Raw genomic sequence first — 109,770 nt, 5'->3', positions numbered from 1 at the left:
ATCGGGGCCGCGGGCGGCGCCACCATCATCTGCCAGATCGCCAAAGCCATCATCGGCGTGATCGACTGGGACATGTCCGCGCAGGACGCCATCGCGATGGGCCTCGTCTATGCGCCCGGCTCGAAGACCGCGACGCTCGAACAGGGCACCGAGCTCGAAGCCATGCTCCCCGCGCTCCAGGCACTGGGCGAGAACGTCAAGATCGCCCCCCTCGGTCTCAAGGCCAACGCGGTCGAGAAGGTCAACGGCCAGTGGCTGGGCGCCGCCGATCCGCGCAGCGAAGGCGTGGGGATGGATACGCTGGGCAACGTCACGATCATCAAGCGCCGCAAGAACAGCCTCAACGGCGCGCACGAGTAAGAAGAGGAAGATGATTCAAGGGGCCATCGCCCCTTGACCCCAGAACGGGCGACCTCACCTCCCACTGCAAAGGCCGCGCGCGTAAGGTGAGGCCGATAGTTTGGGGAGCCCGAGGGCGATGGCCCTCGGAAATCGTTCTTCTACGCCCTTCAAACGACAGCCCGTGCCTGCCTTGCGACCTTTCTGACAATCCCCCTGCCCGCTTGCCGCAACCGATTGCGCGGCCTAAGCGTTCGATCCAAGAAGCACGCCCGGCGTCGTCCGCACGCGCGGGCCCGGTACAAGGCAGAGAGGATTTCCGAGCCCATGGATCTTGTCGAATTCGACAGGTGCGCCAACGTCGTATCGCTGTTCCTGGCCCGCGCCGACGCGCTGGGCGAGGCTCCCATGCTCTGGGCCAAGCGCGAGGGCGAATGGACCTCGATCAGCTGGGCCGAAGCCGCGCGGCGGGTCTGCCTGCTCGCCGAAGGCCTGCGCGCGCGGGGCCTGCGCGATGGTGACCGGGTCCTGATCGTCTCGGAAAACCGCCCCGAGTGGTGCCTCGCCGATCTGGCGATCATGGCGGCCGGCTGCGTGACGGTGCCCACCTACACCACCAACACCACCCGCGATCACACCCATATCCTTGAAAATTCGGGTGCCTGCGCGGCCATCGTGTCGAGCGCGAAGCTGGCAAAGCCCCTGCTTCCCGCCATCGTCCAGACCGACCTGTGCCGCCATGTCGTGGGGATGGAACCGCTCCCCAGCCTGCAGGGCGGCAACTTCGCGACCTCCTTGTGGGACGACATGCTGGAGGGCGATGCACAGGCCGCGCGCGCAGCGGTGGAGGCGCGTCTCGTCTCCATCGGGCGCGACAGCCTCGCCTGCATCATCTACACCAGCGGAACGGGCGGGGCGCCGCGCGGGGTGCGCCAGCACCACGGCATGCTGCTCACCAACATCGCGGGCACCACGCAGGTCATCCTCGACGATTTCCACCTCGACCGCCCCGAAGTCTTCCTCTCCTTCCTTCCGCTCAGCCACGCCTACGAGCACACCGCGGGCGAGATCTTCCCGATCGGCCTGGGCGGCCAGATCTACTACGCCGAAGGGCTGGAAAAGCTCGCCGCCAACATCGAGGAGGTCGGCCCCACAATCATGGTCGTCGTGCCCCGCCTCTTCGAGGTTCTGCGCACCAAGATCATGAAGCAGATCGAGAAGCAGGGCGGCGCGGCCAAATGGATGATGGACCAGGCCATTGCGGTCGCCATGCGCAAGGCGGCGGGCAAGCGGCGCCTGACCGACTACCCGCTCGACGCGCTGCTCGAACGCACGCTGCGCCCGAAGATCCGTGCCAAGTTCGGCGGGCGCATGAAGGCGCTCGTCTCGGGCGGCGCGCCGCTCAACCCCGAGATCGGCATCTTCTTCGAGGCCATGGGCCTCACGCTCCTGCAAGGCTACGGCCAGACCGAGAGCGGCCCCGTCATCTCGGTCAACCGCCCGCGTGCCGGGATTAAGATGGACACCGTCGGCCCGCCAATGCGTGGTGCTGAAGTGCAGATTGCCGAGGACGGCGAAATCCTCGTGCGCGGCGAGCTGGTCATGCACGGCTACTGGCAGAACGCGGCCGCGAGCGAGGCCGCGCTCCAGAACGGCTGGCTCCACACCGGCGACATCGGCCATATCGACGACAAGGGCCGCATCTGCATCACCGACCGCAAGAAGGACATGATCGTCAACGACAAGGGCGACAACGTCTCGCCCCAACGGATCGAATCGATGCTCACCCTCCAGAACGAGATCGCGCAGGCCATGGTCGCGGGCGACCGACGTCCCTACGTCGTGGGCCTGATCGTGCCCGATGCGGACTGGGCACGCGAATGGGCGCAGGAGAACGGCGAGGAGGGTGATCTGGCGACCCTCCAGGCCCTGCCCGCTTTCCGCGCGGCCATCCGGGAGGCCATCGACCGGGTCAACCGCGAGATGTCGGTGATCGAGAAGGTGCGCCAGTTCGCCTTTGCCGACGAGCCCTTCGCGATCGAGAACGAGGAACTGACCCCCAGCCTCAAGATCCGCCGCCACAAGCTCAAGGAACGCTACGGCGCGCGACTGGACGCCCTTTACCGCAGCTGACAGGATGGGCGCTCCCGGCCGCAGTCGCGGCCCATCACGGAGTGCCCATGCCCCGCCTGCCAGTGAAGACACCGCCTGCCCTGCTTTCCCTTCTCGCGGTCTTCCTGGCACTCGCCTCCTGCCTCACGGCCCTGCCTGCCCGGGCGCAGGAGAGCGGGCAGAGCCTGATCGTCGCGACGCGCCTAGCCCCGCCCTTCGTGATGAAGAACGACGATGGCGCCTGGTCGGGCCTTGCCATCGACATGTGGCGCGAAATCGCCGAGCAGCGGGGCTACGAGTACAAATTCGTCGAGAGCGACTTGGCCGGTATGGTCGATGGGGTGGCCGACGGGCGTTATGACGCCAGCGTGGGCGCGCTCACGGTGACGGCCGCGCGCGAAGAGCAGGTCGACTTCACCCACCCCTTCTACGCCACCGGCTTCGGCATTGCCGTGCCCAAAGCGCCGCCTGCCTGGCTCTCGCTCCTGCGCAACTTCTTCACGCTCCAGTTCCTCCAGGCGATTCTGGCGCTGTGCGCGTTGCTGCTGGTGGTGGGCCTCCTGTTCTGGCTGGTCGAGCGGCGCCACAACGCCGAGGAATTCGCGCAAGGCCCGCGCGGGCTGTTTGCAGGCTTCTGGTTTTCCGCGGTGACGATGACCACGGTGGGCTATGGCGACAAGGCGCCCAGGACGGCGGCGGGCAAAGCCATCGCGCTGGTCTGGATGTTCGCAGCCATCCTGATCATTTCGACCTTCACCGGCATGATCGCCTCCTCGCTGACGAGCGGGCGCCTTACCGGCGCGATCGGCGGACCGGAAGACCTCGCCGTGGCCTCGGTCGGCTCCATCCGCGCGTCGGCAAGCGATGAATGGCTCTCCAGCGAGGGCATCGCCTTTACCAGCTATCCCGACATCGAGAGCGGACTTGCGGCCCTGCGCGAGGGCCGGATCGAGGCCTTCGTCTACGACGAACCGCTGCTGCGCTACCGCGTGCGCAACGACACCACGAATACGCTGCGCGTCCTTCCCGGCACGTTCGGGCGACAGGACTATGCCATCGCCACCGGCCCTGACAGCGCCTTGCGCGAGCCGGTCGACATCTCCCTGCTCCAGATCGTGGAAGGATCGAAATGGCGCAATGATCTGACCCGGGTGCTGGGCAAGGTGAAGTAGCGCGGGGCGGACACCCGCCACGAAAAAGGGGCGCTCTCCCGGTTTGGAAGAGCGCCCCTTTTCGTTTGAGGGCCTGATGAGGCCCCGCCTTACTTGCGGCCCGAAGTCACGAACCAGGACAGGAAGACGCCCTTCGATTCCTCGCCGAACTTGCTCGCCGACATGTCCGGGCCCAGGACCGCGTCCTGGAAGCCGACCTTCACGTCCTCGAACCCGGCTGCCGTCATCAGCGCGCCGTAGTCGGCCGAGGTCGCTTCCTGCCAGGCCGGCTCGTTGTTGTAGTCGCGTTCCATGCCCGCGATCACCTGGCTCCACAGGTCGAGCGTCTCGTACTTCACGGGCACTTCGAGATGGACCGCGATGCCGCCCTTGCGCAGCAGGCGGTGGCTTTCCTTGAGGATGTTCTGGATCGCCTCGGGCGAGGTCTCGTGCATGACCGCCGCGGTGAAGACGAGATCGAAGCTCTCATCTGCAAAGCGGGTCTTCTCGGCATCGTCCTGCACGAAGTGGATCGCCGCACCCAGGTGCGCGGCACGGGCGTGCGCGTAGCGCAGCACCGAGGCACCAACGTCGACCGCGTAGGCCTCCGCCTTGGGGTAGGCTTCGGCGACGGGAATCACGCTCGAGCCCACGCCGCAGCCCAGTTCGACCAGCTTCTCGGGCTGGAAATCGGGATAGCACGAGGCAAGGTGCGCCGCGACGGCCTTGCCGCGACCATCGTTGAGGAAACCGCCGTTGCGCCCCAGCATGTAGACCGCACCGCCGCGGTCCATCAGCGCGCCCTGGCGCACGCCGTCGGTGTCCGAACCGTAGCCGCCGGGCATGAGGTGGACGTGGGCGTCTTCCAGGTAGTCGGGGACCTGAAAGTCCTCGGCCAGCGTCAGCGAGCCGATCTCGGCCGCCTCGGAGGCCTTGGCGTCCAGCTCACCGGCCTGGCGATCGACGCAGTTCCAGACCGAATCCCAAAGGAGTTCCTGCGTGGTGCGGCGCATGTTCGACCAGCCCAGGAACGCAGGCTCCTTGTGCAGCTTGTCGAAGACCTCTTCGGCGCGCGCGTTGTGGCTGAGGCCCGGATCGAGTTCCTCGGCGATCTGGCGCTCGTGCGGCTCAACCTCGGTGTAGAGCCAGTACTGCAGGTCGCGCACGAAGAGCTGTTCGGTGGTCTCGTCGTGGTTGGCGCTGGCAAGCATCGGATGCGACATGGTTCAGGCTCCCTGGTTCGAAGTGGTCTTGGCCGCGCGGCGCATGGCCGCCTCGCGGATCGGGCGGAATACCTTGCCGATCAGGCGCTGGCGCAGCGCGCCGCGCGCCTTGGCGGCGTCCTCGTCGGGAACATAGGCCTCGACCGCGCCCTCGTCGAGCGTGCCGGCCTTGGCCAGCAGGCGCTCGAGCGTGTCGATGCGCTCGCGCGCCATGGCCAGTTCGCTGGCCAGCGCGGTGATCATCGCGAAGGTCTGGTCATCGCCTTCGTCCAGGCCGGGCATGTCCCGGCGACCGGCGGTCTGGGGTTTGGCCATCTGCGGCTTGTTGGTCACGCGTTACACCTCTTGTTCCAGTCCGGTTGTGTCAGATACCGGATCTTTCAGGTGTACAAGATGCCATAACGGTCTTTGGGTGCAGGTCCGCCTTCGATTTGTCCGAACGGCGACAACCTGCGCCGGATTTTCCGGTCGCAGGTTGCGGTTTGGGCCTCGCACTACGCGGTAGAAGGGCCCGGTGCAGGGAAAGCGGTGCGACCCGAGGGCCCTGCGGTCAAGGAAAGGTATCTCAGGCGGCTTCGAGCTCGATCCACTCGGGGTAGAAGCCGGGTTCGCGCGCGGACCAGCCCGGCGCCGTCGCGGCGGCCTCGCTGATCGAGTGCAGCAGGGTCTTACGCCAGTCAGGACGGATCTGCGGGAGCGCCGCCGCGCCGCAGAAAGCTCCGGGGAGCCAGGGCCGGGCCCAAGCGCCCAGCAGGCGTTCGTAGAGGAAGCGGAAGGCGGAGAAGCTGGCCAGCCCGCCTTGCGCCAGGTCGTAGGCGGCCATGCGCACCAGCTTGCCCATGAACGGATCGAGATCGGCAAAGCCGTACTCGTCCGGGCGCTGGCCGCGCAGGGCCTGCAGGTCACGGTAGCTCTCGTACTGGCCCCGGATCGAGGCCATTTCCCCGGCATCGCGGCCCCAGAGCTTGAAAGCGTCCTGGCGCCCCAGGCCAACATCGAGACTGCGCCGGATATAGCGCTGTTCCGAAGGGGTGAAGCTTGCGAATTCCCGAAGCTCGCTGATCGTGAGACTTGCCGTGCCTGCGTATTCCATGTGCCGTGTCCGTTGCTTGTTATGTGTCGTTGTTCAGCTTTCGCCTTTCCCGTGATGGACACACTTTAAGCCCCGCGCGCTTACCCGCACGTTAATCATGCAATCGTTTGAACACCTCACTGACCGAAAGTATTAGGCAATAAAATCGTTAACCATCAGATCATGCCGGAAAGCGGGCTTGAGGGGTCTGCATAGCGGCGCTTCTGCATGCGTCCGCTAAGATATGCATGGCGTCCGGCCTCCACCGCGAGGCGCATTGCCTTCGCCATCCTTACCGGATTCTTCGCTTCGGCAATGGCCGTGTTCATGAGCACGCCGTCGCAGCCCAGCTCCATCGCGACCGCCGCTTCCGATGCCGTGCCCACGCCCGCATCGACCAGCACCGGCACCTTGGCGCCCTCGACGATGAGGCGCACGGTGACCTGGTTCTGGATGCCAAGGCCCGAACCGATCGGCGCGCCCAGCGGCATGACCGCCACCGCGCCCGCCTCTTCAAGCTGCTTGGCCGCAATCGGATCATCGACGCAGTAGACCATCGGCGCGAAGCCTTCCTTGGCGAGGATCTCGGTCGCCTTCAGCGTCTCGCGCATGTCGGGATAGAGCGTACGCGCCTCGCCCAGCACCTCCAGCTTGACGAGATCCCAGCCGCCCGCCTCGCGCGCCAGACGCAGCGTGCGGATGGCGTCCTCGGCCGTGAAGCAGCCCGCCGTGTTGGGCAGATAGGTGATCTTCTTCGGGTCGATGTAGTCGGTCAGCATCGGCGCCTTGGGGTCCGACACGTTGACGCGGCGCACCGCGACCGTGACGATCTCGGCGCCCGACGCCTCGACCGCAGCCGCGTTCTGCTCGAAGTCCTTGTACTTGCCCGTGCCCACGATCAGGCGCGAGGTGAAGGTGCGCCCGGCAACGGTCCAGGTATCGGCCTCGTTGGTGGCAGTGGCAGCGGCAGGGGTGGTGGCGGTATCGGTCACGGGTCGCATCCTTTCAGGGCGTCGAGGCGCGCGAAAATCTCGGGAAAAACAGAAACGGGGGACGGGGCTTGAGGGGCGTCAGCCGCCGCCCACGAAATGGACGATCTCGAGGATATCGCCCTCGCCCAGAGTCACGTCGGCCAGCGTCGAGCGCGGCGCGATCTCGGCGTTGTGCTCGACCGCGACCTTGGCGGGATCGAGACCGATGTGCGCGACAAGGTCGGCAATCGTCGAGCCAACCGCAATCCGGTGCGGCTCCCCGTTGACGGTGAGCGAGATGAGGGCGTTCGACGTGTCGTTCTGGGCCATGTGGGTGCAGATAGCGCGCCCTGCGCCGAGCGCAAGGTTTCCCGCCGCCGAGCCGGGACGCGAACGGCGCTTTTCGCGCGGAGCCGCAGGGTCATCGCCTGCGCGTCCCCTACACGGAGATCAGTGGGCCGCGTGGCCGCGCAGATTGGAGAGATGTGCTCCCGCGACAAGCGCCACGCCGAAGATCGTCAGCAGCGCCTCGGGCAGGCCATGGCCGACAAACAGCGCGAGCGCCATCAGCACGATGCCCGCCCCGCCCGTCACCAGCGGGGTCATCCGACCATGGCGCAGGACGCCAAATCCGAGCGAGACCGCGCCGAACACGACGGCAAGGGCCAGCCCGACCTCGTGAATCGCGGGCGAGAGCAGCAATTCCCCGCCCAGCCCCAGCACGCCGACCAGCACGATGCCTGCCACGCAGTGCACCGCGCAAAGCCCGCTGAGCAGGATTCCGGCCCGGTCGAGCCGTCCACGAATCGAGGAAGGGTTGCTGCGCATCGCTCGGCAAATATGTAACGTTGTAACATTAATCAAGAGCGGGGCCGAAATTTGCCACGAACCGAGCGCTTACCACGCCCGGAGCCTGCGGGCTCTTGCGTAACCTGCGGCAAGGGCTCAGGAAGAGTCCCCATGAAGAACATGGACGGTCGCCCTCTCATCGGAACCCACGACGACATCGGCGCGATGGTGCGCTGGCTGTTCACCGTCGCCGTGCTGGTCGTGCTCATCGTGGCCATCGGCGGGATCACGCGTCTCACCGAATCCGGCCTTTCGATCACGCAGTGGAAGCCGGTGACCGGCGCCCTGCCCCCGCTGACCGACGCGCAGTGGCAGGCCGAGTTCGCCGAGTACCGCCAGATCCCGCAGTACCTCGATGTCAACGGGCCGGCAGGCATGACGCTGGCCGACTACAAGTTCATCTACTTCTGGGAATGGGCGCACCGGCTGATCGCGCGCATCATCGGGCTGGTCTTCGCGCTGCCGCTGATCTGGTTCTGGGTGCGCCGCACGATCCCGCTTGGCTACAAGCCGCGCCTGCTCGCCCTCCTCGCTTTGGGTGGCCTTCAAGGCGCGGTGGGCTGGTGGATGGTCTCCTCCGGGCTCTCCCCCGACGCGCTCGACCGGGTGAGCCACTTCCGCCTGGCCGCCCACCTCCTGACCGCGCTCCTGACATTGGGCGGGCTTGTCTGGACCGCGCTCGACCTGAAACAGCTCGAACAGGGCACGCCGCGCTCCTCGCTCGGGCGCTTTACCTTCGTGGCGCTCGCCGCACTGGCGATCCAGCTGTTCTACGGCGCGCTCGTCGCTGGGATGCGCGCAGGGTATGTGGCGGGCGCGGGCTGGTTCCACCTCGACGCCTGGCCGCTGATGCAGGGGCATCTCGTCCCCGAGGGCATCGATGCCTCGGGCGGGCTCCTCCATGCGCTCTTCAACGACCCCTTCCTCGTCCACTTCCTGCACCGCTGGTGGGCCTGGGTCGTCGTGGCGATTCTCGTCGTCATGGGGCGGCGCCTGCGCGCGATCCGCCAGCGCCCGGCCTCGGTGGCGATCCACATGGCCTTCGGCCTGCAGATACTGCTTGGCATCGCGACGATCTGGTCGGGTGTGAACCTGTGGCTGGCGGTCGCCCACCAGGTCTGCGCCGCGCTGCTGGTGATGAGCGTGGTGTGGGGCGCCCATGCCCTGGGCCGCCGCGACCCGGTCAACCTGCTGAGCGCAGCCTGACATGGCAGATGCGCCCCTTTCCGGCGCGCTTGTCTGGTGTCCCTGCCCCGATGAAGCCACAGCGCTCGCAGCCGCGCGCACCCTCGTCGAAGAGAAGCTCGCCGGTTGCGGCAACGTGATCCCGGGGGTCACCAGCGTGTTCGAATGGGAGGGCCGGATCGACACCGCGCGCGAAGTCGGCCTGCTCCTCAAGACCCGCGCCGACCTGCTCGAGGCCGCCGTCGCGCGCCTTGGCGAGATCCACCCCTACGACACGCCCGCCGTGCTGGGCTGGATCTGCGATGCGGGCGCACCCGCCACACTGGGCTGGCTGGGCGAGCTCTAACACCCGGGCGCGCGGGCGCGCCTGACGGGCACGCAGGTCAACCTGCCGGCACGCTCAGGCCGGGCTGCGGCGCAAGCTGGCGGGCGAAACGAATGATGCGTTCCCGCAGCCAGCTCAGCCCGGCATCGTGGGTGCGCGCGACATGGTATTGCATCATCTCGCGCATGTTGGGGACATGGAAGGGAAGCTCGGCGATGGCGAGCTCGTGCACGGGTGCCGCGGTCTGTGCCAGCCGCTCATGCATGACGGACAGGCGGTTGGTGCCGCGCAATAACCAGGGCACCTGGATGAACGACTGCGCGCAGACCTCGATCCGGCGCTCGGGAACGAGCGTGTTCAGCACGCCTTCGACAAAGGTATCCTGATTGCCGATGCGCACCGCCACGTGCCCTGCTGCGAGGAAGCCCTCGCGCGTCAGTTCGTTATCCAGCAGGGGGTTGTCACGCGCGCCCACGGCAACGAAGCGCTCCTCGAAGAGGAGTTCGCGTGGATGGTCGCAGTCCATGAATTCCTCGGGCGTGAGGATCAGGTCCACCTCGCCCGCCTCCAGCTTGTCCGCACTGTCCATATCGGGGAGGGACAGGTTGAGGCGAATGCCCGGCGCTTCGCGTTGCAGGACCTCGACCAGGGGAACCAGCAGCACCGTGGTGATGTAGTCCGAGGCATTCACGAAGAACAGTCGCCGGGACACCGCCGGATCGAACCGCGTGCTCATCGCGATCAGCCCCTTGAGGCGTATCAGCGCATCGCTGACTTCGGGCGCGATCGCCAGCGCGTGCTGGGTGGGAATCATCTTCTTGCCGTGGAGCACCAGAAGGTCGTCGTGAAAGCTCTCACGCAGGCGCTTGAGCGAGGCGCTCATTGCCGATTGCGTCACGTTCAGCCGCTTCGCCGCGCGCGTCACGCTGCGCTCCTGAAGCAAAGCTTCGAATGCAACCAACAAGTTAAGGTCGAAATGATCCATCCGCATGATGCATTCATTCCATTTGTAGTTATCGAGAAAAACAAAAAATTGGACCGATAGTCTGAGCGGTGAAAGAACGTATGGCAAGTGCAGCGTAAAATAGCTGCCGTTAGGGAGAGAGAAACCGATGCGTATGCCTCTGGTCGCCGGCACGGCGATGACGCTTGCCCTGTTGGCGCAGCCCGCCCTGGGCCAGACCACCCAGACACAGACCTCCGAGACAGGCGAGACCTTCGGGCTCAACGCCATCATCGTCACCGCACAGCGCCGCGCCGAAACCCTGCAGGACGCGGCCATCGCGATCAACGCGGCCAGCGGTGACCAGCTGGTCCAGAGCGGCGTCGCCGACGCGACCCAGCTCAACACCGTGGCGCCCGCGCTCTATGTCGCGGCAGGCGGCGGCGCGAACACCGGCTACTTCATTCGCGGCGTCGGAAACTTCGCGAACAACGGCTACACCAGCCCGGCTGTCGCCTTCAACATTGACGGCGTCTACATCGGGCGCCCCTCCTCGACCGTCGCCTCCTTCCTCGATGTCAACCGCGTGGAAGTGCTGAAAGGCCCCCAGGGCACGCTCTATGGACGCAACGCCACGGGCGGCGCGATCAACGTGATCCCGAACGCACCGCAGCTGGGCGTCTCGGAAGGCTCGGTCAGCGCGCAATACGGCAACTACGATGCCTATGAGCTGACGGGCATGGTCAACGCGCCGCTCGGCAACGATGTCGCCCTGCGCCTTGCCGGGACGGTGAACGAGCGTGACGGCTACTTCTCGGACGGCACCGGCGCGGCCAAGGATCTGGCCCTGCGCGGGCAGATCTATGCCGAGCTCAGCCCCGCGATCAACCTGCGCGTCTCGGCCGACTACTCGACCCAGAAGGGCACAGGGCCCGGCCTCAATGTGGAAGGCGTCTACACCTTCACCCCCTTCAATCCGGGGGCGACGGTCCGCAACTGGCTTCACGTGCAGGCCCCGGACAACGTGCGCGCGCCCTACACCGGCCTATTCGCGCCGGAGGCTCTGGACTTCATCGAGAACACGGCCACCGCGGCCCCGCTCTTCGCGCCGCTGACCGGCTATGCCTATCCGCGCCGTGACGATGAATACTGGGGCCTCAACGCCGAAGTGAACGTCGATCTGGGCGGGGTCGATCTCGTCGTGATCCCCGCCTATCGCCACTCGAAGCTGGACAACCAGTTCAACGGCCCCCCCTTCAAGGCCGCGATCAACTCCGACACCGCCGAGCAGTACAGCCTTGAGGCGCGGCTTTCGGGCACGAGCGGCCCTGTCGAATGGCTGCTGGGCGGGTACTGGTTCGACGAGACGGTCAAGGGCGTCAATTCGTTCAACCAGTTCTCGACGACCACCTTCAACAGCTTCGACACGCACACCCGCTCGCTGGCCGCCTTCGGACGCGTCACCTGGAGCCTCACCGATACGCTGCGGCTCGTGGGCGGACTTCGCTATTCGGACGAGAAGCGCGACATCGTGGCCCAGGCTGATTCGCTGGCCGCGATCTGTCTGACCGAACTGCCTTCCGGCCAGCCCAGCTGCCCCGACCTGCCCACCGTGCCGGTCGGGCTCACCTTGCGCGATTCGCTCGCGCAGTACGCCCCGGGGCTGTTCCCGGCAGGAAGCCCGCTCGATGCGCCTGCCCCCTACGGCGCCTTCCCCTTCGGCCCGTTCGGTCCCATGGGTCCCACCGCGATCATGGCGATTACCCCGACCGTGATCGACCGCGCGGCGAGCGACCGCGAAGTGACCTGGCGCGCCGCGGTCGAATTCGACGCCAGCCCCGACAACCTCGTCTACGCCAGCTTCGAGACCGGCTTTCGCGCCGGCGGCTTCAACATCACCTTCGGGCAGGAGGAATACGCGCCCGAGTTCATCGACGCCTGGACGCTGGGTTCGAAGAACAGCTTCTTCAACAACAGCCTGCAGCTGAACCTGGAAGCCTTCTACTGGAAGTACCGGGGCCAGCAGCTGGCCGCGCTGGGGCTCGACGACAACGGCAACAACGCCTTCTACACCCGCAACGTGGGCAAGTCCTCGGTCAAGGGCGTGGAGATGGACTTCCAGTGGCTGGCCGGTGCCACCACGCTTGTCCATGGCGGCGCGCAGTACCTCGACGCCACCTACGACAGCTTCCAGTACAACCAGATCGACCTGTCCGACGAAGGCGACCCGCCCTACTTCCTCACCCCGATCACGGGCTGTGGCTACACCCAGGTTTCCGAGCCTGTGCGCTCGTTCGACATCGACTGCTCGGGCAAGCCTGCCCTCTACGCGCCCAAGTGGAGCTTCAACCTGGGTGTCCAGCAGAAGCTTGAACTCGATCCGCTCGACATCACCTTTTCGCTCGACGGGCGCTACCGCGCCAACCGCGTGATCGGCTTTGCCTACCTGCCCACCGGCGACAGCGGCGCGGACTTCAAGATGGACGCCTCGATCCGCTTCGAGCCGACCGAGGTTCCCGTCACGGTCATGCTCTTCGTGCGCAACCTGACCGACCAGGCCGTGCAGTCGACCTATCAGCTGGGCGCGGGCAACGTCGCCAGTTCCGCCTACGAGCCTCCGCGCACTTATGGCCTGCGGGTCGGGTACACGTTCTGATGCGCCCTCTTCGCACGCTCGCCCGCCGCGCCCTCCCCCTCCCCCTTCTCCTTCTCGCCGCAGCCGGTACGCCCGCCGCGGCGCAGGAGCCGGCCCCTGACAGGGAGGGGCTGGGAACCTGGATCACGCTGGGCACAAATGCGGGGCCCGTGATCGTGCCCGAGCGCTCGCAGCCTGCAAACCTGCTGCGCTTTGCCGGAAAGGATTATCTCGTCGACGTGGGCGATGGCGCGGCGGGGCGAATGGAGCAGGCCGGGGTGCAATCGCGCGCGGTGGACGCGATCTTCCTCAGCCACCTGCACTTCGACCACACCGGCGGCCTGGCGGCCGTCCTCGGCCTGCGCTTCCAGACCAGCGCGCGCGATCCCCTGACCATCTACGGGCCGCCCGGCACGCGCGAACTGGTCGAGGGGCTGCTCGCCTCGATGGTCCCGGGGGTCACCGCGAACTATGGCGTGGAAGGCGCACCGCCCGTCGATCACCGCGCGGGCATCACGGTGCGCGAACTGCGCGATGGGGACCGGATCGAGGTGGACGGCATGACCGTCACCGCGGCGCGCAACACCCATTACAGCTTCCCCGAGGGCAGCGCGATGGCGCAGCGCTTCCAGTCGCTCTCGCTGCGCTTCGACCTGCCGGGCCGCGCGATCGTCTACACGGGTGACACCGGCCCCAGCGCGCGGCTCGAAGAGCTCGCGAAAGGCGCGGACCTGTTGGTTGCCGAGATGATGGACATTCCGCTCACCATCGCGCGCCTGATCGCAGCCAACCCCGGTATTCCCGAGGGGCAGTTGCAGGCCATGCAGACGCATCTGGCGCACCACCATCTCTCGCCCGCAGACCTCGGCGCGCTCGCCGCGCGCGCGGACGTGGGCGGACTGGTCGTCACGCACTTCTCGGGCTGGGACGCAGGCAGCCCCGAGCACTTTGCCTACCTCACCACCCTCTCCGCCGCCTACTCAGGGCCCTTCGAGATCGCCGACGACATGGACGCCTACTGAGCGTCCAAGCACAGGACTTTCGACATGACCGAGACGAAACCCTTCCTCGAAAACGCCTGGTACATGGCCGCCTGGAGCCATGAAGTCGGCGAGGACATGCTGCGCCGCCGCCTGCTCGGCGAGCCGATACTGCTCATGCGGCGACAGGACGGTACCGCGGTAGCGCTGGTCGACCGCTGCCCGCACCGCTACGCCCCGCTCAGCAAGGGGGAACGCGAGGGCGACACCATCGTGTGCCCCTATCATGGCCTCACCTTCGATGCCGCGGGCCAGTGCGTGCGCAATCCCTTCTCCGAGAAGATCCCCGCGGGCGCGCAGCTGCGCAGCTTTCCCGTGGTCGAGCGCGACCACATCGTCTGGTTCTGGCCCGGCGATCCGGCGCGCGCCGAAGGCACCCCGGTGCCCGATTTTTCGGCCATCGTGATCGACGGCCATGCCCCCATCACCGGCGTGATGCCGATGGCGGCAAACTACGAGTACGGCACCGACAACCTGATGGACCTCTCGCACATCGAGTTCGTCCACAAGGGCACCTTTGCCGGGCGCGGCGTGATCTTTGCAGGGACCCACGAGGTCAAGGCGCAGGGCGACCAGCTCCATTCCAACTGGTGGATGCCCGCGATCCCCGCGCCCGCGCACACCTTCGGGATCTACGACCCAGCGATGATCACCGACCACTGGCTGGACATGCGCTGGCAAGCGCCCGCCAGCATGTACCTGCAGGTCGGCGCCTGCCCGCAGGGCGGCGAGCGCGCCGAGGGCGTGATTGCCCACCAGGCGCATATCCTCACCCCCGAAACGCAGGGCTCCAGTCACTACTTCTGGGCGACCACGCGGCAGGGTCCCCCCTCCCCCGAGGGCGATGCCATGCTGGCCGGTCTCATGGGCGCGGCCTTTGGCGAGGAGGACAAGCCGATCATCGAGGCCGCCTACGCCAACACCGACGGCGCCGACTTCTGGGAGCGCAAACCGCTCTCGCTCGGCATCGACACCGGCGGCACGCGCGCGCGCCGCATCATCGAGAAACGCAAGAAGGAAGAGGCCGCCCTATGAGCCGCGTGACCGAGATTCGCTATGTCGGCTATGGTGTCGAGGACTTCGACGCCGAACGCCGCTTCTACACCGAGGACTGGGGCCTGGTGGAAGTCGCCGCCAACGAGGACACCGCCTGGTTCAAGGCGCAGGGGCACGATGAACACCACGTCCTGCGCCTCCACCGCCGCGAAACGAACTGCGTGGAGGTCATTGCCCTGGCCGCCCCCGACAGGGCCGATGTCGATGCCCTCCATGCAGCGGTGCAGGACGCAGGGTGCTCCATCATCCACGCGCCCCGCCCGCTCGACGCGCCCGGAGGCGGCTACGGCTTCCGCTTCTTCTCCCCCGATGGCCTGCCCTTCGAGATCTCGGCCGAGGTCGCGCCGCTCGACAAACGTGCCCTCGCGCACTGGGAGGGCGTGCCCGTGAAGATCAGCCACATTGTCCTGCATTCGCCCGACCATCAGGCAATGGTGCGCTTCTTCACCGATGTGCTGGGCTTTCGCGTCTCGGACTGGCTGGGCGATTTCATGTGCTTCCTGCGCTGCAACGCGGCCCATCACCGCATCGCCATTCTGCCGGGCCCGCCCTGTCTCAACCACGTCGCCTACGACATGCTCAGCCTCGATGACATGATGCGCGGCGCCAGCCGCCTGCAGAAGCGCGGCACCGATCTGCGCTGGGGGCCGGGCCGACACACGGCGGGCAACAACACCTTCAGCTATTTCGTGACACCGGGCGGCTTTGCCGTCGAATACACCTCCGAACTCGACGAGGTCGACTTCGACACCCACGAGGCGAAGGTCCACGAGCCTGCCCCCCAGATCATGGACCAGTGGGGAATCGGTACCGGCGGCCCCCAGACCATGCCCAAGCCTGCCGTGGACCCCTGCCTGTTCAAACCTGCGCAAACCTGAGCCGGCCCGGACAGATTCGTCCTGCAGATCGCACGAGCAACGTGCCATACGATGCCATGCGGTATCATATTACCTCTTCGCAAAGCCGCATCCTGCTTGACTTGGCGCCCGATTTCGACGAATTGGCGCCACTTCCCGCGTACGGGACGGATTCGCGCCAGCGCCAATCCCCCGGACGCGCGCACGAAACACAAGGGATAGACCAGCCATGAAGGCGCTCACAAAGGTCACCCGGTCGATCAAGCCGGCCGAGGTGGAAAAGAAGTGGCATCTGATCGATGCCGAAGGTCTGGTGGTTGGCCGTCTGGCTGTCATCATCGCCGACCTCCTGCGCGGCAAGCACAAGCCGAGCTTCACCCCGCACGTCGATTGCGGCGACCACGTCGTCGTGATCAACGCCGAGAAGGTCCGCTTCACCGGCAACAAGCTCAAGCAGCAGACCTACTACAAGCACACCGGCTACGCCGGCGGCCTCAAGGAAGTCACCGCGGACAAGGTCCTCGCCGGTCGCTTCCCCGAGCGCGTGCTTGAAAAGGCCGTGGAACGCATGATCCCCCGTGGTCCGCTGGGCCGCGACCAGATGCGCGCCCTGCACGTCTACGCCGGCACCGAGCACCCGCACGGTGGTACGCAGCCCGAAGCCCTCGACGTTGCTTCGATGAACCGTAAGAACAAGGTGGGTGCCTAATGTCCGACACTGATACCGTCCAGAGCCTGTCCGACCTCAAGGACCTCGGCACCGAAGTCGCGACCGAAGAAGCTGCTGCTGAAGAGCAGGGTTTCACCCCCGTCGTCTCGAACGTTCCCCTGCGCGAGCAGGAACTCGACGCTCAGGGCCGCGCCTACGCCACCGGCCGCCGCAAGGACGCCGTGGCCCGCGTGTGGATCAAGCCCGGCACCGGCAAGATCACCGTCAACGGCCGTGACCAGGAAGTCTACTTCGCACGTCCGACCCTGCGCCTGGTCATTGCCCAGCCGTTCCAGATCACCGCGCGCGAAGACCAGTACGATGTCGTCGCCACCGTCAAGGGCGGCGGTCTCTCGGGTCAGGCCGGCGCTGTGAAGCACGGCATCTCGCAGGCGCTCTCGAAGTACGAGCCGGTCCTGCGCGCCACGGTCAAGGCCGCCGGCTTCCTCACCCGCGACAGCCGCGTGGTCGAGCGTAAGAAGTACGGCCGCGCCAAGGCCCGTCGTTCGTTCCAGTTCTCGAAGCGCTAAGTTTCGAACGGACCGACGCACCGGTTTACGAAAAGAGGGTCGCGGGCAACCGCGGCCCTTTTTTCATGCCTACGCCCCTTGGGCGCGCGTTGCAGCACCGGGGCTTGCATGCCCCCCGGTATCTGGCCAATCCTGTCGGGAATGCACCGGACCACCCTACGCGACCTCACCGCCCTCACCCTCCTCTGGCTGGCGGGCCTTCTGGCCTCGGGCTGGAGCCCGTACGAGCGCTCGACCTGGCTGATGGAGGTGGCCCCCGTCCTGATCGCGCTACCCGTGCTCTGGGCCACGCGCAGCCGCCTGCCCCTCACCCGCCTCTCGCTGGCGCTGATGGGCCTGCATGGCCTCGTCCTCATGTTGGGGGGCGCCTATACCTACGCGCGCGTGCCGCTGGGCTTTACCTTGCAGGACCTGCTGGGCCTCGCGCGTAATCCCTACGACCGGATCGGCCACTTCGCGCAAGGCTTCGTGCCCGCAATCGTGCTGCGCGAATTGTTGCTGCGCCGGGGCGGCCTTGCGCCCGGATGGCTTTCCAGCGTGCTGGTCACGGCCTGTTGCCTGGCGGTAAGCGCCGCCTACGAGCTGATCGAGTTCGGCGCGGCCATGGCGCTGGGTCAGGGCGCAGAGGCATTCCTGGGCACCCAGGGCGATCCCTGGGACACCCAGTGGGACATGCTCATGTGCCTTGTGGGCGCAATCTGTGCCTTGACCCTCCTTACCCCCTGGCACGACCGCCAGATCGCCCGGATCGAGAGCTGAGCCCCAAAAAAGACCCCGGAGCGGCCGCGACCGCTCCGGGGCATGCTTGAGGATGGCCCCCACGGTCTCCCGGGGGGAGGGACAATCGCGTTACTGGAGGCCCTGCTCCATGAATTCGGCCACGACATTGGACATGTCGAACGAGGCCCCGCCCTGCACCGGCGGGTATTCCGCCAGAGTCTTGAGGTGCTTGTTCATCAAGACGCCCATCGGCTGCATCAGCCACGAGACCTTCTGAAGCAGGTGCCCGTAGGCATCGACCGAATCGTAGCTCTCGAAGGGGTCCATGCGGATGTTGAACATGAGCGGCGCCGTGCGCGGGACCAGGTTGTCGTAGTAGTTTTCCTTGGTCGAGAAGTGGATCTTCCAGGGCCCCATGCGCACCGCGGTCAGCTTGCTCTCGTAGTAGTGGAAGATGTGGTCGCGGTTGGAATTTTCCTGCTGGCCGGTCCAGTAGGGCACGTTGTTCACGCCATCGATATACTGCTTCTTGCTGCTCAGCATCCGGCTGTTCACATCGGGAACACCGGCAATCGCAGCGAGACTGGTGAACATGTCCTGATGGGCCTGGATGCCGTTCAGCACCTGATCCTGTGGGATCATGCGCGGATAGCGCAGCATCGAGACCACGCGCACACCGCCCTCGTAGGTGGTCATCTTCTCGCCGCGGAACGGCGTGGTCGCGCCGTGCGGCCAGGAATCGTGCTCGGGGCCGTTGTCGGTCGAGTACCAGATCAGCGTATCATCAAGGATGCCCTGCTGCGCAAGCCAGTCGAGCACGGTGCCCACGTCCCGGTCATGCTGCATCATGCCCGAACCGTGAAGGTCGGCCTCGGAGGTGTACTTCTCGGCCGCGTAGCGCCACTCATCGTCAAGGTGCGTGTAGACGTGCATGCGCGAGGTGTTCATCCACACGAAGAACGGCTCGTTCGCGGCCTTGGCCTTGCCCATGAAGTCGAGCGCGGTCGGAATCATCTCGGCCGAATCGAAGTTTTCCATGCGCTTGCGGGTGAGCGGCCCGGTGTCCTGGATCGTCTGCTTGCCCACCTTGCCGAAGCGCGGGTCCGAAGTCGTATCGTCCCGGTCGGTGGCAAAGCTGTGAATCACGCCGCGGGTGCCAAACTGCGCCTCGTACGTCTCCAGGTCGCCCGAGAACTTCTTGCCGAAGGCCTGGTAATCGCGCTGCTCGGCCTCTTCCTGGGTGTTGAGGTGGTAGAGGTTGCCGAAGAACTCATCGAAGCCATGCGCGGTGGGCAGGTGCTCGTTGCGGTCGCCCAGGTGGTTCTTGCCGAAGTGGCCGGTGCGATACCCCGCCATCTTCATCACCTCGGCCAGACACGGCGAGGCGGCCTGAAGCCCGAGTGCAGCGCCGGGCTGGCCCACCGTCGTCATCCCCGACCGGATCGGGTACTGCCCGGTGATGAAGGCCGCGCGGCCCGCCGTGCACGAAGGCTGCGCGTAGTGGTCGGTGAACTTGATGCCCTCGCGCCCGATGCGGTCGATGTTGGGGGTGCGGTAGCCCATCGTCGCGAGGCCATAGGCCGAGACGTTCTGCCAGCCGATGTCATCGCCCCAGATGACGAGGATGTTCGGCTTGCGGCCCGAGGCCGCCTGCGCCAGCGCTTTCTGCGTGCCGATCAGCGAGCCCAGCGCAGGCAGTGCGGCGGCCATGCTCGAGGCCGAAAGCATCTTGCGCCGGGACATGCCCTTTGGCGTGCCCGCCTCGGGTGCGGCGTGGGGGCTGTCGGAATGGGGCGTATCGTCGTCGTGCATCGCGGAACTCTCCTCTGAACACGGGCCGAAGGACAGCTGCGCAATCGAAGACGATTCGCGCGAGGAAGCCCCCAACCTCTCAGGACGCCACTGTGGCCCGGCGCAGCATCGCGCCGATATCAGGGTTTACCCCCGGCCGAGGGCTGCCTGACCCTGACGAAGTCACGGAAGTCGCGAACAAAAACGCGTTCCTGCCGAGGGCTTCTATCTTGCCGTGCACGGTATAGCGCATGGATCTGTACCTCCTTTAAGAAGGTACCTTGCATCACACACTAGCTGTCTATATACAGTCTCCATCGACAGGAGATGATTCGATGTCCGAAATCGAAGTCCAGCTTAAGAAGGGGGTGCTCGGCCTTTGCGTGCTTGCCCTGCTTTCGCGGCGCAACAGCTACGCCTACGAGATCGCCAGCCGCATGGCCGACGCGGTCGATATGGGCGAAGGGACGATCTACCCGCTGATGCGCCGCATGCAGAAGGACGGTCTGGTCTCGACCTATCTTGAGGAATCGCCGTCCGGTCCGCCGCGCAAGTACTACGCCATCACCGAAGCCGGCCAGACGCGCCTGGCCGCGCAGATCACCGAATGGCGCGGTTTCACCGCCGCGGTCGACGAACTGATCGCGGGCGATGCGCCCGCCGCCACTGCGCCGGAAGCCACCGGCGAACCCGCGAACGTGCAGGAAGGGGAATCCAGCCATGACGCGTCTTGAATTCATCCGTCGCCTCGAAGCCGGGCTCAAGGGCCTGCCGCGCGAGGACGTCGACGACATCCTCTCCGACTACGCCGAGCACTTCGAAGCCGGCATGGCTGAAGGCCGCAGCGAGGAGGCGATTGCCGCCGCTCTGGGCGATCCGGCCCGCTTGGCTCGCGAACTGCGCTTCGAATTCGGCCAGCGCAACTGGAAGGAGGCGCGCTCGCCGTCCTCGGCCTGGGCCGCGATCATCGCCTTCGTCGGCCTCGCCTCCCTCGATATCCTCCTGCTGCTGCCGATCATCGTGACCGTGCTGGGTGTGCTCATCGCGCTGTTCGTGGCCGTCATCGCGGTGTTCATCGCCGGTGGCTTTGTCCTTCTCGCTGGCCCTTTCACCGGCTTCCCCGGAGGCTGGGCCGTCGCCCTTCTCGCCGGTCTCGGCATCCTGAGCGGATCGGTCGCGGCCGCGGCGATCCTCATCCTCGTCAGCATCTGGGTCATCAACGCCCTGATGTGGTTCGGCCGCCTGCACTTCCGGGTGCTCGAGCCCGCCATTCACCCCGACAAGTAACCGCGCACGCAGGAGATATATCATGTTCCGCAAACTGCTCATTGTCTTCGCCAGCGCCGCGATCCTCTCGCTCGTTGCCTTCGCCGGGGCCTGGATCGTCGGGGGAGAGGACGCCCGCCGCGAGTTCGCTCAGGAAGGGGGCTGGCACATCGGCGACGAGGACGAGGACCTGGGTCCCACCAAGACCCGCGAGTTCGCCATCGAGAGCGGATCGCAGATCGCCATGGAAGTGCCCGTCGACCTCAGCTTCACCCGCGGCGAGACCGCCAGCATGACCGTCAAGGGGCCTGAAAAGCTGCTGGAGCGCCTGGTCTGGGAGGACGGCCGCCTCAAGCTCGATGGGCGCCGCAGCCACTGGGGCGATGGCCTCAAGGTCGTCATCACCGCGCCCGAGATCGAGGGCCTTGATCTCGACGCACCGGGCGATGTCACATTGGTCGGCCTCGACCAGGACCAGTTCACGCTGAAGGCCAATGGCGCGCTTGACCTCGAAGCCGAGGGCAAGGTCCGCACGATGGCCGTCACCACCAATGGCGCGGGCAACATCGATCTCGCCAAGCTCTACGGCGATGACGTCAAGGTCGAGGTCAACGGTGCGGGCGATGTCACGCTGGGCCCCAAGCGCCTCGCCGAAATCGAGATCAACGGCGTGGGCCACGTGACCCTGGTGCGCAAGCCCGAGATCCTGCGCAGCAACATCAACGGCCTGGGCTCGGTCGACCACGACTACGCGAAGGCGGACATGTAGGATGAAGGATTCTCAAGGGGCCATCGCCCCTTGACCCCAAAACGGGCGACCTCACCTTTAACACGCGCCTATGCGCGCGCGAGGTGAGGCAGCCCGTTCGGGGAGCCCGAGGGCGATGGCCCTCGGATCTATCTCTTCTACCCGACCTCAAACGAAAAGAGCCGCAGGAAACTGCGGCTCTTTTTTGCATGTTCCGGTCAGCTCACCGGCGGATCGACTTCGGGCACCTTGCCGACAGGCGCCACCGGCTCTTCGGGATCGCGCGGGGGCAGCGCGTTCTCGGGCACGTCGCAGATCATCATGTCGCGGCTTGCCACGTCTTCCAGATTTCGCGCGATGACGCGGATGTCATCCCCCTCGATCACGATCTCGTTGAAGCTGGGCGGGGTCGAGCGGATGCGCTGCGAGAGCGTGCCCGCGCCGATCATCCGCAGCGGGCCCGCCTTCGTGTCCGCGACGAGATCGAAGGGATCGTGAATGTGGCCCGAAAGGATCGCGGCGACCTTGCGCCCGGCCAGCGCCTCCATCGTGCGGGTGCCGTTGATCGTGAGCAGCTTGTTGTCGCGCTCGCGCCGCTCGGTCAGCGGGTGGTGCGCGGCGACCAGAATGCGCGTGCCTTCGGGCTGCGCGTCGATCGCGGCCAGCGTTTCCTCCAGCGCCTTCTTCGTCACCCAGCCGTTCGACCAGGGAAAGCGCTGCCACTGCGCGCGCGTGGTCGTCTTGAGCGGGATCACGGCGAGACGCGGCAGGCCCAGTTCCGCCTCGACCAGATGCTCGATCCGGTTGAACCGGCGGTAGGGATCGAAGAAACGCTGGTAGAGGTTGGCGTACGGGATATCGTGATTGCCCACCTCGACCGTCACCGGGATATCGAGCGCCTGAATCCAGGCGCAAGCGGCGTCGAACTCGCGGTGGCGCGCGCGCATGGTGAGGTCGCCAGTGATGGCAAGGGCATCGGGCTTTTCGCGCTCGATGCAACGCTCGACCCAGGCGAGGGCGCTGCGGTCCTCGAGCCCGAAGTGGATATCGCTCAGATGAAACAGCTTGAGCGGGCGGTCATTCATGCACTTTCACCTGCGTTGGGTCTGCGTTTCGGGCCATTTCGCCCCGGCGCGAAGGAACTCGCCTTCACGCCCTATACCTCGCGCGTGGCAATAAGATCGACCTCGCAGGGTGCAAGCTCGAATATTTCCTCGGGCTCGCCATCAAAGGGTTCACCATCGATGAGCAGGCCCATCGGCTCGCCCGCCGGGCAGACGAGGCGAATACGCTGGTGGATGCCAAGATCGTCGTGCGGCCCATTGCGGAAGTTGCGGTTGAGCAGCGCAATCCCCTGCCCCGCGTAGTCGGCCAGCGATTGGGCGTAATAGCCGCGCGCGGAGAGGCCCTCCTCGCCCGGATTGACGGTGATCGCCGCATAACCGTCCTCGCGTCCGCAATCGGTTTCGGCGCATACGACCTTGGGCCCGTTGGTGGAATAGCTGATGGCCTGGCGCGCGGTGGCCACCACTTCAACCAGGTTCGCATCGCGCAGGGCCTCGCGCACCTCGTTCCAGATCGTGCCCGGCCCCGCAAGCACGCCGGTCAGCGCGGTTCCGTGCCGGGTGTCGATGACAGGCGTGCGCACGCGGCGCCCTTCCCCGCTCTCGAGACGCGCGGCGATCTCGTCCGCGCTGGCCGGGCCGTGCAGCGTTTTGGCGAGGAGATTCATCGTGCCGCCGGGCAGCACAAGCACCGCCCCGCCCCAGCCGAACAGGCCCGTGACGACGGCGTGGACCGTACCATCACCGCCGAACGTGGCGACGACCTCGACCCCTTGCGCCTCCAGATCCGCGGCTTCAGGGGCGGGATCGTCAGGGAAGTACAGCGTACGCGCGACATCGAAGCCCGCGGTCTCCAGAGCCTGCTTCGCCTCGCGCTGGGTCTGCGCGTCGTTGCTGCCGCTTGCCGGATTGCACACCAGCCAGAGACGCCGCGCCTTTGCGCTGCCGGGGGCGGGATCATCGGGTTGCGCCACGGCGGCGGGTGTCTGCGATGCCTGTTCCATGCTTGGCGAAAAGCCCCGTACGCCCGCCGGTTCCCGGATCACCTTTGCGCAATTACAGCCGCTCGGTGACAATCAGCCAGGCGGCGACGCCATTGACCAGCGAATAGACAAGGTAGAGCAGCGCCCACCCTTGCGATCCGGCCGAGACCATCAGCAGCGCGCCCAGCAGCATCACGAACTCGACAAGGAGACTGGCTCGCCCGCCCAGCGGCTTCAGCAGCCAGGGCACCTGGGCCAACATCGGATGCCCGCTTTCGAGGACGGCCTTGTGGGCGGCGAAGTTGATCACGCCCAGACAGAAGACGACGAGAACGGCAATGGTCACATCGCGCAGCCTAACGCGGCTTGCGCCCCAATGCCAATCCCCCTCCATGCGGGCCTGCACCAAGGCCCTGCACGGCCCTTTGCGAATCATGGCTGCGAGTCGCCGCCGTGCGCGGGCATCCCTGCATTTGTGCAGGCTCCGGCCCATGCCGTTCGTCGACTACAAACGTCGTTTGTCCGCCGGCTGTGCCTTTTGTCGACCTTGGACGACCCACCATAGATGCCTGCGTGAAGCGGGGGCGGGTTGGGTGCAGAAGAAACTCATCGAGCCGGCCGACACACACATCGCGGACCTGCTCACCATAGGAGGAAACACGATGTTCAAGAAGACTGCCCTTTTCGCCGCTGCCCTTGTTGGTCCCGCTGCCATGGTCGGCCTCGCCGCTACCGCCACCCCCGCCGCCGCGCAGGAAAGCATCCCCACCGCGACCGTCTACTACACCGACCTCGACCTCAGCACGGTCGAAGGCCAGGAGACCCTGGAACGCCGCCTCGTGAAGACGGCCCGCAAGGTCTGCCGGATGGACGAACGCGCGGTCGACTCCTTCCTGCCCAGCTCCTCGTCGCAGGCCTGCTACCGCAAGGCCACCGAGAAGGTCGACGGCCAGATCGCGGCCGCCATGCGCGACCAGGAAAAGGCCCAGCGCTACGGCGGCTGATCCCCCATCCCCGAGGTCCCATAAGAAGAAATGACCCGGATACCGACTTGGTGGGCTGCCTCTGGCGGCCCGCCTCTTTGTGTGTGCGGGGTACAGGAAAAGAGAGATTTCCGAGGGCCATCGCCCTCGGGCTCCCCATAATGTCAGGATCACGTCTGGCGCGCTGCCGTGGCAGAGAGAGGTGAGGTCGCCCGTTCTGGGGTCAAGGGGCGATGGCCCCTTGAATCAATACCTTCTTCCTGAGCCCAGGCTCATCGCCCCGCCATCTTCTTCACCTCGGGCAGGTACGTGCGCCCGATGCGCAAGCTGTCGCCGCTCGTCGTCTCGACCGACCACACGCCCAGGCCCTCGTGCTTGAGGCCGGTCACGTGGTCGCGGCGCAGGATGTGGCTGCGGTGAATACGGATGAAGCGCGCCGGGTCGAGCCGCTCCTGCAGGCTGGTGATGGTCTGGAGCAGGAGATAGCTCTGGTCGCCCACGTGGAGCCGCACGTAGTCGCGCTCGGCGTCGATGCGCTGCACGTCGTCGGCAGGCACGCGTACCAGCTCGGAGCGGTGCGGCACCCAGAATTCCTCCAGCCAGTCGCTCTTGGGCTCGGTGCGTTCGCCGCGCCGGGCAATGACGCGTCCGATCGCGCGTTCCAGACGCTCAGGCGTCACCGGCTTGAGGACATAGTCCACCGCGTCGAGATCGAAGGCCTCGACCGCGAATTCGTCGTGCGCGGTGACGAAGATCACCGCGGGCGCATTGTCCTGACGCGCAAGACGCCGCGCGACAGTCAGTCCATCGGTCTCGGGCATGGTGAGATCGAGCAGCAGAAGATCGGGATGAAGCGCCTCGCACAGGCGCAGCGCGGCCTCGCCGTCGCTGGCCGTGCCGACCACGGAGACCGACCCCAGCCGCGAGCAGATCACCTGCATACGCTCCACCGCCAGCGGCTCATCGTCCACGATCAGGGTGCGCAGCGGGGCGCTGGTCACGGTGTCGTTGGCCCCGTTCTGCATGGCGTTGCTATCCGTCAAATCTCGTCTCCCTCGCCCAGGCTGCCCCCTGTTCGGTCTCCAGCGGCAGGTCGAGGACGGTCGCAAAGCCCCCCTCCTCCTGCGGACCGTAGGCCAGCCTGGCCGTATTCGCATAGCGCGCGCGCAAGCGATCGCGCACATTGGTCAATCCGATGCCGCACCCGTCGGCCTTGTTCAAGGGCGCGCCGGGGCCATCATCGCGCACGGTAAGCACGAGACGATCGCCCGCACCGTCCTCTCCTTCGCCGCGCCGAGCCGAGATCGTGATCGTGACCGGACGCTGCGTGGCCGCGACCGCGTACTTCACCGAATTCTCGATCAGCGGTTGCAGGATCATGCCCGGTACCATCGCATCGGCGACGTCCTCGTCAATCGTGAATTGGGTCTGCAAACGATTAGGGAAACGTACCCCCTCGATCGAGAGGTAGAGTTTCTGCATCTCGATCTCATCGAGCAGGCGCATGTCGTTGGTGGGATCGCCGTTCAGCGTGCGGCGGTAAAAGGTCGAGAGCGTCTGGATCATCGTCTCGGCCGCCTCCTGGCGCCCGGTCATCACCAGCGCCGAAAGCGAGTTCAGCGTGTTGAACAGAAAGTGTGGATTGACCTGATAGCGCAGCGAGCGCAATTCGGCCGCTTCGGCCGCGCGGCGGTATTCGCCCTCGCGCCGCTCGGCCGCCCGCGCCTCTTCCGCCTTGGCGAGCGCGAAATAGAGCGCGGCCCAGGCCAGCACGAGGAAATAGCGCCCGAAGGTCGTGTCGGCCATGCCCGCCCAGCGCCCGAACAGGGTGTCACGCGCGCCGCCGTTGGTGCGGATGGTGATGCCGCCTTCCGCGCCCGGCATGATGCCCGCCGAAGCAGGACCGCGGCCGGTATCGTCGAGCAGCGGGCCGGCATCATCGCTCATGCCGGGAACGACATCGGGCACGGCCGAACTCGTGACGGGAGGAGCTGGCGGTGCAGGCGGCGCCTCAGGCGCGGCATCGCGCGAGGACGACTTGGGCAGATCGACAAGGATGTTGCCCGCCTCATCCTGCATCACGCGGACCTTGCCCGGGTCGATCTGGGTCAGGCCTTCCTTGTCGGCCGCCTTCATCGCCATTTCCAGGTCGGCAAAGACCATCGCGTTGATGAGGCTGAGGAGCAGGGCAAGCGGCAAGGCGCCCACCAGCACGATCACGAGGCGCACCAGGTTCGACTTGCGGTCGAGCATCTGGAGCAGCGGCCAGACTGCGGCCATGACCATCATCGAGAGCAGACAGATCGTCAGCCTTCGCGAAATGATCGGCCAGGCGAAATCAAAGCCCATGAAGGCCCCGCGCACAGTCGCGACGATGAAATAGCACGCCCAGAGCGCTGCCAGCGAAAGCAGCACCATGCGCGCAGGAACGCGTGGATTTTCAGATACGATGGCCATTGTTCCCCCGCCTTACCCCCGGCGAGGGGGATCAGGCCAGTTCCCCGGTCGGTTCGCAACGGCTTTTTGTCGAGAGGTGCGCGGATCGCCTGGCAGGAGCGGGAAATAAATAAAGTTCCGAGGGCCATCGCCCTCGGGCTCCCCATACCGTCTGGCTCACCTTCCACGCGCCGCGTTGCTTGAGAAAGGTGAGGCCGCCCGTTTTGGGGTCAAGGGGCAATGGCCCCTTGAATATTTACCCCTGACAGCGAAACGGGCGGGTCAGCTTGCGCCGCCCGCCCGTCTTCAGGTTCGCAAAGGTCTTCCCGCTCAGTCGGCGAGCAGGTGCTCCTTGGCGATCTTTTCCTGCCACACCAGCGGGGCGAGCTGGTGGACGTTCTTGCCTTCGGAATCGACCGCCACGGTCACCGGCATATCCTCGACGGTGAACTCGTAGATCGCTTCCATGCCCAGGTCCTCGAAGCCCACGACCTTGGCTTCCTTGATCGCGCGGGACACGAGGTAGGCCGCGCCGCCGACCGCCATGAGGTACGAGGATTCGTGCTTGGCAATGGACTCGGTCGCGGCGGGCCCGCGCTCCGCCTTGCCCACGCACGCCAGGAGGCCCTGTTCGAGCATGGTGTCCATGAACTTGTCCATGCGCGTTGCGGTCGTGGGACCGGCCGGGCCGACGACTTCGTCGCGCACCGGGTCGACGGGACCCACGTAGTAGATCACGCGGCCCTTGAAATCGACGGGGAGTTCCTCGCCCTTGGCGAGCATGTCCTGGATGCGCTTGTGCGCGGCGTCACGGCCGGTCAGCATCTTGCCGTTCAGCAGCAGGCGGTCGCCCTGCTTCCAGCTCTTCACGTCCTCGGGGGTGAGGGTGTCGAGATCGACGCGGATGGCTTCCTTGCTCGGCTTCCATTCCACCTGCGGCCAGTCGGCGAGGTTGGGCTTTTCGAGGTAGCTCGGGCCCGAACCGTCCAGCGTGAAGTGCGCGTGGCGGGTCGCCGCGCAGTTGGGGATCATCGCGACCGGCTTGTTCGCCGCGTGGCACGGCCAGTCGAGGATCTTGACGTCGAGGATGGTGGCAAGGCCGCCCAGCCCCTGCGCGCCGATGCCCATCGCGTTGACCTTGTCGAAGATCTCGATGCGCAGCGCCTCGATGTCGTTCTGGGGGCCGCGCGCCTTGAGCTGACCCATGTCGATGGGGTCCATGAGGCTCTGCTTGGCAAGCTTGACGCAGTGCTCGGCGGTGCCGCCGATGCCGATGCCCAGCATGCCCGGCGGGCACCAGCCCGCACCCATCTGGGGCAGCATTTCCAGCACCCAGTCGACGATGTTGTCGCTGGGATTCATCATCTTGAACTTGGACTTGGCTTCCGAGCCGCCGCCCTTGGCCGCCACGTCGACGGTGATCTTGTTGCCCGGAACCATCGAGACCGAAAGCACCGAAGGCGTGTTGTCCTTGGTGTTGCGACGGGTGAAGGCGGGGTCCGCCAGCACCGAGGCGCGCAGCTTGTTTTCCTTGTTGCCGTAAGCACGGCGCACGCCTTCATCGACCACTTCCTGCAGCGAGCGGTCGCTTTCGAGGCGGCAGTTCTGGCCCCACTCGATGAAGACGTTGACGATGCCGGTGTCCTGGCAGATCGGGCGGTGGCCCTCGGCGCACATGCGCGAATTGGTGAGAATCTGCGCGATCGCGTCCTTCGCGGCGGGGCCCTGCTCGGCCTCGTAGGCCTCGCCCAGCGCGCGGATGTAGTCCATCGGGTGGTAGTAGCTGATGTACTGCAGGGCGTCGGCGACACTTTCGATCAGGTCGTCTTCGCGGATAGTCACCATTTCGGCCATGGGATCAAACGCTCCTGTTGCGCGGCCCCGGACTTGGGACCTGTTGTGCTTTTGCGAGTTCCCATAGGCCGCGTGCCCCCCATCGTCAAAGCGTCAAGATGGATCGACCAGTGCCGTTCAAAGCACTTGAGCCCGAAGGCCTCCTTGGCCTAGAAGGCGCTTTGCAAAAGCCGACTTATCCGCGCGCATCTTCTGCCTGGGACCATCAGGCCCGACAGCCGCGCTTGCTTGAGGGATAGTGAACAGATGACCCTGACCGAGGACCGGTCCGCCACCGCGCCGAACGAAGCCCGCCGCGCGATGATCTCCAGCCAGCTGCGCACCAGCGGCGTCAACGAGCCCTGGGTGCTGACCGCGATGGCCAGCGTCGCGCGCGAAGACTTCGTGCCTGCGGACTGGAAGGACGCCGCCTACATCGACCGCGCGGTGCCGCTGGGCGAAGGCCGTTTCCTGGCCGCCCCGCTGTTCTACGGCGCCGCGCTGACCGAGGCTGACCCGACCCAGGCGAAGAAGATCCTGCTGGTGGGCGATGCCAACGGCTACTACGCCGCGCTGCTGCGCACGCTCGTCGCCGAGTTCGACACGATCACCCCGGCACAGGCGCTCGAAGCCGGCCAGGGCGGCTACGACCTGATCCTGGTCGACGGCGCGGCCGAGGAACTGCCCGAAGCGCTCGTCGCCCGCCTGGAGGACGAGGGCCGCGTGGTCACCGGCGAAATCCTGCGCGGTGTCTCGCGTCTCGCCGTGGGCGTCAAGACGGCCGGCCACCTGGCCCTCCTGCCCGTCCACGAGCAGGGCATTCCCGCCGTTCCCGAATTCGCAGCGCCCAAGCGCTGGAGCTTCTGACCATGTCCCGGCTCGCGCGGCGTGCCGGGATGATGACAGGCGCTGCACTGATCAGCCTCGCCGGGGTGCTTCCGGCGCGGGCCGATACCTTGCGCGAAGCTCTCGTCCAGGCCTACCAGACCAACCCAACGCTGGAAGCGGCACGTTCGGGCCAGCGCGGCGTGGACGAGAACGTGGCGATTGCCCGCGCAGCCGGCCTTCCCAGCGCCAGCGTCTCGGGCACCTACACCGAGTTCGTGGTGACCAGCCGCACCTCGTTCACCGCACCCGAACGCCTGCTGTCCGGGCAGGGCGATGTGCAGGTGCCGATCTATTCGGGCGGCGCGGTCAAGAACCGCGTCAAGGCGGCCAAGATCCGCGTCGGCGCGGGCCAGGCGGACCTGCGCGCCAGTGAGAGCCAGCTCTTTGCCAACGTCGTCGCGGCCTACATGGACGTGATCCGGGGCGAGGCCCTGGTCGGGCTCAACCGCAAGAACGTCGCGGTGCTGGAGGTCAACCTGCAGGCCACGCGCGACCGTTTCGAGATCGGCGATGTCACGCGCACCGACGTCGCGCAGTCGCAGTCGCGCCTGGCGCTGGCGCAGAGCAACGTGCTGAGCGCCGAGGCGACGCTTGCCGCCGCGCGCGAAACCTACATCCAGCTGGTGGGCAAGGCGCCCGAAGCGCTGGCCCCGCCTCCGCCCCTTCCCGGCCTGCCGGACGACGCGCGCGAGGCGGTGATGGTCGCGCTCGACAACAACCCCGCGCTGATCTCCGCGCGCGAGTCCAGCCGGGCTGCGGAAAAGGACATCGACGTTGCCGGAGCCGGGCGCCTGCCCACCCTCGCGCTGTTCGGGCGGGGCAGCTACAGCAACTACCTCGATACGCTGGGCGGTGTGGGCAGCAGCGCCGTGCCGCAGACCGACCGCCAGGCGCAGATCGGCGCCCAGGTCTCGATTCCCCTCTTCCAGGGCGGCCTCCCCGCGGCCCAGCGCCGCCAGGCCCAGGCTCAGGCCTCGGCCGCGCTCGAACAGGAAATCGCCGCCGAACGCGACGTGATCGCGCAGGTCCGCTCGGCCTTCACCGCCTACAAGGCCGCGCTCGACCTCATCGAATCCTCGCAAGTCGCGGTCGATGCCAGTGAACTTAGTCTTGAAGGCGTGCGCGCCGAGAACTCGGTGGGCAACCGCACGATCCTCGATATCCTGAATGCCGAGCAGGAATACCTGAACGCGCAGACCGATCTCGTCACCGCGCAGCGCAACGCCTATGTCGCCGGCTTCACCCTGCTGGCCGCGATGGGCCGCGCCGAAGCGCGCGATCTCAACCTCGAAGGCGGCATTCTCTACGACCCCGAGGTCAATTACGAGCGCGTCCACGACAAGATCTTCGACTGGGAAAGCGACCCCGCACCTGTGGCCCGTTCGACGCGCACCGTTGACACGCCGGTCCAGGACGGCGACATTCCGGAAAGCTAGATCTACCGCGCGCCCGACTCGAGGGCCTGCTTTTTAAGGGTTTTTACGAGATGGGTCACAACGGCGAACCTTCGGTCGAGGAGATTCTCCAGTCGATCAAGAAGGTGATCGCGCGCGAGACGCTCTCGGGAATCGGTGCCAATGCGCAAGGGGCGAGCGCCCATGCCGAGCCCGAACCGACCCCTGTTTCCCGCTACGAGGAATCGGTGCTTGAGCTCGACGAGGCCGAAGCGCTCGCCGACGATGCGCCGCAGACCCCGCCCACCCGGGACGACACGTCGCTGCTCCAGCCACAGAGCCGCAAGTCGATGCAGGATTCCCTCGCCGCACTGGCGATGATGTCCGAACCCGGCATGAAACCGCGCATCGTGCGCTCGGGCGAAACTTCGCTTGAAGACCTCACGCGCGAGCTGCTGCGCCCTGCGCTCGCCGAATGGCTCGACCGCAACCTGCCTCCGATGGTCGAGCGCCTCGTCGCCGACGAGATCGCGCGCATCGTCGGCAAGAAGGTCTGACAGGGCGGACAAGGCAGGGCGAGAGCGCCTTCAGGGGCTGGACCTTGGCCCGGGTACTGCCTACCTGATCGGCCATGGCCAAACCTGATCCCGCGCTGCTCGACGCCAACCGTTACCCCTTTCACCACGAGATCGTCCCGCGCTTTGCCGATCTCGATCTCAACCGGCACATCAACAACGTCACCATGGCGGCCTACGTCGAGGACGCACGTGTGCGCTTCTACGAGGCCTCAGGCTACCGCAAGCACCTCACCGGGCTCAGCACGATGGTGGTCAGCCTCAATCTCGAATACCTGGACCAGACGCACTATCCCGACCCGGTGACCATCGCCTGCGCGGTCGAACGCGTCGGGCGCACCTCCATGACCATGATTCACGTCGTCACCCAGAACGACGTGCCTGTGGTCTTCTCGCGCTGCGTAACGGTGGCGGTTGACGCTTCGGGGAAGACGGTCACCATTCCAGAGCTTCTCAACGACTGGACGCTGCGCCCGTGAGCGCGAGCGAGGCCGAGCTTCGCATTGCGCGCGCCGCGCTCGCCAAGGCCGGGGGCGAGGAGGTCTCGCGCCACATCTTCCTGTGCGCCGAGCCCCAGAAGGCCAAGTGCTGCTCGCCTGAAAAGGGTGCGGCTGCCTGGAAATACCTCAAGAAGCGCCTGAAGCAGCTGGGGCTCGAAGGGCAGGGGGGCATTGCCCGCTCCAAGGCGGATTGCCTGCGCATCTGCACGGCAGGACCGGTCGCGGTCGTCTGGCCCGACGGGGTCTGGTACCATTCGTGCACCGAGGACGTCCTGGAAGAGATCATCCAGGAGCACCTCATCGACGGCCGCCCGGTCGAGCGCTACCGGCTGCGCCCTCCCGAAGAGGCCTGAAGCCAGCCCTTAGGGCGCGTTGCGCTCATCCTCCAGGGGATCGACGATAGATTCGTCATGCCCCGTCCCGCTCGACAGGAACGCGAGGCCCATCAGCGCCGAGGCCAGCAACATCGTGAATCCCACGCCGAGCGCGGCGGCGATGTAGAAGTGGATCGAGACTGCGCCGTTGGAACGGTAGAGCAGATAGATCGCCGCGGCGACGAAGCCGACCGTGACCAGCATCATCCAGCGCATGATGCGCAGGTAGCGCGCCCAGGCGTGCGCGGCCTTCTCGGGATCATCGAGGGGGGAAGGGGGGACCATAGGGTCACCTCTGCTCCTTTGTGTAGTTCACTGCAAGGGGGCCAAGGCGAGGAGACGGATTCCGAGGGCCATCGCCCTCGGGCTCCCAGAACGGTCAACCTCACCTTACGCGCGCCACGTATGGCTAAGAGAGGTGCGGCAGGCAGTTCGGGGGTCAAGGGGTAATAACCCCTTGAATCACTATTTCCTTTTTCGCCCTTATACTTCTCGCCCGAGCAATCCTAAGCCTCCCCCCCGGGAAAGCTCCGCAAGTAGTAGGCAGCTGCGGCCTGTGGTATTCTCTTTCGGGCCGGTCCAACGAGTCCGGCGCTGTCGCTCAAGAACAGGGAGATCAGGATGACGATTGAAAGGATAATCGAAGGCCGCCACGACATTGTAACCTGCCCCGCCTCGGCCACGGTGCGCGAGGCTGCCGGGCTTCTTGCCGAGCGCCGCATCGGCGCGATGCCGGTGATGGACGGGGATTCCATCGCAGGCATCTTTTCCGAGCGCGACGTGCTCTACCGCCTGCGCGAATTCGGCGCAGAGCTCCTCGACAAGCCCGTACGTGAGGTGATGACCGCGCCCGCCGTCACGGTCGATCCCACAACCTCTGCCATGACCGCGCTGGCGATGATGACCAAGCGCCGCATCCGCCACTTGCCGGTGGTCGAAGGGGGCCGCATGGTCGGCTTCGTCTCGATCGGCGACATCGTGAAGTACCGGATCGACAAGGTGGAAGGCGAGGCGGCGGCACTGCGCGACTACATCCAGATGGCCTGATCCCTCCCTGGCAGGGCTCCTGGGGGCAGGGGCCCCGACACGATCCGGGAATCGCACACGATTCCCGGACCTTGCCCATGACCTCACGCAGCGAACTTGTCGGCGCGGCCGCGCAGGCCTACATTGGGGGCATGGAAAACACCGCAATCACTCTCAGCCCGTCCGCCGCCGCCCGTGTCGCCACGATCGCGCAGAAGCAGGACAAGCCCGCGATCCTGCGGCTTTCGGTCGAGGGTGGGGGCTGTTCGGGCTTCCAGTACAAGTTCGGCCTGGCCGAAACTCCCGACAGCGACGACTGCGTGGTCGAGACCGATGGCGTGCGTCTGGTCGTCGATCCGGTCAGCCTCGACCTCGTGAGCGGCTGCGTGGTCGACTACGTCGAATCGCTCGGCGGCGCGGCGTTCCGGGTCGAGAATCCGATGGCTGCGGCGGGCTGTGGCTGCGGCTCCAGCTTCAGCATCTGATCCCCGGACTCCGGTTCGAAAGAGCGTGCGCGCCGTGCGCGTGCGCATAGCGGCGGACAAGCACGCCGCGCAGGCCAAAAGGCATGGCGCGGGCCTTGACGTGCGCCCCTCCTCCTGCCGAGAAGGCGGGCCATGAAAATCGCCAGCTTCAACATCAACGGCGTCAAGGCACGCCTGCCCCGTCTGCTCGAATGGCTTGCCGAGACGCGCCCCGCCGTCGCCTGCCTGCAGGAGATCAAGTCGCAGGACGAGGGCTTCCCGATCGCCGAGTTCGAGAAGCTGGGCTACAAGGGCATCTGGCATGGCCAGAAGAGCTTCAATGGCGTTGCCATCCTGGCCGACGGGGAAATGCCGGTCGAAGTCCAGCGCGGTCTGGAGGGCGAGCCCGAGGACGACCACTCGCGCTACATCGAGGCGGACGTCTTCGGTATCCGCGTGGCCGGCATCTACCTGCCCAACGGCAACCCCGTCCCCGGCCCCAAGTTCGACTACAAATTGCGCTGGATGAAGCGCCTGCGCGACCGCATGGCCCAGATCCGCGCCGAGGAAGTCCCCGCCATCGTCACCGGCGACTTCAACGTCATTCCTTTCGACCGCGACATCTGGTCACCGCCCGCAATGGCGAGCGACGCGCTGATGCAGCCGGAATCGCGCGATGCCTACTTCCGCCTGCTCGGCGATGGCTGGACCGACGCGATCGCGACGCACAACCCGCAAGGCGGCGTGTGGACCTACTGGGACTACCAGGCAGGCGCCTGGCCGCGCGACCATGGCTTTCGCATCGACCACGCGCTGCTTTCGCCCGAACTGGCCGACCGGCTGGTCGCCTGCGGCGTCGACAAGGCGCACCGTGGTCGGGAGAAGGCCAGCGACCATGCTCCAGTCTGGGTGGAGCTGCGCGACGCGTAAGAACATCTGCGACGGACACGCGAAGGCCGGGAAGCGCATAGGGGCGCTCCCCGGCCTTCTCAGCCCTGCAGAAGGGCTCAGCGGTAGAAGATGTGGTTGTCGACGCGCGCGAGGCGCGCGTGACCCCAGCGCGGCGAGATACGGGCCGCGTGGAAGAACAGCGCGCCCTTGGCCGGATTGTCCCAGCCATCGGCTGCGGCAATGCGGGCAACCGCAACGGCGCGCTTCCAGGCGGCCGAACGCTCGGGGATACGGGGCAGGCGGCCGCGGCGCACGAACGAGAACTGCGAACGCTGCAGCACGACCGAGCAGTAGCTGTCGGGGAAGCGGTCGGAGTTCGCACGGTTGATGACCACGCGGCCCACGGCCAGCTGGCCTTCCAGCGATTCCCCGCGCGACTCGAAATAGATCGCACCGGCCAGGCAGCGCATGTTGCGGCTCAGCTTGGCGGGCGCATCCTGCATGGCCACGAGCTGGGCCAGGGTCTCGGCCGTGTCATCGCCCGCAACGTCGGTGTTGCCGCTCTCGGGGAGCGCCTGGACCACCGGCTCGGCAACGAAGGTGACGTCGCTGGAATCGGAAGAGGGAAGGGCAGAGGCGTCCTCGCCCTCCACCACGGGGTTCTGATCGAGTGCCGGGACCGGTTCATGATCGGCCGCGGCTGCACCCGAACCCTGGGTGCTTACGACAGCAGTGACAACTGATGCGGCCAGCGCCACCGCGCTCGCCCACTCAAGCTTCGTACCCATTAAGACAAAATCTAATGCGGTGAACGGTCCGACACAGGTTGGAACGAAGGGGCACTATGTGCCGTTACATCTTCGTTCGGACCTGCCGACGATTCCCCGTCTGCGTGCTAGCCGGGTGTGCCGAAATGCCACCAGACCGCGTTCGCCTTTGCGGGGCGCCCTTTAGCTTGCAAGGCTTGCAAGTCAACCCGAAAAGCTACTCAGCGTCGATGAAGCGCACCCCATCGGCGATGTCCAGTTCCACGATCCAGAGGTCCGGGTCCTGCTTCCCGCGACGCTCCAGAAATTCGGAAAATTCCCAAGGATTTTCAGTATCTTGTTCGCGCGAGAGGGTCCATTTTCGGGTCCCGTCAAGCTGGGGCATGCGCTCATAAGCCCTTGAATCGCGGCCTCTTTCGACAAGCACGATCATGAGCGTTCCGGCGTCACGCTCTCCCTTGCTGAGGACCATGCCGAAGCCCCCTTCCGACTCGACTCGGCGGATCAGGGCGGAGACTTCCATGTGGGCCGGGAGACGCGCATCCATGCGATTCAGTCCTCCCAGGCGGTGTGGTAGCCGGGCAGGCCCGAAAGCGCGATGCGCGAGCGCATGAAGGTGCCGCTGCCCCGACCGACCTCATCGCCCGCCTCGTCGATCAGGCGCGATTCCGCCACGAAGACCCGGCGCCGGCCACTGATCCAGGTGCCCTCGGCCACCAGCCGGCCACCCGTGACCGGCTTGGTCAGGTGCAGGTTGAAGGCAGTCGTCAGCAGGAAGCGGTCCGAGACGAGGGTATTGGCCGCGTAGAAGGCGGCATCGTCGAGCATCTTGAAATAGATCGTGCCATGCGCTGCGCCGCCTGCGTGGAAGACCTCGGGGCGGACATCGAAGTGGATGCGCGCACGGCCCTCGCCCGGGATCTCGAGGCGCGAGGCGAAGGTCTGGTTGATGGCGGCTGAGGCGTAGAGGTTTTCCAGCCCGCGCCAGTGAAGATTGGCACCCGGGGAATTGCCGCTGGCCCCGGCATCGGGGCCACGCTCAGGCGGCATCGCGGTCGAGGACGTTGCTGAGAAGGGCGTAGATGGCCTCGGGACCAGTCGCCTCGACCAGCGTCGCGTGCATACGTTCATCGCGCATCATGCGCGAGATCGCGGCCAGGGCGTGAAGGTGCGTCGCGCCTGCGCCCAGCGGCGAGAGCAGACCGAAGACGAGATCGACCGGAAGACCATCGGCCGATTGGAACTCGGCCGGGGATTCCAGCCGGATGAAGGCCGCAACGGGGCGCTTGAGGCCCTCCACGCGGGCGTGCGGGATCGCGATGCGGCGCCCGAATCCGGTGCTGCCCAGCTGCTCGCGTTCCAGCAGCGCGCCCAGAACATGCGCTTCGTCGAGTTCATAGACCTCGGCAAAGAGCCCGGCGAGATGCTTGAGAATGGCGTCCTTGCCCTCCACGTCGATCGACGTGACCGCGGCCGGAAGCAAAGTGAAAAGACTGGTCATTGCAGATAAGATCGAGGTCGTGTGACCACTCTTCCGTCCCGTTTATGCACGATCAGCCCCCGAATGCTCGGGGGCTGCCGAATTTCCGCGAAAAGGAAATTGCGGGCTCGCGCTGTGCGTCAGGCCGGCTCAACCCACCCGATCGAGCCGTCGCCGCGGCGGTAAACCATATTATGACGGCCCGTGCCAGCGTTTTTGAAGAAGAGCGCCGTGGTGTTGCGCAAGTCCAGCATCATCACTGCATCCGACACCGTGGCCTCGGGAATGTCGACCCGGGTCTCGGCGATCACGACGGGGGCATCGGTGTCGATATCCTCCTCCTGCTCGCTCGGGGATTCCTCGAAGATGGTGTAGGCCGCTTCCTCGACGATCGACCCATCGGCCATGGCCATCGCGTGCGCGGCCTGCTCGGAGCGGTCGGTAAGGCGGCGCTTGTAGCGGCGCAGCTGCTTATCGATCTTCTCGGCCGCCTGGTCGAGCGCGACATGCGCGTCGTGGGCGATGCCGGTGCCCTTGAGCACGAGATTCTGCATGGCGTGCATGACGATGTCGCAGCGGAACGCTCCGGCCGGGGCACGCCCGAAAGTCACCTGTGACGATATGGCCCTGTTGAAGTACTTTTCGATGATCGCCGTCAGCCGTTCGTTGGCGTGGATCTGCAGGGCCTCGCCGGTTTCGACTTGATGACCGGAGACACGGATATCCATGGGCGAATACTCCTCTTTTCTATCGTTATCAGGCACCCCAAAGCGGGGTATCGACCGACTTCAGAAACTCCGCGTGCGCGGAAAGTTCCTCATCGGTGGCCGCGTGGGGACGCGGCTGTCGGAAGGGGCGGTCCTTTCGTGTGAGGACCTTGGTTTCCGACACGATCTCAGTTGTTTGTGCGACCAGTTCGAGACCTATCTGGCGGCCGCCCCGCAGCTCCACATAGACCTGCGCCAACAATTCGGCGTCTAGGAGAGCGCCGTGCTTGGTGCGATGACTTCGATCAATTCCATAGCGCGAGCACAGCGCATCGAGCGAAAGTTTCGCGCCGGGGTGCTTGGCCTTGGCCAGTACGATGGTGTCGACCATGCGATCAAGGTCGATCGCTGGGTGTCCGGCCATCGCCAGCTCGGCGTTGATGAAGTTGAAGTCGAAAGTCGCGTTGTGGGCGACCATCGGGCTGTCCTGGACGAAGTCGAGAAATTCCTGCGCGCACTCGGCAAAGAGCGGCTTGTCGGCAAGGAAGGCTTCGGACAGGCCGTGGACCGCTTCGGCCTCGGCGGGCATCGAGCGCTGGGGGTTGAAATAGGCGTGGTAGGAATTGCCCGTCTCGACCCGGTTGATCATTTCGACGCAGCCGATCTCGACCATGCGGTCCCCGTTCTTGGGGTCAAAGCCGGTGGTCTCGGTATCGAAGATAATCTCGCGCATCTTATCTCATATCTGCCTCACAGGGCCCGGGCGCAAGGTCTGAACAGCGATTATTCTGCACCACCGAGCGCCGTGACGAGGGCGTGCACCTGCGCGCGCGTTTCCTCCAGGCTGGTTCCGGTATCGATCACGTGATCGGCGCGCGCGCGTTTCTCCGCGTCAGGCACCTGAAGTTTCAGAATCCTCTCGAACTTTTCTTCGCTCATCCCCGGCCGGGCCAGCACGCGTTCGCGCTGGACGTCAGCCGGAGCGGACACGACCGCAACCGCGTCCACGTCCCGGTATCCGCCCTTTTCGTAAAGGAGGGGTATATCGAAGACCACGAAAGGGCACATGGCGTTGACCGTGACGAACGCCTCGCGCCGAGTCGCAACGGCGGGATGGACGATGGCTTCGAGTCGCGCCAACGCCTCGGTATCGCCGAACACCGCCGCGCCCAGCGCCGCACGGTCGACCCCGTCCGGCCCGGTCGTGCCCGGAAAAGCGGACTCGATAGCGCCCAGCAATTCCCCGCCCGGGCCTTGCAGCGCATGGACTTCGGCGTCCGCATCGAAGACCGGCACACCTTCGTCGCGGAACATGCCCGCCACGGTCGACTTGCCCATGCCGATCGATCCGGTCAGGCCCAGGAAGCGAGGTCGTTCCATGGCGATGTCCTCTCCTTGTGGCGGCGCCAGGGTATCAGGCCACAATCCGCGCGCGCAGTTCCTTGTCGTCCTCGCGCGGGGGCTTGGCACCAAAGAAGCGTTCGAAGGCGACGTCCGCCTGGCCGATGAGCATCGAGAGCCCGTCGACGGTGGCAAAGCCAGCCTCCTGCGCCGCCTTCAGGAAGTCGGTCTCGAGCGGGCTGGTGACGATGTCGTAGACCACCGATGCGGGGGGAGCGTGGCTGAAATCGAAGGCGAGCGGAGGCTGTCCGGTCATGCCCAGCGGACTGGCGTTGACGATGAGGTCAAAGCAGCCCTGCCGGTCGTCAAAGGCAAAGTCGGTAGGATCGGCGAAGTGGTCGAGCGCGATGGCGTGGTGCTCGCCCTCGGGGTCGAGCTCGTCGAGCATCGCGCGCGCTTTTTCCGGATTGCGTCCGGCCAGCACGATGGTGAAGTGCTCGCGCGCCAGTGCGGCGACGATAGCGCGGGCCGCGCCGCCGGTCCCCAGCACGCGCGCCATGCGGAAGAGGTGAGTCTTGTCGAGCGTGGCACGCAGCGGTTCCAGGAAGCCCGGGGCATCGGTGTTGGTGCCCGTCAGCGTGCCGTCGTCCTCGCGCACGATGGTGTTCACCGCGCCAATCGCCTCGGCAATCGGTTCCAGTCGGTCGAGCAGCGGCATGACCGCCAGCTTGTGCGGCATGGTGACGTTGCAGCCGCGCCAGAGCGGATCGGCCCGCCGACGCGCAAGGTAGTCCTCCAGGTCCTCAAGGCGGACATGGCAATGGTCATAGCGCGCCGAAAGCCCCAGCTTCTCGATCCAGAAGCCATGAATCACAGGCGACTTGGACTGCGCAATCGGATCGCCGATCACTTCGGCGTAGGGCAATGCGCCTGCCTCGTCGTTCGTCGTGCTCATCGCGCCAGGACTCCCATGCTGCGCAGCGCCGCCTGCACCTTGAGCAGCGGCATGCCCAGGATCGTGAAATAGTCGCCCGCGATCTCCTCGAAGATCTGCACGCCGCGCCCCTCGATGCGAAACACGCCGACACATCCGGCCACCTCGGGCCACTCGGCCGCAAGATAGGCCTCGATGAAGGCCTCGGAGAGGGGGGCGACATGAAGGCGCGCCTCGGCGGCTTCGGACCAGAGCACCTCGCCCCCGCGGGCGAGCGCGGCCGCGCTGTGAAGGTGCATCACCTTGCCCGAGAAGAAGCGCAGATGGGCGGCCGCCGCCTCGCGGTCGGCCGGCTTGTCGAAGCGCATGTCGCCGCACACCACGAGTGAATCGCTCCCCAGCACCAGTTCGCCCGGGTTCGCCTGCGAAACAGCGAGCGCCTTCTCGCGCGCCAGCGCCAGCGCGATCTCGGGGGCAGGGGCCTCGCCAAGTGACGCTTCGAGCGCCCGCTCGTCGATATCGGCGGGCTGGGCGGTGAAGGCGATGTCGGCCGCCTCGAGCATGGCGCGTCGCGAGGCGCTCTTGGATGCAAGCAGGATCATGGGTGTTTTCGCAAAGAGAAAGAGTGAGTCAGGAATGGCAACGCAAGGGTCAGATCGGCTTCGGGCCGACCTGGCCGGTCCGTCCGGCGGCCTTGCGTTCGTTGTGCAGGTTGATGACCGCGGCCGCCGTCTCCTCGATCGAACGGCGGGTGACATCGATCACCGGCCAGGAATTGTCCGCGAACATACGCCGGGCATATTTCACTTCGCTTTCGACCTTCTCGCTCTGGACGTAATCGGTGTCGGGCGACTGGCTGAGCGAGAGAAGGCGGTTGCGGCGCACCTGGATCAGACGCTCGGGCGCGGTCGTCAGGCCCACCACCAGCGGACGCTTGAGGCCATAGAGCGAGGGGGGCGGGGGGCTCTCGGGCACGATGGGAATGTTCGCCACCTTGAAGCCGCGATTGGCAAGGTAGATCGAGGTCGGCGTCTTGCTCGTACGCGAGACGCCTGCAAGAACGATGTCGGCTTCCTCCCAGTCCTCCCAGGCGATGCCGTCGTCGTGCGCGATGGTGAACTGAATCGCGTCCACGCGCGCGAAGTAGGCGTCATCAAGACGGTGCTGGCGGCCCGGACGCCCCTTGGCTTCCTGGCCCAGCAGCGCCTCGAGCGCGTCGGTAACCCCGTCGAGCACGGCAATCGCGGGAAGGCCCAGTTTCTGGCAGGTCTCTTCCAGGCGGCTACGCGTGTTCTCGTTGACGAGGGTATAGAAGACGAGCCCAGGGTTTGTGGAAATCTCTCCCATGATCCGGTCGAGGTGCTGCTGCGAACGGACCATCGGCCAGAAGTGGCGCAGCACTTCGGTATCGTCGAACTGCGCGAGCGCCGCCTTGGCGATCATCTCGAGCGTTTCGCCCGTGGAATCCGAAAGAAGATGAAGGTGAAAACGCGCCATGACGGCCAGGCAAGGTCCTTTGCGGGGCACTTCGGGAGCCGGGGCCCCGTGGGACAGCCCTGTGGATAGAGGGGCCATAAACCACGGGATAGCTTCGGTGACAACTCGCGAGGCACTTATCCTCCCCAGTGCCCCGGATTCGCTCCTCCACTTCTGGACAGGCTCTCAGAATCTTCCACACCCTGTGGATAGGGCGGATAATGAATCTTTGACTCCCGAGTCAGGAAGAGTCGTTCGGACTCATTCGCCCTGTTCATCCGGGGACAATTCGGGCATTGCCCGCCAATCCCCGATATCCACAGGGCCAACAGACTCCATCAACCTTTTATAAAAATTCTAAATTTTTTTGTTCGGAACGGAAAAGAACGCGATGCCTGGTCTCCTTCTCGACACTCTGCGCGGCTCGAACACCGAGGAACGCCCGATCTGGCTGATGCGCCAGGCGGGCCGCTATCTCCCGGAATACCGCGAGTTGCGCGCCGAAAAGGGCGGCTTCCTGGCGCTGGTCTATGACACCGATGCCGCCGCCGAGATCACGATGCAGCCGATCCGTCGTTTCGGGTTCGATGGCGCGATCCTGTTTTCCGACATTCTGATCGTACCGTTTGCGATGGGACAGGACCTCACCTTCGTGGCAGGGGAAGGTCCCAGGCTTTCTCCACGCCTTGTGGATAGTGCCCTGAGCGCCCTGGAAGCGGTCCCTGAGCGTCTGACGCCTATCTACGATACCGTGCGCAAGGTACGAGCCCAGCTCGACCCTACCAAGACGATGCTCGGCTTCGCCGGGTCTCCCTGGACCGTGGCGACGTATATGGTCGCGGGTGAGGGGAGTAGGGATCAGGCAGAGACACGCGCGCTGGCCTATCGCGATCCCGAGGGCTTTCAGGCTATCGTGGAAGGTATAACCGAGGTCACTGTCGACTATCTCTCCGGGCAGATCGAGGCCGGAGCCGAAGCGATCCAGCTTTTTGACTCCTGGTCGGGGACTCTTTCCCCGTCACAGTTCGAACGCTGGGTCATCGCGCCCAATGCGCAGATCGTGAAGGAACTGCGCGCCCGCCATCCCGAGACCCCCATCATCGGCTTTCCCAAGGGCGCGGGCGAGAAGCTGCCCGCCTATGCACGCGAAAGCGGCGTTGACGCGGTCGGGGTGGATGAAACGATCGACCCGGTATGGGCCGCGCGCGAACTGCCTGCCGGAATGCCGGTGCAGGGCAATTTCGATCCCCTCCTCGTGCTGGCGGGCGGAGACGAGCTGGAATCGGAGGCCCGGCGCGTTCTCGATGCCTTCGCGGACCGTCCTCATGTCTTCAATCTCGGACATGGAATCGGCCAGCACACCCCGATCGCGCACGTCGAGCGCCTTCTTTCCACCGTCCGGGCCTGGCGCCGCACCTGACCTTTTCAGGCGCGCGTCGAGCCCCTAGATAGCCGCCGACAGGGCACACGCTTTCAAGAGGGACGACTAAGGCTCATGGAGCAGATCTTGCAGACCACCTACCTCTGGCTGAAGGCCGGCCACATCATCTTCGTGATCTTCTGGATGGCCGGACTGTTCATGCTGCCGCGCTATTTCGTCTACCACCAGGAGGCCGAAGCCGGCTCGCCCGAGGAGGCGCGCTGGATCGATCGCGAAGCCAAGCTGCGCAAGATCATCCTGACGCCTTCGCTCATCGCCGTGTGGGTCTTCGGGATCGCGCTGGCCACGGCCATGCACTACTGGTCCGCGCCCTGGCTGCACGCCAAGCTGCTCTTCGTGGTGGCGCTCTCGGCCTACCATGGCTGGCTGGTGAGCTACGGCAAGAAGCTGGCGAAGGGACAGCGCGGGATGAGCGGCAAGGCGCTGCGCATGCTGAACGAGGTCCCCAGTCTCGTGGCGGTCGTGGTGGTGATCCTGGTGGTCGTCAAACCCTTCTGAGACTCCGAAATATCCCGCCCATCGAAAAAGGCCCGGCGCGAAAGCCCCGGGCCTTTTTTCATGCGCGTTTTCGATTCACCGCAGGGGAATCCGGACTGGACCCGCATGAAGGCTGCGCGAGTCCATGACTCATTGACCGCAGGCCCGCAAAAGCCTATTTGCAGGCCCGTCCCGGCACAGGGCGGCGCCTTCAGCTCGCCTGCCCGGATCCGCTTTCCCCAAGCCCCATGATCCGCCCGGCCGACACTTTCTCTCTTTCCATTCGGAAACCACCACGATGCACCTGAAAGAACTCAAGAAGAAGACGCCGGCCGAACTGGTCGCCATGGCCGAGGAAATGGGCGTCGAAGGCGCTTCCACGATGCGCCGCCAGGATCTCATGTTCGGGATTCTCAAGGAAGTCGCCGAGGACGGCGAAGAGATCATGGGCCTTGGCACCATCGAAGTGCTGCCCGACGGTTTCGGCTTCCTGCGCAGCCCCGAGGCGAACTACCTCGCCGGGCCCGACGACATCTATGTCTCGCCCAACCAGGTCCGTAAGTGGGGCCTGCGTACCGGCGACACCGTCGAAGGCGAAATCCGCGCCCCGCGCGACGGAGAGCGCTACTTCGCGATCACCAAGCTGACCAAGGTCAACTTCGATGATCCGGACGTCGTGCGCCACCGCGTCAACTTCGACAACCTGACCCCGCTCTATCCCGAACAGCGCCTGCAGCTCGACACCCTCGACCCCACGGTCAAGGACAAGTCGGCGCGCGTGATCGATCTCATCAGCCCGCAGGGCAAGGGCCAGCGCGCGCTGATCGTCGCGCCGCCGCGTACGGGTAAGACCGTGCTGCTGCAGAACATGGCCAAGGCCATCACCGACAACCACCCCGAGGTGTTCCTGCTGGTCCTTCTGGTCGATGAACGTCCCGAGGAAGTTACCGACATGCAGCGCTCGGTGAACGGCGAGGTGATCTCCTCGACCTTCGACGAACCGGCTCAGCGCCACGTGCAAGTTGCTGAAATGGTTATTGAAAAGGCAAAGCGCCTGGTCGAGCACAAGCGCGACGTGGTCATCCTCCTGGACTCGATCACGCGTCTGGGCCGCGCCTACAACACCGTGGTTCCCAGCTCCGGCAAGGTGCTCACCGGCGGTGTCGATGCCAACGCCCTGCAGCGTCCCAAGCGCTTCTTCGGTGCTGCGCGCAACATCGAGGAGGGCGGCTCGCTCTCGATCATCGCGACCGCGCTCATCGACACCGGCAGCCGCATGGACGAGGTCATCTTCGAAGAGTTCAAGGGCACCGGCAACTCCGAAATCGTCCTGGACCGCAAGGTCGCCGACAAGCGCATCTTCCCGGCGCTTGACGTGGGCAAGTCGGGCACCCGCAAGGAAGAGCTGCTGGTTCCCAAGGATCAGCTCTCCAAGATGTGGCTCCTGCGCCGTATCCTCATGCAGATGGGCACGGTCGATGCGATGGAATTCCTGCTCGACAAGATGAAGGATTCCAAGACCAACGAGGACTTCTTCGCCACGATGAACCAGTAAAACGGGTAACGGGGGCTTTCTTACGTGACTATCCTAGATGCCCTGGTCGCGTCCGGCTCGATTGGCGGGCCGGCCGAGATCTGGCAGCATATCGTGGCGGATTTCGCCAACATCACCGAGCCGGCGGCCCTCGCGGCCTTCGGCCAGGTGCTGATGATCGACCTCCTGCTGGCGGGTGACAACGCGATCGTCGTAGGCGCGCTGGCCGCGGGGCTTCCGGCTGCGGATCGCAAGAAAGTCATCCTGATCGGTATCGGCGCGGCCCTTGTCCTGCGTATCGTCTTCGCGCTCGCGGTGACCTGGCTGCTGGGGGTTGTCGGGCTGATCTTCGCTGGTGGCCTGCTGCTCCTCTGGGTGGCCTGGAAGTTCTGGCGCGAACTGCGTGAGGACGCAGGCCAGTCGACCGGTTCGCCGGAGATTGAAGGGGATCAGCATTCCGGCCTGAAGTCCGCCAGGAGCTTTGCTGGGGCCGCCTGGGCCGTTGCAGTGGCCGACGTTTCGATGAGCCTCGACAACGTTCTCGCGGTAGCGGGCGCCGCGCGCGAGCATCCGGGTATCCTGATTGTCGGCCTGCTGCTCTCCGTCGTGCTGATGGGGGTCGCTGCGAACTTCATCGCCCGCTACATCGAGCGCTACCGCTGGATTGCCTACATCGGGCTTGCGGTCATCCTCTACGTGGCCTGCAAGATGATCTACGAAGGCTGGATCGATCCGCAGTTGGGGATCGTCTCGCTGGTTTAACAAAAAGGCCCGGAAGGCATGAACCTTCCGGGCCTTTTTTGTTTGTAGGAAGGAAGAAGGATTCAAGGGGCCATCGCCCCTTGACCCCCAAACTGTCGACCTCACCTCCCGCGCGCCACCTTGGCTGAGAAAGGTGAGCCAGACAGTTTTGGGGCGCCCGAGGGCGATGGCCCTCGGAATCTCCTCTACTTCGTCTTCTTAGGGAATAAGTACCGTCGAACCGGTCGTCGCCCGGCTCTCAAGCGCCCGATGCGCATCGGCGGCATCTTCAAGCGCGAACGTCTGGCCGATCTTCACGTCGAGAACTCCGCTGGCGATGCGGTCGAACAGCTTTGCCGCACTCGCATCGCGGGCCTCGGGAGTGGCGATGTAGTGGGCGAGGGTAGGGCGCGTGGCGTAGAGGGATCCCCCGCCGCCGTTCATCAGGTCGAGCATGGCGACGGGCGGGACAGCCCCCGAGGCGTTGCCGAAGCTCACCATGAGGCCGCGGCTGCGCAGGCAGGCAAGCGAGGCCTCCCAGCTTGCAGCCCCCACGCCGTCGTAGACCACGTCGCACATCTTGCCGTCCGTGATATCGCGGACCTGCTCGGCGAGCGTGGCGAAATCGCCATGCAGGGAGTGGCCATCCGGTACAGGAACCTGCGCGGCTTTCTCAGCGCTGCCGCAGTGCGCGATGACGGTGACACCCTTGTCGGTCAGCCAGGGCACGAGCAGCGACCCCACGCCGCCCGCCGCGGCATGGACGAGGGCGATGTCGCCGGCCTTGGCGGGGAAGGTATCCTCGGCCAAATAGCAGGCGGTCAGCCCCTTGAGGAGGACAGCGGCAGCGACCTTGGGATCGACGGAGGAGGGCACGCGGATGGCCTTGTCGGCCGGCACGATGCGGTGCGTGGCGTAGGCGCCTCCATTGCTTGTCAGGCCCACACGCTCGCCAAGGGCGAAGCCCTCGACACCGTCGCCCAAGGCCACGATGGAGCCCACGCTCTCCGATCCGAGCACAATCGGCAGCGCATCGGGATAGAGTCCTTTGCGAAAGTAGGTGTCGATGAAGTTGAGGCCGACAGCTTCCGTCTCGATCAGCAGGTCTCCTGGACCGGGGGAGGGGACCTCGAATGTTTCACGTGAAACCTTTTCAGGACCGCCGTGCTCGGCGACAATCATGCGGTATCCGGTAGTCATGGCAATTCCTGTGGTCAGGGGTGAATCGAGGCCGCAAGGCTGGAGACGCGGCGGAACGTGTGCGCGGCCGAAACCTTCCAGGCGTGAGCGTAGTGCGTGCTACTGGGATCGTCGAGGAGCTGACCGGGGGCGACGAAGTTGTAGACCTCGTCAAGTGGCCCGGCCTTGGCGCTGTCGATGCGCTGGTACATGTCATGCTCGTTGAGCTGCCAGGGACTGCGATACCCCATGGCAACGACGATCTCGCGCAGCGACCGCAGAGTCTCCTTCTGGAAACGGGCGACGCGCTCAGCCTTGTCGTCAACGACGAGGCCGCGCTGGCGCCAGTCGACCTGCGTGGCAACGCCTGTGGGGCATTCGCCCGTGTGGCACTTCATCGACTGCACGCAGCCCAGCGCGAACATGAAGGGACGGGCGGCGTTGCACCAGTCGGCTCCGAGGGCAAAGGCGCGGGCCATCCCGGCGCCGGAGTGAATCTTGCCCGAGGCGGCAAGACGGACCCGGTCCTTGAGGTTGGTGCCGACAAGCGCGTTGCGCATCAGCATGAGGCCTTCGCGCAGGGGCATTCCAACATTGTCGGTCAGTTCCTGCGGGGCCGCACCCGTGCCGCCTTCGGCGCCGTCGACAACGATGAAGTCGGGCGTGATTCCGGTCTCCAGCATGGCCTTGACCAAGGCCATCACTTCGTGGGGCTGGCCCACGCAGAGTTTGAATCCGGTGGGCTTCCCTCCGGACAGGCTGCGCAGCTGCGCGACGAATTCCAGGAGCTCGAGCGGCGTCGAAAAGGCGGGGTGCGCGGCCGGAGAAATGCAGTCTTCCCCGACGTCTACGTGGCGCGCCTCGGCAATTTCAGGTGTGACCTTGGCACCGGGCAGAACGCCGCCATGCCCGGGTTTGGCGCCCTGACTCAGTTTGATTTCGACCATCTTCACCTGGTCGTCGCTTGCCTGCTGGGCAAACAGTTCGGGATTGAACGATCCGTCCTTGTTGCGGCAGCCGAAGTAGCCGCTGCCCAATTCCCAGATAAGATCGCCGCCGTGCTTGCGGTGGTAGCGGCTGATCGAGCCTTCGCCCGTATCGTGGGCGAAGCCTCCGATGGCCGCGCCCTTGTTGAGAGACTCGATGGCGTTGGCTGACAGCGAACCGAAGCTCATCGCCGAGATGTTGAGAAGCGCGCTCGAATAGGGCTTGGCGCATTCCTCGCCGCCGACACGTACGTGCCAGCTTTCGGGCGCGTCCTCGTTGGGCGTGATCGAATGGCCGAGCCATTCGTATTCGTCCGAGTAGACGTCGAGCTCGGTGCCCATGGGATGCGTCGATACGGCACCCTTGGCGCGCGCATAGACGAGCCCGCGCTGGTCGATGGTGAAGGGACGCCCCTCACGCTCGCTCTCGACGATGTAGGCGCGCAGGAACGGGCGCAGGTCTTCGAAGAGCCAGCGCATGCGTGCCACGAGCGGGTAATTGCGGCGCAGCGCGTGGCGGTTCTGGAAGAAATCCAGAAGCGTCACACCCAGAACCGGAACGAGGACAATGAGTAGCCAGCGCAGCGAGGGGAGGGCCGCGCAGGTCAAGGTTACTGCCAGGACGGCCAGGGGGACGAGGTAGCGCGGACCCGTCAGAGCCTTCACCCGATGTGCTCCACGATGAAGGCCTCGGTCCGGCTGTCGGCAAGCTGGGCACCCGCTTCGTCACGGCGCGAACCCATCTCGGCGGCGAAACCGTGGTCGAGGCCCTCGTAGTCGTAAAGCGTAACCTTGGGATGGTCGTCGAGACCCTCGTGCATGGCCTTCTGGACTTCGGGCGGATTGAATCCGTCTGCGGTCGGAATGTGCAGCAGGAGGGCGTTGGAGATGGCGTGCTTCTCGTTCAGCATCTCGTCGATACCCACGCCATAATAGCCGACGGAGGCGTCGATGTCGGTGCGCGCGGCGGCCTGGTAGGCGATCTTGCCCCCCATGCAGAAGCCGACGAGCGCGACCTTGGGCACACCGGCCTCGTTGCGGATCCAGTGAATCACGGCTTCGATGTCGCGGATGCCGGCGTCGAAATCGTGCCCTCCCATGAGGTCGAGCGCCTTCTTGAATTCGGGCTCCTTGTCGGCGTCGAGTTCAACACCCGGCTCCTGGCGCCAGAAGCTGTCCGGCGCCACGGCCAGATAGCCCTTGGCGGCCCACTGGTCGGCCTTCTGGACGATCCCCGGGTTCACGCCGAAGATCTCCTGCTGGACGATGATGGCCCCGCGTGGCGTACCCTCGGGGCGCGCGACGTAGGCCGGGATGCCGGCGGCTTTATCCAGAGTGGGGATCTCGGTGTTGGTGGCCATGGACAAGTCTCCTCTTCGTGCGGCGCCTTATGGCGTCAGACTGCGGGCGCCGCGCACCGGCGTCCCCCTTGCAGGTAGGTACGGGCAATGGACTTTGCCATGCGTATGTGTCAGCCTTCATTCGACAAAAAACGAGATCAGGAGAGCCTCATGAAGGTCAATGTCGAGGTCGAATGTTCGCCTGAGGAGGCGCGGCGCTTTCTTGGTCTCCCCGATGTGACCCGTGCGAACGAGGTTTACGTCGAGGCTGTGACCAATGCGATGAAGGGGGCTGGAAGTTTCGACCAGCTTCAGGAGCTGACCAAGCAGATGGCGCCCATGGGCCAGATGGGTCTCAAGCTCTTCCAGCAGTTCCTCGAAAGCGGCATGTCCATGGCGATGAGCGGGGCTGCGCAGGGGATGGGCGAGAAGCCCAAATCGGAGTAAGGGCGCCGCTCACGTTCCTGTCCGGCGACGCTGTCCGCCTTCCGCTTGAGTGAACACGAGCCCATGTCCGAAACCATCTTTGCCCTTTCGAGCGGCGCGCCTCCGGCCGCTCTTGCCGTCATCCGTATCAGTGGCAAGGCGGCCGGGACGGCGCTGTGCGCACTGGCAGGGAAGCTTCCTGAACCGCGCCGGGCAAGCCTTCGCACCTTGCGTGTTTCACGTGAAACAGTGCTGGATCAAGCCCTGGTCCTGTGGTTTCCGGGACCCGCGACAGCGACCGGCGAAGACCTTGCTGAATTGCACTTGCATGGCGGGCGGGCTGTTGTCCGGGCGGTCGAGGCCGCACTTGCGGGGCTGGCTCAATCGGTGGAGGGCGCACCTGCCCTGTCTATCCGTCCGGCTGAACCTGGTGAGTTCACAAGGCGTGCCTTTGCCAATGGACGGATCGACCTGGCCGAAGCCGAGGGCCTTGCCGATCTCCTCTCCGCCGAGACCGAGCTGCAGCGCCGCACGGCCATCGCAATGGCGGGCGGGGCTTTGTCCCAGCAGGTCCACGCGTGGCGTGATCGGGTCCTGGGCGCTTCGGCCGGTGTGGAGGCGGTACTCGACTTCAGCGACGAAGACGATGTGGCGGTACTGCCCGCATCGTTCTACGCCGACCTGGCAAGTCTCGCCGAGGAGCTCGAAACCTGGCTGTCCCGGCCACGGGCTGAAGCCTTGCGCGAAGGCCTACGTATCGTACTTGCCGGACCTCCCAACGCTGGCAAGAGCACACTCTTCAATGCGCTCGTGGAAGATGAGGCCGCGATCACCGCGCCGCTCGCGGGGACGACGCGCGACGTCCTTATCCGCGCCGTGGCGCTGGACGGCGTTCCCTTTGCCTTCATCGATACGGCCGGTCTGCGGGATGGCACGGACGATGCGATCGAGGCTATTGGCGTGGACCGCGCGCGTGGTGAACTGGAGCGGGCCGATCTTGTCCTCTGGCTGGGGCCAGAAGGGGAGGGGCCCGAGCTGGCCTGGGAAATCGACGCCCAAATCGATCGGGAAGGGCATGAAGCGAAGGCCCGGCCCCGGCACCGGATCTCGGCCATGACCGGGGAGGGGCTTGATGACTTGCGCCGGGATCTCGTTGTGCATGGGCGCTCCTGCCTTCCCCGACCGGGCGAGCTCGCATTGAATCGTCGACAGGGGGAGTTGCTATCCCAGGCCCTGACCGGGCTTTGTGGAGCCGGTGCGCAGTCTGATCTTCTCATTCTCGCTGAGGAATTGCGGACAGCGCGGGTCGCGTTCGATTCCTTGATCGGACGGGCGACGACTGAGGACATGCTTGATGCGCTCTTCGGACGTTTCTGCATCGGGAAGTAATCGGCATAGAGTTTCGTGACTCAGTCTCTCCATTGCCTCCGTTCGTATGTTTCACGTGAAACACCACGAGCGATGCAATGGGAGCTTTGACGGGGCAGGGGCGGTGGAGTAAGCGCATTCTCATGCATTCCTTTGATGTCATCGTGATCGGTGGCGGCCATGCCGGTTGTGAAGCCGCGGCCGTGGCAGCGCGCATAGGCGCGCGCGTGGCGCTGGTTAGTTTCGATCTCGACGCGGTCGGGGCGATGAGTTGCAATCCGGCCATTGGGGGGCTCGGCAAAGGCCACCTCGTGCGTGAGGTCGATGCCTTCGATGGCTTGATCGGACGGGCCGCCGATGCCGCTGCAATCCACTATCGCATGCTCAACCGTTCGAAGGGCAGCGCGGTGCAAGGGCCCCGTATCCAGGCCGACCGGCGCCTGTTCAAGGCGGCAATCCATCGCCTGCTCAAGGAGCAGGGCGATCTCACCTTGGTCGCGGGTGAGGCTGCCGAACTGGTCCTTGCACAGGGAAGGGTGACCGGAATTCGCCTCGCCGACGGGACCCGGCTGAGCGCTCCCGCCACGATCCTGTGTACCGGTACCTTCCTTGGCGGGACTCTGTTCCGTGGCGAGGAACGACTGGTCGGTGGTCGCATAGGTGAAGCCTCGGCCCAGAAGCTGGCGCAACAGATGCGCGGTGCCAACCTCCCGATGGCCCGGCTCAAGACAGGCACCCCGCCGCGTCTTGATGGCCGCACCATCGACTGGGGGCGTCTGGAGGAACAGGCCTCCGATGCCGACGGGTGGACGATGTCGGCTCTTGGCCACCGGACCGTTCCGCAGGTCTTCTGCGCCATCACGCGCACCAACCCGCAGACTCACGATATCATCCGCGCCAACCTCGATCGTTCGCCCTTGTTTTCAGGTGCCATTGGCGCACAGGGGCCGCGCTATTGCCCATCCATCGAGGACAAGATTCACCGGTTCGCCGACCGCGACGGGCACCAGGTCTTTCTCGAACCAGAGGGGCTCTCGACCCACCTGGTCTATCCCAACGGTGTCAGCACATCGCTGCCGACCGATGTCCAGCAGGCCATGATGCGCAGCATGGAAGGGCTGGAGACGGTCGAGATGGTCGTGCCGGGATATGCGGTCGAATATGATCACATCGATCCGCGCGCGCTGCGCCCGAGCCTGGAGCTACGCGAAATGCCCGGGCTCTATTGTGCCGGCCAGATCAACGGGACGACGGGCTACGAAGAGGCTGCGGCGCAGGGACTCGTGGCCGGCATGCATGCCGCCGCCGCTATCCTTGAGCGTGCGCCAGCCCCGCTCGACCGGGCCAACAGTTATATGGCGGTGATGATCGATGATCTCACTTTGCATGGTGTCAGCGAGCCCTACCGCATGCTGACGGCGCGCGCCGAGTATCGATTGCGTCTGCGCGCGAACAACGCCAGCACACGCCTGACCCCATTGGCGCTTGGCGTTGGGGCGGTCGGCGAGGAGCGGGCGGCCTGGTTCGCACGGCGTGAAGAGGCCCGCGCCGATCTGGAGAGGGGCCTCGATCAGTCCGTCCCTGCCAGCGAGCTTGCTCAAGCGGGCATGTCGGTGCGCATGGACCTGGGGCGTCTGCCCTTGCGCGAATGGTTGCGGTTTGACGGAATCGATCTGGAGCGACTTGCTCCGTGGCTGGAAAGGGAAGGGGGGGAATCCCCGCTTGCCGATGCCTCCTTGGCTGAGGAAGTTGTCGAGGATGCGGCCTACGCGCCTTATCTCGAACGCCAGGAACGCGAGCTGAAAGACCTACGCGCGAGTGAAGCGCTGCCCCTTGGCGATGATTTTCCCTACGATCAGATTCCAGGTCTCTCTCGAGAAATGGTCGAGCGTCTGACCAAGGCGCGCCCGGCGACGCTGGCGGCTGCGGGCCGTATCCCGGGCATCACCCCGGCGGCGCTTGCCGCTGTTCTTGTTCGCGCGCGTCGGGAGGTATCGGCCGCATGATTACCACAGAAGTCGAGGCGCGTGCCTGGCTTGAAGCGCTGCCTGAGTTCGATGCGCAGGCGGCGGAACGCCTTGAATGTCTGGTGTCCATGCTGGCCGAGGAAAACCAGCGCCAGAACCTGGTTTCAGTGGCGAGCCTGGAGCAGGTCTGGCTACGGCATATAGTCGACTCGGCTCAGCTGCTGTCTCATGTTCCACGTGAAACACGAGGGCCCTGGTTCGATCTTGGTACAGGGGCGGGCTTCCCGGGCCTCGCCATTGCGGCGCTGCGACCGGACTGCGAAGTGGTCATGGTCGAATCGCGCGCGCGGCGAATCGAGTGGCTGGAGCGCGCGCGCGAGGCGATGGGGCTGGATAAGGCGCGCGTGGCCGGGCAACGTCTCGAACAGGTCGAATCGCGCGACGCCGCGGTGATCTCGGCCCGTGCCTTTGCGCCCTTGCAAAAGCTTTTGGAGTTATCCGCGCGATTTTCCACAAGTGACACCCTGTGGGTGTTGCCCAAGGGGCGCTCGGCACAGCAAGAATTGGACGACCTTCGCAAGTGGCGGCACGTGTTCCACGTGGAACAGTCCCTGACGGACCCGCAGGCAGGCATTATTGTCGGAACGCTGTCCGGCAGGAAGGGAAAGACCACGTGATCCGTATTGCTATCGCCAACCAGAAGGGTGGCGTCGGGAAGACAACCACGGCCATCAACGTTGCGACCGCCCTTGCGGCCACGGGATGGAAGACCCTTCTGGTCGATCTCGACCCCCAGGGAAATGCCTCTACGGGCATCGGTGTCTATCCGGCCGATCGCGAATTTTCGTCCTACGACGTCCTTGTCGACAAGCGTCCGCTTGCCGAGTGCGTGGTGCCCAGTTCGATCCCCGGTCTCGACCTCCTCGCTGCGACGGTGGATCTCTCGGGGGCCGAAGTGGAGCTGGTCAACGCCGATGACCGCGCACATCGCCTGCGCGCCGCGCTGCGCGACGATTCCGGATACGATGTCTGCCTGATCGATTGCCCGCCCTCGCTCGGCCTGCTGACGCTCAACGCACTGACCGCAGCCGACAAGCTCCTGGTGCCGCTGCAGTGCGAGTTCTTCGCTCTCGAAGGCCTCAGCCAGCTGCTCACCACCGTCGAGCGCGTCCAGCAGCGCTTCAACCCCGATCTGGGTATCATCGGTATCGTCCTGACCATGTTCGATCGCCGCAACCGCCTCACGGACCAGGTGTCGGACGATGTGCGCTCCTGTCTTGGGCCCCTGATCTTCGATACCAACATCCCGCGCAACGTGCGCCTGTCCGAGGCGCCAAGCCACGGGGTTCCGGCGCTGATCTACGATCACTCTTGCGCGGGCAGCCGGGCCTATATGGCGCTGGCCCGCGAACTGATTACGCGGCTCCCCGAAGCGAGGAAGGCAGCATGAGCGACGACACCGCCCCCCGAAGCACTCCGGCAATGACGCGCCAGAAGTCGCGTGGCCTTGGTCGCGGTCTTGGAGCCCTTCTGGGTGAGAGTCGCCGTGAGGAGCCGGTGGCGACGTCCGGGGCAGGGGAAGCATCGTCTTCGGCCGCGGGTGGAGCCACGGCGGATACGGCCCGGGGGCTTGGCCTTCGCTCGCTGACGATTGCCGAAATCAAGCCCGACCCGCTGCAGCCGCGCCGTCATTTCGATGAGGAAGCGCTCGACGAACTCGCAGCCTCGATTGCCCAGCGCGGCGTCATCCAGCCCATCATCGTGCGCCCTACCGATACAGGCGCATTCCAACTTGTGGCGGGCGAGCGTCGTTGGCGTGCCGCACAGAAAGCCCAGCTGCACGAGATTCCCGCACTGGTTCGAGATCTCTCCGATCGCGAGGTCATGGCGCTGGCGCTCATCGAGAACCTCCAGCGTGAGGATCTCAACCCCATCGAAGAGGCTCGCGCCTACCAGCGCCTGTCCGAATCCGAAGGGATGACGCAGGCCGAGATCGCGCGCCTGGTCGATAAGAGCCGCAGCCACGTGGCCAATTTTCAGCGCCTGCTTTCGCTGCCTGACGATGTGGTCAAGCTCGTCGAGAAGGGCGATCTGTCGATGGGCCATGCACGTGCGCTGATCGGCTGCGACGATGCCGAAGATATCGCCGGACAGGCCGTCTCGGCGCAGATGTCGGTGCGTGACGTCGAGAAGCTCGTGCGCAAGAAGATGCGCGGTGAAACGGCTCCGGCACCGCGCCGTGCTGCCCGTCCGGCGCGCGATCCCGCGCAGGATGCCGATATCGTCGCCGTGCAGGATCACCTTGAGGAGTTCCTGGGCCTTCCGGTCAAGATTCAGTCGGATGAGGACCCGCGTTCGGGGACGGTGACGATCAAGTACGCGACGCTCGACCAGCTCGATCTCGTGTGTCAGCGCCTGACCGGCGGGGCGATCTGAGAAGAGGTATTCCGAGGGCCATCGCCCTCGGGCTCCCCGACCTGTCGAGCTCACCTTGCGCGCGCTATCTGGCCTGAGGAAGGTGCGGTCGCCCCTTTTGGGGTCAAGGGGCAATGGCCCCTTGAATCACTTCATCCTTGCCTCAGGGGAGGCTCTGCACAACCTCTTCAGAAGTGAAGTCCGGCCCGGCTGCGACCGTATAGTCCGCGCCATAGCGACTTGCCTCGTAGCCGGGCGCTGTGAAGCCGGGTCCGGCTTTGCCTTGCGAGGGTGCGGTGCGCGTGCGCGTGTAGCGCTCATAGTAAGCATCGAGATAGGCCTGGCACTCGTCCGGTGCGTCGGGGGCGGGCCGGATTCCAGCTTGGGCATCGCGTAGAGCGACCTTCTGGTAGCAATCGACAAGCCAGGCGTCCCGTGCGACCGGATCGAAGCCACCGTAGCGTACGGCCTCCCGGGCGCTAGCGGATGTCGTGGATAGAGTCAGAAGCAGCGCCGCGCAGGTAAGGTGAGGGCAGGACAGGCGCATCGCAGGTCTCCTTCGCAAGGGCATCGCCGGGAATTCTCCCGAATGTCTGCCCTTGCGAATTAGCACCGAGGTCCTGGGCGGACTATCGTGTGCCTGTGCCTGTCCCGAAACGGCGCAGGCCTGAAGGCGTCAGCCGATGGCCTTTGCCGCGATCTCGGCAAGGCGGGCAAACCCCTTGGCATCTTCCTCGTCGAAGCGCTCGGGAAGGGGGCTGTCGAGGTCGATGACCGCGATCACCTTGCCATGGACCACGACAGGTACGACGAGCTCGGAGCGGCTGTCGGCATCGCAGGCGATGTGGCCGGGGAAGGCGTGGACATCAGGCACGAGCTGGGTCTCGCCGGTCCGCGCGGCCGCGCCGCACACGCCGGAACTCAGCGGAATGCGGATGCAGGCGGGCTTGCCGATGAAGGGGCCGAGCACGAGCTCATCCTCGACCATGCGATAGAAGCCGGACCAGTTGAGATCGGGCACGAACTGCCAGATGAGCGCGGCCAGGTTCGCCATGTTGGCCACGGCGTCGCGCTCGCCTTCGACCAGGGCCTGCGCGGCGCGGGCGAGTTCCTCATAGAGTTCGGGCTTGGGGGCGTCGGTAAGGGGGGCAAAATCGTACATGGCCCTCAGGTAGCGCAACTCGAGGTTGCCGCATAGACGGGGGGCATCTATCTCGGTGCCCATGCGCTCGATCCTGCTCAAGGCCTTCGCGGCCCTCATCGTTCTCGTCCTGGCGCTTGTCGCCTTCTTTGCCTGGACGCAGTATTCCAACAGCTCGGACCTGCCGAGCGACGCCACTGCGGGCAAGGACCCGACTCTGGTCGATCCCGACCCGCAGACGATCCCCAGCATGAAGCTGGTCGATCCGGTGGGGTGGGCCGAGGATGAGGCGCCAACGCCGGCCAAGGGCCTTGTCGTCACGCGTTTTGCGCAAGGTCTCCAGCATCCGCGCACGATGCTCACGCTTCCCAACGGCGACGTGCTGGTGGCCGAGACCGGCGCGCCCAAGGCGAGCGAGAGTGGTGGTCTCACCGGCATGGTCATGGGCTGGGCGATGGGCAAGGTGGGCGCGGGCGCCCCTTCGGCCGATACCATCAAGCTGCTGCGCGATTCCAACGGTGACGGCACGGCCGATCAGACTTTTGATCTGCGCACGGCCGATCTCGTCTCGCCCTCGGGCATGGCTTACCGGGACGGCAAGCTCTACGTCGCCAACCACGACGCGATTCTCGAGTTTGCCTTCACGCCGGGCGACACGAAGATCGAGGGCTCCCCGAAGAAGCTCATGGACTTGTGGCCGGGCGGCAATCACTGGATGCGCAACCTGCTCCTGAGCGAGGACGGCAAGGCGCTCTACGTCGCGGTCGGTTCGGCCACCAACATCGCCGACAACGGCATGGAGGAAGAGGCCGGGCGCGCGGCCATCTGGGAAATTGACACCGAAACAGGCCGCCGCCGCCAGTTCGCGGCGGGCATGCGCAACCCCAACGGCCTCGACTGGAATCCCGCGACGGGCGAGATGTGGGCGACGGTGCAGGAGCGCGACATGCTCGGCCCCGACCTCGTGCCCGACTACTTTACCAACGTGCCCGTAGGCGCGCAGTATGGCTGGCCCTGGGTCTATTGGAAGAACATCTTCGATGAGCGCGTCCAGTACGACATGCAGACCTACATGATCGAGTATACGCGCAAGCCCGAGTACGCGATGGGCGCACACACCGGCACACTCGGCATGGTGTTCGACAAGGGCGGTACGAAGCTGGGCAAGGCCTTCCAGAACGGAGCGTTCATCGCCCGCCATGGTTCGTGGAATCGCCGTCCGGCGGTGGGTTACGACGTCGTCTTCATTCCCTTCGATGCCAACGGCAACCCCAAGGATGTGAAGCCGCAGCGCGTGCTGACCGGCTTCCTGGAAGAGGACGGCAGCACCACCCACGGCCGTCCGACCTGGGTGGCTTTTGATGCGAGCGGTGCGCTCCTCGTCACCGACGATACGGCCGGCATCGTCTGGCGCGTGGTGGCGCCCGATGCGGACGCCTCGCCCGAGATCACGCCCATCGTGACAGAGCATCTGGAGCCCAAGCCGGGCCTCGTCGATCCCAACTCGCCCGAAGCCGCGCAGAAGCGTCTCCAGGCCGGTTTCCGGGGGACCGACCGGATCCTCAACCGCGAGAAGGACTAAGCCTCAGACGGGGCGGGCAGGGCCTCAGATGGTCTTGCCCGCGCGCCCGGCCAATTCGTTGACGTACTGCCAGGCCACACGGCCTGAACGCGCGCCGCGGCGGCGCGACCACTCCAGCGCATCGCCCTGGTCCCACTCCAGGGCGAACTCCTGCGCGTAGCCCCCGATGATGGCAAGATAGGCGTCCTGATCGCAGGCGTGGAAGCCGATGGAGAGGCCGAACCGGTCGGCCAGCGCGAGGCGATCATCGACCACGTCGCGCGGATTGATGGGATCGTCCTGCTCGTGCATCGAGCGCGAGACAATGGCGCGGCGGTTGGAAGTGACGGCAAGGCGCACGTTGGCCGGGCGTGCCTCAACCCCGCCCTCGAGCCAGGAGCGCAGCAGACGTGGACCTGCGCCATCGTTCTCCTCAAAGCCCAGATCATCGACGAAGACGAGAAAGCGGCGCTCGATCTTCCCCAGAGTCGCAAAGAGATCGGTCACGCCCGCAAGCGCATCCTGACCGACCTGGACGAGGGCGATGGCATTGTCGTGCTCGGCCTGGCCCTTGCGGATCGCGGCGCGCAAGAGCGCGGACTTGCCCATCCCGCGTGAGCCCCACAGCAGCATGTCGTGCGCCGCATGGCCTGCGGCCAGACGCAGCACGTTGGTGACGACGCTCGCCTTCTGATCATCGATCCCGCGCAGCATGTCGAGCGCGGGGGCCTCCAGCTGCGTTACGCCGCGCGCCGAGGTGCCGTTCCAGACATAGGCGGGGAAGGCCAGCCAGTCGGTCGCAGGTACGGGGGCCGGTGCGATGCGCTCCAGCGCCTCGGCAATACGGGAGAGAAGGGCGGGCGTGTCCGTTTCGGGCAGCGGTGTGGTCATGGCTTCCTTGCGCTTTTCCTTGGCTTTCGCTGCGCTGCGCTATAGCGGCAGGGTATGAATCCCGCCAGTCGTCCCCGCCTCCTGACTTCATCCTCGCCCGATCTTGCCTCGGCGGGGGAGATCCTGCGTAGCGGCGGCCTGGTCGCGGTGCCGACCGAAACGGTCTATGGCCTGGCTGCCAGAGCTGACCGTGATGAGTCCGTCGCGGCCATCTATGCGGCGAAGGGGCGGCCCAGCTTCAACCCGCTTATCGTCCATGTCGCCGATACGGACGCGGCGGAGGCCATCGCCCATCTCGACGCGCGGGCAAAAGCCCTTGCCGAGGCGTTCTGGCCGGGCCCGCTTACCATGGTACTCCCCTTGCGGGAGGGCGCCCCGGTGGCGGCTGCGGTGACGGCAGGCCTTCCCACGGTCGCGCTGCGCTGCCCGGCGCATGCCGTCATGCGCGCGGTCATTGCCGAAACCGGCCTGCCGCTCGCCGCCCCCTCGGCCAACGCCAGCGGCGGGGTGAGTCCGACCAGTGCCGCGCACGTTGTCGCCTCGCTCGGCGGACGCGTCGATGCCGTGATCGACGGCGGTCCTTGCGAGGCAGGTCTGGAATCGACCATCGTGGGCCTTCGCGAAGGCGGCCGCTGGCAGGTCCTGCGTCCTGGCCCCATTGCCGCAGACACGCTGGCTCAGGTGCTGGGCTGTGCGCCCGATCCGGTCATCTCACAAGCCATCGAGGCGCCGGGCCAGCTCGCCAGCCACTACGCGCCCGGAAAACCTGTGCGTCTCGATGCCGACGCGGCCGAGGCTGACGAATTCCATATCGGTTTCGGTCCCGTTGCGGGTGATGCTTCGCTTTCGCCCACAGGCGACCTCAACGAGGCGGCGAGCCGTCTCTACGCGCTCCTGCATCAAGGTGCAGCGGACAGTCATCCCCGCATAGCCATCGCGCCCGTGCCCGAAACCGGGATTGGGGCGGCGATCAACGACCGGTTGCGCCGCGCGGCGGCGTAGGAGGTCGGAAGAGATTTTTCCGAGGGCCATCGCCCTCGGGCTCCCGGAATCGGAGAGCCCATTTGAGTCGGGGTGGCGCAACTTTGCACCCGTCAGTGGGATAGGAATTGGGAGGGGCAAAGCCCCTCAATCATCCAGGTGAACACACCGCTCTCCCCACAATCGGCGTTGCAGGCACCCATGCGCTAGACAGTTTGGGGAGCCCGAGGGCGATGGCCCTCGGAATGTCCTTCTTCCCTCTTCCCGAGCCCCGTCAAAGCCGGTCGAACACCGAACCCATGCGCGGGCTGAAAAGCCTCTCGTACGTCTTCAGGAGGTGGGTGTCGGTCATGGCGGCCACGTGGTCACAGATGACCCGTATATCGCCTGAGGAGGCTTCGTAGCGGCTTAGAGCGGCCTTTGGGAGCAGGCGGGCCGGATCGGCGGCAAGCGCCTCGAAGACGGCGACGACCATGGCCTGCCCCTTGAACTCCAGGTGCTGGACTTCGGGACTGGCGATGACCTCCTTCACGATGAAGGCCTGGAGTGCATCGAGGAACGCCCTGCGCGGGCCTTCCAGGCGCACCCGCCAGCGTAGCAGCGGTTCGTCGAAGGCTGTTTCCTCACGGTATGTGGCGCCGGTCAGGAAGTGGTGGACGAGGCGGCTGATGTAGCGTTTGCGGGTGCCTTCGTCCTCGCCGAACAGGCCTTCGACCATGCGTGAGAATACGTCATTCTCGCTTTCGCCGGGGTACTTTTCCTTGAGCGCATCGAGGAAGGGCGCGCTGGCGCTCTCCAGTGCCTTGGCGAAACGCTCGCGCGCGACGAGCCCGAGCGCGATGGCATCCTCCAGATCATGGACGCCGTAGGCAATGTCGTCGGCAAGATCCATGATCGAACAGTCGAGGCTCTTGTGCAGCGTCTTCGCGTGCTTGCCGGGGCGCGTCTCGATCGCGGTGAAGGCCTCGCGCTCGTGGTGGGTGAGGGGGGCGAGAATCCAGTCCACCACGTCCTGTTCGCAGTCGAGGTAGGCCTTGGGCGGTTTGCAATGACGGGAATCGAGCACGCGAAGGGTGCTGGGGCCGTCGAGCAGACGCGGCTCCAGATAAGGGTTTTCCGCCTGCGAGAACGCGGCCGGGTACTTGAGGACGCCGAGCATCGTGCGGCGGCTGAGATTGGCCCCGGCGTTGGCCGAGAAGCTCTCGAGCCGGGCCAGGATGCGCAAGGTCTGGCCGTTGCCCTCAAAGCCGCCGTGGCGGCGCATGCAGTAGTTGAGCGCGACTTCGCCGCCATGGCCGAAAGGCGGGTGGCCGAAATCATGAGTGCAGCCGATGGCGTGGATGAGGCTGCGGTCCGGCAGGTGCGCGGTCGCCGGATGATCGGGGAAGCTCTTGGCGAGCTGGCGGGCAAGGCCACCTGCAATCTGCGCCACTTCGAGCGAGTGGGTAAGGCGGGTGCGGTAGAAGTCGCTGTCGCCCAGGTTGAGAATCTGGGTCTTGCCCTGGAGCCGTCGGAACGAGGCGGAATGGACGACGCGAGCGTAGTCGATATCGCCGTCCTCGCGCGCGTCCTCGCTCTGCGCGGACCAGGATTCGCGCCTCTCGTACCAGCTCATCTCATCACCATGGGAGGGGTATTCCACCCGCGTGCCGCAGCGTCAATATGGCCGGTTCTGGGGGGCCTGGAGGATCTGCATCTGCGCGTAATCGTCGCGTGCATCAAGGCAGGCGCTCTGGCTTCCCTCGTCACACTTGCGTAGGTGCTTTTCGTAGCGGCGCTGGAGGTCGCGCAGCTTTTCCTCGTGCTCGCGCATCGCGCGCCCACGCTTCTCGTCGGCCTCGGACTGGCTGGTCGTCGCCCAGTCCACGCCCTGGCTCGCCGCGCGTACGGGCAGCGTCGCCACATCGACCGCGGTCTTGGCGATGCAGCCACCCAGGAGAGGAAGCAGGGTCAGGACCAGCAAGGGGGCAGGGGGCAAGGTGCGAGACATCGCGCCAAGAGGTCTCATGCCCGCAGGCTCTTCGCAAGCGGCAAAGAGAAAGGGCCGCGTCACCTTGCGGCGAAGCGGCCCTTCATCCTGTCTGAAACAGCGAGATCGGCTTAGGCGGTCTCGGCCGTGTCGTAGTACTTGGGGGCGTGCTCGTTGAGGATCGCGAGGATCTTCTTGAGCGCGGCCGGTTCGTCGGTCTTTTCCATCGCGGCCAGTTCGCGCGCGAGGCGAGAGGAGGCAGCCTCGAAGATCTGACGCTCGGAGTAGCTCTGCTCGGGCTGGTCGTCGGCACGGAACAGGTCGCGCGTGACTTCCGCGATCGAGACGAGATCGCCCGAATTGATCTTGGCTTCGTACTCCTGGGCGCGGCGCGACCACATGGTGCGCTTTACCTTGGGCTTGCCCTTGAGGGTGTCGAGAGCTTCGCGCAGGGTCTTGTCGGACGACAGCTTGCGCATGCCGATCGATTCCACCTTGTTCACCGGAACGCGGAGCGTCATACGCTCCTTTTCGAAACGCAGCACGTAGAGTTCGAGCTGCATCCCGGCAATTTCCTGCTTCTGCAACTCGATCACACGGCCTACGCCGTGCTTGGGATAAACGACGTAATCTCCAACATCGAAGGCATCGGCCTTGGTTGCCATGTATCGTCCTTTCACCTGCAGGGTGGATGCGAGCAAACAGGCGGTGAGAGTCGGTGTCCCGGTAGGCTGCGACCTGTGGCACGAATGCCTTTCGCCGACCGGTCAGATCACGCTCTTACCGCTTGTTTTCGAACCCTGCCTCGTCATGAAAAATCTCTGCCGGACGAGTGGAAGACTCGGGCAGTTGCCGTATTATATAGCACCGATGTGACAAAATATCCAGTGGCAGCCGCAGGATTCCTGCGCTAGCCTCCTGTGCGGTCCCGATTCGAGACGATGACAGGCAGATTCGCCTGCGTTTCCGGGCGTCTATGCTCGCCCATTTATTTTAGCGCTATTTGCCGTTGGGCCCGTTCAGCCTGGAAATTCCTGTCCAGCGGGCCCTCAGGCATTGGGCGCGATCAGTCGCCTTCGCCGGGCTCGGGCGAGAAGTGCGTTTCCAGCTTGTTCTGGACGTCCTTCATTTCGTCCGCGTTGTCGGGCGCGTCCTTCTTGGTGGTGAGGTTGGGCCACTCGGCCGAATACTTGGCGTTGAGTTCGATCCACTGCTCCACACCGCTCTCGGTGTCGGGGATGATCGCCTCGGCCGGGCATTCCGGTTCGCACACGCCGCAGTCGATGCACTCGGAAGGATTGATGACGAGCATGTTCTCGCCTTCATAGAAGCAGTCGACCGGGCAAACCTCGACGCAATCCGTGTACTTGCAGGCAATGCAGGCGTCGGTGACGACGTAGGTCATGACGGCGAAATCCTTTTTGAGAGACTTACGGCTGAAAGTGGAGCCGCTACGGGATGAGTCGGGTTGACGTCAAGCACTCTGTAACAGGCCTGGGCCTCGGGAGCGGGTCCACGGCGCTCGGGAAGGGCAAGAATTTCTATCACCCGCACGTTCCTGCCTATCGGCACGGTCAGGATGTCGCCCGGGGCGATCTTCTGATGGGCGCGTTCGATGCGCCGACCGTTGAGCCGCATGTGCCCGTCATGTGCAAGGCCCTGCGCCACCGCCCGTGTCTTGGCGAGGCGCAGGAACCAGAGCAGCTTGTCGACGCGCACCGGGCTCGGTCCGGGTCAGCCAGCGCGCATCGCGCTTAGCGCACCATGTCCGCGAGCGCGGCAAAGGCATTGCCTTCACGCGGGCGGGCGGGACGCTTGGAGGGCGCCTGCTGGGGGGGCTGGCGGCGCGGAGGGCGCCAGGTCCAACGCTGTGTGGGCGCGGGGCCCTGCGGGGCATCGATCTTGGCCGTTGCCGTCTCGGGAGCCGCGGTCTCGCCCTCGGCCGGAGCTTCCGGAGCCGCGTCGTCCCTGGCGGGCTTGCCGCGCGGTTCGACCGGCTGGAAGCCGCCCAGACGCAGCAGGCGCTCGTAGCTCTCGGGCGTCAGGCCCATCGAGATCGCGCGGGCGGGATCGAGCGGGAAGCTGGGACGCGGGGCCCGGCCACGGCCCTTGTCGCGGCCGCGATCTTTGCCCTTGGTCTTGCCCTTACCCTTGTCGCTCTTCGCTTCGGCAGCCTGGGGGGCATCCTGCGCCGGGGCCTCGACGGTGGCTTCGGCAGGTGCATCCGCAGCCGCATCGCCAGAGGGTGCCGCGGTGTCGGCCGAGGTCTGCACGTCGGCGGTCTCGGGCTGGTCCTGCGTGGGCGTTGCTGCAGTTTCGTCGTTGACCGCCGCCGTTTCGCTCGGAGCGTCCGTGGTCGCTGCAGGCGGGGGCGGTGCCTTGGCGGCTTCCTCTCGCTGGGTGTGCGCTTCGCGCAGGAGCTTTTCGGCCATGTCGATGCGGATCAGCTGCTTGCCGAGACTGCGGTAGCCGGGCAGGCGGTCGCGCTTGCCGGCGGCAAGGGCAGGGGGCATCGTCTCGTCGGGGGCGCCGCCGCGCGGGGCCTTACCGGCGAGGCGGGCCAGTTCGCGCCACAGGTTGATCGGGCGCGGACGCAGCATGGCGGGCACGAACAGGTCGAGCGCGCCGACACGTACGCCAAGGCGCGCCAGCATCGTGCGGCGTTCCTTGTCGAGTTTTTCTAGGCCCGACTGCTCGCGCGCGAGAATCCCGCCGCGTTCGATGAGCAGGATGAGAAGGGCGCGAAGGTCCGGCCCGGCTTCTTCCGAGCGGCTTGCTTCTTCGAGTTTGCCCAGCGGGGCGAGCGGTTCGAGCTGCTTTTCAAGCCAGACCTCGAGCGCGGCGACGAGGTCCTTGCGCGCGGGAGCCGGAATGGCATCGAGCAGGCGATCGGGCACGAACACGGGCGCGAGCAGGCTGCGCCCGGCGCCGAGCGCGCCCAGCGGCTCGCCGTCCCAGGTGATCGCCGTGCCCGTCAGCGCGAGCGTGGCCGTTCCTTCGTGAATCGCCTTGGTCAGCTCGGCTGCACGGGCTTCGAGAAGGCCGGGCAGGTGCTTTTCGGCGGCCGAAAGCAGGAGCTTGCGGTCGGTCAGACGGGTTTGCGGGTCGATCTGGAAGGCAAAGCCTCGCAGCGAGCCGATATGCTCGCCCTCGACCAGAACTTCTTCGTCTTCGAGCCGTACAGAGAGCAACCCTGTGTCCGGTCCCAGTTTTTTCATGAGCAGCGCAGTCCTGCGATTAATAAAACGTTCGGTAAGCTTGCCGTGCAGGGCATCGGAAAGCCGGGCTTCGACCGCGCGTGCCCGCGCGGCCATCTCATCGCGTGCGAGCACCCAGTCGGGTCGCTGCGCGATATAGGCCCAGGATCGGATTGCGGCAATCCGCCCCTGAAGCGTGTCGATTTCGCCGCCGGTGCGATCAAGGTGCGCGATCTGCTGGGCCACGAAATCCGCGCCCAATTCGCCATGGCGCAGGTCCTGCCACAGCCGCGCGACGAAGCGCGAATGGGTCTCGGTGCCCTGCTGGCGAAAGTCGGGCAGGCGGCACACGTCCCAGAAACGCTCGACCCGGGCGCGGCCGCGCACCGAATCGACAATCTCCGGATCCTCGGCGAGACGCTTGAGGACGGCAAGGTCAATGGCTTCGGGCGCAAGGCGCAGTTCGGGGCGCTCGGGCGGCGTTTCGAGGTCGGCTATGAGCGTGTCGAGGCTGTCGAAGCGCGGTTCCGGATCGCGCCAGAACAGCTTGGTCAGCGGCGGGAAGCGGTGCTCCTCGATCGCGTAGACTTCCTCGGGCTCGAATTCGATCTCCTCGCCGCCGCGCCCGCCCCGGTGCATGCCCGCCAGCGTGCCGAATGTGCCGTCGGTCTGGTGGCGCCCGGCGCGCCCGGCAATCTGCGCCATTTCGGCCGAGGTCAGCCGCCGGTGGCGCTGGCCATCGTACTTGGCGAGTCCGGCAAACGCGACATGCTGGACGTCGAGATTGAGGCCCATGCCCACCGCATCGGTGGCGACGAGGTAGTCGACCTCGCCCGACTGGTAGAGTTCGACCTGCGCGTTGCGGGTCTGCGGGCTGAGCGCGCCCATGACGACGGCCGCACCGCCCCGGAAGCGCCGCAGCATTTCGGCAAGCGCGTAGACCTGCTCGACCGAGAAGGCGACAATTGCGCTGCGCGGAGGCACCCGGCTGAGCTTCTTGGGGGCGACGTGGCTGAGCGTGGAGAAACGCGGGCGGGTGATGACCTCGACACCCGGAATCAGCGCCTTCACCATCGGTTCGAGCGCCGAGGATCCCAGGATCATCGTCTCCTCGCGGCCACGGGCGTGTAGCAGCCGGTCGGTGAAGACATGGCCGCGTTCGCGGTCCGCGCCCAACTGCGCCTCGTCGATGGCGACGAAGGCCGTCTGGCGATCGGTCACCGGCATCGCTTCGACGGTGCACAGGAGGTAGCGCGCGTTCTTCGGTTCGATCCGCTCTTCGCCGGTGATGAGGGCGACGTTGGACTCACCCTTGATCTTGCACACCCGGTCATAGACCTCGCGCGCGAGCAGGCGCAGAGGAAAGCCGATCATGCCGCTGGAATGCGCGCACAGCCTTTCGATTGCCAGGTGGGTCTTGCCGGTGTTGGTCGGTCCCAGGACCGCCTTCACCCCGTCTGAGGTGTCTTTGCGCACCATCGCAGGTGGGGGGGTAAGCATTATGGGGTCAAGTGTGGCACTGCCGCTTACCGCTCGCAAGAGGCGTCTCGCCCCCAATGCCGGTTATAATCCACAATGTAAGGCTGGAATTAACCTTGGACAGGCACGACGCTTCGCGGATTTCGGCGTAAAGCGCCACACAGGTGCCGCATTGGGTGGTGCCTTCCAGGTAGATAGACGCAAGGCAACAAGGGACGGTGCGGGTGTTCAAGGGCCATGGCAGGGGATCGCAGGACGAAGCGCACGATACGCGCACGCCTGCCAGTCTGTCACATGACCAGATGATCGGTGCGGAGAGGGCTGGCGCCAGGAGCGCGCGCGGCGGTCTGCGGGCCGGCGTCGAGGCCTGGTGCCAACGGGTCGATCTTGCGCCTGATCTTGCCAGCGACATCGGCAGCCGCCGCTGGTTTCGTGGCCTTGCGACACTGGTCGGGCTCGGCGCGGTCGCTTTTGCCTTCTGGCCCGATTTCTCCGCCGTGGAAGCCGCGACGTTCACGCCGCTTGAAGAGCGCGTGCGCGACGAGTTCCGCAGCCAGACCATAGCCCCTCTCGCGCTGGGCGCGGACAGCGGACGCCACATGGGCGCCAGCCCGCTGGTGCGCCCGCTCGCCAGCGTTCCCGAGCGCCCGCGCATTGATCTCGTCTCCACTCTGGGGCGGGGCGACAGTCTTTCGCGCATGCTTGGACGGGCCGGTGTCGGTGCGCTCGACGTGGCTGAAGTCGAGAATCTGATCGAAGGCACGCTGCCGCCCTCCGAAATCGAATCGGGAACCCAGTTCGACATCACGCTGGGCCAGCGACCGGGGCCGCGCTCCCCGCGTGTTCTGGAATCGCTCAGCTTTCGGGCGCGCTTCGATCTCGATCTCTCGGTCGAGCGCGGGGAGGGGGACACGCAAGGGCCGCTGCGGCTGGTGCGCCATCCCATCCACGTCGATGCGACGCCCTTGCGCATTCGCGGCAAGGTGGGCTCCAGCCTCTACCGCTCGGCACGCGCCGCCGGAGCCCCTGTGGCCGCGATTCAGGCGTACCTGCGGGCCATCGACAAGTACATCAGCCTCGACAGCGATATCGGCTCGGAGGACGAGTTCGACATGATCCTTGCCTACAAGCGCTCGGCCAAGGGCGACCGCAAGCTGGGTGACCTGCTCTATGCGGGGATCGCGCATGAGGGGAAGAAGCGCCTCCAACTGCTGCGCTGGGGCGAGGAGGGCCAGATGCTGGCCGCCGACACGGCGGGTAAGGCGCGTGAAGTGCCCATCGGCGCGCCGGTCGCCGGACGGGTCACGTCGAACTACGGTATGCGCCGCCACCCGATCCTGGGTTACAAGCGCATGCACGCCGGGATTGACTACGGCGCGCGGCACGGCACGCCGATCCACGCGGTGGCGGCGGGCCGGGTCAGCTTTTCCGGGCGCCACGGTGGGCACGGCAACTACGTGCGGCTGGAGCATTCGGGCGGTCTTGCTACGGGCTATGGCCATATGAGCCGGATCGCGGTGAAGCGGGGCGAGCGCGTGAAGGCGGGCGAGGTGATCGGCTATGTCGGCTCGACGGGTCTTTCGACGGGGCCCCACCTCCACCTCGAAGCTTACCGGGGCGGGCGTACGATCAACCCGGCGGGGCTCAAGATCCTTGCCAGTCCGCAGCTCGACAGGCGCGAACGCGCCGCCTTCGAAACGCGCCTACAAAGTCTGCTCACGCTTGAACCGGGTGCGGCGCTCGCGGACATTGCACCGCCTCCTGATGCCGAGGCGGAGACCACGCGTGAGATCGACCGGCTGGCGCCGCAGCAGGTCGGATGAAGGCAAAGAAAAGACGATTTGATTCAAGGGGCCATCGCCCCTTGACCCCGGAACGGGCGACCTCACCTTTCTTGGCTAAGGCGGCGCGAGAGCTTTGAGGTCGACAGTTCGGGGAGCCCGAGGGCGATGGCCCTCGGATTGTCTTTCTTTATCTTGCATGTGACCGGAAGCCCGTCCCGGTGAGGGCAATTGAATTGCCTCGCAAATTGCGGCATCTCCTGCGGCCATGACCTATCCGCACACCCGTCTGCGCCGCGCGCGGGCCACGGCCTGGAGCCGGGCGCTCCATCGCGAGACCATTCTTACGCCTGCCGATCTCATCTGGCCGGTCTTCGTGACCGATGGCGAGGGTGTGGAGGAACCGATCGCCTCGCTCCCCGGCGTGTCGCGCTGGTCGGTCGATCTCCTGGTCGAGCGGGCAAAGGAAGCGGTGGAACTGGGTATTCCGTGCCTTGCGCTCTTTCCCAACACCCAGCCCGAGCGCCGCAGCGCCAAGGGCGAGGAAGCGCTCAACCCCGACAACCTGATGTGCCGTGCGATCCGCGCAATCCGCGAGGCCTGCGGAGACTCGATCGGCCTTCTCACCGATGTCGCGCTCGACCCCTATACCGACCACGGGCAGGACGGCCTGATCGATGCCGAGGGCTATGTCCTCAACGACGATACGGTCGAGGCGCTGGTCGGCCAGGCGCTCAACCAGGCGCGTGCGGGAGCCGACATCATCGCCCCCTCGGACATGATGGACGGGCGCATCGAGGCAATCCGCGCCGCGCTCGAGGCCGAGGGGCACATCAACGTCCAGATCATGTCCTACGCGGCCAAGTACGCTTCGGCGTTCTATGGCCCGTTCCGCGATGCGGTGGGCTCGCGCGGGCTCCTCAAGGGCGACAAGAAGACCTACCAGATGGACCCGGCCAACACCGAGGAAGCGCTGCGCGAGGTCGAACTGGACCTGGCCGAGGGCGCAGACAGCGTGATGGTGAAGCCGGGCCTGCCCTATCTCGACATCGTGCGCCGGGTGAAGGAGGCTTTCGAGGTTCCGGTCTTCGCCTACCAGGTCTCGGGTGAGTACGCGATGATCGAGGCGGCGGTGGCGGCCGGCGCGGGGGACCGCGATGCGCTGGTGCTCGAGACGCTGCTGGCCTTCAAGCGTGCAGGCTGCTCAGGGATCCTGACCTACCACGCGGTACACGCCGCGCGCCTGCTCAACGGCTGATCGCGGGCCTATGGGGGACGTGCCGATCCGGACCGAGCGGCTGGTCCTGCGCGTCTGGGACGCCGCGCGCGATCTTGCGGCATTTCACGCAGTTTGCAGCGATCCTATCGTGATGGCGACGCTCGGCACGCCTCTGACACGGGAAGAGACGGCCGCGGCCATCGCCCTGATGGAGGCGATGCAGGCCAAACATGGCCATTGCTTCTGGGCGGTGGAACGGCGCGCGGATGCAAGTCTGATCGGCTGGTGCGGGCTCATTCGCGGCCGTACCGGGCCGGTAGCGGGCAAGGCGGAACTGGGCTGGCGGCTCGCGTCCGATTGCTGGGGGCAGGGCTATGCCAGCGAAGCCGCGCGTGCGAGCCGTGATTGGGCCTTTGCCAACCTCGCCGATGAGGCTCTCTACGCCATTACCAGCCAGGGTAACGTGCGCAGTCGGGCGGTGATGGAGCGCCTGGGCATGACGTATCAGCCTGACCTCGATTTCGCGCATCCCGACGTGCCGCACTACAGCCCGTTGTGCCCGCATGTGACCTATCGCTTGGCGCGGGGGGACCATTTGGCGCGGCCGGGCGTTGCGCTGGCATGAGTTCCACGCCGCGCCGCGCCCATAGCGACCGAATCCTCTTCCTCGTCACGATCCTTGTCGGCAGTTTCCTGCTGTTCCTGGTCCAGCCGATGGTCGCGCGCATGGCGCTGCCCTTGCTGGGAGGCGCACCCAATGTCTGGAACAGCGCGATGCTGGTCTACCAGGCGCTGCTCCTGGGCGGCTATGCCTATGCGCATTGGCTGGGCCGTTTTGAATTGCGCACGCAAGGGTGGATCCACGGTGGCCTGCTGGTGCTGGCCGGACTGACTCTGCCTATCGGCCTTGTCGATCTTCCCCCGGCGCCCGAAGGCCGCGAAGTGCTCTGGGTTCCGCTCCTCCTGGGCATCAGTGTCGGGCCGGTGTTCTTTGCCGTTTCCGCGCAGGCGCCCCTCATCCAGCGCTGGTTTGCCGCCGATCCCGAGGCCGGGCAGCCCTGGGCCCTTTACGCCGCCTCGAACCTGGGAAGCTTCGGCGGCCTTCTCGCCTATCCCCTGCTGGCCGAGCCGCTGCTGTCGCTTCAGGCGCAGAGCCTTGGCTGGGCCCTTGGCTATGGCCTGCTCGTCCTGTGCGTGCTGGCCTGCGCCTATGTGCGGCGCGCGCGCTCGGGGCGTGAACGGGGTTTTGGCGAGGATACGGCGCAGGCCTCAGCGCCCTCGGCGCGGCGCATTGCCGTGTGGCTCGCGCTGGCCGCGGTGCCCTCCGGGCTCATGCTCTCGACAACGACGCATCTGACCACCGACATCTTCGCCGCGCCGCTGCTCTGGGTGATCCCGCTCGGCCTCTACCTGCTGAGCTTCACCGTCGCTTTCGCCGACCGGCGGGGGCCTGCGCGCCTGATAACGCGCTTCGCGCCAGTCATTCTCGTGGTGGCAGGCGGCTATGCCATGGTTGCAAATGGTCTTGGCGGGCTGGGTGCGGTGGCGCTTTCGTGTCTGCTTCTGTTCTGTGTCGCCGTGGCGCTTCACACACGGCTCTACGACCTGCGACCCGGGCCCGAGCGATTGACCCAGTTCTACCTCGTTCAATCGGCGGGAGGGGCGCTGGGCGGTGTGTTCACGGCGCTGGTCGCCCCCATGATCTTCGATTGGAGCTGGGAGCATCCCCTGCTGGTGCTTGCTGCAGCTTTGCTCATGCCCTTGCGCCCGCTTCTCGGCTGGCGCGAGAGGGATGATATCGAGCCGGGGATGGCGATTCTGGCGCAGAATATCCTGCTGGCGCTGGCCGTCTTCCTGGCCTGGCAGTTGAAGGACATGGTGGTCGATCCCGCGGCCGGCATCTGGAGGGTTCTCCTGTCTGTGTTCCTCGTGGGCATTGGCATTTTGCTAATGGCCTCGCGCGCAGCCTTCACCGCGCTCGTGCTGATCGCGATGATCGGGCAGGGCGGGTCCTGGACGGTGCTCTCGTCCTGGCGCGGGGAACGCACACGCAGCTATTTCGGCATCTACACCTTGCGCGACTATCCCGAGCAGCGGATGCGGACCCTGGCGCATGGGACTACGCTTCATGGCAAACAGTCTCTCGATCCCGCCCATGCCCACGAGGCGCTCACTTACTATGGACCCGGTTCAGGTGTCGGGCTCGGACTGAGAGCGTTGCCCCAGCTCTACGGACCGGCGGCCCGTGTCGGGGTGGTCGGTCTTGGCACCGGTTCGCTTGCGTGCCTTGCGCGTCCGGGGCAGGACTGGATCTTCTACGAGATCGACCCGGTGATCCGGCGCTATTCGACCGATGGGACCTTCACGTTTCTGAGGGACTGCACGCCCGGTGCGCAGGTCGTGATCGGCGATGCCCGCCTGAAGCTGGAGGACGTGCCGCAAGGGCGCTTCGATGCGCTGGTGATCGATGCGTTTTCCTCGGATTCGATCCCGCTCCACCTCCTCACCCGCGAGGCGCTGGCGGTCTACACCCGCGCGCTGTCGGAGGATGGCCTGCTGCTGGTCCATATCTCCAACCGCTACATCGACCTCGACCCGGTGCTCGCCGCGCTGGCGAAGGATGCAGGATTGGCGGCGAAATCGCGGTTGGACCTCCCGCAGGACCGCGAACGCTATACCCCCTCGCGCTGGATCGCGCTCTCGCGCAGCGAACAGATCCTCAATGACCTTTCCGGGCAGCGCCCCGGCATGGACTGGACCGCGCTGCCCGAGGCGCAAGGAGCCCCATGGACGGATGACCACGCCTCGATCCTGCCCTATATCCGTTGGTCCCAGCTGACAGGAACGCCATGACCGAGATTTCCCGCCCCGACATCACAATCGCCGCGATTCACGGCAAGGCACCCCGGATTCACGAGAGCGCCTTCATCGCGCCCGGCTGCCGCATCATCGGTGATGTGGAGATCGGCCCCGAGGCCTCGATCTGGTACAACTGCGTGATCCGCGGCGATGTGAACCGGATCGTCATCGGCGCGTGCACGAACATCCAGGACGGCACCGTCATCCACTGCGACAGCCCCAAGCCGCAACGCCCCGAGGGCCACGCCACGATCATTGGGGCGGACTGCCTGATCGGGCACATGGCCATGCTCCACGGCTGCAGGCTGGAGGACCGCGCTTTCGTGGGCCTGGGCGCGGTGGTCATGGATGGCAGCGTCATCGAGAGTGACGGCATGCTGGCGGGCGGTGCGATGCTGACGGGCAAGCGCATCGGGGCAGGACAGCTTTGGATGGGCCGTCCAGCCAAGTTCGCCCGCGATCTCGACGAGGCAACCAAGGCGGCCAACCAGGCCGGAGTGTGCGGTTACGTGCAGAACGCGAAGGATCACGCCGCCGCGCTGCGCGGCGCCTGACCCGCCATGGCGCGGCCCAAGCTCGACCTGCCTACAGCGGACGATGTCGAAGCCCTGATTGATGTCGAGGGGCGCCTTGCCGTGCGTGTGACCCCCGGCGCCAAGGGGGAGGGGCTGACCATCGAATCCGGGCGCCTTCTCGCCAAGGTCCGCGCCAAGCCTGAAGGGGGCAAGGCGAACGAGGCGGTGCGGGCGCTCCTGGCAAGCGCGCTGCGGATGGCGCCCTCGCGGCTGGAATTGGTGCGCGGCGCAACTTCGCGCGAAAAGCAGTTTCGCCTGGAGCGCTAGACGGGACGTCGCGGGTTTACGACGTGACGGGGTTCTGCGGCGGGCGGACGGCCATGGCCGCGCACAGGTCGGCCAGGATCTCGCCCATGGCATCGGCAATGCGCTTGGGTTCGGGCGCGACGTCGGCAATTGCGCGCTGCATGGCGCCCGCCCACTGGTCCGCGGCCGAGGCCGTGATGCGGAACGGCTTGTGAATGCTCATCATGCAGCGGTCCGGGTGCGCCTCGAACCAGTCGCGCGGGCCGCCTGCCCATCCGGCGAGAAATTGGGGCAGGGATTCGCGCATGGGCGAGAGGTCGGCGGCATGCATCGCGCGCAGCTCGGCGTAGGCCGGGTCCTCGTCCATGAGATCGTAGAAGCGCTGGGCAATGGCCTCGAACACCGGCATGCCGCCCAGCATGTAGAAGGGCGTGCGCGGGGTCTCGGGTGCGGAAGCTTCGGCAGTCGGAGCAGGGGCAGACACGGAGCGACATCCTTTGCAGACAGCGTGCGGGATGGTGTGAGAGTACACGCGCGGGGCCTAGCCGAACTTGATGCTGGTCAATTGGAAAAAGTAAAGAGACAGGTCCGAGGGCCATTGCCCTCGGGCTCCCCGAACTGTCTGGCTCACCTAGCGCGCGCTGCCATGGCTGAGAAAGGTGAGGTCGCCGATTCCGGGGTCAAGGGGCGATGGCCCCTTGAAAAGGCACTTTCTTCTTCAGTCCCGTATCAAGGCTCTAAGAGATTCGATCCGGTCGGCCTCGTGTGCGGGCTTGTCGGTGCGGATGCGGTGGATGCGCGGAAAGCGCATGGCAAGGCCCGACTTGTGGCGCGCGCTGGCGTGGACCGAATCGAAGGCGACTTCGAAGACCAGTGACTTGTCGGTCTCGCGCACGGGGCCGAAGCGGTTGACCGTGTGCTGACGCACGTGGCGGTCGAGGTCCTTCAGTTCGGCATCGGTGAAGCCGAAGTAGGCCTTGCCGACGGGCAGCAGCTGGCCCTCACCGTCAGGATCGCCGTCCCAGCAGCCGAAGGTGAAGTCGGAATAGAACGAGGAGCGCTTGCCCGACCCGCGCTGGGCGTACATCAGCACGCAGTCGATCAGCAGGGGATCACGCTTCCACTTGTACCACAGGCCGGTCTTGCGGCCTGCGACGTAAGGGCTGTCGCGCCGTTTGAGCATCACGCCTTCGATGGCCGCGTCGCGGGCGTTCTCGCGCAGGGCGGCGAGTTCGGCAAAGCCGGGCACGTCGATCAGGCGCGAGAGGTCGAAGCGTTCTGGGTCGAGCCGGTGCAGCAGCGATTCCAGAGCTTCGCGGCGCTGCGCCCAGGGCAGGGGACGCAGGTCCACGCCATCAATCTGGAGAACATCGTAGAGCCGCACGAAGGCAGGCGCCTCCCGGAGCATCTTCTTCGAGACGGTCTTGCGCCCGAGCCGCTGTTGTAGCGCGTTGAAGCTGGCCGCGCCGCCCTCCTTGCCGCCTTGCGCCTCCCCGCGCACGAGCAGCTCGCCATCCAGGACACAAGGTACGTCGAGCGAGGCCGGGATTTCCGGGAAGCTGGCCGAAATATCGTCGCCCGAACGGGAATAGAGACGGCTCTCGCCCGTACCGCTCTCGCCGGGGGCATGGACCGCCTGCACGCGGATACCGTCCCATTTCCATTCGGCCACGTAGGCATCGAGGTCGAGGTCATCGGCCTCGAAGGCATGGGCGAGCATGAAGGGGCGGAAGAGGGGCAGGTTCTCGGTGTCGGGCGGGGCCGCGCCATGGGCCGCCCAGTCGAACAGGGCGGTGTAGGGGGGGGATTGGCCGTGCCAGTGCTCCTCCACGTCTTCGATCGCCACATCGAAAGCTTGCGCGAAAGCCGTCTTGGCAAGCCGGGCCGAGATGCCGATGCGCATGGCGCCTGTCGCGAGCTTGAGGAGCGCGTAGCGTCCCTCGGCGTCAAGCCGGTCGAGAAGGGCAGGAAGTTCGGTTGCGACCGTGGTGCGCGTCATCGCGGCCAGTGCGTCGACGGCTTGGGCTACCGTCGGAGGCGGGCCAAGAACCTGCTCCGGTTCGGGCCAGAGCAGGCTGGCGGTCTCGGCGCTATCGCCCACGTAGTCACGGCTGAGAGTCCAGAGTTCGGGATCGACCCGTTCACGCATCAGCGCGCGGATCGTACTGCCCTTGACCGCCGTAAAGTCTAGGCCATCGGACAAGGCGGCCAGCGCATAGCCCCGGTCGGGATCGGGCGTGTCGCGCAGGTAGCGCGCGAGGGCGGCGATCTTGGCGTTGCGGCTGCGGGTATAGACCAGCGTGTCGAGGAGCGCGGCGAAGGCTTCCATGTCAGTCGTCGCCCCCTTCGTCCTCGTAGCCCACAAGGGCCAGCGCGCGGGCCTTCTTCTGGTGCAGTTCGCACCAGCGCAGCATGGCTTCCTCGCGGCCGTGGGTGATCCATGTTTCACGTGGAGCAACTTCGGTGACGGTGCGGGTGAGCTCGTCCCAGTCGGCATGGTCGGAGATGATGAGGGGCAGCTCCACCCCGCGCTGTCGGGCGCGCTGGCGCACACGCATCCAGCCCGAGGCCATGGCGGTCAGCGGATCGGGCAGGCGGCGGCTCCAGCGGTCGTTGAGAGCGGACGGCGGAGCCAGCACGACATGGCCCTCCATCGCGTCCTTTGATGGTGCGTCACTGACGAGGGACAAGGGGCCCAGATCGACGCCGAAGTCCTCGTAGAGACGGCACATCTTCTCCAGCGCGCCGTGGAGCCAGATGGTCTGGGCATGGCCCGCCGCGCGCAGTTCGGCGATCACCCGTTGCGCCTTGCCCAGGGCGTAGGCGCCCACCAGCACGCAGCGCTCGGGCTCTGCGGCCAAGGCATCGGTCAGCTTGGCAATTTCGTGCTGTGTGGGGGGATGGCGGAAGACCGGCAGACCGAAGGTCGCCTCGGTGATGAAGACATCGCAGGGCGTGACTTCGAAGGGCGGGCAGGTCGGATCGGGGCGCCGTTTGAAATCACCGGTGACGAGAATCCGCTCGCCCGCGTGTTCAAGCAGGATCTGCGCCGAGCCAAGGACGTGTCCGGCCGGAATCCAGGTGGCCTTCACCCCGCCGGGAAGCGTGATCGTCTCGTGGTAGGCCACCGGCACCGCGCCGTCCGAAGTTGCGTAGCGCAACTTTATGATCGCGAGAGTCTCGGGCGTGGCAAACGTCTGCCCATGGCCGCCACGGGCGTGGTCGGCGTGGCCATGCGTGACCAGGGCCCGGTCGACCGCGCGCGCCGGGTCGATCCAGCAGTCGGCCGGAACGACGTGAATCCCCCAGGGTTCGGGGCGTATCCAGGAAAACGCGCGCGCCACTAGGTCACAATGGAAGGCGCGCGCGCTTGTTCCCTTCAGGTCGGGATTCTCGGACATGGGAGAAGAGGAAAGAGAGATTCAAGGGGCCATCGCCCCTTGACCCCAAAATGGGCGACCTCACCTTTCTCCGCTAAGTTGGCGTGCGAAAGGTGAGGCAGACAGTTTTGGGAGCCCGAGGGCGATGGCCCTCGGAAAGCCTTTACTGCCTCCTTCTCAATCCACCGAACGCGCCACCCGGAAGCCCACGAAGGCGGAACGGGTCGCGTTGGTCATCACCCGGCTGGCCGAGCGCATCGAGCCCGGGTGCGGGCTGTGCGAGCCGCCACGGATCGGGTGCATTTCGCAGGCCGAGCCGTCCTTTGCGCCATCGGTCCAGGCGCTGCCGTCGCTGGGGGCGCCTTCGTAGGTGTCGTGCCAGCAGTCCTCGACCAGCTGGTAGAGATTGCCGATCATGTCGTAGAGGCCCCAGGCGTTGGGCGCGAAGGTCGCGACGGGGGAGGGGCCGTAGTAGTCGTCATGGCACTGGGCCGTGATCCAGTCGCTGTCGCGTTCCTGTACGGTGATGTCCGCGCCGTTCGCATAGGCGCACTGCAGGGTGATGTCGTCGCCCCAGTAGCGCGAGGTCGTGGTGCCTGCGCGGGTGGCGTACTCGAATTCGGCCTCGGTCGGCAGGCGGTATTGCGTGCCCGTTTCCTGCGAGAGCCAGGATACATAGGCGCTGGCATCGTCGTAGTTGACGCAGGTGACCGGGTGCTGGTCGGACTGGGGGAAGCCGATCGACTGCCAGTCGGCGTCCTCGCGCATGCCGTACCTGGTGCCGAGGTACGCGTAGCAGCCCTTGGCGGTGTAGCCGGTCGCCGCGACAAAGCGGGCGAACTGGCCGCGTGTGACCATGGTGGCGGCGATCTCGAAGGCGGGCACGCGCACTTCGTGCTGCGGCTTCTCGCGCGGTGCGAAATCATCGTCGACGGCAAGGCCGGTGTGGTGGGTGAGGGCCTGTTCGGCGTCGGTCTCGGCCTTGGTCGAGCCCATCAGGAAGGTCCCGGCGGGAATCGCCACCATGTCGGCAGGGCCGCTTTCCCCGGCCAAGGCCGGCTGGGACAGGGCCGTGCCTGCAAGTGCAGTACCGGCGATCAGGATCTTGGAAATGTGCATGGTTCCCCCGTTGGTCGTGTGGGGGCAGGCTATGGGCATTGGGCGGGGGGCGGCCCGAACGGGTGGGAGTGATCGCCTCGCGGATAGGCTTCCAAGCGCAGAAGAGCCCGACCTCGCGGGAGGCCGGGCTCTTCGTGATGCGTTGGGGATCGGTCGCGCCGGACCGGATCAGTCGTCCGAGCTGGCCTCGGGCTTGGGATCGGCCGAGGAGTCCGGATCGGTCGTCTTGGGCGGCACCTTCTTCGTGGCCGGCTTGCGCTTGCGGGTCTTGGAGACCTTGGGCGCGGACGGGGTCAGCTCGAAGTTGAGGCTGCTTGTGTCCTTCACCGTCACGTGGACCTCGCCGCCGTGGGCGAGCTTGCCGAAGAGCAGTTCCTCGGCGAGCGGCTGCTTGACCTTCTCCTGAATCACGCGGCCCATCGGACGCGCGCCGTAGAGGCGGTCATAGCCCTTGTCGCCCAGCCATGCGCGGGCATCCGCGTCGAACTGGATGTGCACGTTCTGGTCCGCCAGCTGGAGCTCAAGCTGGAGGATGAACTTGTCGACGACGCGGCTGATGGTGTCCTTGGCAAGGTAGGCGAAGGGCACGATGGCATCGAGACGGTTGCGGAATTCGGGGGTGAAGAGGTTCTTGACCGCTTCCTCGCCCGCGTCCGCCTTCGAGATATCGCCAAAGCCGATGCCGTTGCGCGCCATGTCCGAAGCGCCCGCGTTGGTGGTCATGATGAGGACCACGTTGCGGAAGTCGACGGTCTTGCCGTGGTGGTCGGTCAGCTTGCCGTTGTCCATCACCTGCAGGAGGATGTTGAACAGGTCCGGGTGCGCCTTCTCGATTTCGTCGAGGAGGAGCACGCAGTGCGGCTGCTGGTCGATGGCATCGGTGAGCAGGCCACCCTGGTCGAAGCCGACATAGCCCGGAGGCGCACCGATCAGGCGCGAGACCGAATGGCGCTCCATGTACTCGGACATGTCGAAGCGCTGCATCGGAATGCCCATGATCGAGGCCAGCTGCTTGGCAACCTCGGTCTTGCCGACGCCGGTGGGGCCCGAGAACAGGAACGAGCCGATCGGCTTGTCCGGATCGCGCAGACCCGCACGGCTGAGCTTCATCGCGGTCGAGAGGACGTCGATGGCCTTGTCCTGGCCGAAGACGACGCGCTTCAGGTCACGTTCGAGGTTCTCGAGCGCCTTCTTGTCGTCCTTCGACACCGACTTGGGCGGGATGCGTGCCATCGTTGCGATGACCTGCTCGATCTCGCGCGCGCCAATCGTCTTCTTGCGGCGGCTGGGCGGGACGAGCATCTGCATCGCGCCCACCTCGTCGATCACGTCGATCGCCTTGTCGGGCAGCTTGCGGTCGTTGATGTAGCGCGCCGAGAGCTCGACCGCGGTCTTGATCGCATCGGGGGTGTACTTGACCTTGTGGTGGTCTTCGAAGGCCGAGCGCAGACCCTTGAGGATCTTGATCGTGTCTTCCACCGTGGGTTCGTTCACGTCGATCTTCTGGAACCGGCGCAGCAGGGCGCGGTCCTTCTCGAAGTGGTTGCGGAATTCCTTGTAGGTGGTCGAGCCGATGCAGCGGATCGTGCCGCCCGACAGCGCGGGCTTCAGGAGGTTGCTGGCATCCATCGCGCCGCCGCTGGTCGCGCCAGCACCGATCACGGTATGGATCTCATCAATGAAGAGGATCGCGTGGGGCATCTTCTCCAGTTCGGAGACGACCTGCTTGAGGCGTTCCTCGAAGTCGCCGCGGTAGCGCGTGCCCGCCAGCAGCGAGCCCATGTCGAGCGAATAGATCACCGCCTCGGAGAGGACCTCGGGGACCTCGTCCTCGACGATCTTGCGCGCCAAGCCTTCGGCAATGGCGGTCTTGCCCACGCCCGGATCGCCGACGTAGAGCGGGTTGTTCTTGGAGCGGCGGCACAGGATCTGGATCGTGCGGTCCACTTCGGGGCCGCGGCCGATCAGCGGGTCGACCTTGCCGTTCAGCGCCTTGTCGTTGAGGTTGACGCAGAACTGGTCGAGCGCGGAGTCCTTCTTGTTCGCGGACTTGGTCTCGGCCTTTTCCTCGGGCTGGGGCGCGGCGTCCTCGGTGCCCTTGGCGCTGCGGTCCTCGATGCGCTTGCCACCCTTGCCGATGCCGTGGCTGATGTAGCTCACCGCGTCGAGGCGGCTCATGTCCTGCTGCTGCAGGAAGTAGACTGCGTAACTGTCACGCTCGGAGAACAGGGCGACCAGCACGTTGGCACCGGTCACGGTGTCCTTGCCCGAGGACTGGACGTGGAGGATCGCACGCTGGATCACGCGCTGGAACCCGGCTGTGGGCGAGGGGTCCCCCTTGTCCTCGGTCTTGAGCGACTGGTATTCCTGGTCGAGGTACTGGCGTACCACATCGCCCAGGTCGCCGAGGTCCACGCCGCATGCCTGCATGACCTGCGCCGCGTCGGTGTCGTCGATCAGCGCGAGCAGCAGGTGCTCGAGCGTCGCGTATTCGTGGCTGCGCTCCGACGCATGGGACAGGGCCGAATGCAGGGTCTTTTCAAGGCTTTGGGCGAAACTGGGCATTTAGGACTCTTTCCAGTTGGAGGATAGCTCCTCTTGCGGGTGAAGGGTGATGGATCGTCGTTGCAAATTCAATATAGGCAGTCTCAGGACGCTTACGAGGTCGCGTTGTGCAACCGATCTTGATCCTGAGGCGGCATTCATGATTGCGGCCTGAATGGATCGGGCGGTGTGCCGGGACCGTCGCCCGCCGTTACCGGGGGCGTTGCGGAGGCAGGGGATTTTCCAAAGAGCGCTTCGGCCGCGATACGATGCGAGGCCGCCTGTGCACGGTGCGCGGTGATCCGCGAAATCTCGTTTTCCAAGAGCGCTTTACGGGCGTCGAGTTCATCAAGCGAGTAGCTGTCCAGACTCTCTTGGGAGAGGAGACTGGCCGCGCCGAACTTCTGTTCGGACGCCGGGGGGCGAGGTCGCTCGTCGTCGTCCATTGCCAGCAGCATCGGACCATGACGGGCCCGTGTCAATGCCTTCGAAAACTGTTCCCAAGGTCTATGGGAATGTGGCAACACGAGGCCCATGATTTCCCTTTTGCCCAAGACGATGACCGCGGTGGGATTCGAATCGCCCGGCGGTCCTGAAGTTCTCCAGAGCATGACCGTGCCCGTCCCCGAGGCGGGGCCCGGCGAGGTCCTCATCGAAGTCGCCTTTGCCGGGGTCAACCGGCCCGACGTGGTCCAGCGCCAGGGCAACTACCCCGCGCCGCCGGGCGCTTCACCGCTTCCCGGGCTCGAGGTTTCGGGCCGGATCGCGGCGCTGGGCGAAGGCGTGACCGACTGGGCGCTGGGCGATGCGGTCTGTGCGCTGGTGGGCGGGGGAGGCTATGCCACCTATTGCCTGGCGCGCGCCGACCACTGCCTGCCGGTGCCTGAGGGGCTGGCGATGGAGGAGGCTGCCGCGTTTCCCGAAACGCTGTTTACCGTGTGGCACAACGTCTTTGAACGCGGCCATGCCCGCGAGGGGGAGACGCTTCTCGTCCATGGCGGGACCAGCGGCATCGGGTCGATGGCGACGCGCCTGGGCCGCCTGTTCGGCCTGACCGTGATCGTCACCTGCGGCTCGCCCGAGAAGTGCGCGCGGGCCAAGGAGATCGGGGCGCACCATGCCATCGACTACAAGGCCAGCGACTTCGTCGAGGAGGTCAAGGCGATCACGCAGGGGCGCGGCGTCGATGTCGTGCTCGACATGGTCGCGGGCGATTACGTGCCGCGCAACCTCAAATGCCTCGCGATGGACGGCCGCCATGTCACCATTGCCATCCAGGGCGGGGCCAAGGCGCAGATCAACATGGGAATCGTGATGATGCGGCGCTACACTCTCACCGGCTCGACGCTGCGCGCGCGTTCGGACACGTTCAAGGCGCTGTTGACCCAGGAACTGCGCGCCCAGGTCTGGCCGCTGGTGGCTTCGGGCGAGCTGCGGCCCGTCATGGATCGTCGCTTTGCGCTTGCCGAGGCCGCCGCAGCGCACCGTCATATGGAAGAGGGTGGGCACGTCGGAAAGATCGTCCTGGAGGTCTGAGGACCATCGGCCGGGATCTGCGGGCCAAGGACCCGAAGCGGGAAAGGATGCGCCATGCGCGAAGAACTGGTTCTCCACGAGGATCCCCGTAGCGGCAATTGCTACAAGATCCGGCTGACCGCCGCCCTGCTGGGCCTGCCCCTGCAGCGTGTCGATTACGACATTTTGCGCGGTGAGACCCGCACGCCCGATTTTCTGAGCAAGATCAATGCCCATGGGCGCATTCCTGTCCTGCAGGTGGGCACCCGCTTCCTGCCCGAGAGCAACGCGGCCTGCTGGTACCTGGCCGATGGGGGCGAGGGTGCGGAAGGGGTGGGGCTGATCCCCGAGGACCGTTTCGCGCGCGCGGAAATGCTGCGCTGGATGTTCTTTGAACAGTACAGCCACGAGCCCAACATCGCGACGCTGCGCTTCTGGCTGCTCTACGTGGGCGAAGCCAATCTGGCGCCCCAGCAGCGTGAGCAGATCCTGATGAAGCGCGCGGGCGGCGAGGAGGCCCTGCGCCAGATGAACGAGCATCTGGCCACGCGTGACTGGTTCGTGGGCGAGGCGGTCTCGCTCGCCGACATTGTCCTGTTCGCCTACACCCATGTTGCCGAGGCGGGTGGTTTTCGCCTGTCCGACTACCCCGCGACCTGCGCCTGGTTGCACCGTGTGGCCGCTCTTCCGGGTTTCGTCGCCATGGATGCGCCCTGATCGCGATGTCGGCGCGCCGCTTGGCTTGGCGTGCATAGTGCGCAATCGGGTTTGAATACGGGGCCTTCCGTCCCTATCAAGTGGGCGTGGAAACCGACCCCCCGACACACCATGGGCGCCCGCGAACGGAGCGGACGCAGGCTGGGCAGGCCGCCGATCCGGGCCTTGCCGCGACCTTGCGCCGGCGCGCGGGCCCTGGCACGCGTAGTTTCGCGATCGCAAGCCGGGTGCTGACGGGGGCGTGGAACGACGGGTTCATCCACGCCGGAAACCTCGCCTACATGACACTGCTGGCGCTCTTTCCCTTCTTCATCTGCCTGGCCGCGATCTTCTCGGTGCTGGGCGAGGCCGGGCGGCTCGATGCCTCGATCGACACGGTGCTTCTGGCCATGCCCCCGCGCGTGTCCGAGGTTCTCGCCCCTGTCGCGCGCGACGTGGTGGCCGCGCGCCATGGCTGGCTCCTGTGGGTGGGGGGGCTCTTTGGCCTGTGGACCGCGACCAGCCTCATCGAGACGATCCGCGACATCCTCTATCGCGCCTATGGCAGCCCCAAGAGTCGGGCCTACTGGCACTATCGCCTCTATTCGACCGGACTCATCTTCGGCTCGGTGCTGCTTTTGCTCGTCTCGCTTTCCTCGCAAGTGCTGATCAGCGCCATGCAGGAGATCGTCGCGATCCTGTTCCCCCGGCTCGACGGGGTTCTCGACCGCATTCTCGTGACCCGCAGCGTCAGCGCACTGACCCTGTTCGGCTCGATCTACGGGCTTATTTACCTTCTGACGCCGGGCCGCTATCAGGCGCGCGAATATCCCAAGTGGCCGGGTGCCGCGCTTGTCACCGGATGGTGGCTGCTCGTGGCCTGGGCGCTCCCGCGCGTTCTGCGCAACTTTTTCGTCTACGATCTCACCTATGGAAGCCTCGCCGGGGTGATGATCGCACTTTTCTTTTTCTGGCTGGTCGGCTTAGGGATGGTCGTCGGGGCGGAATTGAATGCAGCACTTGCGGAATCGCCCGAAGATCGAGACAGGGGCGATTCAGGCGCGCGCACCGATGGTGCATGCGACAACGAAACACGGGAAGACAACGAATGACCGGTCTGATGCAGGGTAAACGCGGCCTGATCATGGGCCTCGCCAATGACAAGTCGCTGGCCTGGGGTATTGCCAGGAAGCTGCACGAACAGGGCGCCGAGCTCGCCTTTTCCTACCAGGGCGATGCCCTGCTCAAGCGTGTGAAGCCGCTGGCCGAGAGCCTGGGCAGCGACTTCCTGATCGATTGCGATGTGTCGAGCATGGACGCGCTCGACACCGCCTTTGCCACGCTCGCCGAGCGCTGGGAGACCATCGACTTCGTGGTGCACGCCATCGGCTTCTCGGACAAGAGCGAGCTGCGGGGCCACTACTACGATACCAGCCTCGACAACTTCCTGATGACGATGAACATTTCGGCCTACAGCCTGGTTGCCGTCACCAAGCGCGCGATGCCGATGATGGCGGAAGGCGGATCGATCCTGACGCTGACCTACTATGGCGCGGAAAAGGTCGTTCCGCACTACAACGTCATGGGTGTGGCCAAGGCCGCGCTTGAGACCTCGGTGCAGTATCTCGCCAATGATCTTGGCCCCAAGGGCATCCGCGTCAACGCGATCTCGGCCGGGCCGGTCAAGACGCTGGCCGCGAGCGGCATCGGCGATTTCCGCTACATCCTCAAGTGGAACGAGCTGAACTCGCCGCTGCGTCGCAACACCACCATCGATGACGTGGGCGGCGCGGGCCTGTACCTGCTTTCGGACCTGTCCTCGGGCGTGACCGGTGAAGTCCACCACGTCGACTCGGGCTACCACCTGGTCGGCATGAAGCAGGAAGACGCTCCCGACATCGCGCTCAGCTGAGTTGGGAACACGCACACGAAAAAGGGGCTGGAACGGTGACGTTCCGGCCCCTTTTTCGTGGGTTGAGAAGTAGAGGAGATGATTCAAGGGGCCATCGCCCCTTGACCCTGGAATCGGCGACCTCACGGTTCTCAGCCAACGTGGCGGGCGAAAGGTGAGGTCGATGGTTTGGGGAGCCCGAGGGCAATGGCCCTCGGAAATCCTCCTTCCTTCTTACGGCTGCGGCGTCTCGGCGTCCTCAGCCTCTTCCTGCGCGCGCTGGCGGGCGAAGTAGGCTTCTTCGGCTTCCTCGACGCGTTCCTGCTGGGCTTCGGCCTCGGAATCGATGGTTGAGAGGCGCTTGGCGCGTTCCTCGGCGATCAGTTCGGAGAAGCGCACGTCGCTGCCGTTGTCGCGCTCCGAGGCGGCGCGGTTGATGAGTTGCTGGGTGCAGCCTTCCTGGCCGGCCGGGCCTACCGGCGAGCAGCTCAGCGTGCCGAAGGCGCCGACCGTCTCGTAGGCCTCGACGCGGTTGGTCCAGGCCTGCGAGGTGGGGTTGTCGACACCGCGCAGCGGGGCGGGAATGCGGTAGCGCTCTTCCTCGGGCTTGCGCGCGCAGACGGTGATTTCGGCGTCGGAGGACTGCGGGCAGGGGTCTTCGCCGTAGACGATGACCTGGTTCACGCGGTCGCCGCCTTCGTCCTGCGCGGCGGCGGGGACGGCGCCGAGGGAGAGCCCTGCGCCCAGGGTGGCAAGCGCTGCAGCGGCGGTCAGAAGGCGGGTCATCGTCTCGAACTCCAGTTTGCGGCGGATGTGCTCCGCCATTCTCGTTCTATACCCGGCAAGGACGGGGAACGACACCCCGACGGACGGGGCGAGTTCCATTCCTCTCTCCTGTCCGGAAATGCAGGCGCGTTCAGATTCGTTCCGAAAGCTTGATCGCCGCGCGGCAGCCCATGCGGATCGCGTTGAACAGGAGCGGATAGGCGGGGGCCTTCTCCGCGCCCGAAGCCAACGCGGTATCGCGGTGTTCGCGCTCCTCGTCGCGGAACTGGCGGATCGCTGCGCCCAGCTCCGGGTCATCTTCGCCAAGTTCGTCGAGCTGTTCGGTGTAGTGCTTGTCGATTTCGGTCTCGATCGCGGCGGTGCAGGCCATGGCTGCTTCCGGGCCGATCAGCGCGGTGCCAGCGCCCAGCGCAAAGCCCGCGACCTTCCAGATCGGCTGCAGCAGCGTCGGGCGCACGCCGCGCTCGGCGATGAACGCATCGAAGCGCTCGCGGTGCACCTCTTCCTGCTCGGCCATGTGCACGACTTCCTGCGAGAGCGCTGTGCGGTTGCCCATGACGGCCATCTGCCCGGCATAGATGCGCACCGCGCCGTACTCGCCAGCCTGGTCCACGCGGATCATGCGGTCGCTCAGCGCTTCGCGGGCCAGCGCCCGGCGGGAGGGAGAAGTCATGTCGTTCAGGCCTTTCTGCCAAAGCCGATCAGGAAAAGGATGGCGAGCGCCGAGGCGGTCGAAATGAGGAAGTTCCAGCCTGCCATCGAGACGCCGAGGAAGCTGAACTGCACGACGTCGCAGCGGATCACCGGGGCGGCCATGATCGCATCGAGCGGGTTGCCACCGCCCGCCGCCGTTGTGGCGCAGGACGTCACGCCTTCCCACCAGCCCAGCTCGACACCTGCGTGGAACGCGCCGATCAGGCCGGAGGTGAGGATCGCCAGCGCGGCCACCGCGACAAGCGGGCGGACCGGCGCGCGCGCGAAGGCGAGGGCCGCGAGGGCCAGCGCGAAGAAGTGCGGGTAGCGCTGCCACCAGCACATCTCGCATGGATAGAGCCCGAAGACGTACTGGCTGATGTACGCACCGCCCAGGAGCCCTGCGGGCACGAGGAAGGCGAGGGCGCGTGCAGCGCGCACGGGGGCAGGGACGGGAACGCTCATGGCGCGAAGGTCTCAGTTCTTCTTGGGCTTGGAGGCGGCGGGCTTGGCCGCGGCTTCGGGAGTGGGTGTCTTGGCTGGAACCGGCTTGGCGGCGACGGCGGCCAGCGCGGCGGGTTTGCCTGCAGTGCGCTGGAGCGTCGAGATCGCGTAGTGCAGCTGGAAGTCCTCGATGCCCTGCTCCTCCAGCTCCTCAGGCGTGGCCGAGAAGCGCGGATCGGTGGTCTTGTCGCTCTCCAGGTCCTTGTCCTCCAGCCCGGCCTCGTTGATGAGGTGGCCGCGAAGGTCGGACTCGCGCACCGCGCGCTCGGCGCGGCGGCGCGCGTCTGGGTCGGAAAGCTGGGGCACTTCGATGTCCGGCTCGATCCCGCCTTCCTGCACCGAATGGCCCGACGGCGTATAGTAACGCGCCGTCGTCAGCTTGATCGCGCTCTCGCGGTCGAGGGGCAGGAAGGACTGCACCGAGCCCTTGCCGAAGGTGCGCTCGCCCATGACGACCGCGCGGTGCTGGTCCTGGAGGGCGCCCGCGACGATCTCGGAGGCCGAAGCCGAGCCTGCATCGACGAGGACCGCGATGGGCAGGCCCTTCACGGCATCGCCCTTGAACATCGATTCGGCGCGGTAGTACTGGTTCTCGCTGGCGCGGCGGCCGCGCTGCGAGACGATCACGCCCTTCTCGAGGAAGATGTCGGAGAGCGCGATAGCCTCGTCGAGCGATCCGCCCGGATTGGAACGCAGATCCAGTACGAGGCCGACCAGCGGCCCGGTGCCGGTGGTCGCCGCCTGCTTCTTGAGATCGGCGATGCCCTTGGCGACGTCGTTGCCGACATCGCGCGAGAACTCGTTGACCGAGATGTAGCCCACGTTCTCCTTGAGCTCCCAGGTCACCGGCTCCAGTTCGATCACGCCGCGTGTCACGGTCACGTCGAAGGGCTCGTCGCGGCCCGGGCGGTAGACCGTGAGCGTGATCGAGCTCCCCGCAGGACCGCGCATCTTGGAGACCGCCTCGTCGAGGTCGCGCTCGTAGTAGAGCACGCCATCGAGGTGGGTGATGTAGTCGCCTGCCTTCAAGCCCGCCTTGTCGGCGGGGCTTCCCTTGAAAGGCGAGATGATCTTGACCGCCCCGTCCTCTTCCACGACCGAGAGGCCGAGCCCGGAATAGTTGCCGTCGATCATTGTCTCGAGGCGCTGCAGCGACGGGCCGTCGAGATAGTTGGAATGCGGGTCGAGGCTTGCCAGCATGCCGTCGATCGCGCCTTTCAGGAGCTTGTCATCATCGACCTGGTCGACGTAGTTGTCCTTGATCAGCGCGTAGATATGAAACAGCTTGTCGAACTCGGGGTTCACCTGGCTGTCGAGCGCGGCAAGGCCGGATGTCGCGACGGGCACGGCGGCAACGGCCGAAACCAGCAGGGCGGCGCGCATCAGGGGTGCGAACTTCATCGGGCGTCTGCCTCTTCTTCGTGGCGGGGCCGTGGCCACCGCCGGTTTGTGGATGCACCCTACCGGGGGCGCTCCTCTCACGCAATTGCGCGTCCCTCCCATATAAACGCGTTTGCAGGCATTTGGAGGGGCAGGGCCGGGGAACCAAAGCTGCGCGCTTCGCATTGAACGAGGGACAACCCGGCGTTCATGGCAGGGACAGGATGAACACATCCTTGCGCATGGCCGATGGCAGGGAACGAGGACAATGGCCCTTCAGAAATACACGATGGTCTTTCCCGACGCAGCCGGAGGCCCCGGACGGCGCAAGGCTTTCAAGGCGGTGAGCGTCTCGGATGCGTTTCTGCAGACCCGCAACGCCTCGCTCGAGCACGAGGTCGAGCTGTGGAAGGGGCACTCGCGCATCTGTCGCCTGATGCCCGGAGGCTGAGGGATTCTGCCGTCAGAGTTCGCGGATGAACTGGAGCGGGTTCACCGGCTCCCCGCCGCGCCGCAATTCGACCATGACTTCAGGATCGCGCGCTCCGGCAATGCCCATAGGTGCGCTGGCAACGAGCGTCTCGCCGACCTCCACGTCGAGTCGGGCCAGGCCCGTTACCAGTGAAATCCAGTCGCCGTCGTGCTCCAGGATGACGATGCGCCCGTGCCCCCGGTAGGGCCCGGCAAAGGCGACGCGTCCAGCAGCGGGCGCCACGATCTGCGCGTTGGGCCGTGTCGCAAGCGTGATGCCGCGGGCGCGAATCTCGCCCGGCGCATCTTCTCCGAACCCTGTAACGAGGCGGCCCATGACGGGCAGGCTCCAACTCGACAGGCCTTCGGGCGGCGGCACGAACTGCGAGGCGTCGATGACCCGCGGCGCATTGGGATCGGCGGGGCGCATGAGCGGGCCGGGCAGGGCGGCCAGCTCGTCGCGCAGCCGTCCGCGCGAATCCATTGCCGCGACCAGATCGCCAAGGTCATTCGCGCGTTCGGCAAGCGCCAGGGCGCGTCGGCTTTCGCGCGCGGCGTTGCCACCGACTTCATGGCTCGCAAGGCGCTGGCGGGTTTCAAGCGCGGCCAGTTCCTTGCGCTTGGCCAGCATGTCCTGGTGGGCCTTGCGCAAGTTTGCTTCAGCGGCCTGGGCCTGCCGTTCAAGCTTGCGGCCTTCCTCGATCTCGCGACGCAGCGCCACGGTGCGTTTCTCGACTTCGGGCAGCATCGTGTCGAACAGGGCGCGCATGTAGACCGCATCGCGCACCGATCCCGGGCGCAGCAGCGCCAGCAGGGTGGGGCGGCGCGAGAGGCGCTGGAGTGCGCCGGTCAGCCGGGCGAGCGGACCCTGCCGCGTGGCGAGGCGCTCGCGCAGCTCCCGGCGCTGTGCAGTCACCAGCGCGACCTTGCCTTCCTGCACCGCGATCTCGGCCTCGTTTTCCTGGATGCGCGCGGCGAGCGCGGCGGCCTCGCGGGCAGTCTTCTCGACCGCTTCGGAGGCGGCGCGGGCGCGCTTTTCCAGCGCTTCGGCGCGCTTGCGCACCTCGGCCCCCTCGCGCTCGGCGGCGCGGATTTGCTCTCGGGTCTTCGCGGCATCGAGCCTGGGGGCGGCGTCGGAGAAGGGATCCGTCTGCGACAGCGCATGGCCAGCGAGCAGGCCTGCGGCGGCGATGCCGGAGATCAGGAACAGGCGCAGCGTGCGGGTCATTCCCGGTTTCCTAGGCCAGAGCGGAGCAGGGCGGAAGGGGGAGTGGCGGCGCAAGGGCTGACATTCTCAGGAAAATACCTATCTGCGCGCGCAGAAGCGGATAGAAGTGAAGACCATACATGTTTGCCATCGGGTGCCTCATGCCCGCCGTCCTGTTCGTGGTCGGCGCCATCCTCGGAGCGATTCTCGGGGGCAACAGCGGGTCTATGTGGGGCGCAGGGATCGGATTTCTTGCTGGCTGCCTGATGCCCGTGGCGATGTTCCTGATGGCGAAGAGCCATGGGAATCGGAAAGGCAAATAGCCCTAAGGGCGTTCAGCCATGAGATTGAAGGGCCTGAAATTTCAGGACGGAATCTGACAGGCAGAAGGATGAATCCGAGGGCCATCGCCCTCGGGCTCCCCAAATTGTCTGGCTCACCTTCCGCGCGCGACCTGAGCTGAGAATGGTGAGCTCGCCGATTCCGGGGTCAAGGGGCGATGGTCCCTTGAATCAAATCCCTGCCTTACCCCGAGCGGTGATAGGGATGCCCGGACAGGATCGCGGTCGCGCGAAAGAGCTGCTCGGCCAGCATCGCGCGGGCCATGAGGTGGGGCCAGGTCATCTTGCCAAAGCACAGCAGGTGGTCGGCCCTGGCGCGGGCTTCGTCGCCGTGGCCATCCGCCGCACCGATCAGGAAGCGGCATTCGCGCACCCCGTCGTCGCGCCAGCGGCCAAGGAGGGCAGCGAAGTCTTCGGACGACATTGCCTTGCCGCGTTCATCGAGGAGAACCTCGCGCACAGGCGTTTGCACCGGCGCGGGAATCTTGCCGCCGACATCGGGCAGTTCGGTGTGCTTGAAGGGCCAGGTCAGGCGCTTGGCGTAGCGTTCGAGCAGTTCGGCCTCGGGTGACCGGGCGATCTTGCCGCGCGCGATGATGTGAAGGAGCATGGCGCGCGTTCTAGAGCGCCGGGGCGCATGTGAACAGCCCTGCCCCCATGTGGGAAGGATTGGCCCTCGGTGGGCGTGCAAGCGCGCGGCACCAGAGGCGCAAAGGGCAGGTTGGCGCACGGGCGTGCGTCCACGCACCCTGCGGCAATCCCTTCGCGGTTGTCCGGCCCTGTCAGCGGGCCGGGTGATCGTCTTCGGCGTGGGCGGGCGGCCTCAGGCCGCGCCGGACGGTCCGTCAAAGCCCCACATGCGCTCCAGATTGTAGAACGTGCGCACTTCGGGACGGAACAGGTGGACAATCACGCCGCCAGCATCGACCAGCACCCAGTCGGCGGCCGGAAGGCCTTCGATGCGGGGGTTGCCGAAGCCGTTTGCTTTCAGTTTTTCGCCGAGTTTCTGCGCCATGGCGGCGACCTGGCGGGTCGAACGGCCAGACGCGATGACCATGAAGTCGGCGATGCTCGACTTGCCTTCAAGGTCGATCGTCACAAGATCCTGCGCCTGATCGTCGTCGAGCGACTGCAGGACTACGGCCAGAAGCGGATCGTCGTTGTCCGTCACGGCCGGGGGCGTTTCGCCGGTCGGCACCGGCTGTACATGTGCCTGTGGCATCTAGGGGTTTACTGCTCCTTTCAGGGGACCATGCAGGACCGGCGCAGACACCCCGAAAGGGTGGCCAGGCTGGAAGCACGATCGGTTTTGCGGGTTTGGCCGGAAGATACGCGGGAAAGGCGGGGCGCCTTGCTCACGCAGCATCTCCACCAATGGGGCGGTGCGTGACGGCATCGCGCGAAAGCCTGTGGCCGGATTGGCCGTTCAGGGACTTCCGGGCCCAGTCCGGATCGGCCTTGCGGATATCCGTGGCCGACCGCGTATCGGGGTCGAATCGCAATGTCACCAGCGCGGGTGCGCTCCATCTCACCGGACGTCTGAGACTGGCAACGGGCGTCCGGTAGCGCCTGAACCAGGCCATCGCGGGGCTCGCGAAAGCAAGGCCATCATACCCCGGACGGGCGATAACCGCAATCGGCATGGTGCGCGCGATGCCGCGCCAGTCTTTCCACTTATGGAATTGCGCGAGGTTGTCAGCCCCCATGAGCCAGACGAAGCGCCGCTTGGGGTAGCGCCGCACGAGCGCGCGCAGCGTGTCGGCAGTGAAACGGGTGCCCAGTTCGCGCTCGATCGCGGTCGGGCGAATCCGCGCTCGGCGGCTCTGCGCGCGGGCCGAGGCGTAGCGCGCGGCGAGCGGCGCCATGTCCTTCGCGGACTTGAGCGGATTGCCCGGCGAGACCAGCCACCAGACCTCGTCGAGCCCCAAGGCCTCGCGGGCAAAGAGGCTGATGCGCCGGTGACCGCCGTGCGCCGGATTGAAACTGCCGCCCAGAAGGCCGGTGACGGGGCCTTGTCTCGTCATCGCCGTATCCGAATCACGAACGGGGTGCCTCGCCCGCCTTGGCGCCCTGGCGGTAGCCGCCCTGACGTTCGATCATCCAGCCCGGATAGATGGGGCTACGCGGCATCGCTGAATCGAGCGTGGCCATCTCGTCCGCAGTGAGCTCGAGGTCGCTTGCACCCAGGTTGTCGGCCAGCTGCTCGGGCCGCTTGGCGCCCACGATCACGCTGGTGACGGCGGGCTTGGCGAGCAGCCAGGCGAGCGCGATCTGCGGCACGCTGCAGCCCTTGTCGGCGGCCATCGCCTGCATCGTCTCGATCACGTCGAAGGCGCGCTCCTTGTCGACGGGGGGGAAGTCGAAGCTGGTGCGCCGGCCACTCTCGGCCTCTCCCGAACGGGTGTACTTGCCCGAGAGGAAGCCTCCGGCGAGCGGGCTCCAGACCATCAGGCCCAGCCCTTCGCTCTCCAGCATCGGCGCGATCTCGTGCTCGAGGTCGCGTCCGGCGATGGAGTAATAGGCCTGGAGCGAGGCGAAGCGGTGGAGGCTGAGGCGCTCGCAGATGCCCAGTGCCTTGGCGATCTGCCAGGCCGCCCAGTTCGAAACGCCAATGTAACGGGCCCGACCCGAACGCACGATGTCGTCGAGCGCGCGCAGGGTTTCATCGACCGGCGTCAGCGGGTCCCACCCGTGAATCTGGTAGAGATCGACATGGTCGAGGCCCATGCGGGCCAGGCTTGCATCGATCTGGTCCATGAGATGGTAGCGCGAGGCGCCGCGCTGGTTGACGCCTTCGCCCATGGGGCCCAGCGCCTTGGTTGCGATCACGACTTCGCTGCGCGAAATGCCAAGATCCTTCAGCGCCTTGCCGGTCACTTCCTCGGAGCGCCCCTCGGAATAGACGTTGGCCGTATCGATGAAGTTGATGCCCGCATCGAGGGCCTGGCGCACGAGGCCGTTCACCGCGTCCTGCTGCAGCCCACCCATGACTGACCACATCCCCTCGCTCTCGCCAAAGGTCATCGTGCCCATGCACAGTTCGGAAACGAGCAGGCCAGTGCGGCCGAGGCGGTTGTACTTCATGGGAGCGGGCTCCTTGAACTCAGTTTGAGAAGGGGGGATCGGTTCGGATCTATAGGGTTGAGCTTCTGCGCAATCCGAATTCCCAGAAATCGAAAAACAATCCGAAAGATGAAACCGAGGGCCATTGCCCTCGGGCTCCCCGAACGGTCTGCCTCACCTTACGCACGCCACCAGAGACGAGAAAGGTGAGGTCGCCGGTTCTGGGGGCAAGGGGTGATGATCCCTTGAAAAGGTCATTTCCTCTTCTGCCTTTGACGGATCATGGGGCTGATTCCATGGTCTTCAGATAGGAAAGCGGCCGCGAAGCTGCAAAGCTCGCGGCCGCTTGTACAGTCCGTTTCAGCGCCGCGGGGCGCCCGGATCAGGGACGTGCCTGTCCGGTTCCGCGTACCTGCCACTTGTAGGTGGTGAGGCCTTCCAGGGCGACCGGGCCGCGCGCGTGAAGGCGGCCCGTGGCGATGCCGATTTCGGCGCCCAGGCCAAACTCGCCGCCGTCGGCGAACTGGCTCGAGGCGTTGACCATGACGATCGCGCTGTCGACTTCGGCGAGAAAGCGTTCGGCGGCTTCGTCATCCTTGGTGATGATGACGTCGGTGTGGCCCGAGGAGTGCGCGGCGATGTGGTCGAGCGCGGCGTCGAGGCCGTCCACCACGGCGACCGAGGCGATGGCGTCGAGGTATTCGGTATCCCAGTCAGCCTCGTCGGCCGAGAGGATGCGCGAGTCGAGCGAGCGGGCGCGGGCATCGCCGCGCAGTTCGCAGCCCGCCTCGATCAGCGCCGAGACGACCTCGGCCGAACCGGGGAACTGCGCGTCGAGCAGCAGAGTCTCCATCGCGCCGCAGATGCCCGTGCGGCGCATCTTGGCGTTGACGGCGACCTCCTTGGCGACCTTGGGGTCGGCGGCGGAGTGGATGTAGGTGTGGTTGATCCCGTCGAGGTGCGCGAGCACGGGCACTCGGGCGTCCGACTGCACGCGCGAGACAAGGCTCTTGCCCCCGCGCGGCACGATCATGTCGATGAGGCCGGCGGCGGTGAGCATGGCGCCCACGACCGCGCGGTCCTGGGTCGGCACGAGCTGGATCGCGGCGGCGGGAATGCCCGCCTCTTCCAGGCCCTTGGCGAAGGCGGCGCGGATCGCGTGGTTGGAATGCACCGCCTCGCTGCCGCCGCGCAGAAGTGCGGCGTTGCCCGAGCGCAAGCACAGCGCGGCCGCGTCCGCGGTCACGTTGGGCCGGCTTTCGTAGATGATGCCGATGAGGCCGATGGGGATGCGCACGCGGCTCATCTTGAGGCCATTTGGGCGGCTCGTTTCCTCGATCACCGAGCCGACTGGATCGGGCAGCGAGGCGACCTGGTCGACCGCATCGGCGATCCCGGCCAGACGATCAGCGTCGAGGCGCAGGCGGTCGAGCATGGCGCCCGAGAGGCCCTTCTCCTCGCCAGCAGCGATGTCCTTGGCGTTGGCTTCGAGAATTGCGGCTTCATCCGCGCGCAGCGCCTTGGCGGCGGCGCGCAGGGCCTCGGCCTTCTGCGCATCGCTCATGCGGGCGAGCACGCGCTGGGCGGCGCGGCCGTCGGCGGCAATGCGGGCGACGAGGGCTTCGGGGGTTTCGACAGCGTTGCTGTCGGCGGAAAGAGTTTCAACTGTCATAGGGTGCGGCCTACCATCTGTATTGCAGTGTGTCACGGTCGCGCCCGGCAAGCAGGGGGCCAGACTGGTCCGCCTGCGCCGGTTTTTCGGCGTTCACCTAGGGTTTGTACGAAGTGTACATTCATGAATGTGCAATCTTGTGCGCATTACTCAAACAAGGACTGGGAGCAGAAATGGTTCCTTCGGTTCATCGCTTTCGATGAACGGTTCACCCTGAAATGCACATGGTGCGGGGCGGCTCGATTCGCCTTGTTAACCCTCCCCTGCTAGCCGGTCTGCCGGGGACTGGTAATAAGCCACAGCGTGGGGTCGTTTTGAAGCTTACATCTGTCAGGGCGCTATGGTCGCGCCTGCGGGCAGGCTTCCCGGATCGCGAATTTATCATGCGTTCTCAGGGGCATGTCCATTTCATCCGGATTTCGTCGCGGACCCAGATGGTCGCCGCGGGCGCCGCTGGTGCGCTTGCCACCGTCTGGCTCGGGTCGATGGGCGCTGTCGCGATCGAGCGCATGAGCGCGTCGTCGCAAGAGGCCGAACTGCTCAGCCGCGAGGCCAGGGTCGCCCGGGCCGAGGACCGCGTCGAGAATTACCGCGAAGGCATCGACGAGGTCGCATCCGATCTCGCCCGCCGCCAGAAGTTCATCGAACAGATGGTCGAGGCCCACATCGGTGACCTTCCGCGCGACACCAAGGCCGGTGAGACCGTCTCCAACAGCGACGCGGAAGCCAAGCGCACGATCGAGAAGGTCAGCGCGGCCGTTCCCGAGGCGAGCGAACTGGCCCGACTCGAAGCGCGCCAGATCGCCTTCGTCGAGAATCTCACCCGCTACGCCGACCGCCGCGCCGAAAGCGCGAGCGCGGCGATCCGCAAGCTGGGTCTCAATCCCATGACCATGGTGGCCAATGCCCCTGCAAGCCGCGCTTCGGCGCGCGGTGGTCCGCTGATCAAACTCGCGACCCGTGCCGATGGAAGCGTCGATCCGCGTTTCCAGCGTCTGGGCGCCAGCCTTGCACGTATGGATGCGCTGGAGAACGGCCTTGCCTCGATCCCGCAGGTGAAGCCCGCCTCGGTGGCCTATGTGTCGTCGAGCTACGGCTACCGCTCGGACCCGTTCACGGGCGGCGCGGCCTTCCACGCCGGGCTCGACTTTCCCGGACCGCTGGGCTCGCCGATCTACGCCGCGGCCAAGGGTAAGGTGACCTTCGTCGGGCGCCGCCACGGCTATGGCAACTGCATCGAGGTGCGTCACGGCAATGGCCTGATGACCCGCTATGCGCACCTTTCGCGTTTCAAGTCCAAGGTCGGTGACAAGGTGGAAGCCGGCTCGACCATCGCCCTGATGGGCAGCACCGGCCGTTCCACCGGCTCGCACCTCCACTTCGAAGTGCGCCTCAACGGAAAGCCGGTCAATCCACGTCCCTTCCTCGAGGCCTCCGCCCATGTTCAAAAGCAGTAAGGCCGATCCCATGCCCAAGCCCGTTGCCACTTCGCGTTCGAGCGGCTCTGCGACCTTTTCCGTGCTCGGCAGCGACACGCTCATCACCGGGGACATCGAGGCGAGCGCCGATCTGCACATCGATGGCCGGGTGACCGGCGACATCACCTGCGCTGCGTTGGTGCAGGGCGTTGAGAGCGAGATCACCGGCGCGATCAAGGCCGATAGCGTGCGTATCTCGGGCACTGTTCGCGGCACTGTCGCTGCGCGCGAGATCGTCATTCTCGCCTCGGGCAAGATCGAGGGCGATGTCGCCTACGACACGCTCACGGTCGAACAGGGCGCGCGCATCGAGGGACGTCTGGCGCCCAACGGCGGTGGCATGCCGCCTGCGATCGGAGTCGTCGCCGACGAGGAAAAGGACTCCGTTCTGGCGTGAAGTAAGTTCCGAGGGCCATCGCCCTCGGGCTCCCAAAACTGTCTAGCTCACGCCCCGCGCGCTGCCTTGGCTGAGAAGTGCGAGGTCGCCCATTTTGGGGTCAAGGGGCGATGGCCCCTTGAATCAATACTTTCTTTCTTTGTCTTACCGACGAAAAAGGCCCGCACTTTCGTACGGGCCTTTTTGGTATTCGTGTGTGCGGGACCAGCTTACTCGCCGCGTTCCTCGGCTTCGGCAGCGCGCTTGGCCTGGAGCCAGGCGGCGGCTTCGGCCTCCTGCGCGGCCTCGTTGGCGGCCTTGGCGGCGGCGTCACGTTCGGCGCGCAGTTCCTCGATGAGGGCCTGGCGGTCATCGACGAGGCGTTCGTCGGTCGCGCCTTCGTTCTCGATACCGGCTTTCTTGGCGGCCTTGAAGACCATCGCGTCCAGCTCGCGCTGCGAGCACAGGCCCAGCGTGACCGGGTCCTTGGGCGTGATGTTGGCGATGTTCCAGTGCGAACGGTCGCGAATTGCCGCGATGGTGTTGCGGGTCGTGCCGATCAGCTTGCCGACCTGCGCGTCCGAGACCTCGGGGTGGTTGCGCAGGATCCAGGCGATGCCGTCGGGCTTGTCCTGGCGCTTGGACACCGGCGTGTAGCGCGGGCCCTTGGTGCGGCTGACGGTTACCGGTGCGCGGTGCATGCGCAGACGGTATTCCGGATTCGCCTGACCCTTCTCGATCTCTTCCATCGTCAGCTCGCCCGCGCGCACGGGGTCGCGGCCGGTGTACTTGGCCGAGGCCAGATCGTCGGCCATGGCCTGGACTTCAAGCATGTGCAGACCGCAGAAATCCGCGATCTGTTCAAACGAGAGCGCCGTGTTGTCGACCAGCCACGAGGCGGTCGCGTGCGGCATCAGCGGAGTGGGCTGGCTCATGTCTCTATCTCCGGCGGAAACAATAAGGGCCGCCCCTTCGCGGAGCGGCCGTACCGGCCCGACTTAGGTGAGTTTTGCGCGTTGGGCAAGGACTAGCGCCCGATTTGCGCGCAAAATCGGTGCCGGAGGGTCCGGATCGGAGCCAGAAGAGACCGCGCTGCGCGCGAGGGAGGCCGGGGAGGGACAAGCCGAACTTACCCGTCTCCCGCATCAGCTGCTCCCGGATCAGCCCCCCATGCGTTCGCGCACGTTGCGGGCATCCTTCCAGCCCTCAAGGCGCTTGGCGAGATCCTCGTCGCCCTCGGGCAGGGTGATTTCGAGACGGATGAGCTCGTCGCCGCGCGTGCCGTCCTTGCGGGTCATGCCCTTGCCCTTGAGACGCAGCGTCTTGCCCGAGCTGGAACCGGCCGGAACCGTCAGCATGACCGCGCCGGATGCGGTGGGCGCGCGTACTTTCGCGCCGCTGAGCGCCTCGTCGAGGGTGATCGGCAGGTCGAGGCGCAGGTCGTCGCCGTCGCGCTCGAAATAGGGGTGGTGCGCGATGGAGATGGTGATGATCGCATCGCCCGCGCCGCCCGGACCCGGCTCACCCTTGCCCGAAAGGCGCATTTGGGTGCCGTCCTCGACCCCCTTGGGCAGTTTGAGATCGATGGTCTTGCCGTCGGACAGGGTGATGCGCTGGTTGGCGAGCTCGGCCGCGTCGGTCAGCGAGACCGAGAGGCGGTAGTTGACGTTGGCGCCGCGCGGGGCCGAGCGCGAACGCCCGCCGCCAAAGCCACCGCCCATGCCGCCACCCATTCCTCCAGGGCCGCCGCGCTGGCCGCCGCCGCCGAAAATGCCGCCGAACAGGTCCTCAAGGTCAATCCCGTCGTTTCCGCCGAAACCACCAAAACCGCCCGCGCCGCCGCCCATGCCGGATCGATGACCGCCGCCACCGCCGAAACCACCGGCCCCGAAGGGCATGGTAGGGTTTCCCTCCGCGTCGATCTCGCCGCGGTCGAACTGGGCGCGCTTTTCCTTGTCGGAAAGAAGGTCGTAGGCACGGGTCACGTCCGAGAAGCGTTCGGCCGCCTTCGGGTTGTCCTTGTTCCGGTCGGGATGGAGCTCCTTGGCGAGCTTGCGGTACGCGGACTTGATGTCCTTCTCGCTAGCGCCACGTGCGATGCCGAGAGTGGTGTAAGGATCTGTTGCCATAATGCCACTTAGCTAGGTTGTAGAGCGCGTTCCGACAAGTTCTTCGCGATGCCGGGGAGGTGCTTTTTCGTTTGCTGTGGCTGCAATACCCGCCCCGGACCTTCCCAGGCGCGGTGGGGCGGGCTATTCGGCGGCGCGAAGCGCCCACGTGGCGCCGATCAAGGTCGCCCCCAAAACGGGTGGTACCTTGCTGGCGACGTGGAGCCTACGGCCACAGCAACAGGACGAGATACGATGGAATCCGAACAGACCCGCGAAGTCATCCCCGATGGCGATCCCTTTGCCCTGTTCAGCGCCTGGTACGACGAAGCGCGCGGGACCGAGCCGAACGATTCCAACGCGATGGCCCTGGCAACGGCAACGCCTGAAGGTGTGCCCTCGGTGCGCATGGTGCTCCTGAAGGGCCATGGCCCCGATGGTTTCGTGTTCTACACCAATGGCCACAGCCGCAAGGGCGGTGAAATCGCGGTGAACCCGCACGTCGCCTTGCTGTTCCACTGGAAGAGCCTGCGCCGCCAGATCCGCATCGAGGGAGCCCTGAGCCCGGTGACGCCCGCGGAAGCTGACGCCTACTTCCACTCGCGTCACCGCGATTCGCAGCTCGGCGCGGTCGCCTCCGACCAGTCCGCCCCGCTCGACAGCCGCGAGACCTTCCTGGCCCGCTACGAAGAGGTGCGCGCGCGCTTTGAGGGTGGCGAAGTCGAACGCCCCGCGCACTGGGGCGGCTACCGCGTGGTGCCGGTCGCCATGGAGTTCTGGCAGGACCGTCCCTACCGTCTTCACGAACGCCGCCGTTTCGAGCGGGTGGGCGAGGGGCCCTGGTCGAGCACGCTGCTCTACCCCTGATGTCTCTGGTTTCGATGGGAATTGATTCATGAGCGATGGACGCAGCCAGGTCCGCGCAATGCTGACCCGCAGTGCGGCGTTCGCCAGTATCGCGGCGGCGCTGTTTCTGCTCGTGCTCAAGATCTGGGCGGCGATCAGCACCGATTCGACCGCGATGCTGGGCAGTCTTGCCGACACCACGCTCGATCTCGTCGCCAGCCTGGCGACGCTGCTGGGCGTGTGGATCGCGGCGCAGCCGGCCGACGACAAGCACCGCTTCGGGCACGGCAAGGCCGAGGCGATCACCGCGCTGTTCCAGATCGTGCTCATCGTCATCTCGGCGCTGGGCATTGCCGCGCGCGCGGTGGAGCGGCTGCTCGTGGGCAACGAGGTCCAGGCGGCCGAGCAGGGCATCGGCGTCTCGATCGCGGCAATCGCGGTCACGCTCGCGCTGCTGGCCTGGCAGCGCCACGTCATCCGCCGCACCGGCAGCCTCGCGATCACCACCGACAGCGTACACTACCAGTCGGACCTTTTCCTCAATCTCGCGGTGATCGTGGCCCTTGTCCTTGACACCTATGTGGGCGTTGCGGGCGCGGACGCGCTGTTCGGCTTCGGTATTGCGGCCTGGCTTGCCTACGGGGCCTGGGGCGCTTCGGACGAGGTGCTCGACCAGCTTATGGACCACGAGTGGCCGGAGGAGAAGAAGCAGCGCTTCCTGCAGCTTCTGGCGACGTTTCCTGACATCAGCGGGGTCCATGACCTGCGCACGCGGACCTCGGGCGACAAGGACTTCGTGCAGTTCCATATCTGGGTCGACCCGCAGATGACCGTGCGTGAGGCGCACCGGGTGATGGACGGCATCGAGCATCGCCTCGAGGCCGAATTCCCCGGCGTCGAAATCCTGATTCACACCGATCCCGATGGCCTGGTCGACGAGAAGGGCGCTGCGGGCCGCGATGTGCTGCCGCCGATCCGTGTCGGGTTGGAGCAGGACGTGAAGCTTTAGAAATAGATATTTTTCAAGGGGTCATAACCCCTTGACCCGAAAATCGGCGACCTCACCATTCGCACCCAAGGTGGCGCGTGGGAGGTGAGGGTGACGATTCTGGGAGCCCGAGGGCGATGGCCCTCGGAATCGTCTTTCTGACTCTTTTAACTGTTACTTTCCGCCCGGAAACAACGCCAGAAGCGCCCCGATGCGCTCGTGCACGGCGCGTTCCTGGTTGGGCGCGCTGCGGCCCAGGCGCACCACGGTCAGGAGCTGTTCGGGCGAGCTTACGACGTACTGCCCGTATTCCCCAAGGCACGCGAAGACATCGGCCGGTGCGGTGGCGGGCCAGAGCCGTGCGGTTTCGCCCGGCGGTGCGGTGTTGAGCCAGACCCCGGCGCCGTAGGCCGCGTTGCGTGGGCTGGGCTCGCGCATGAAGGATATCCAGCGGCGCGGCAGGATCTGCGCGCCAGCGACGGAGCCGCGGTGGCGCAGGAATTCGGCGAGCTTGGCCCAGTCGCGCGCGTTGGCGTGAATCATGCCCGAGCCGATCAGCGTGCCCGCCCGGTCGAAGCCGGCCTGGGTCGATTCCATGCCGATGGGGGTGAGGACGCGGCTTTGCAGGTAGCCCATGACCGCGGCGCGGCGCGCTTCGGGTGATCCGTCCGGGGCAAGGACTCGCGCGGCAAGATCGGCGAGGATGATCGCGTTTGCGCCTGAATCCGCGAAAGTCTGGCCTGCAGGCGATTCCAGCGGCTGTGCCTCGGCGTAGGCGGCCATGTCGTCGCGCCCGTCGAGGTAGAGGAGGCGCATCGCATCGGACTGCTCCGTGATGCCGCCTTCGCGGCCCGGGCGGCCTTTGGCAAAGCGCAGGCCCGAGCGCATCTGGAGAAGCTGGCGCAGCGTCACTTCGCCGCGTGGATCGCCCGGCCGGCGCCATTCGGGGACAGGCGCCGATTCGTTGAGGCGCAGGCGCCCGTCGCTGACCAGCTGGCCGATCATCAGGCTGGTGATGCACTGGCCCGCGCTCCATCCCGGCAGGCGCGTCGTGTCGGAGATACCGGGGCCATAGCGCTCGGCGATGACCGACCCGCGCTTCATGATGACAAGCGCATGGGTCGGGCCGACCGCATCGGTGTTGAAGAGGCCGTCGATTGCCCGGCCGAGTTCGGCGTGGGGCGCTCCTCCGTCATCGGTGATGGCGGCTTCGGCCTCGGTGCTGGGCGGGGGCGGTCCCTCGCTCGCGGGTTCTCCACAGGCCCACAGGCTTGGCAGGGCCAGCAGCGGGAGGATAAGGCGGATCGGATACACCGGCATGACGCGCGGTGTAGTGTGCGAGAAGATCGGGAATGGCAACACCGCCCAAATCGGGAGCCGGGGACAAGCTGCGGCAGGCCTGGCAGCAGCGACAGGCATCGCGTGGACCTGAGCGTGGGCGTGCGTCGGAGGGCCAGCCTTCCGCCAAAGCCCCGCGCGCTCCCCATGCCGCCCGCCAGCCTTCGCGCTGGCTGCGCAACCTGGTGGTCCTGGCGCTGCTGGTGGGGGCAGGGCTCCTGGCCTGGCAGTGGGCGGACTTGCGCGAGCGGACGCGCATCGGGGGCGCCTATGCCGCGCGGCTCGGCTGCGTGTGCCGCCATGTCTCGCAGCGCGATCTCAAAAGCTGCGAGGCCGACCTCGCGGTGGCCCCGCTTGGCGGCATCGCGGGGCGCGTCTGGCTCAGCGAGGATACCGAGACGCGCAGCGTCAGCGCCGGGCTCCCGCTGCTCGGCTACCAGAGTGCGCGCTACGACAGCCGCCATGGTTGCCGTCTCGAGCCCTGGGACGGGTGATCGGGCGCTTCGCTCAGAGCGGGGTGGCGGGCGTGGTGTCTTCGATCCAGCCCCCGCCGACCACGCGTTCGCCCGCATAGATCACCGCGGCCTGACCCGGCGCGACGCCGTATTCGGGATTGGCGAAGCGCAAGGTGGTCTCCGCACCCTCGCCGAGCGGACCTTCCAGCGTGACGGGCACGGGCTTGGCCAGCGAACGGACCTTGGCGGTGAGCGGCGTGCCCTCGGGGAGAGGGCCGATCCGGTTGGTCTCGATGATTCGGGCCGAAGCGACCGCCAGCAGATGGCGCGGGCCGACAAGGACCCGGCGTGAGGGCGCATCGATCCCCACCACGTAGAGCGGTTCGGGCTGGCCACCGATCTCGAGCCCGCGGCGCTGGCCCACGGTGTAGTGGATCACGCCCTGGTGCGATCCGAGGACCGCGCCGGTCTCGACATGGACAATGTCGCCGGGCGCGGCCCCCTCGGGACGGACCGAGCGCACGATCTTGGCGTAGTCGCCGTCGGGCACGAAGCAGATGTCCTGGCTGTCGGGCTTGTCCGCGACGCGCAGGCCCGCCGCTTCGGCGAGGCGCCGTGTCTCGGTCTTGGGCAGGCCGCCGAGGGGAAAGCGCAGGAAGTCGAGTTGGGCCTCGGTCGTACCGTAGAGGAAGTAGCTCTGGTCGCGCGCCGGGTCGGCCGCGCGGTGCAGTTCGGAGCTTGCAGGGCCTTCCACGCGGCGCACGTAGTGGCCGGTGGCGAGGCAATCGGCGCCCAGGTCGCGCGCCATCTGCAGAAGGTCGGTGAACTTGGGCCCCATGTTGCAGCGGATGCAGGGGATGGGGGTGCGTCCAGCGAGGTAGTCGTCGGCGAAACGGTCGACGACCTCTTCGCGAAACGCGCTCTCGTGGTCGAAGACGTAGTGGGCGATGCCGAGGCGATCGGCGACTGCGCGTGCGTCGCGGATGTCGTCGCCTGCGCAGCACGCGCCCTTGCGGCCCGTGGCGGCGCCGTAGTCGTAGAGTTGCAGGGTGATGCCGATGGTCTCGGCGCCGGTGGCCGCTGCGAGCGCGGCGACGACCGAGGAATCGACACCGCCCGACATGGCGACGACGATGCGGCGCGCCGAGAGCGGCGCGGGCAACTGGAACAGGTCGGCCGGATCGAGGCCGTTGAAGAGGTTTGCGTCAGGGGACATGGGGAGCGCTCATACAGCGCCTCGTCGCGAATTCCTACCCGATCGGCGCGAAGGCGCGGCCATTGGGATCGCCCTGGGCCTGTCATTAATCTTCCATTGACCATGTGAGCCCTATTCTGCCGCCATAAGCCGGTTCGTTTGGTGTGGTCCTACCGGGAAGGCTGCGAGCGCCGGAGGGCTCCCGACGGGCCATGTGCCTCGGGCCGGCGGTGCGGGAGGCAGGTTTGACGATGCAACTGGATGAAAGCGCGAACTTTTCCTGCTTGATGAAAGCCCCCGAACGACCCGTGGAAAATCCTTAATAAGAGTCCCTAATGCTCATTAACCGTACTGCTTCAAGCAATGGCAAGTCCGAATGGACAAAGAGAGGCTCACCACCGGCTCCAGCAAAACCGGTGGGCGAGGGCTAAGATGATCGAAAACCAGAAAATCAGACCCGCGCAGGTAATCGGGCCGCTGGGTGAACCGCTCACTCTGGAGTCGCTTCCCCCCGCCAATACCACGCGCTGGGTCGTGCGCCGCAAGGCCGAGGTCGTGGCTGCCGTCAATGGCGGTCTGCTGACCATCGACGAAGTGTGTGAACGTTACCAGCTGACGCTCGAGGAATTCGCCTCCTGGCAGCGTGCCGTGGATCGTTCGGGAATGCAGGGGCTGCGTGTGACGCGCATCCAGCACTACCGCGATCTCTACGAGCGCCAGCAAAAGTACTGATCACCCCCGATCAGTTCCGCGGGACCGACAAACGGCGGCGAACCTTTTGGGTTTGCCGCCGTTTTTCTATGCCTCTTGGTTCCATGCCGTTGAACGAGGCGACAAGTCGTTGGTCGATCCGGGGCGTATCTGGAGCGAGACCGCGTTGCCACCTTTAGAGCGCGCACGTATACGTCAGGATCAGGGATTAACGGCCATGATCCGGGCCGTGCGGGGCGATGCGTGACCTTGCACGGGAAACTGGGGGACCTGTGAGGGTGCCGGGACGATGCGGCCAGTGCGGTGACGGAATGAATTACACGAGCAAGTTGGACAAGGATCGCGCCGAAGTCGTGAGCAAGGAGGACCTTGGCGCACAGACGGGCGCGGACGGGGCTTTCGAGGCGCACGAGGCGCAGGCGCAAGGGCCGGAGAAAGGCTCCTCGCGGCTGATCTGGCTTGGCGTTGCCGGGGCCTTCGTGCTCATCGTGGGAATCTGGTTCTACCTCCATAGCGGCGCGGAAACCGGCCCGGTCGAGGCGGCGCAGGTACCCGTCGTGACCGTCGTCAAGCCGGGGCGTTCGACCGTCGTGGGCACGATCACCGCCACCGGATCGCTCGCCGCGCGCCGCGCCATGCCGATCGGCTCGGTGGGTGAGGGCGGCGAAGTCCGCCGCGTTCTCGTCGAACCGGGGGATTGGGTAAAATCAGGCCAGGTGCTCGCCGTTGTCGACAGTTCGGTACAGGTCCAGCAGCAGGCCAGCCAGGCCGCGCAGATCAAGGCCGCCCAGGCCGACGCGCGCCTCGCCCAGTCGAACCTCGACCGCGCGCTCCAGTTGGTCGATCGCGGGTTCATCTCCAAGGCCGACGTTGATCGCCTCACCGCCACGCGCGATGCCGCGCTGGCCCAGGTCGAACTGGCCCGCGCCTCGCTGCGCCAGCTCCAGGCCCAGGCCGCGCGCCTCAACATCGTCGCGCCCGCCGCCGGGCTCGTGCTCGAACGCAATGTTGAGCCGGGGCAGGTCGTGGGCGGCGGCTCGAGCGTGCTCTTCCGCCTCGCCAAGGGCGGCGAGATGGAACTGCTCGCCAATCTCAGCGAGGACGACCTGGCGCGCGTGCGCGTCGGAGCGCAGGCCGAGGTGACCCCGGTCGGCTCGGAGCGCGCCTTCACCGGGCAGGTCTGGCAGGTCTCGCCCGTGATTGATCCCACGTCGCGCCAGGGCACCGCGCGCATCGCGCTTGCCTATGACCGCGCGCTGCGTCCGGGCGGCTTTGCCAGCGCCACGCTGACCAGCGGCACCGTGGTCGCGCCGATGCTTCCGGAATCGGCGATCCAGAGCGATGCCGAGGGCAGCTTCGTCTATGTCGTGGGCAAGGACAACAAGGTGGCGCGGCGCGGGGTCGAAACCGGGCTCGTTACCGCCGATGGCATCGTCATCTCCAAGGGCCTTGCGGGCACCGAGACGGTTGTCCTGCGCGCTGGCGGCTTCCTCAATCCCGAGGACACCGTCGAGCCGCGCATGGCCAAGGCCGCGGACTGACGCGTCGGGCAGGGACAGACATGAACTTTCGCAACATCTCGGCCTGGTCGATCCGCAACCCGATCATTCCGATCGTCTTCTTCATCGGTCTGATGATCGCGGGGATGGTCTCGTTCGGGCGCATGAACGTCAACAACATGCCCGATGTGGACTTCCCGGGCGTGGTCGTGCGCATCAGCCAGCCCGGCGCCGCCCCGACCGAGATCGAGACCCAGATCACCCAGATCGTCGAGGGCGCTGCGCGCTCGATCAGCGGGGTCGAGGAGATTGAATCCAACGCCTCGGAAGGCAGCTCGGTCACTTTCGTGCGCTTTGCCATCGGCACCGATGCGGACGTGGCGACCAACCAGGTGAAGAACGCGGTGGATCAGGTGCGCGGGGACCTGCCCGACGGCATCCTGGAACCGCAGATCTCCAAGGTCGAGGCGGGCGGCGGAGGGACCCTTGCGGTCTTCGCGGTCAGCGCCGATGATATGACCATCGAACAGCTGAGCTGGTTCATCGACGACACTGTTTCGAAAAACCTGCTTTCGGTTCAGGGGCTTGCCTCGGTCAGCCGCAACGGCGGCGTAGACCGCGAGATCCGCGTCGTGGTCGATCCCGACAAGATGATCGCCTTTGGCGTGACCGCGCGCGACATCAACACGGTGCTGCGCCAGGTGAACACCGATGCGGCGGGCGGTGAGGCGGAAATCGCCGGGTCGCGCCAGTCGGTGCGCGTGCTGGGCAATGCCGACAGCGCCTATGACCTTTCGCAGACGCGCATCAACCTGGGCAATGGCCGCCAGGTCAAGCTGTCGGACGTTGCCAAGGTCTACGACGGCTATTCCGAGCGCTATCGCATGGCCAAGCTGCGCGGGCGCGAGGTCGTCACCTTCAGCTTCGACCGCGCCATCGGGGCCTCCGACGTCGCGGTCTACGATGGCGCGATGGAAAAGCTCGACGCGATCCGCAAGGCCAACCCGTCGGTCCACTTCACCCGCCTGTTCTCGCAGGTGGACTACACCCGCGAGCAGTACACCAGCTCGATGGAGATGCTGGTCGAAGGCGCGGTGCTGGCCATCGTCATCGTCTACCTGTTCCTGCGCGACTGGCGCGCGACCTTCATTGCCGCCATCGCCATCCCGCTTTCCGCGATCCCGACCTTCTGGTTCATGGATCTCATGGGCTTCACGCTCAACTTCCTCTCGCTGCTCGCGCTGAGCCTGGTGGCCGGTGTCCTTGTCGATGATGCCATCGTCGAGATCGAGAACATCGTGCGCCACATGCGCATGGGCAAGAGCGCCTACCAGGCCTCGATCGACGCGGCTGACGAGATCGGCCTTGCGGTTGTCGCCACTACGTTCTCGATCGTGGCGGTGTTCTTCCCCGTCGGCATGATGCCGGGTATTTCGGGGCAGTTCTTCAAGGCCTTTGGCCTCACTATCGTCGTGGCCGTGCTGATCAGCCTTGCGGTCGCGCGCATGATCACGCCGATGGTCGCAGCTTACTTCCTGAAGTCGCATGGCCATGCCGAGCACGGTGGCGGGCGGATCATGGACCTTTACGTGAAGATCCTCGCCTGGACGCTCGACAGCCGTGAGGCGCTGCGCCGCAAGGCCGCGCTGGTGCGCCCGGATCATGGCCGCTGGTACGCGCTCCCGGCCGTGGCGCTGCTCTTCGTCCTCCTCCTTGCGGGCATTGCGGGGGCCGTCGTCGCCTTCCAGGCGCTCGCCGCAGGCGTGGCCGCGCTGGGGCTTGGCAACAGCGCGCAGGTCGTCCTGCCCTCGCTCATCGCCCCGCTGGCCGTGCCACTCGTGATCTTTGGCCTAGGCAAGGTGTTTCGACTGGTCTGGGGCCTCATGGGCACGTTCGGCCAATGGTACCGCTACTGGCATGACCGCGTGGCCGCGCGCACGCGCGATCACCGCTTCTACGCCTTCCTCGCCGGTGTTTACGCACTGGTGGTGACCTTCGCGCTGCTGCTGGGCCTGCCGCAGGAGTTCATGCCGGCCAACAACTCGGACACGAGCCGGGTCAACATCGAGATGGTGCCCGGCACCACGCTCGAGCAGACCGAGGCCGTGGCCGACGAGGTGACCCACATCATCGAGGCGCAGTCCGAGGTGGAACTGGTCATGGCCGCCTCGCGCGAGGGTGAGGCGACACTCTACATCACGCTCAAGCCTGCCGATAAGCGCGATGCGACCAGCATCGAGTTCGAACGCCGCCTCGCGCCCGAACTGCAGCGCATTCCCGATGCGCGCGTGAGCTTTGCGACCCAGTCGGGCGGCTTCGGGTCGGGCCGCGATATCTCGGTCATGCTTTCGGGCAGCGATTCCGACCAGCTCAACGAGACCGCGCAGATCCTGGTCGACCAGATGCGCGAGATCCCGGGCGTGGTCGCGCCGCGCATCGCGGCCGACCTCCAGCGCCCTGAACTTGTCATCGTGCCCCGGCTCGACCTCGCCGCCCAGCTTGGCGTGACCACGACCGCGCTCAGCCAGACGATCCGAATCGCGACCCTGGGCGAGATTGACCAGAACGCGGCGAAGTTCTCGCTCTCGGACCGCCAGGTACCGATCCGCGTGGTGCTCGACCGGGATTCACGCCGCGATTTCTCGACCATCGAGAACCTGCCGGTGACGACAAGCGCAGGGGGCAGCGTTCCCTTGAAGCGCGTGGCCGAAATCCGCTTCGGTGCCGGTCCCACCGAGATCGCGCGCTACAACCAGGCGCGCCGCGTCTTCGTCGGCGCGGATCTTGGGCCCGGGCAGATCAAGGGCACGGTGATGGAGGCGATCCAGCAGCTGCCGATCATGCAGAACCTGCCGATGGGTGTCTCCAACGCGCCGGTGGGCGAGGACCAGTGGCAGGCTGAGATGATCACCAACTTCATCATCGCGGTGATCAGTGGCATCTTCCTCGTCTTCGCGGTGCTGGTGCTGCTCTACAAGCGCTTCGTCTCGCCGTTGGTGAACATGGCCTCGCTGCTCCTGGCGCCGCTCGGCGGTCTGCTGGCTATCGCGATCCGGGGCGAGCCGATCTCGATGCCGGTCTTCATCGGTATTCTGATGCTGCTGGGCATTGTTGCCAAGAACTCGATCCTCCTCATCGATTTCGCGATCGAGGAAATGCACCGCGGCGTGGAGAAGGTGACCGCGATCATCGATGCCGGGCACAAGCGCGCGCAGCCGATCGTGATGACCACCGTCGCGATGACGGCGGGCATGGTGCCGACCGCGCTGTCGATCTCCGGCGATGGGGCCTTCCGCGCGCCGATGGGTCTGGTGGTGATCGGTGGTCTCCTCCTCTCCACCTTGCTTACTCTGGTAATTGTGCCCGCAGCCTTTAGCCTTGCCGATGGTTTCGAGAAGCGGATCGGCCCCAAGCTGCGCACGACGCTGCTGACGTTCGAGCCGCACCATGCCGAGGAGGCGCACGCCCGTTCGCAAGGGGGGACCGCGCTTCCTGCCGAATAAGGGAAAGGCGCGTAGTTTTGGCGCAGGACAGTACACTTGAGGAGATCGGCAAGGCGGACAGGGCGCGCCGCATGCGTCTCTTCGCGACCGGCCTCCTCCTGACCATGGCCGTGCTGTTCCTGGTGCTTCACCGCCTGCACGGGCTCTTTCCCGCCTGGGACACGCCGCTGGGTTACGCCATTGCCTTTACCGAGGCGGCGATGGTGGGCGGGCTGGCCGACTGGTTCGCGGTCACCGCGCTCTTTCGCCGCCCCCTTGGTCTACCGATCCCGCACACCGCGATCATTCCGGAGAACAAGGACCGCATCGCCGATTCCATGGCGCGCTTCCTGCGCGAGAACTTCCTGACCCCGCAGGTCGTCGCGCGGCGCCTGCAGGGCTTCAACTTTGCCGCGAGTCTGGGCGGTTTCCTCGGCGATCCGGTGCGGGGCGAGAATCCCCGGATCCGTGCAGGCGCGGCCAATCTTCTCGCCGATGTGCTGGAATCGCTCGACCCCGAACAGATGGGGGGCATGGTCAAGACGGGCCTGAAGTCACAGCTCGCGCGGATCGATGCCGCGCCGCTCCTGGCCCAGATGCTCGAGAACGCGATTGCCGACC

At 65.9% G+C, this 109,770-nt stretch carries 113 protein-coding genes (2 of these 113 cut by a window edge); 56 read left to right on the top strand and 57 right to left on the bottom strand.

Going from position 1 to position 109,770, the window contains the following annotated elements:
- From ggt to LC060_RS18515, 3 genes are all read left to right on the top strand, one after another.
- A protein-coding gene (gene ggt, locus LC060_RS18525) for a gamma-glutamyltransferase (protein ID WP_226638180.1) crosses the window boundary here: on the top strand, positions 1-360 show its end. The gene continues 1,452 nt to the left of window position 1, outside the view; 360 of the gene's 1,812 nt are visible here — the last part of the coding sequence; its start codon lies off the left edge, out of view; its stop codon occupies positions 358-360.
- A gap of 306 nt (positions 361-666) precedes the next feature.
- Positions 667-2,472, top strand: coding sequence for an AMP-dependent synthetase/ligase (locus tag LC060_RS18520; protein WP_226638179.1), 1,806 nt, complete (start codon positions 667-669; stop codon positions 2,470-2,472).
- A gap of 47 nt (positions 2,473-2,519) precedes the next feature.
- Positions 2,520-3,623: a transporter substrate-binding domain-containing protein gene (locus LC060_RS18515; protein WP_226638178.1), complete on the top strand. Its 1,104-nt coding sequence runs from the start codon at positions 2,520-2,522 to the stop codon at positions 3,621-3,623.
- Between the two features lie 89 nt (positions 3,624-3,712).
- On the opposite strand, the gene LC060_RS18510 is transcribed toward LC060_RS18515, so the two are convergent.
- From LC060_RS18510 to LC060_RS18485, 6 genes are all read right to left on the bottom strand, one after another.
- A complete protein-coding gene (locus LC060_RS18510) occupies positions 3,713-4,825 on the bottom strand; it encodes a class I SAM-dependent methyltransferase (protein WP_226638177.1) in 1,113 nt (370 codons plus the stop codon).
- Between the two features lie 3 nt (positions 4,826-4,828).
- Positions 4,829-5,158 carry a hypothetical protein gene (locus LC060_RS18505; RefSeq protein WP_226638176.1) on the bottom strand — a complete coding sequence of 110 codons (330 nt, stop codon included), beginning with the start codon at positions 5,156-5,158 and terminating at the stop codon, positions 4,829-4,831.
- Between the two features lie 232 nt (positions 5,159-5,390).
- Positions 5,391-5,918 (bottom strand): hypothetical protein, encoded by a 528-nt coding sequence (locus LC060_RS18500; protein WP_226638175.1) that lies wholly within the window; start codon positions 5,916-5,918, stop codon positions 5,391-5,393.
- A gap of 155 nt (positions 5,919-6,073) precedes the next feature.
- Positions 6,074-6,889: a bifunctional sulfur carrier protein/thiazole synthase protein gene (locus LC060_RS18495; RefSeq protein WP_226638174.1), complete on the bottom strand. Its 816-nt coding sequence runs from the start codon at positions 6,887-6,889 to the stop codon at positions 6,074-6,076.
- A 78-nt stretch (positions 6,890-6,967) separates the two neighbouring features.
- The gene (thiS, locus tag LC060_RS18490; RefSeq protein ID WP_413465134.1) at positions 6,968-7,198 is read right to left on the bottom strand and encodes a sulfur carrier protein ThiS; all 231 of its coding nucleotides are present in this window, start codon (positions 7,196-7,198) and stop codon (positions 6,968-6,970) included.
- Between the two features lie 120 nt (positions 7,199-7,318).
- The gene (locus LC060_RS18485; protein WP_226638173.1) at positions 7,319-7,696 is read right to left on the bottom strand and encodes a MerC domain-containing protein; all 378 of its coding nucleotides are present in this window, start codon (positions 7,694-7,696) and stop codon (positions 7,319-7,321) included.
- 132 nt (positions 7,697-7,828) lie between these two features.
- On the opposite strand from LC060_RS18485, the gene LC060_RS18480 reads away from it, so the two are divergent.
- Both LC060_RS18480 and cutA read left to right on the top strand, forming a co-directional pair.
- Complete coding sequence (locus LC060_RS18480) at positions 7,829-8,923, top strand: COX15/CtaA family protein (RefSeq protein ID WP_226638172.1); 1,095 nt, start codon at positions 7,829-7,831, stop codon at positions 8,921-8,923.
- A gap of 1 nt (position 8,924) precedes the next feature.
- Positions 8,925-9,248, top strand: coding sequence for a divalent-cation tolerance protein CutA (gene cutA, locus LC060_RS18475; protein ID WP_226638171.1), 324 nt, complete (start codon positions 8,925-8,927; stop codon positions 9,246-9,248).
- Between the two features lie 37 nt (positions 9,249-9,285).
- Here the strand turns inward: cutA and LC060_RS18470 are convergent, their stop codons facing one another.
- Positions 9,286-10,365, bottom strand: coding sequence for a LysR family transcriptional regulator (locus LC060_RS18470; protein ID WP_226638170.1), 1,080 nt, complete (start codon positions 10,363-10,365; stop codon positions 9,286-9,288).
- Between LC060_RS18470 and LC060_RS18465 the strand changes: the two genes are divergently transcribed.
- From LC060_RS18465 to LC060_RS18435, 7 genes are all read left to right on the top strand, one after another.
- Positions 10,340-12,826: a TonB-dependent receptor gene (locus LC060_RS18465; RefSeq protein ID WP_226638169.1), complete on the top strand. Its 2,487-nt coding sequence runs from the start codon at positions 10,340-10,342 to the stop codon at positions 12,824-12,826. The two genes, LC060_RS18470 and LC060_RS18465, sit on opposite strands and share 26 nt — an antisense overlap.
- Positions 12,826-13,827: an MBL fold metallo-hydrolase gene (locus LC060_RS18460; protein WP_226638168.1), complete on the top strand. Its 1,002-nt coding sequence runs from the start codon at positions 12,826-12,828 to the stop codon at positions 13,825-13,827. The genes LC060_RS18465 and LC060_RS18460 overlap by 1 nt, the downstream gene beginning before the upstream one ends.
- A 24-nt stretch (positions 13,828-13,851) precedes the next feature.
- Complete coding sequence (locus LC060_RS18455; RefSeq protein WP_226638167.1) at positions 13,852-14,880, top strand: aromatic ring-hydroxylating dioxygenase subunit alpha; 1,029 nt, start codon at positions 13,852-13,854, stop codon at positions 14,878-14,880.
- Positions 14,877-15,779, top strand: a complete 903-nt coding sequence (locus LC060_RS18450) for a VOC family protein (protein WP_226638166.1) — start codon at positions 14,877-14,879, stop codon at positions 15,777-15,779. Before LC060_RS18455 ends, LC060_RS18450 begins: the two co-directional genes overlap by 4 nt.
- A 208-nt stretch (positions 15,780-15,987) precedes the next feature.
- The gene (gene rplM / locus LC060_RS18445; protein ID WP_039389852.1) at positions 15,988-16,467 is read left to right on the top strand and encodes a 50S ribosomal protein L13; all 480 of its coding nucleotides are present in this window, start codon (positions 15,988-15,990) and stop codon (positions 16,465-16,467) included.
- The gene (rpsI, locus tag LC060_RS18440; RefSeq protein ID WP_226638165.1) at positions 16,467-16,997 is read left to right on the top strand and encodes a 30S ribosomal protein S9; all 531 of its coding nucleotides are present in this window, start codon (positions 16,467-16,469) and stop codon (positions 16,995-16,997) included. Before rplM ends, rpsI begins: the two co-directional genes overlap by 1 nt.
- A 141-nt stretch (positions 16,998-17,138) precedes the next feature.
- Positions 17,139-17,756: a DUF2238 domain-containing protein gene (locus LC060_RS18435; protein WP_226638164.1), complete on the top strand. Its 618-nt coding sequence runs from the start codon at positions 17,139-17,141 to the stop codon at positions 17,754-17,756.
- A gap of 90 nt (positions 17,757-17,846) precedes the next feature.
- Here LC060_RS18435 and LC060_RS18430 read toward each other — a convergent pair whose 3' ends face one another.
- A complete protein-coding gene (locus LC060_RS18430) occupies positions 17,847-19,529 on the bottom strand; it encodes an arylsulfatase (protein WP_226638163.1) in 1,683 nt (560 codons plus the stop codon).
- Between the two features lie 314 nt (positions 19,530-19,843).
- Between LC060_RS18430 and LC060_RS18425 the strand changes: the two genes are divergently transcribed.
- From LC060_RS18425 to LC060_RS18415, 3 genes are read left to right on the top strand one after another with little or no spacing between them, the layout of a single operon-like run.
- Positions 19,844-20,242, top strand: a complete 399-nt coding sequence (locus tag LC060_RS18425) for a PadR family transcriptional regulator (RefSeq protein ID WP_039389858.1) — start codon at positions 19,844-19,846, stop codon at positions 20,240-20,242.
- Positions 20,229-20,795 (top strand): DUF1700 domain-containing protein, encoded by a 567-nt coding sequence (locus LC060_RS18420; RefSeq protein WP_226638162.1) that lies wholly within the window; start codon positions 20,229-20,231, stop codon positions 20,793-20,795. The genes LC060_RS18425 and LC060_RS18420 overlap by 14 nt, the downstream gene beginning before the upstream one ends.
- A 22-nt stretch (positions 20,796-20,817) precedes the next feature.
- Positions 20,818-21,543, top strand: a complete 726-nt coding sequence (locus tag LC060_RS18415; protein ID WP_226638161.1) for a GIN domain-containing protein — start codon at positions 20,818-20,820, stop codon at positions 21,541-21,543.
- 197 nt (positions 21,544-21,740) lie between these two features.
- Here the strand turns inward: LC060_RS18415 and LC060_RS18410 are convergent, their stop codons facing one another.
- From LC060_RS18410 to LC060_RS18400, 3 genes are all read right to left on the bottom strand, one after another.
- Complete coding sequence (locus LC060_RS18410) at positions 21,741-22,607, bottom strand: metallophosphoesterase family protein (RefSeq protein WP_226638160.1); 867 nt, start codon at positions 22,605-22,607, stop codon at positions 21,741-21,743.
- A 71-nt stretch (positions 22,608-22,678) separates the two neighbouring features.
- Positions 22,679-23,590: a diacylglycerol/lipid kinase family protein gene (locus tag LC060_RS18405; RefSeq protein WP_226638159.1), complete on the bottom strand. Its 912-nt coding sequence runs from the start codon at positions 23,588-23,590 to the stop codon at positions 22,679-22,681.
- A gap of 52 nt (positions 23,591-23,642) precedes the next feature.
- Positions 23,643-23,915, bottom strand: coding sequence for a hypothetical protein (locus tag LC060_RS18400; RefSeq protein ID WP_226638158.1), 273 nt, complete (start codon positions 23,913-23,915; stop codon positions 23,643-23,645).
- A 316-nt stretch (positions 23,916-24,231) separates the two neighbouring features.
- Between LC060_RS18400 and LC060_RS18395 the strand changes: the two genes are divergently transcribed.
- Positions 24,232-24,573, top strand: a complete 342-nt coding sequence (locus tag LC060_RS18395; protein WP_226638157.1) for a UrcA family protein — start codon at positions 24,232-24,234, stop codon at positions 24,571-24,573.
- Between the two features lie 251 nt (positions 24,574-24,824).
- Here the strand turns inward: LC060_RS18395 and LC060_RS18390 are convergent, their stop codons facing one another.
- The 3 genes from LC060_RS18390 to LC060_RS18380 form a co-directional block, all read right to left on the bottom strand.
- Positions 24,825-25,577 carry a LytR/AlgR family response regulator transcription factor gene (locus tag LC060_RS18390; RefSeq protein ID WP_226638247.1) on the bottom strand — a complete coding sequence of 251 codons (753 nt, stop codon included), beginning with the start codon at positions 25,575-25,577 and terminating at the stop codon, positions 24,825-24,827.
- Positions 25,578-25,584: 7 nt separating this feature from the next.
- Positions 25,585-27,009, bottom strand: a complete 1,425-nt coding sequence (locus LC060_RS18385) for a sensor histidine kinase (protein ID WP_226638155.1) — start codon at positions 27,007-27,009, stop codon at positions 25,585-25,587.
- A 309-nt stretch (positions 27,010-27,318) separates the two neighbouring features.
- Complete coding sequence (locus LC060_RS18380) at positions 27,319-28,842, bottom strand: fumarate hydratase (protein ID WP_199904351.1); 1,524 nt, start codon at positions 28,840-28,842, stop codon at positions 27,319-27,321.
- Positions 28,843-29,088: 246 nt separating this feature from the next.
- On the opposite strand from LC060_RS18380, the gene LC060_RS18375 reads away from it, so the two are divergent.
- The 5 genes from LC060_RS18375 to LC060_RS18355 all read left to right on the top strand — a co-directional run bounded on the left by LC060_RS18375 (position 29,089) and on the right by LC060_RS18355 (position 32,531).
- A complete protein-coding gene (locus LC060_RS18375) occupies positions 29,089-29,688 on the top strand; it encodes a protein-L-isoaspartate O-methyltransferase family protein (protein WP_226638154.1) in 600 nt (199 codons plus the stop codon).
- A 2-nt stretch (positions 29,689-29,690) separates the two neighbouring features.
- The gene (locus LC060_RS18370) at positions 29,691-31,145 is read left to right on the top strand and encodes a TolC family outer membrane protein (RefSeq protein WP_226638152.1); all 1,455 of its coding nucleotides are present in this window, start codon (positions 29,691-29,693) and stop codon (positions 31,143-31,145) included.
- A gap of 50 nt (positions 31,146-31,195) precedes the next feature.
- The gene (locus tag LC060_RS18365) at positions 31,196-31,660 is read left to right on the top strand and encodes a DUF2497 domain-containing protein (protein WP_226638150.1); all 465 of its coding nucleotides are present in this window, start codon (positions 31,196-31,198) and stop codon (positions 31,658-31,660) included.
- A gap of 74 nt (positions 31,661-31,734) precedes the next feature.
- On the top strand, positions 31,735-32,157 hold the full coding sequence (locus tag LC060_RS18360) for an acyl-CoA thioesterase (RefSeq protein WP_226638149.1): 423 nt from the start codon (positions 31,735-31,737) through the stop codon (positions 32,155-32,157).
- A complete protein-coding gene (locus LC060_RS18355) occupies positions 32,154-32,531 on the top strand; it encodes a (2Fe-2S) ferredoxin domain-containing protein (RefSeq protein WP_226638147.1) in 378 nt (125 codons plus the stop codon). The genes LC060_RS18360 and LC060_RS18355 overlap by 4 nt, the downstream gene beginning before the upstream one ends.
- Before the next feature lie 9 nt (positions 32,532-32,540).
- Here the strand turns inward: LC060_RS18355 and LC060_RS18350 are convergent, their stop codons facing one another.
- The gene (locus LC060_RS18350; RefSeq protein WP_213499932.1) at positions 32,541-32,837 is read right to left on the bottom strand and encodes a hypothetical protein; all 297 of its coding nucleotides are present in this window, start codon (positions 32,835-32,837) and stop codon (positions 32,541-32,543) included.
- A 336-nt stretch (positions 32,838-33,173) separates the two neighbouring features.
- Between LC060_RS18350 and LC060_RS18345 the strand changes: the two genes are divergently transcribed.
- The 3 genes from LC060_RS18345 (at position 33,174) to xth (ending at position 34,972) form a co-directional block, all read left to right on the top strand.
- Positions 33,174-33,599: a CBS domain-containing protein gene (locus LC060_RS18345; protein WP_226638145.1), complete on the top strand. Its 426-nt coding sequence runs from the start codon at positions 33,174-33,176 to the stop codon at positions 33,597-33,599.
- Between the two features lie 131 nt (positions 33,600-33,730).
- Complete coding sequence (gene erpA / locus LC060_RS18340) at positions 33,731-34,063, top strand: iron-sulfur cluster insertion protein ErpA (RefSeq protein WP_226638246.1); 333 nt, start codon at positions 33,731-33,733, stop codon at positions 34,061-34,063.
- A 132-nt stretch (positions 34,064-34,195) separates the two neighbouring features.
- Complete coding sequence (xth, locus tag LC060_RS18335; protein WP_226638143.1) at positions 34,196-34,972, top strand: exodeoxyribonuclease III; 777 nt, start codon at positions 34,196-34,198, stop codon at positions 34,970-34,972.
- 77 nt (positions 34,973-35,049) lie between these two features.
- On the opposite strand, the gene LC060_RS18330 is transcribed toward xth, so the two are convergent.
- The 10 genes from LC060_RS18330 to LC060_RS18285 all read right to left on the bottom strand — a co-directional run bounded on the left by LC060_RS18330 (position 35,050) and on the right by LC060_RS18285 (position 41,659).
- Positions 35,050-35,721, bottom strand: a complete 672-nt coding sequence (locus tag LC060_RS18330) for a cell wall hydrolase (RefSeq protein ID WP_226638142.1) — start codon at positions 35,719-35,721, stop codon at positions 35,050-35,052.
- A 196-nt stretch (positions 35,722-35,917) separates the two neighbouring features.
- Positions 35,918-36,247 carry a DUF1491 family protein gene (locus tag LC060_RS18325; protein WP_226638139.1) on the bottom strand — a complete coding sequence of 110 codons (330 nt, stop codon included), beginning with the start codon at positions 36,245-36,247 and terminating at the stop codon, positions 35,918-35,920.
- A 5-nt stretch (positions 36,248-36,252) separates the two neighbouring features.
- Positions 36,253-36,750, bottom strand: a complete 498-nt coding sequence (locus LC060_RS18320) for a PaaI family thioesterase (protein WP_226638138.1) — start codon at positions 36,748-36,750, stop codon at positions 36,253-36,255.
- Complete coding sequence (locus tag LC060_RS18315; RefSeq protein WP_039389891.1) at positions 36,740-37,201, bottom strand: PTS sugar transporter subunit IIA; 462 nt, start codon at positions 37,199-37,201, stop codon at positions 36,740-36,742. Before LC060_RS18315 ends, LC060_RS18320 begins: the two co-directional genes overlap by 11 nt.
- 119 nt (positions 37,202-37,320) lie before the next feature.
- Entirely contained in the window at positions 37,321-37,908 is a 588-nt protein-coding gene (hpf, locus tag LC060_RS18310) for a ribosome hibernation-promoting factor, HPF/YfiA family (protein ID WP_226638136.1), read from the bottom strand.
- Between the two features lie 28 nt (positions 37,909-37,936).
- A complete protein-coding gene (dnaQ, locus tag LC060_RS18305; RefSeq protein WP_226638134.1) occupies positions 37,937-38,620 on the bottom strand; it encodes a DNA polymerase III subunit epsilon in 684 nt (227 codons plus the stop codon).
- A gap of 50 nt (positions 38,621-38,670) precedes the next feature.
- Positions 38,671-39,267, bottom strand: coding sequence for a dephospho-CoA kinase (gene coaE / locus LC060_RS18300; RefSeq protein WP_226638132.1), 597 nt, complete (start codon positions 39,265-39,267; stop codon positions 38,671-38,673).
- Between the two features lie 34 nt (positions 39,268-39,301).
- Entirely contained in the window at positions 39,302-40,183 is an 882-nt protein-coding gene (gene aroE, locus LC060_RS18295) for a shikimate dehydrogenase (RefSeq protein ID WP_226638130.1), read from the bottom strand.
- Positions 40,180-40,764, bottom strand: a complete 585-nt coding sequence (locus tag LC060_RS18290; RefSeq protein ID WP_226638129.1) for a Maf family protein — start codon at positions 40,762-40,764, stop codon at positions 40,180-40,182. Before LC060_RS18290 ends, aroE begins: the two co-directional genes overlap by 4 nt.
- Positions 40,765-40,813: 49 nt before the next feature.
- Positions 40,814-41,659, bottom strand: a complete 846-nt coding sequence (locus LC060_RS18285) for a pyruvate, water dikinase regulatory protein (RefSeq protein ID WP_039389899.1) — start codon at positions 41,657-41,659, stop codon at positions 40,814-40,816.
- A 370-nt stretch (positions 41,660-42,029) separates the two neighbouring features.
- On the opposite strand from LC060_RS18285, the gene hemE reads away from it, so the two are divergent.
- From hemE to LC060_RS18265, 4 genes are all read left to right on the top strand, one after another.
- Complete coding sequence (gene hemE / locus LC060_RS18280) at positions 42,030-43,058, top strand: uroporphyrinogen decarboxylase (protein ID WP_226638127.1); 1,029 nt, start codon at positions 42,030-42,032, stop codon at positions 43,056-43,058.
- Positions 43,059-43,133: 75 nt separating this feature from the next.
- Positions 43,134-43,577, top strand: coding sequence for a CopD family protein (locus LC060_RS18275; protein ID WP_226638125.1), 444 nt, complete (start codon positions 43,134-43,136; stop codon positions 43,575-43,577).
- Positions 43,578-43,854: 277 nt separating this feature from the next.
- Positions 43,855-45,111: a transcription termination factor Rho gene (gene rho / locus LC060_RS18270; protein WP_039389906.1), complete on the top strand. Its 1,257-nt coding sequence runs from the start codon at positions 43,855-43,857 to the stop codon at positions 45,109-45,111.
- Positions 45,112-45,141: 30 nt separating this feature from the next.
- A complete protein-coding gene (locus LC060_RS18265; RefSeq protein ID WP_226638245.1) occupies positions 45,142-45,852 on the top strand; it encodes a YjbE family putative metal transport protein in 711 nt (236 codons plus the stop codon).
- 198 nt (positions 45,853-46,050) lie between these two features.
- On the opposite strand, the gene LC060_RS18260 is transcribed toward LC060_RS18265, so the two are convergent.
- From LC060_RS18260 to LC060_RS18250, 3 genes are read right to left on the bottom strand one after another with little or no spacing between them, the layout of a single operon-like run.
- Positions 46,051-47,031, bottom strand: coding sequence for a quinone oxidoreductase family protein (locus LC060_RS18260; RefSeq protein ID WP_226638124.1), 981 nt, complete (start codon positions 47,029-47,031; stop codon positions 46,051-46,053).
- A 14-nt stretch (positions 47,032-47,045) separates the two neighbouring features.
- Entirely contained in the window at positions 47,046-48,662 is a 1,617-nt protein-coding gene (locus tag LC060_RS18255; RefSeq protein ID WP_226638122.1) for an FMN-binding glutamate synthase family protein, read from the bottom strand.
- On the bottom strand, positions 48,659-49,357 hold the full coding sequence (locus LC060_RS18250) for a dienelactone hydrolase family protein (RefSeq protein WP_226638120.1): 699 nt from the start codon (positions 49,355-49,357) through the stop codon (positions 48,659-48,661). The genes LC060_RS18255 and LC060_RS18250 overlap by 4 nt, the downstream gene beginning before the upstream one ends.
- 150 nt (positions 49,358-49,507) lie before the next feature.
- Here LC060_RS18250 and LC060_RS18245 point away from each other — a divergent pair, with 150 nt between their 5' ends.
- From LC060_RS18245 to LC060_RS18220, 6 genes are all read left to right on the top strand, one after another.
- Positions 49,508-49,783: a DUF6489 family protein gene (locus LC060_RS18245; protein ID WP_039389915.1), complete on the top strand. Its 276-nt coding sequence runs from the start codon at positions 49,508-49,510 to the stop codon at positions 49,781-49,783.
- 63 nt (positions 49,784-49,846) lie between these two features.
- Positions 49,847-51,151: a tRNA uridine-5-carboxymethylaminomethyl(34) synthesis GTPase MnmE gene (gene mnmE, locus LC060_RS18240; protein ID WP_226638118.1), complete on the top strand. Its 1,305-nt coding sequence runs from the start codon at positions 49,847-49,849 to the stop codon at positions 51,149-51,151.
- Positions 51,152-51,273: 122 nt separating this feature from the next.
- Positions 51,274-53,136, top strand: a complete 1,863-nt coding sequence (mnmG, locus tag LC060_RS18235; protein ID WP_226638116.1) for a tRNA uridine-5-carboxymethylaminomethyl(34) synthesis enzyme MnmG — start codon at positions 51,274-51,276, stop codon at positions 53,134-53,136.
- The gene (gene rsmG / locus LC060_RS18230) at positions 53,133-53,774 is read left to right on the top strand and encodes a 16S rRNA (guanine(527)-N(7))-methyltransferase RsmG (protein WP_226638115.1); all 642 of its coding nucleotides are present in this window, start codon (positions 53,133-53,135) and stop codon (positions 53,772-53,774) included. The genes mnmG and rsmG overlap by 4 nt, the downstream gene beginning before the upstream one ends.
- A complete protein-coding gene (locus LC060_RS18225) occupies positions 53,771-54,547 on the top strand; it encodes a ParA family protein (protein WP_039389922.1) in 777 nt (258 codons plus the stop codon). Before rsmG ends, LC060_RS18225 begins: the two co-directional genes overlap by 4 nt.
- Positions 54,544-55,533: a ParB/RepB/Spo0J family partition protein gene (locus tag LC060_RS18220; protein ID WP_226638113.1), complete on the top strand. Its 990-nt coding sequence runs from the start codon at positions 54,544-54,546 to the stop codon at positions 55,531-55,533. Before LC060_RS18225 ends, LC060_RS18220 begins: the two co-directional genes overlap by 4 nt.
- 142 nt (positions 55,534-55,675) lie before the next feature.
- On the opposite strand, the gene LC060_RS18215 is transcribed toward LC060_RS18220, so the two are convergent.
- Together LC060_RS18215 and LC060_RS18210 are read right to left on the bottom strand one after the other, a co-directional pair.
- On the bottom strand, positions 55,676-56,059 hold the full coding sequence (locus LC060_RS18215; protein ID WP_226638111.1) for a hypothetical protein: 384 nt from the start codon (positions 56,057-56,059) through the stop codon (positions 55,676-55,678).
- A gap of 129 nt (positions 56,060-56,188) precedes the next feature.
- Positions 56,189-56,674 (bottom strand): GAF domain-containing protein, encoded by a 486-nt coding sequence (locus tag LC060_RS18210; RefSeq protein ID WP_226638244.1) that lies wholly within the window; start codon positions 56,672-56,674, stop codon positions 56,189-56,191.
- Positions 56,675-56,735: 61 nt separating this feature from the next.
- Here LC060_RS18210 and LC060_RS18205 point away from each other — a divergent pair, with 61 nt between their 5' ends.
- Positions 56,736-58,235 carry a PQQ-dependent sugar dehydrogenase gene (locus tag LC060_RS18205; protein ID WP_226638243.1) on the top strand — a complete coding sequence of 500 codons (1,500 nt, stop codon included), beginning with the start codon at positions 56,736-56,738 and terminating at the stop codon, positions 58,233-58,235.
- A gap of 24 nt (positions 58,236-58,259) precedes the next feature.
- Here the strand turns inward: LC060_RS18205 and LC060_RS18200 are convergent, their stop codons facing one another.
- A complete protein-coding gene (locus LC060_RS18200; protein ID WP_226638109.1) occupies positions 58,260-59,105 on the bottom strand; it encodes a DUF815 domain-containing protein in 846 nt (281 codons plus the stop codon).
- A 54-nt stretch (positions 59,106-59,159) separates the two neighbouring features.
- On the opposite strand from LC060_RS18200, the gene LC060_RS18195 reads away from it, so the two are divergent.
- The gene (locus tag LC060_RS18195; protein ID WP_226638107.1) at positions 59,160-60,107 is read left to right on the top strand and encodes an L-threonylcarbamoyladenylate synthase; all 948 of its coding nucleotides are present in this window, start codon (positions 59,160-59,162) and stop codon (positions 60,105-60,107) included.
- A gap of 253 nt (positions 60,108-60,360) precedes the next feature.
- On the opposite strand, the gene LC060_RS18190 is transcribed toward LC060_RS18195, so the two are convergent.
- The 6 genes from LC060_RS18190 to LC060_RS18165 form a co-directional block, all read right to left on the bottom strand.
- Positions 60,361-61,701 carry an anti-phage deoxyguanosine triphosphatase gene (locus tag LC060_RS18190; protein ID WP_226638105.1) on the bottom strand — a complete coding sequence of 447 codons (1,341 nt, stop codon included), beginning with the start codon at positions 61,699-61,701 and terminating at the stop codon, positions 60,361-60,363.
- A 42-nt stretch (positions 61,702-61,743) separates the two neighbouring features.
- On the bottom strand, positions 61,744-62,094 hold the full coding sequence (locus tag LC060_RS18185; protein WP_226638103.1) for a hypothetical protein: 351 nt from the start codon (positions 62,092-62,094) through the stop codon (positions 61,744-61,746).
- Between the two features lie 92 nt (positions 62,095-62,186).
- Positions 62,187-62,720 carry a CarD family transcriptional regulator gene (locus LC060_RS18180; RefSeq protein ID WP_039389939.1) on the bottom strand — a complete coding sequence of 178 codons (534 nt, stop codon included), beginning with the start codon at positions 62,718-62,720 and terminating at the stop codon, positions 62,187-62,189.
- Between the two features lie 401 nt (positions 62,721-63,121).
- Complete coding sequence (gene fdxA, locus LC060_RS18175) at positions 63,122-63,460, bottom strand: ferredoxin FdxA (protein WP_039389942.1); 339 nt, start codon at positions 63,458-63,460, stop codon at positions 63,122-63,124.
- A complete protein-coding gene (locus tag LC060_RS18170) occupies positions 63,457-63,774 on the bottom strand; it encodes an RNA-binding S4 domain-containing protein (protein ID WP_084592003.1) in 318 nt (105 codons plus the stop codon). Before LC060_RS18170 ends, fdxA begins: the two co-directional genes overlap by 4 nt.
- Positions 63,775-63,809: 35 nt before the next feature.
- Entirely contained in the window at positions 63,810-66,752 is a 2,943-nt protein-coding gene (locus LC060_RS18165) for a helicase-related protein (protein ID WP_226638101.1), read from the bottom strand.
- A 197-nt stretch (positions 66,753-66,949) separates the two neighbouring features.
- Between LC060_RS18165 and LC060_RS21085 the strand changes: the two genes are divergently transcribed.
- The 6 genes from LC060_RS21085 to LC060_RS18135 all read left to right on the top strand — a co-directional run bounded on the left by LC060_RS21085 (position 66,950) and on the right by LC060_RS18135 (position 73,432).
- Positions 66,950-68,554 carry a peptidoglycan DD-metalloendopeptidase family protein gene (locus LC060_RS21085; protein ID WP_226638099.1) on the top strand — a complete coding sequence of 535 codons (1,605 nt, stop codon included), beginning with the start codon at positions 66,950-66,952 and terminating at the stop codon, positions 68,552-68,554.
- Positions 68,555-68,780: 226 nt separating this feature from the next.
- The gene (gene hemB / locus LC060_RS18155; RefSeq protein ID WP_039389951.1) at positions 68,781-69,770 is read left to right on the top strand and encodes a porphobilinogen synthase; all 990 of its coding nucleotides are present in this window, start codon (positions 68,781-68,783) and stop codon (positions 69,768-69,770) included.
- A 19-nt stretch (positions 69,771-69,789) separates the two neighbouring features.
- Positions 69,790-70,356, top strand: coding sequence for a GNAT family N-acetyltransferase (locus LC060_RS18150; RefSeq protein ID WP_226638097.1), 567 nt, complete (start codon positions 69,790-69,792; stop codon positions 70,354-70,356).
- Positions 70,353-72,584: a fused MFS/spermidine synthase gene (locus LC060_RS18145; protein WP_226638095.1), complete on the top strand. Its 2,232-nt coding sequence runs from the start codon at positions 70,353-70,355 to the stop codon at positions 72,582-72,584. Before LC060_RS18150 ends, LC060_RS18145 begins: the two co-directional genes overlap by 4 nt.
- Positions 72,581-73,144 (top strand): gamma carbonic anhydrase family protein, encoded by a 564-nt coding sequence (locus tag LC060_RS18140; protein WP_226638093.1) that lies wholly within the window; start codon positions 72,581-72,583, stop codon positions 73,142-73,144. Before LC060_RS18145 ends, LC060_RS18140 begins: the two co-directional genes overlap by 4 nt.
- Positions 73,145-73,150: 6 nt before the next feature.
- Positions 73,151-73,432, top strand: coding sequence for a DUF167 domain-containing protein (locus tag LC060_RS18135; protein ID WP_226638091.1), 282 nt, complete (start codon positions 73,151-73,153; stop codon positions 73,430-73,432).
- Positions 73,433-73,448: 16 nt separating this feature from the next.
- On the opposite strand, the gene LC060_RS18130 is transcribed toward LC060_RS18135, so the two are convergent.
- The 6 genes from LC060_RS18130 to LC060_RS18105 all read right to left on the bottom strand — a co-directional run bounded on the left by LC060_RS18130 (position 73,449) and on the right by LC060_RS18105 (position 80,900).
- The gene (locus LC060_RS18130; protein ID WP_052322344.1) at positions 73,449-73,832 is read right to left on the bottom strand and encodes a group II truncated hemoglobin; all 384 of its coding nucleotides are present in this window, start codon (positions 73,830-73,832) and stop codon (positions 73,449-73,451) included.
- Positions 73,833-74,129: 297 nt separating this feature from the next.
- A complete protein-coding gene (locus LC060_RS18125) occupies positions 74,130-75,740 on the bottom strand; it encodes a cisplatin damage response ATP-dependent DNA ligase (RefSeq protein ID WP_226638088.1) in 1,611 nt (536 codons plus the stop codon).
- A 1-nt stretch (position 75,741) separates the two neighbouring features.
- A complete protein-coding gene (locus LC060_RS18120; RefSeq protein WP_226638086.1) occupies positions 75,742-76,812 on the bottom strand; it encodes a ligase-associated DNA damage response exonuclease in 1,071 nt (356 codons plus the stop codon).
- Positions 76,813-76,968: 156 nt separating this feature from the next.
- A complete protein-coding gene (locus LC060_RS18115; RefSeq protein WP_226638084.1) occupies positions 76,969-77,910 on the bottom strand; it encodes a formylglycine-generating enzyme family protein in 942 nt (313 codons plus the stop codon).
- Positions 77,911-78,078: 168 nt separating this feature from the next.
- The gene (clpA, locus tag LC060_RS18110; RefSeq protein ID WP_226638082.1) at positions 78,079-80,475 is read right to left on the bottom strand and encodes an ATP-dependent Clp protease ATP-binding subunit ClpA; all 2,397 of its coding nucleotides are present in this window, start codon (positions 80,473-80,475) and stop codon (positions 78,079-78,081) included.
- A 137-nt stretch (positions 80,476-80,612) separates the two neighbouring features.
- Positions 80,613-80,900 carry a DUF1192 domain-containing protein gene (locus LC060_RS18105; RefSeq protein ID WP_319005447.1) on the bottom strand — a complete coding sequence of 96 codons (288 nt, stop codon included), beginning with the start codon at positions 80,898-80,900 and terminating at the stop codon, positions 80,613-80,615.
- A gap of 88 nt (positions 80,901-80,988) precedes the next feature.
- On the opposite strand from LC060_RS18105, the gene LC060_RS18100 reads away from it, so the two are divergent.
- The 4 genes from LC060_RS18100 to fabI all read left to right on the top strand — a co-directional run bounded on the left by LC060_RS18100 (position 80,989) and on the right by fabI (position 84,577).
- Complete coding sequence (locus LC060_RS18100; protein ID WP_226638080.1) at positions 80,989-81,990, top strand: NAD(P)H-quinone oxidoreductase; 1,002 nt, start codon at positions 80,989-80,991, stop codon at positions 81,988-81,990.
- A 54-nt stretch (positions 81,991-82,044) separates the two neighbouring features.
- On the top strand, positions 82,045-82,686 hold the full coding sequence (locus LC060_RS18095) for a glutathione S-transferase family protein (RefSeq protein WP_226638077.1): 642 nt from the start codon (positions 82,045-82,047) through the stop codon (positions 82,684-82,686).
- Positions 82,687-82,772: 86 nt separating this feature from the next.
- Positions 82,773-83,777 carry a YihY/virulence factor BrkB family protein gene (locus tag LC060_RS18090; RefSeq protein ID WP_319005446.1) on the top strand — a complete coding sequence of 335 codons (1,005 nt, stop codon included), beginning with the start codon at positions 82,773-82,775 and terminating at the stop codon, positions 83,775-83,777.
- Entirely contained in the window at positions 83,774-84,577 is an 804-nt protein-coding gene (gene fabI, locus LC060_RS18085) for an enoyl-ACP reductase FabI (RefSeq protein WP_226638076.1), read from the top strand. Before LC060_RS18090 ends, fabI begins: the two co-directional genes overlap by 4 nt.
- A 213-nt stretch (positions 84,578-84,790) precedes the next feature.
- Here the strand turns inward: fabI and LC060_RS18080 are convergent, their stop codons facing one another.
- The 4 genes from LC060_RS18080 to LC060_RS18065 form a co-directional block, all read right to left on the bottom strand.
- Positions 84,791-85,342: a hypothetical protein gene (locus tag LC060_RS18080; protein ID WP_226638241.1), complete on the bottom strand. Its 552-nt coding sequence runs from the start codon at positions 85,340-85,342 to the stop codon at positions 84,791-84,793.
- 130 nt (positions 85,343-85,472) lie between these two features.
- Positions 85,473-86,015 (bottom strand): demethoxyubiquinone hydroxylase family protein, encoded by a 543-nt coding sequence (locus LC060_RS18075; protein WP_226638074.1) that lies wholly within the window; start codon positions 86,013-86,015, stop codon positions 85,473-85,475.
- 5 nt (positions 86,016-86,020) lie between these two features.
- A complete protein-coding gene (locus LC060_RS18070; RefSeq protein WP_226638072.1) occupies positions 86,021-86,500 on the bottom strand; it encodes a disulfide bond formation protein B in 480 nt (159 codons plus the stop codon).
- Positions 86,501-86,512: 12 nt separating this feature from the next.
- The gene (locus tag LC060_RS18065; RefSeq protein ID WP_226638070.1) at positions 86,513-87,940 is read right to left on the bottom strand and encodes a S41 family peptidase; all 1,428 of its coding nucleotides are present in this window, start codon (positions 87,938-87,940) and stop codon (positions 86,513-86,515) included.
- Positions 87,941-88,187: 247 nt separating this feature from the next.
- On the opposite strand from LC060_RS18065, the gene LC060_RS18060 reads away from it, so the two are divergent.
- Positions 88,188-88,370 (top strand): hypothetical protein, encoded by a 183-nt coding sequence (locus LC060_RS18060; protein WP_039389976.1) that lies wholly within the window; start codon positions 88,188-88,190, stop codon positions 88,368-88,370.
- Between the two features lie 12 nt (positions 88,371-88,382).
- Here the strand turns inward: LC060_RS18060 and LC060_RS18055 are convergent, their stop codons facing one another.
- The 6 genes from LC060_RS18055 to LC060_RS18030 form a co-directional block, all read right to left on the bottom strand.
- Positions 88,383-89,618, bottom strand: coding sequence for a murein hydrolase activator EnvC family protein (locus tag LC060_RS18055; protein WP_226638069.1), 1,236 nt, complete (start codon positions 89,616-89,618; stop codon positions 88,383-88,385).
- A gap of 504 nt (positions 89,619-90,122) precedes the next feature.
- Positions 90,123-90,548: a 23S rRNA (pseudouridine(1915)-N(3))-methyltransferase RlmH gene (locus tag LC060_RS18050; protein WP_226638067.1), complete on the bottom strand. Its 426-nt coding sequence runs from the start codon at positions 90,546-90,548 to the stop codon at positions 90,123-90,125.
- Positions 90,549-90,761: 213 nt separating this feature from the next.
- The gene (gene rsfS / locus LC060_RS18045; RefSeq protein ID WP_199904354.1) at positions 90,762-91,160 is read right to left on the bottom strand and encodes a ribosome silencing factor; all 399 of its coding nucleotides are present in this window, start codon (positions 91,158-91,160) and stop codon (positions 90,762-90,764) included.
- Between the two features lie 133 nt (positions 91,161-91,293).
- Positions 91,294-91,962: a nicotinate-nucleotide adenylyltransferase gene (locus LC060_RS18040; protein WP_226638065.1), complete on the bottom strand. Its 669-nt coding sequence runs from the start codon at positions 91,960-91,962 to the stop codon at positions 91,294-91,296.
- Between the two features lie 13 nt (positions 91,963-91,975).
- Positions 91,976-93,022 (bottom strand): aldo/keto reductase, encoded by a 1,047-nt coding sequence (locus LC060_RS18035; RefSeq protein ID WP_226638063.1) that lies wholly within the window; start codon positions 93,020-93,022, stop codon positions 91,976-91,978.
- Between the two features lie 361 nt (positions 93,023-93,383).
- Positions 93,384-94,673: a glutamate-5-semialdehyde dehydrogenase gene (locus LC060_RS18030; protein ID WP_226638062.1), complete on the bottom strand. Its 1,290-nt coding sequence runs from the start codon at positions 94,671-94,673 to the stop codon at positions 93,384-93,386.
- 383 nt (positions 94,674-95,056) lie between these two features.
- Between LC060_RS18030 and LC060_RS18025 the strand changes: the two genes are divergently transcribed.
- Positions 95,057-96,130: a M23 family metallopeptidase gene (locus tag LC060_RS18025; protein WP_226638060.1), complete on the top strand. Its 1,074-nt coding sequence runs from the start codon at positions 95,057-95,059 to the stop codon at positions 96,128-96,130.
- Positions 96,114-96,548 carry a bactofilin family protein gene (locus LC060_RS18020; RefSeq protein WP_413465133.1) on the top strand — a complete coding sequence of 145 codons (435 nt, stop codon included), beginning with the start codon at positions 96,114-96,116 and terminating at the stop codon, positions 96,546-96,548. Before LC060_RS18025 ends, LC060_RS18020 begins: the two co-directional genes overlap by 17 nt.
- A 209-nt stretch (positions 96,549-96,757) precedes the next feature.
- On the opposite strand, the gene LC060_RS18015 is transcribed toward LC060_RS18020, so the two are convergent.
- Both LC060_RS18015 and LC060_RS18010 read right to left on the bottom strand, forming a co-directional pair.
- On the bottom strand, positions 96,758-97,462 hold the full coding sequence (locus LC060_RS18015) for a DUF1013 domain-containing protein (protein WP_039389995.1): 705 nt from the start codon (positions 97,460-97,462) through the stop codon (positions 96,758-96,760).
- A gap of 225 nt (positions 97,463-97,687) precedes the next feature.
- Entirely contained in the window at positions 97,688-98,656 is a 969-nt protein-coding gene (locus LC060_RS18010; protein WP_039389998.1) for a DnaJ C-terminal domain-containing protein, read from the bottom strand.
- Positions 98,657-98,890: 234 nt separating this feature from the next.
- Between LC060_RS18010 and pdxH the strand changes: the two genes are divergently transcribed.
- Together pdxH and LC060_RS18000 are read left to right on the top strand one after the other, a co-directional pair.
- Entirely contained in the window at positions 98,891-99,502 is a 612-nt protein-coding gene (gene pdxH, locus LC060_RS18005) for a pyridoxamine 5'-phosphate oxidase (RefSeq protein ID WP_226638058.1), read from the top strand.
- 28 nt (positions 99,503-99,530) lie between these two features.
- Complete coding sequence (locus tag LC060_RS18000) at positions 99,531-100,490, top strand: cation diffusion facilitator family transporter (protein WP_226638056.1); 960 nt, start codon at positions 99,531-99,533, stop codon at positions 100,488-100,490.
- Positions 100,491-100,643: 153 nt separating this feature from the next.
- Here LC060_RS18000 and LC060_RS17995 read toward each other — a convergent pair whose 3' ends face one another.
- Positions 100,644-101,789, bottom strand: coding sequence for a serine hydrolase domain-containing protein (locus LC060_RS17995; RefSeq protein ID WP_226638054.1), 1,146 nt, complete (start codon positions 101,787-101,789; stop codon positions 100,644-100,646).
- Positions 101,790-101,821: 32 nt separating this feature from the next.
- On the opposite strand from LC060_RS17995, the gene LC060_RS17990 reads away from it, so the two are divergent.
- A complete protein-coding gene (locus LC060_RS17990) occupies positions 101,822-102,301 on the top strand; it encodes a hypothetical protein (RefSeq protein ID WP_226638052.1) in 480 nt (159 codons plus the stop codon).
- Positions 102,302-102,314: 13 nt separating this feature from the next.
- Here the strand turns inward: LC060_RS17990 and mnmA are convergent, their stop codons facing one another.
- Complete coding sequence (mnmA, locus tag LC060_RS17985; protein ID WP_226638050.1) at positions 102,315-103,478, bottom strand: tRNA 2-thiouridine(34) synthase MnmA; 1,164 nt, start codon at positions 103,476-103,478, stop codon at positions 102,315-102,317.
- Positions 103,479-103,889: 411 nt separating this feature from the next.
- On the opposite strand from mnmA, the gene LC060_RS17980 reads away from it, so the two are divergent.
- The 4 genes from LC060_RS17980 to LC060_RS17965 form a co-directional block, all read left to right on the top strand.
- Positions 103,890-104,189: a DUF1153 domain-containing protein gene (locus LC060_RS17980; protein WP_039390007.1), complete on the top strand. Its 300-nt coding sequence runs from the start codon at positions 103,890-103,892 to the stop codon at positions 104,187-104,189.
- 290 nt (positions 104,190-104,479) lie between these two features.
- A complete protein-coding gene (locus LC060_RS17975) occupies positions 104,480-105,709 on the top strand; it encodes an efflux RND transporter periplasmic adaptor subunit (protein ID WP_226638048.1) in 1,230 nt (409 codons plus the stop codon).
- Between the two features lie 20 nt (positions 105,710-105,729).
- Positions 105,730-109,170 carry an efflux RND transporter permease subunit gene (locus LC060_RS17970; RefSeq protein ID WP_226638046.1) on the top strand — a complete coding sequence of 1,147 codons (3,441 nt, stop codon included), beginning with the start codon at positions 105,730-105,732 and terminating at the stop codon, positions 109,168-109,170.
- A 71-nt stretch (positions 109,171-109,241) separates the two neighbouring features.
- Positions 109,242-109,770: the 5' end (the start) of a DUF445 domain-containing protein gene (locus LC060_RS17965; protein WP_226638239.1), read on the top strand. It continues 704 nt past the right edge of the window; 529 of the gene's 1,233 nt are visible here — the first part of the coding sequence; the start codon lies at positions 109,242-109,244; the stop codon falls past the right edge of the window.

It is taken from the genome of Novosphingobium profundi (genome assembly GCF_020524485.1).
Classification (GTDB): domain Bacteria; phylum Pseudomonadota; class Alphaproteobacteria; order Sphingomonadales; family Sphingomonadaceae; genus Novosphingobium; species Novosphingobium profundi_A.
The sequence above is the reverse complement of the archived record's forward strand: the minus strand, read 5'-3'. Positions and strand labels throughout refer to the sequence as shown.

Excerpts from the sequence above, each read along its gene's own strand:
- xth (WP_226638143.1), top strand. The coding sequence starts at position 34,196 with ATGAAAATCGCCAGCTTCAACATCAACGGCGTCAAGGCACGCCTGCCC.
- fdxA (WP_039389942.1), bottom strand. The coding sequence starts at position 63,460 with ATGACCTACGTCGTCACCGACGCCTGCATTGCCTGCAAGTACACGGAT.
- LC060_RS18345 (WP_226638145.1), top strand. The coding sequence starts at position 33,174 with ATGACGATTGAAAGGATAATCGAAGGCCGCCACGACATTGTAACCTGC.
- clpA (WP_226638082.1), bottom strand. The coding sequence starts at position 80,475 with ATGCCCAGTTTCGCCCAAAGCCTTGAAAAGACCCTGCATTCGGCCCTG.
- LC060_RS18410 (WP_226638160.1), bottom strand. The coding sequence starts at position 22,607 with ATGAATGACCGCCCGCTCAAGCTGTTTCATCTGAGCGATATCCACTTC.
- rsfS (WP_199904354.1), bottom strand. The coding sequence starts at position 91,160 with ATGCCACAGGCACATGTACAGCCGGTGCCGACCGGCGAAACGCCCCCG.
- LC060_RS18205 (WP_226638243.1), top strand. The coding sequence starts at position 56,736 with ATGCGCTCGATCCTGCTCAAGGCCTTCGCGGCCCTCATCGTTCTCGTC.
- LC060_RS18395 (WP_226638157.1), top strand. The coding sequence starts at position 24,232 with ATGTTCAAGAAGACTGCCCTTTTCGCCGCTGCCCTTGTTGGTCCCGCT.
- pdxH (WP_226638058.1), top strand. The coding sequence starts at position 98,891 with ATGGAATCCGAACAGACCCGCGAAGTCATCCCCGATGGCGATCCCTTT.
- LC060_RS18450 (WP_226638166.1), top strand. The coding sequence starts at position 14,877 with ATGAGCCGCGTGACCGAGATTCGCTATGTCGGCTATGGTGTCGAGGAC.
- LC060_RS18165 (WP_226638101.1), bottom strand. The coding sequence starts at position 66,752 with ATGCTTACCCCCCCACCTGCGATGGTGCGCAAAGACACCTCAGACGGG.
- LC060_RS18250 (WP_226638120.1), bottom strand. The coding sequence starts at position 49,357 with ATGGCCACCAACACCGAGATCCCCACTCTGGATAAAGCCGCCGGCATC.
- LC060_RS18480 (WP_226638172.1), top strand. The coding sequence starts at position 7,829 with ATGAAGAACATGGACGGTCGCCCTCTCATCGGAACCCACGACGACATC.
- LC060_RS18375 (WP_226638154.1), top strand. The coding sequence starts at position 29,089 with ATGACCCTGACCGAGGACCGGTCCGCCACCGCGCCGAACGAAGCCCGC.
- LC060_RS18145 (WP_226638095.1), top strand. The coding sequence starts at position 70,353 with ATGAGTTCCACGCCGCGCCGCGCCCATAGCGACCGAATCCTCTTCCTC.
- LC060_RS18040 (WP_226638065.1), bottom strand. The coding sequence starts at position 91,962 with ATGACGAGACAAGGCCCCGTCACCGGCCTTCTGGGCGGCAGTTTCAAT.
- LC060_RS18010 (WP_039389998.1), bottom strand. The coding sequence starts at position 98,656 with ATGGCAACAGATCCTTACACCACTCTCGGCATCGCACGTGGCGCTAGC.
- hemB (WP_039389951.1), top strand. The coding sequence starts at position 68,781 with ATGACCTATCCGCACACCCGTCTGCGCCGCGCGCGGGCCACGGCCTGG.
- rplM (WP_039389852.1), top strand. The coding sequence starts at position 15,988 with ATGAAGGCGCTCACAAAGGTCACCCGGTCGATCAAGCCGGCCGAGGTG.
- LC060_RS18430 (WP_226638163.1), bottom strand. The coding sequence starts at position 19,529 with ATGCACGACGACGATACGCCCCATTCCGACAGCCCCCACGCCGCACCC.
- LC060_RS18370 (WP_226638152.1), top strand. The coding sequence starts at position 29,691 with ATGTCCCGGCTCGCGCGGCGTGCCGGGATGATGACAGGCGCTGCACTG.
- LC060_RS18190 (WP_226638105.1), bottom strand. The coding sequence starts at position 61,701 with ATGAGCTGGTACGAGAGGCGCGAATCCTGGTCCGCGCAGAGCGAGGAC.
- LC060_RS18320 (WP_226638138.1), bottom strand. The coding sequence starts at position 36,750 with ATGCCGCCTGAGCGTGGCCCCGATGCCGGGGCCAGCGGCAATTCCCCG.
- LC060_RS18220 (WP_226638113.1), top strand. The coding sequence starts at position 54,544 with ATGAGCGACGACACCGCCCCCCGAAGCACTCCGGCAATGACGCGCCAG.
- LC060_RS18510 (WP_226638177.1), bottom strand. The coding sequence starts at position 4,825 with ATGTCGCATCCGATGCTTGCCAGCGCCAACCACGACGAGACCACCGAA.
- LC060_RS18325 (WP_226638139.1), bottom strand. The coding sequence starts at position 36,247 with ATGGATGCGCGTCTCCCGGCCCACATGGAAGTCTCCGCCCTGATCCGC.
- LC060_RS18185 (WP_226638103.1), bottom strand. The coding sequence starts at position 62,094 with ATGAGACCTCTTGGCGCGATGTCTCGCACCTTGCCCCCTGCCCCCTTG.
- LC060_RS18420 (WP_226638162.1), top strand. The coding sequence starts at position 20,229 with ATGACGCGTCTTGAATTCATCCGTCGCCTCGAAGCCGGGCTCAAGGGC.
- LC060_RS18065 (WP_226638070.1), bottom strand. The coding sequence starts at position 87,940 with ATGAAGTTCGCACCCCTGATGCGCGCCGCCCTGCTGGTTTCGGCCGTT.
- LC060_RS18500 (WP_226638175.1), bottom strand. The coding sequence starts at position 5,918 with ATGGAATACGCAGGCACGGCAAGTCTCACGATCAGCGAGCTTCGGGAA.
- LC060_RS18035 (WP_226638063.1), bottom strand. The coding sequence starts at position 93,022 with ATGAAGTACAACCGCCTCGGCCGCACTGGCCTGCTCGTTTCCGAACTG.
- LC060_RS18025 (WP_226638060.1), top strand. The coding sequence starts at position 95,057 with ATGCGTTCTCAGGGGCATGTCCATTTCATCCGGATTTCGTCGCGGACC.
- LC060_RS18140 (WP_226638093.1), top strand. The coding sequence starts at position 72,581 with ATGACCGAGATTTCCCGCCCCGACATCACAATCGCCGCGATTCACGGC.
- fabI (WP_226638076.1), top strand. The coding sequence starts at position 83,774 with ATGACCGGTCTGATGCAGGGTAAACGCGGCCTGATCATGGGCCTCGCC.
- LC060_RS18115 (WP_226638084.1), bottom strand. The coding sequence starts at position 77,910 with ATGCACATTTCCAAGATCCTGATCGCCGGTACTGCACTTGCAGGCACG.
- hpf (WP_226638136.1), bottom strand. The coding sequence starts at position 37,908 with ATGGATATCCGTGTCTCCGGTCATCAAGTCGAAACCGGCGAGGCCCTG.
- LC060_RS18105 (WP_319005447.1), bottom strand. The coding sequence starts at position 80,900 with ATGGACGACGACGAGCGACCTCGCCCCCCGGCGTCCGAACAGAAGTTC.
- LC060_RS18000 (WP_226638056.1), top strand. The coding sequence starts at position 99,531 with ATGAGCGATGGACGCAGCCAGGTCCGCGCAATGCTGACCCGCAGTGCG.
- LC060_RS18415 (WP_226638161.1), top strand. The coding sequence starts at position 20,818 with ATGTTCCGCAAACTGCTCATTGTCTTCGCCAGCGCCGCGATCCTCTCG.
- LC060_RS17975 (WP_226638048.1), top strand. The coding sequence starts at position 104,480 with ATGAATTACACGAGCAAGTTGGACAAGGATCGCGCCGAAGTCGTGAGC.
- LC060_RS18055 (WP_226638069.1), bottom strand. The coding sequence starts at position 89,618 with ATGACCCGCACGCTGCGCCTGTTCCTGATCTCCGGCATCGCCGCCGCA.
- LC060_RS18290 (WP_226638129.1), bottom strand. The coding sequence starts at position 40,764 with ATGATCCTGCTTGCATCCAAGAGCGCCTCGCGACGCGCCATGCTCGAG.
- LC060_RS18050 (WP_226638067.1), bottom strand. The coding sequence starts at position 90,548 with ATGCTCCTTCACATCATCGCGCGCGGCAAGATCGCCCGGTCACCCGAG.
- LC060_RS18030 (WP_226638062.1), bottom strand. The coding sequence starts at position 94,673 with ATGACAGTTGAAACTCTTTCCGCCGACAGCAACGCTGTCGAAACCCCC.
- LC060_RS18275 (WP_226638125.1), top strand. The coding sequence starts at position 43,134 with ATGGAGCAGATCTTGCAGACCACCTACCTCTGGCTGAAGGCCGGCCAC.
- LC060_RS18385 (WP_226638155.1), bottom strand. The coding sequence starts at position 27,009 with ATGGCCATCGTATCTGAAAATCCACGCGTTCCTGCGCGCATGGTGCTG.
- LC060_RS17980 (WP_039390007.1), top strand. The coding sequence starts at position 103,890 with ATGATCGAAAACCAGAAAATCAGACCCGCGCAGGTAATCGGGCCGCTG.
- LC060_RS18455 (WP_226638167.1), top strand. The coding sequence starts at position 13,852 with ATGACCGAGACGAAACCCTTCCTCGAAAACGCCTGGTACATGGCCGCC.
- LC060_RS18125 (WP_226638088.1), bottom strand. The coding sequence starts at position 75,740 with ATGGAAGCCTTCGCCGCGCTCCTCGACACGCTGGTCTATACCCGCAGC.
- LC060_RS18315 (WP_039389891.1), bottom strand. The coding sequence starts at position 37,201 with ATGACCAGTCTTTTCACTTTGCTTCCGGCCGCGGTCACGTCGATCGAC.
- LC060_RS17970 (WP_226638046.1), top strand. The coding sequence starts at position 105,730 with ATGAACTTTCGCAACATCTCGGCCTGGTCGATCCGCAACCCGATCATT.
- LC060_RS17995 (WP_226638054.1), bottom strand. The coding sequence starts at position 101,789 with ATGCCGGTGTATCCGATCCGCCTTATCCTCCCGCTGCTGGCCCTGCCA.
- LC060_RS18215 (WP_226638111.1), bottom strand. The coding sequence starts at position 56,059 with ATGCGCCTGTCCTGCCCTCACCTTACCTGCGCGGCGCTGCTTCTGACT.
- aroE (WP_226638130.1), bottom strand. The coding sequence starts at position 40,183 with ATGAGCACGACGAACGACGAGGCAGGCGCATTGCCCTACGCCGAAGTG.
- mnmA (WP_226638050.1), bottom strand. The coding sequence starts at position 103,478 with ATGTCCCCTGACGCAAACCTCTTCAACGGCCTCGATCCGGCCGACCTG.
- LC060_RS18405 (WP_226638159.1), bottom strand. The coding sequence starts at position 23,590 with ATGGAACAGGCATCGCAGACACCCGCCGCCGTGGCGCAACCCGATGAT.
- LC060_RS18435 (WP_226638164.1), top strand. The coding sequence starts at position 17,139 with ATGCACCGGACCACCCTACGCGACCTCACCGCCCTCACCCTCCTCTGG.
- LC060_RS18380 (WP_199904351.1), bottom strand. The coding sequence starts at position 28,842 with ATGGCCGAAATGGTGACTATCCGCGAAGACGACCTGATCGAAAGTGTC.
- LC060_RS17990 (WP_226638052.1), top strand. The coding sequence starts at position 101,822 with ATGGCAACACCGCCCAAATCGGGAGCCGGGGACAAGCTGCGGCAGGCC.
- LC060_RS18485 (WP_226638173.1), bottom strand. The coding sequence starts at position 7,696 with ATGCGCAGCAACCCTTCCTCGATTCGTGGACGGCTCGACCGGGCCGGA.
- mnmG (WP_226638116.1), top strand. The coding sequence starts at position 51,274 with ATGCATTCCTTTGATGTCATCGTGATCGGTGGCGGCCATGCCGGTTGT.
- rpsI (WP_226638165.1), top strand. The coding sequence starts at position 16,467 with ATGTCCGACACTGATACCGTCCAGAGCCTGTCCGACCTCAAGGACCTC.
- LC060_RS18180 (WP_039389939.1), bottom strand. The coding sequence starts at position 62,720 with ATGGCAACCAAGGCCGATGCCTTCGATGTTGGAGATTACGTCGTTTAT.
- LC060_RS18060 (WP_039389976.1), top strand. The coding sequence starts at position 88,188 with ATGGCCCTTCAGAAATACACGATGGTCTTTCCCGACGCAGCCGGAGGC.
- LC060_RS18020 (WP_413465133.1), top strand. The coding sequence starts at position 96,114 with ATGTTCAAAAGCAGTAAGGCCGATCCCATGCCCAAGCCCGTTGCCACT.
- dnaQ (WP_226638134.1), bottom strand. The coding sequence starts at position 38,620 with ATGCGCGAGATTATCTTCGATACCGAGACCACCGGCTTTGACCCCAAG.
- LC060_RS18100 (WP_226638080.1), top strand. The coding sequence starts at position 80,989 with ATGATTTCCCTTTTGCCCAAGACGATGACCGCGGTGGGATTCGAATCG.
- LC060_RS18425 (WP_039389858.1), top strand. The coding sequence starts at position 19,844 with ATGTCCGAAATCGAAGTCCAGCTTAAGAAGGGGGTGCTCGGCCTTTGC.
- LC060_RS18330 (WP_226638142.1), bottom strand. The coding sequence starts at position 35,721 with ATGGGTACGAAGCTTGAGTGGGCGAGCGCGGTGGCGCTGGCCGCATCA.
- mnmE (WP_226638118.1), top strand. The coding sequence starts at position 49,847 with ATGTCCGAAACCATCTTTGCCCTTTCGAGCGGCGCGCCTCCGGCCGCT.
- LC060_RS18130 (WP_052322344.1), bottom strand. The coding sequence starts at position 73,832 with ATGCTGGGCGGCATGCCGGTGTTCGAGGCCATTGCCCAGCGCTTCTAC.
- LC060_RS18015 (WP_039389995.1), bottom strand. The coding sequence starts at position 97,462 with ATGAGCCAGCCCACTCCGCTGATGCCGCACGCGACCGCCTCGTGGCTG.
- LC060_RS18350 (WP_213499932.1), bottom strand. The coding sequence starts at position 32,837 with ATGGTCCCCCCTTCCCCCCTCGATGATCCCGAGAAGGCCGCGCACGCC.
- LC060_RS18120 (WP_226638086.1), bottom strand. The coding sequence starts at position 76,812 with ATGTCCGAGAATCCCGACCTGAAGGGAACAAGCGCGCGCGCCTTCCAT.
- LC060_RS18095 (WP_226638077.1), top strand. The coding sequence starts at position 82,045 with ATGCGCGAAGAACTGGTTCTCCACGAGGATCCCCGTAGCGGCAATTGC.
- LC060_RS18360 (WP_226638149.1), top strand. The coding sequence starts at position 31,735 with ATGGCCAAACCTGATCCCGCGCTGCTCGACGCCAACCGTTACCCCTTT.
- erpA (WP_226638246.1), top strand. The coding sequence starts at position 33,731 with ATGGAAAACACCGCAATCACTCTCAGCCCGTCCGCCGCCGCCCGTGTC.
- LC060_RS18195 (WP_226638107.1), top strand. The coding sequence starts at position 59,160 with ATGAATCCCGCCAGTCGTCCCCGCCTCCTGACTTCATCCTCGCCCGAT.
- LC060_RS18080 (WP_226638241.1), bottom strand. The coding sequence starts at position 85,342 with ATGACCCGCCTTCTGACCGCCGCTGCAGCGCTTGCCACCCTGGGCGCA.
- LC060_RS18070 (WP_226638072.1), bottom strand. The coding sequence starts at position 86,500 with ATGAGCGTTCCCGTCCCTGCCCCCGTGCGCGCTGCACGCGCCCTCGCC.
- LC060_RS18515 (WP_226638178.1), top strand. The coding sequence starts at position 2,520 with ATGCCCCGCCTGCCAGTGAAGACACCGCCTGCCCTGCTTTCCCTTCTC.
- LC060_RS18075 (WP_226638074.1), bottom strand. The coding sequence starts at position 86,015 with ATGACTTCTCCCTCCCGCCGGGCGCTGGCCCGCGAAGCGCTGAGCGAC.
- LC060_RS18245 (WP_039389915.1), top strand. The coding sequence starts at position 49,508 with ATGAAGGTCAATGTCGAGGTCGAATGTTCGCCTGAGGAGGCGCGGCGC.
- LC060_RS18465 (WP_226638169.1), top strand. The coding sequence starts at position 10,340 with ATGCGTATGCCTCTGGTCGCCGGCACGGCGATGACGCTTGCCCTGTTG.
- LC060_RS18365 (WP_226638150.1), top strand. The coding sequence starts at position 31,196 with ATGGGTCACAACGGCGAACCTTCGGTCGAGGAGATTCTCCAGTCGATC.
- hemE (WP_226638127.1), top strand. The coding sequence starts at position 42,030 with ATGCCTGGTCTCCTTCTCGACACTCTGCGCGGCTCGAACACCGAGGAA.
- LC060_RS18260 (WP_226638124.1), bottom strand. The coding sequence starts at position 47,031 with ATGACTACCGGATACCGCATGATTGTCGCCGAGCACGGCGGTCCTGAA.
- rsmG (WP_226638115.1), top strand. The coding sequence starts at position 53,133 with ATGATTACCACAGAAGTCGAGGCGCGTGCCTGGCTTGAAGCGCTGCCT.
- coaE (WP_226638132.1), bottom strand. The coding sequence starts at position 39,267 with ATGGAACGACCTCGCTTCCTGGGCCTGACCGGATCGATCGGCATGGGC.
- LC060_RS18460 (WP_226638168.1), top strand. The coding sequence starts at position 12,826 with ATGCGCCCTCTTCGCACGCTCGCCCGCCGCGCCCTCCCCCTCCCCCTT.
- LC060_RS18135 (WP_226638091.1), top strand. The coding sequence starts at position 73,151 with ATGGCGCGGCCCAAGCTCGACCTGCCTACAGCGGACGATGTCGAAGCC.
- LC060_RS18390 (WP_226638247.1), bottom strand. The coding sequence starts at position 25,577 with ATGCAGAACGGGGCCAACGACACCGTGACCAGCGCCCCGCTGCGCACC.
- thiS (WP_413465134.1), bottom strand. The coding sequence starts at position 7,198 with ATGGCCCAGAACGACACGTCGAACGCCCTCATCTCGCTCACCGTCAAC.
- LC060_RS18520 (WP_226638179.1), top strand. The coding sequence starts at position 667 with ATGGATCTTGTCGAATTCGACAGGTGCGCCAACGTCGTATCGCTGTTC.
- LC060_RS18285 (WP_039389899.1), bottom strand. The coding sequence starts at position 41,659 with ATGGCGCGTTTTCACCTTCATCTTCTTTCGGATTCCACGGGCGAAACG.
- LC060_RS18200 (WP_226638109.1), bottom strand. The coding sequence starts at position 59,105 with ATGACCACACCGCTGCCCGAAACGGACACGCCCGCCCTTCTCTCCCGT.
- rho (WP_039389906.1), top strand. The coding sequence starts at position 43,855 with ATGCACCTGAAAGAACTCAAGAAGAAGACGCCGGCCGAACTGGTCGCC.
- cutA (WP_226638171.1), top strand. The coding sequence starts at position 8,925 with ATGGCAGATGCGCCCCTTTCCGGCGCGCTTGTCTGGTGTCCCTGCCCC.
- LC060_RS18210 (WP_226638244.1), bottom strand. The coding sequence starts at position 56,674 with ATGTACGATTTTGCCCCCCTTACCGACGCCCCCAAGCCCGAACTCTAT.